The 115,343-nt window shown below is 48.6% G+C and carries 103 protein-coding genes and 2 pseudogenes (2 of these 105 running past the window's edge); 57 read left to right on the top strand and 48 right to left on the bottom strand.

Translation table 11 applies throughout. The features are described from left to right. The 8 genes from secE to rpoC form a co-directional block, all read left to right on the top strand. Positions 1 to 109, top strand: partial view of a preprotein translocase subunit SecE gene (gene secE, locus DI392_RS09950; protein WP_109319752.1) — the 3' portion only. Its footprint begins 269 nt before the window's first position; only the last 109 of its 378 coding nucleotides appear in the window; the start codon falls outside the window, past its left edge; its stop codon occupies positions 107 to 109. A gap of 12 nt (positions 110 to 121) precedes the next feature. Next, positions 122 to 670, top strand: a complete 549-nt coding sequence (gene nusG / locus DI392_RS09945) for a transcription termination/antitermination protein NusG (RefSeq protein ID WP_109319751.1) — start codon at positions 122 to 124, stop codon at positions 668 to 670. A gap of 146 nt (positions 671 to 816) precedes the next feature. After that, positions 817 to 1,245: a 50S ribosomal protein L11 gene (gene rplK, locus DI392_RS09940; protein ID WP_109319750.1), complete on the top strand. Its 429-nt coding sequence runs from the start codon at positions 817 to 819 to the stop codon at positions 1,243 to 1,245. A 4-nt stretch (positions 1,246 to 1,249) separates the two neighbouring features. Next, positions 1,250 to 1,954 carry a 50S ribosomal protein L1 gene (rplA, locus tag DI392_RS09935; protein ID WP_109319749.1) on the top strand — a complete coding sequence of 235 codons (705 nt, stop codon included), beginning with the start codon at positions 1,250 to 1,252 and terminating at the stop codon, positions 1,952 to 1,954. A gap of 302 nt (positions 1,955 to 2,256) precedes the next feature. Then, on the top strand, positions 2,257 to 2,751 hold the full coding sequence (gene rplJ, locus DI392_RS09930) for a 50S ribosomal protein L10 (protein WP_109319748.1): 495 nt from the start codon (positions 2,257 to 2,259) through the stop codon (positions 2,749 to 2,751). Between the two features lie 57 nt (positions 2,752 to 2,808). After that, positions 2,809 to 3,177, top strand: coding sequence for a 50S ribosomal protein L7/L12 (rplL, locus tag DI392_RS09925; RefSeq protein WP_109319747.1), 369 nt, complete (start codon positions 2,809 to 2,811; stop codon positions 3,175 to 3,177). A gap of 249 nt (positions 3,178 to 3,426) precedes the next feature. Beyond that, positions 3,427 to 7,455, top strand: a complete 4,029-nt coding sequence (gene rpoB, locus DI392_RS09920; RefSeq protein WP_109319746.1) for a DNA-directed RNA polymerase subunit beta — start codon at positions 3,427 to 3,429, stop codon at positions 7,453 to 7,455. A 99-nt stretch (positions 7,456 to 7,554) separates the two neighbouring features. After that, positions 7,555 to 11,757, top strand: a complete 4,203-nt coding sequence (gene rpoC / locus DI392_RS09915; RefSeq protein ID WP_109319745.1) for a DNA-directed RNA polymerase subunit beta' — start codon at positions 7,555 to 7,557, stop codon at positions 11,755 to 11,757. A gap of 101 nt (positions 11,758 to 11,858) precedes the next feature. Here rpoC and rsd read toward each other — a convergent pair whose 3' ends face one another. Then, positions 11,859 to 12,347: a sigma D regulator gene (gene rsd / locus DI392_RS09910; protein ID WP_109319744.1), complete on the bottom strand. Its 489-nt coding sequence runs from the start codon at positions 12,345 to 12,347 to the stop codon at positions 11,859 to 11,861. A 187-nt stretch (positions 12,348 to 12,534) separates the two neighbouring features. Between rsd and nudC the strand changes: the two genes are divergently transcribed. After that, on the top strand, positions 12,535 to 13,326 hold the full coding sequence (gene nudC / locus DI392_RS09905) for an NAD(+) diphosphatase (protein WP_109319743.1): 792 nt from the start codon (positions 12,535 to 12,537) through the stop codon (positions 13,324 to 13,326). Positions 13,327 to 13,576: 250 nt separating this feature from the next. Further along, positions 13,577 to 14,641, top strand: coding sequence for a uroporphyrinogen decarboxylase (gene hemE, locus DI392_RS09900; protein WP_109319742.1), 1,065 nt, complete (start codon positions 13,577 to 13,579; stop codon positions 14,639 to 14,641). Between the two features lie 273 nt (positions 14,642 to 14,914). Here hemE and DI392_RS09895 read toward each other — a convergent pair whose 3' ends face one another. Together DI392_RS09895 and DI392_RS09890 are read right to left on the bottom strand one after the other, a co-directional pair. Then, entirely contained in the window at positions 14,915 to 15,499 is a 585-nt protein-coding gene (locus DI392_RS09895; protein WP_109319741.1) for a uracil-DNA glycosylase family protein, read from the bottom strand. After that, positions 15,499 to 16,425 carry a D-2-hydroxyacid dehydrogenase gene (locus tag DI392_RS09890; RefSeq protein WP_109319740.1) on the bottom strand — a complete coding sequence of 309 codons (927 nt, stop codon included), beginning with the start codon at positions 16,423 to 16,425 and terminating at the stop codon, positions 15,499 to 15,501. Before DI392_RS09890 ends, DI392_RS09895 begins: the two co-directional genes overlap by 1 nt. A 74-nt stretch (positions 16,426 to 16,499) precedes the next feature. Here DI392_RS09890 and DI392_RS09885 point away from each other — a divergent pair, with 74 nt between their 5' ends. Beyond that, positions 16,500 to 17,087: a YjaG family protein gene (locus DI392_RS09885; protein WP_109319739.1), complete on the top strand. Its 588-nt coding sequence runs from the start codon at positions 16,500 to 16,502 to the stop codon at positions 17,085 to 17,087. Positions 17,088 to 17,265: 178 nt separating this feature from the next. On the opposite strand, the gene DI392_RS09880 is transcribed toward DI392_RS09885, so the two are convergent. After that, entirely contained in the window at positions 17,266 to 18,321 is a 1,056-nt protein-coding gene (locus tag DI392_RS09880; RefSeq protein ID WP_109319738.1) for a CNNM domain-containing protein, read from the bottom strand. A 266-nt stretch (positions 18,322 to 18,587) separates the two neighbouring features. Between DI392_RS09880 and hupA the strand changes: the two genes are divergently transcribed. Continuing rightward, positions 18,588 to 18,860, top strand: a complete 273-nt coding sequence (gene hupA, locus DI392_RS09875) for a nucleoid-associated protein HU-alpha (RefSeq protein WP_100801086.1) — start codon at positions 18,588 to 18,590, stop codon at positions 18,858 to 18,860. A 47-nt stretch (positions 18,861 to 18,907) separates the two neighbouring features. Next, positions 18,908 to 19,600: a DUF1481 domain-containing protein gene (locus DI392_RS09870; protein WP_109319772.1), complete on the top strand. Its 693-nt coding sequence runs from the start codon at positions 18,908 to 18,910 to the stop codon at positions 19,598 to 19,600. A gap of 77 nt (positions 19,601 to 19,677) precedes the next feature. Here the strand turns inward: DI392_RS09870 and purD are convergent, their stop codons facing one another. Beyond that, positions 19,678 to 20,967, bottom strand: coding sequence for a phosphoribosylamine--glycine ligase (purD, locus tag DI392_RS09865; protein ID WP_109319737.1), 1,290 nt, complete (start codon positions 20,965 to 20,967; stop codon positions 19,678 to 19,680). A gap of 129 nt (positions 20,968 to 21,096) precedes the next feature. Continuing rightward, positions 21,097 to 22,689, bottom strand: coding sequence for a bifunctional phosphoribosylaminoimidazolecarboxamide formyltransferase/IMP cyclohydrolase (gene purH / locus DI392_RS09860; protein ID WP_109319736.1), 1,593 nt, complete (start codon positions 22,687 to 22,689; stop codon positions 21,097 to 21,099). A gap of 442 nt (positions 22,690 to 23,131) precedes the next feature. Between purH and kduD the strand changes: the two genes are divergently transcribed. Together kduD and DI392_RS09850 are read left to right on the top strand one after the other, a co-directional pair. Next, positions 23,132 to 23,893 carry a 2-dehydro-3-deoxy-D-gluconate 5-dehydrogenase KduD gene (gene kduD, locus DI392_RS09855; protein ID WP_109319735.1) on the top strand — a complete coding sequence of 254 codons (762 nt, stop codon included), beginning with the start codon at positions 23,132 to 23,134 and terminating at the stop codon, positions 23,891 to 23,893. A 72-nt stretch (positions 23,894 to 23,965) separates the two neighbouring features. Beyond that, positions 23,966 to 24,604 (top strand): RpiB/LacA/LacB family sugar-phosphate isomerase, encoded by a 639-nt coding sequence (locus DI392_RS09850; protein ID WP_109319734.1) that lies wholly within the window; start codon positions 23,966 to 23,968, stop codon positions 24,602 to 24,604. A 124-nt stretch (positions 24,605 to 24,728) separates the two neighbouring features. Here DI392_RS09850 and DI392_RS09845 read toward each other — a convergent pair whose 3' ends face one another. Beyond that, the gene (locus DI392_RS09845) at positions 24,729 to 25,439 is read right to left on the bottom strand and encodes a GntR family transcriptional regulator (protein WP_109319733.1); all 711 of its coding nucleotides are present in this window, start codon (positions 25,437 to 25,439) and stop codon (positions 24,729 to 24,731) included. 295 nt (positions 25,440 to 25,734) lie between these two features. Here DI392_RS09845 and DI392_RS09840 point away from each other — a divergent pair, with 295 nt between their 5' ends. The 3 genes from DI392_RS09840 (at position 25,735) to DI392_RS09830 (ending at position 29,960) form a co-directional block, all read left to right on the top strand. After that, complete coding sequence (locus DI392_RS09840; RefSeq protein ID WP_109319732.1) at positions 25,735 to 27,339, top strand: alpha-glucoside-specific PTS transporter subunit IIBC; 1,605 nt, start codon at positions 25,735 to 25,737, stop codon at positions 27,337 to 27,339. Between the two features lie 65 nt (positions 27,340 to 27,404). Further along, positions 27,405 to 28,733 carry a 6-phospho-alpha-glucosidase gene (locus DI392_RS09835; RefSeq protein ID WP_109319731.1) on the top strand — a complete coding sequence of 443 codons (1,329 nt, stop codon included), beginning with the start codon at positions 27,405 to 27,407 and terminating at the stop codon, positions 28,731 to 28,733. A gap of 243 nt (positions 28,734 to 28,976) precedes the next feature. Further along, positions 28,977 to 29,960: a S1 family serine peptidase gene (locus tag DI392_RS09830; RefSeq protein WP_109319730.1), complete on the top strand. Its 984-nt coding sequence runs from the start codon at positions 28,977 to 28,979 to the stop codon at positions 29,958 to 29,960. A gap of 102 nt (positions 29,961 to 30,062) precedes the next feature. Here the strand turns inward: DI392_RS09830 and DI392_RS09825 are convergent, their stop codons facing one another. Next, on the bottom strand, positions 30,063 to 31,943 hold the full coding sequence (locus DI392_RS09825) for a methyl-accepting chemotaxis protein (protein WP_109319771.1): 1,881 nt from the start codon (positions 31,941 to 31,943) through the stop codon (positions 30,063 to 30,065). Between the two features lie 333 nt (positions 31,944 to 32,276). Between DI392_RS09825 and DI392_RS09820 the strand changes: the two genes are divergently transcribed. Next, positions 32,277 to 32,813 (top strand): DUF924 family protein, encoded by a 537-nt coding sequence (locus DI392_RS09820; RefSeq protein WP_109319729.1) that lies wholly within the window; start codon positions 32,277 to 32,279, stop codon positions 32,811 to 32,813. Between the two features lie 514 nt (positions 32,814 to 33,327). Here the strand turns inward: DI392_RS09820 and fis are convergent. The 6 genes from fis to aroQ form a co-directional block, all read right to left on the bottom strand. Further along, on the bottom strand, positions 33,328 to 33,624 hold the full coding sequence (fis, locus tag DI392_RS09810) for a DNA-binding transcriptional regulator Fis (protein WP_100801072.1): 297 nt from the start codon (positions 33,622 to 33,624) through the stop codon (positions 33,328 to 33,330). 23 nt (positions 33,625 to 33,647) lie between these two features. Next, positions 33,648 to 34,613, bottom strand: coding sequence for a tRNA dihydrouridine synthase DusB (gene dusB / locus DI392_RS09805; protein WP_109319727.1), 966 nt, complete (start codon positions 34,611 to 34,613; stop codon positions 33,648 to 33,650). A gap of 150 nt (positions 34,614 to 34,763) precedes the next feature. Further along, positions 34,764 to 35,651 (bottom strand): 50S ribosomal protein L11 methyltransferase, encoded by an 888-nt coding sequence (gene prmA, locus DI392_RS09795; protein ID WP_109319726.1) that lies wholly within the window; start codon positions 35,649 to 35,651, stop codon positions 34,764 to 34,766. A gap of 126 nt (positions 35,652 to 35,777) precedes the next feature. After that, positions 35,778 to 37,121, bottom strand: a complete 1,344-nt coding sequence (gene accC, locus DI392_RS09790; RefSeq protein WP_109319725.1) for an acetyl-CoA carboxylase biotin carboxylase subunit — start codon at positions 37,119 to 37,121, stop codon at positions 35,778 to 35,780. 14 nt (positions 37,122 to 37,135) lie between these two features. After that, positions 37,136 to 37,597 (bottom strand): acetyl-CoA carboxylase biotin carboxyl carrier protein, encoded by a 462-nt coding sequence (gene accB / locus DI392_RS09785; RefSeq protein ID WP_109319724.1) that lies wholly within the window; start codon positions 37,595 to 37,597, stop codon positions 37,136 to 37,138. A gap of 122 nt (positions 37,598 to 37,719) precedes the next feature. After that, positions 37,720 to 38,172 carry a type II 3-dehydroquinate dehydratase gene (gene aroQ, locus DI392_RS09780; protein WP_109319723.1) on the bottom strand — a complete coding sequence of 151 codons (453 nt, stop codon included), beginning with the start codon at positions 38,170 to 38,172 and terminating at the stop codon, positions 37,720 to 37,722. A 364-nt stretch (positions 38,173 to 38,536) separates the two neighbouring features. On the opposite strand from aroQ, the gene DI392_RS09775 reads away from it, so the two are divergent. Further along, entirely contained in the window at positions 38,537 to 39,712 is a 1,176-nt protein-coding gene (locus tag DI392_RS09775; RefSeq protein WP_109319770.1) for a 3-phenylpropionate MFS transporter, read from the top strand. Between the two features lie 40 nt (positions 39,713 to 39,752). Here the strand turns inward: DI392_RS09775 and DI392_RS09770 are convergent, their stop codons facing one another. Next, positions 39,753 to 40,361 (bottom strand): NUDIX hydrolase, encoded by a 609-nt coding sequence (locus tag DI392_RS09770; RefSeq protein WP_109319722.1) that lies wholly within the window; start codon positions 40,359 to 40,361, stop codon positions 39,753 to 39,755. A 95-nt stretch (positions 40,362 to 40,456) separates the two neighbouring features. Beyond that, positions 40,457 to 42,235 carry a protein-disulfide reductase DsbD gene (locus DI392_RS09765; protein ID WP_109319721.1) on the bottom strand — a complete coding sequence of 593 codons (1,779 nt, stop codon included), beginning with the start codon at positions 42,233 to 42,235 and terminating at the stop codon, positions 40,457 to 40,459. 145 nt (positions 42,236 to 42,380) lie between these two features. On the opposite strand from DI392_RS09765, the gene DI392_RS09760 reads away from it, so the two are divergent. After that, positions 42,381 to 42,896 carry an FxsA family protein gene (locus tag DI392_RS09760; RefSeq protein WP_109319720.1) on the top strand — a complete coding sequence of 172 codons (516 nt, stop codon included), beginning with the start codon at positions 42,381 to 42,383 and terminating at the stop codon, positions 42,894 to 42,896. Positions 42,897 to 42,987: 91 nt separating this feature from the next. Further along, a complete protein-coding gene (gene trmL, locus DI392_RS09755) occupies positions 42,988 to 43,467 on the top strand; it encodes a tRNA (uridine(34)/cytosine(34)/5-carboxymethylaminomethyluridine(34)-2'-O)-methyltransferase TrmL (RefSeq protein WP_109319719.1) in 480 nt (159 codons plus the stop codon). Here the strand turns inward: trmL and cpxA are convergent. Beyond that, positions 43,418 to 44,839 (bottom strand): envelope stress sensor histidine kinase CpxA, encoded by a 1,422-nt coding sequence (cpxA, locus tag DI392_RS09750; RefSeq protein WP_109319718.1) that lies wholly within the window; start codon positions 44,837 to 44,839, stop codon positions 43,418 to 43,420. The two genes, trmL and cpxA, sit on opposite strands and share 50 nt — an antisense overlap. Continuing rightward, complete coding sequence (locus tag DI392_RS09745; protein ID WP_109319717.1) at positions 44,840 to 45,529, bottom strand: response regulator; 690 nt, start codon at positions 45,527 to 45,529, stop codon at positions 44,840 to 44,842. Positions 45,530 to 45,732: 203 nt separating this feature from the next. Here DI392_RS09745 and DI392_RS09740 point away from each other — a divergent pair, with 203 nt between their 5' ends. The 3 genes from DI392_RS09740 to pfkA all read left to right on the top strand — a co-directional run bounded on the left by DI392_RS09740 (position 45,733) and on the right by pfkA (position 48,534). Further along, positions 45,733 to 46,275 carry a CpxP family protein gene (locus DI392_RS09740; RefSeq protein ID WP_109319716.1) on the top strand — a complete coding sequence of 181 codons (543 nt, stop codon included), beginning with the start codon at positions 45,733 to 45,735 and terminating at the stop codon, positions 46,273 to 46,275. A 96-nt stretch (positions 46,276 to 46,371) separates the two neighbouring features. Continuing rightward, entirely contained in the window at positions 46,372 to 47,280 is a 909-nt protein-coding gene (gene fieF / locus DI392_RS09735; RefSeq protein ID WP_109319715.1) for a CDF family cation-efflux transporter FieF, read from the top strand. Positions 47,281 to 47,571: 291 nt separating this feature from the next. Continuing rightward, the gene (gene pfkA / locus DI392_RS09730) at positions 47,572 to 48,534 is read left to right on the top strand and encodes a 6-phosphofructokinase (RefSeq protein WP_109319714.1); all 963 of its coding nucleotides are present in this window, start codon (positions 47,572 to 47,574) and stop codon (positions 48,532 to 48,534) included. A 147-nt stretch (positions 48,535 to 48,681) separates the two neighbouring features. Here pfkA and tpiA read toward each other — a convergent pair whose 3' ends face one another. After that, positions 48,682 to 49,452, bottom strand: a complete 771-nt coding sequence (gene tpiA, locus DI392_RS09725) for a triose-phosphate isomerase (RefSeq protein WP_109319713.1) — start codon at positions 49,450 to 49,452, stop codon at positions 48,682 to 48,684. A gap of 224 nt (positions 49,453 to 49,676) precedes the next feature. On the opposite strand from tpiA, the gene DI392_RS09720 reads away from it, so the two are divergent. Continuing rightward, a complete protein-coding gene (locus tag DI392_RS09720; RefSeq protein ID WP_109319712.1) occupies positions 49,677 to 50,102 on the top strand; it encodes a DUF805 domain-containing protein in 426 nt (141 codons plus the stop codon). 12 nt (positions 50,103 to 50,114) lie between these two features. Here DI392_RS09720 and DI392_RS09715 read toward each other — a convergent pair whose 3' ends face one another. From DI392_RS09715 to glpX, 3 genes are all read right to left on the bottom strand, one after another. Continuing rightward, positions 50,115 to 50,444, bottom strand: a complete 330-nt coding sequence (locus tag DI392_RS09715) for a DUF3135 domain-containing protein (RefSeq protein WP_109319711.1) — start codon at positions 50,442 to 50,444, stop codon at positions 50,115 to 50,117. 200 nt (positions 50,445 to 50,644) lie between these two features. Continuing rightward, complete coding sequence (locus DI392_RS09710) at positions 50,645 to 51,262, bottom strand: helix-turn-helix transcriptional regulator (protein ID WP_109319710.1); 618 nt, start codon at positions 51,260 to 51,262, stop codon at positions 50,645 to 50,647. Positions 51,263 to 51,385: 123 nt separating this feature from the next. After that, a complete protein-coding gene (glpX, locus tag DI392_RS09705) occupies positions 51,386 to 52,393 on the bottom strand; it encodes a class II fructose-bisphosphatase (RefSeq protein WP_109319709.1) in 1,008 nt (335 codons plus the stop codon). A 245-nt stretch (positions 52,394 to 52,638) separates the two neighbouring features. Here glpX and zapB point away from each other — a divergent pair, with 245 nt between their 5' ends. After that, positions 52,639 to 52,881 (top strand): cell division protein ZapB, encoded by a 243-nt coding sequence (gene zapB / locus DI392_RS09700; RefSeq protein WP_109319708.1) that lies wholly within the window; start codon positions 52,639 to 52,641, stop codon positions 52,879 to 52,881. An 81-nt stretch (positions 52,882 to 52,962) separates the two neighbouring features. Here zapB and rraA read toward each other — a convergent pair whose 3' ends face one another. The 7 genes from rraA to priA all read right to left on the bottom strand — a co-directional run bounded on the left by rraA (position 52,963) and on the right by priA (position 60,771). Further along, positions 52,963 to 53,511, bottom strand: a complete 549-nt coding sequence (gene rraA / locus DI392_RS09695) for a ribonuclease E activity regulator RraA (RefSeq protein ID WP_109319769.1) — start codon at positions 53,509 to 53,511, stop codon at positions 52,963 to 52,965. A gap of 93 nt (positions 53,512 to 53,604) precedes the next feature. Then, positions 53,605 to 54,516 (bottom strand): 1,4-dihydroxy-2-naphthoate polyprenyltransferase, encoded by a 912-nt coding sequence (locus DI392_RS09690; protein WP_109319707.1) that lies wholly within the window; start codon positions 54,514 to 54,516, stop codon positions 53,605 to 53,607. Between the two features lie 107 nt (positions 54,517 to 54,623). Next, the gene (hslU, locus tag DI392_RS09685; RefSeq protein WP_109319706.1) at positions 54,624 to 55,958 is read right to left on the bottom strand and encodes an ATP-dependent protease ATPase subunit HslU; all 1,335 of its coding nucleotides are present in this window, start codon (positions 55,956 to 55,958) and stop codon (positions 54,624 to 54,626) included. Positions 55,959 to 55,992: 34 nt separating this feature from the next. Further along, on the bottom strand, positions 55,993 to 56,526 hold the full coding sequence (gene hslV / locus DI392_RS09680; RefSeq protein ID WP_109319705.1) for an ATP-dependent protease subunit HslV: 534 nt from the start codon (positions 56,524 to 56,526) through the stop codon (positions 55,993 to 55,995). Between the two features lie 176 nt (positions 56,527 to 56,702). Then, positions 56,703 to 57,251 (bottom strand): SPOR domain-containing protein, encoded by a 549-nt coding sequence (locus DI392_RS09675; protein ID WP_109319704.1) that lies wholly within the window; start codon positions 57,249 to 57,251, stop codon positions 56,703 to 56,705. 118 nt (positions 57,252 to 57,369) lie between these two features. Then, on the bottom strand, positions 57,370 to 58,374 hold the full coding sequence (cytR, locus tag DI392_RS09670) for a DNA-binding transcriptional regulator CytR (protein ID WP_109319703.1): 1,005 nt from the start codon (positions 58,372 to 58,374) through the stop codon (positions 57,370 to 57,372). A 195-nt stretch (positions 58,375 to 58,569) separates the two neighbouring features. After that, a complete protein-coding gene (priA, locus tag DI392_RS09665) occupies positions 58,570 to 60,771 on the bottom strand; it encodes a primosomal protein N' (protein ID WP_109319702.1) in 2,202 nt (733 codons plus the stop codon). A 236-nt stretch (positions 60,772 to 61,007) separates the two neighbouring features. Here priA and rpmE point away from each other — a divergent pair, with 236 nt between their 5' ends. Further along, the gene (rpmE, locus tag DI392_RS09660; protein WP_109319701.1) at positions 61,008 to 61,226 is read left to right on the top strand and encodes a 50S ribosomal protein L31; all 219 of its coding nucleotides are present in this window, start codon (positions 61,008 to 61,010) and stop codon (positions 61,224 to 61,226) included. Positions 61,227 to 61,486: 260 nt separating this feature from the next. After that, positions 61,487 to 62,776 (top strand): malic enzyme-like NAD(P)-binding protein, encoded by a 1,290-nt coding sequence (locus DI392_RS09655; RefSeq protein WP_109319700.1) that lies wholly within the window; start codon positions 61,487 to 61,489, stop codon positions 62,774 to 62,776. A gap of 201 nt (positions 62,777 to 62,977) precedes the next feature. Here DI392_RS09655 and metJ read toward each other — a convergent pair whose 3' ends face one another. Continuing rightward, entirely contained in the window at positions 62,978 to 63,295 is a 318-nt protein-coding gene (gene metJ, locus DI392_RS09650; protein WP_109319699.1) for a met regulon transcriptional regulator MetJ, read from the bottom strand. 308 nt (positions 63,296 to 63,603) lie between these two features. Here metJ and DI392_RS09645 point away from each other — a divergent pair, with 308 nt between their 5' ends. The 3 genes from DI392_RS09645 (at position 63,604) to metF (ending at position 68,454) form a co-directional block, all read left to right on the top strand. Continuing rightward, positions 63,604 to 64,794, top strand: a complete 1,191-nt coding sequence (locus tag DI392_RS09645; RefSeq protein ID WP_109319698.1) for an O-succinylhomoserine (thiol)-lyase — start codon at positions 63,604 to 63,606, stop codon at positions 64,792 to 64,794. Beyond that, the gene (locus DI392_RS09640) at positions 64,794 to 67,199 is read left to right on the top strand and encodes a bifunctional aspartate kinase/homoserine dehydrogenase II (RefSeq protein WP_109319697.1); all 2,406 of its coding nucleotides are present in this window, start codon (positions 64,794 to 64,796) and stop codon (positions 67,197 to 67,199) included. Before DI392_RS09645 ends, DI392_RS09640 begins: the two co-directional genes overlap by 1 nt. A gap of 367 nt (positions 67,200 to 67,566) precedes the next feature. Then, entirely contained in the window at positions 67,567 to 68,454 is an 888-nt protein-coding gene (gene metF, locus DI392_RS09635) for a methylenetetrahydrofolate reductase (protein ID WP_109319696.1), read from the top strand. A gap of 147 nt (positions 68,455 to 68,601) precedes the next feature. On the opposite strand, the gene DI392_RS09630 is transcribed toward metF, so the two are convergent. From DI392_RS09630 to argE, 3 genes are all read right to left on the bottom strand, one after another. Continuing rightward, positions 68,602 to 69,141 carry a PadR family transcriptional regulator gene (locus DI392_RS09630; RefSeq protein ID WP_109319695.1) on the bottom strand — a complete coding sequence of 180 codons (540 nt, stop codon included), beginning with the start codon at positions 69,139 to 69,141 and terminating at the stop codon, positions 68,602 to 68,604. Between the two features lie 430 nt (positions 69,142 to 69,571). After that, a complete protein-coding gene (ppc, locus tag DI392_RS09625) occupies positions 69,572 to 72,208 on the bottom strand; it encodes a phosphoenolpyruvate carboxylase (protein ID WP_109319694.1) in 2,637 nt (878 codons plus the stop codon). Between the two features lie 352 nt (positions 72,209 to 72,560). Beyond that, entirely contained in the window at positions 72,561 to 73,700 is a 1,140-nt protein-coding gene (gene argE / locus DI392_RS09620; protein ID WP_109319693.1) for an acetylornithine deacetylase, read from the bottom strand. A gap of 157 nt (positions 73,701 to 73,857) precedes the next feature. Here argE and argC point away from each other — a divergent pair, with 157 nt between their 5' ends. The 5 genes from argC (at position 73,858) to DI392_RS09595 (ending at position 80,856) form a co-directional block, all read left to right on the top strand. Further along, a complete protein-coding gene (gene argC / locus DI392_RS09615; RefSeq protein ID WP_109319692.1) occupies positions 73,858 to 74,862 on the top strand; it encodes an N-acetyl-gamma-glutamyl-phosphate reductase in 1,005 nt (334 codons plus the stop codon). A gap of 15 nt (positions 74,863 to 74,877) precedes the next feature. Continuing rightward, on the top strand, positions 74,878 to 75,672 hold the full coding sequence (argB, locus tag DI392_RS09610) for an acetylglutamate kinase (protein ID WP_109319691.1): 795 nt from the start codon (positions 74,878 to 74,880) through the stop codon (positions 75,670 to 75,672). 103 nt (positions 75,673 to 75,775) lie between these two features. Next, the gene (locus DI392_RS09605; RefSeq protein ID WP_109319690.1) at positions 75,776 to 76,990 is read left to right on the top strand and encodes an argininosuccinate synthase; all 1,215 of its coding nucleotides are present in this window, start codon (positions 75,776 to 75,778) and stop codon (positions 76,988 to 76,990) included. Positions 76,991 to 77,076: 86 nt separating this feature from the next. Further along, positions 77,077 to 78,951: an argininosuccinate lyase gene (argH, locus tag DI392_RS09600; protein WP_109319689.1), complete on the top strand. Its 1,875-nt coding sequence runs from the start codon at positions 77,077 to 77,079 to the stop codon at positions 78,949 to 78,951. Positions 78,952 to 79,371: 420 nt separating this feature from the next. Beyond that, positions 79,372 to 80,856, top strand: a complete 1,485-nt coding sequence (locus tag DI392_RS09595) for an alkaline phosphatase family protein (RefSeq protein ID WP_109319688.1) — start codon at positions 79,372 to 79,374, stop codon at positions 80,854 to 80,856. Between the two features lie 74 nt (positions 80,857 to 80,930). Here the strand turns inward: DI392_RS09595 and DI392_RS09590 are convergent, their stop codons facing one another. Continuing rightward, entirely contained in the window at positions 80,931 to 81,197 is a 267-nt protein-coding gene (locus tag DI392_RS09590; RefSeq protein ID WP_109319687.1) for a DUF3624 domain-containing protein, read from the bottom strand. Between the two features lie 237 nt (positions 81,198 to 81,434). On the opposite strand from DI392_RS09590, the gene DI392_RS09585 reads away from it, so the two are divergent. Beyond that, positions 81,435 to 81,725, top strand: a complete 291-nt coding sequence (locus DI392_RS09585) for a co-chaperone GroES (protein WP_109319686.1) — start codon at positions 81,435 to 81,437, stop codon at positions 81,723 to 81,725. Between the two features lie 64 nt (positions 81,726 to 81,789). Further along, on the top strand, positions 81,790 to 83,436 hold the full coding sequence (groL, locus tag DI392_RS09580; RefSeq protein ID WP_109319685.1) for a chaperonin GroEL: 1,647 nt from the start codon (positions 81,790 to 81,792) through the stop codon (positions 83,434 to 83,436). A 264-nt stretch (positions 83,437 to 83,700) separates the two neighbouring features. On the opposite strand, the gene DI392_RS09575 is transcribed toward groL, so the two are convergent. The 3 genes from DI392_RS09575 to DI392_RS09565 are packed head-to-tail and all read right to left on the bottom strand — an operon-like array spanning position 83,701 to position 86,759. Then, positions 83,701 to 84,384 (bottom strand): phosphatase PAP2 family protein, encoded by a 684-nt coding sequence (locus tag DI392_RS09575; protein ID WP_109319684.1) that lies wholly within the window; start codon positions 84,382 to 84,384, stop codon positions 83,701 to 83,703. Continuing rightward, positions 84,377 to 85,816 (bottom strand): ArnT family glycosyltransferase, encoded by a 1,440-nt coding sequence (locus DI392_RS09570; protein ID WP_109319683.1) that lies wholly within the window; start codon positions 85,814 to 85,816, stop codon positions 84,377 to 84,379. Before DI392_RS09570 ends, DI392_RS09575 begins: the two co-directional genes overlap by 8 nt. Next, positions 85,806 to 86,759 carry a lysylphosphatidylglycerol synthase transmembrane domain-containing protein gene (locus DI392_RS09565; protein ID WP_109319682.1) on the bottom strand — a complete coding sequence of 318 codons (954 nt, stop codon included), beginning with the start codon at positions 86,757 to 86,759 and terminating at the stop codon, positions 85,806 to 85,808. The genes DI392_RS09570 and DI392_RS09565 overlap by 11 nt, the downstream gene beginning before the upstream one ends. Positions 86,760 to 86,823: 64 nt before the next feature. On the opposite strand from DI392_RS09565, the gene DI392_RS09560 reads away from it, so the two are divergent. Then, on the top strand, positions 86,824 to 87,840 hold the full coding sequence (locus DI392_RS09560; RefSeq protein ID WP_109319681.1) for a glycosyltransferase family 2 protein: 1,017 nt from the start codon (positions 86,824 to 86,826) through the stop codon (positions 87,838 to 87,840). Positions 87,841 to 87,914: 74 nt separating this feature from the next. Here DI392_RS09560 and crp read toward each other — a convergent pair whose 3' ends face one another. From crp to DI392_RS09535, 5 genes and pseudogenes are all read right to left on the bottom strand, one after another. After that, a complete protein-coding gene (crp, locus tag DI392_RS09555; protein ID WP_100801026.1) occupies positions 87,915 to 88,547 on the bottom strand; it encodes a cAMP-activated global transcriptional regulator CRP in 633 nt (210 codons plus the stop codon). Between the two features lie 235 nt (positions 88,548 to 88,782). Then, positions 88,783 to 89,652: a phosphoribulokinase gene (locus DI392_RS09550; RefSeq protein WP_109319680.1), complete on the bottom strand. Its 870-nt coding sequence runs from the start codon at positions 89,650 to 89,652 to the stop codon at positions 88,783 to 88,785. 3 nt (positions 89,653 to 89,655) lie between these two features. Next, on the bottom strand, positions 89,656 to 89,874 hold the full coding sequence (locus tag DI392_RS09545) for a YheU family protein (protein ID WP_109319679.1): 219 nt from the start codon (positions 89,872 to 89,874) through the stop codon (positions 89,656 to 89,658). A gap of 42 nt (positions 89,875 to 89,916) precedes the next feature. After that, on the bottom strand, positions 89,917 to 90,897 hold the full coding sequence (locus DI392_RS09540) for a hydrolase (RefSeq protein ID WP_109319678.1): 981 nt from the start codon (positions 90,895 to 90,897) through the stop codon (positions 89,917 to 89,919). A 229-nt stretch (positions 90,898 to 91,126) separates the two neighbouring features. Then, positions 91,127 to 92,009, bottom strand: a pseudogene (locus DI392_RS09535) (UxaA family hydrolase). 16 nt (positions 92,010 to 92,025) lie between these two features. Here DI392_RS09535 and eda point away from each other — a divergent pair. Further along, positions 92,026 to 92,397: pseudogene (gene eda, locus DI392_RS09530) on the top strand (bifunctional 4-hydroxy-2-oxoglutarate aldolase/2-dehydro-3-deoxy-phosphogluconate aldolase); the annotation flags it as partial. 96 nt (positions 92,398 to 92,493) lie between these two features. Here the strand turns inward: eda and pdxR are convergent. The 3 genes from pdxR to DI392_RS09515 form a co-directional block, all read right to left on the bottom strand. Continuing rightward, positions 92,494 to 94,293, bottom strand: coding sequence for a MocR-like pyridoxine biosynthesis transcription factor PdxR (gene pdxR, locus DI392_RS09525; protein ID WP_109319677.1), 1,800 nt, complete (start codon positions 94,291 to 94,293; stop codon positions 92,494 to 92,496). Between the two features lie 64 nt (positions 94,294 to 94,357). After that, a complete protein-coding gene (gabT, locus tag DI392_RS09520) occupies positions 94,358 to 95,632 on the bottom strand; it encodes a 4-aminobutyrate--2-oxoglutarate transaminase (protein ID WP_109319676.1) in 1,275 nt (424 codons plus the stop codon). Positions 95,633 to 95,682: 50 nt separating this feature from the next. After that, a complete protein-coding gene (locus DI392_RS09515; RefSeq protein WP_109319675.1) occupies positions 95,683 to 97,110 on the bottom strand; it encodes an NAD-dependent succinate-semialdehyde dehydrogenase in 1,428 nt (475 codons plus the stop codon). A gap of 260 nt (positions 97,111 to 97,370) precedes the next feature. On the opposite strand from DI392_RS09515, the gene DI392_RS09510 reads away from it, so the two are divergent. Genes DI392_RS09510 through DI392_RS09500 form a run of 3 tightly spaced genes read left to right on the top strand, consistent with a single transcriptional unit; the run spans position 97,371 to position 100,364 of the window. Beyond that, the gene (locus DI392_RS09510; RefSeq protein WP_109319674.1) at positions 97,371 to 98,387 is read left to right on the top strand and encodes a TRAP transporter substrate-binding protein; all 1,017 of its coding nucleotides are present in this window, start codon (positions 97,371 to 97,373) and stop codon (positions 98,385 to 98,387) included. A gap of 50 nt (positions 98,388 to 98,437) precedes the next feature. Continuing rightward, complete coding sequence (locus tag DI392_RS09505) at positions 98,438 to 99,055, top strand: TRAP transporter small permease subunit (RefSeq protein WP_109319673.1); 618 nt, start codon at positions 98,438 to 98,440, stop codon at positions 99,053 to 99,055. Then, a complete protein-coding gene (locus DI392_RS09500; protein WP_109319672.1) occupies positions 99,045 to 100,364 on the top strand; it encodes a TRAP transporter large permease in 1,320 nt (439 codons plus the stop codon). Before DI392_RS09505 ends, DI392_RS09500 begins: the two co-directional genes overlap by 11 nt. A gap of 92 nt (positions 100,365 to 100,456) precedes the next feature. Here DI392_RS09500 and DI392_RS09495 read toward each other — a convergent pair whose 3' ends face one another. After that, positions 100,457 to 102,382: an ABC transporter ATP-binding protein gene (locus DI392_RS09495; protein ID WP_109319671.1), complete on the bottom strand. Its 1,926-nt coding sequence runs from the start codon at positions 102,380 to 102,382 to the stop codon at positions 100,457 to 100,459. Between the two features lie 168 nt (positions 102,383 to 102,550). Here DI392_RS09495 and kefG point away from each other — a divergent pair, with 168 nt between their 5' ends. From kefG to slyD, 3 genes are all read left to right on the top strand, one after another. Continuing rightward, positions 102,551 to 103,198 carry a glutathione-regulated potassium-efflux system ancillary protein KefG gene (kefG, locus tag DI392_RS09490; protein ID WP_109319768.1) on the top strand — a complete coding sequence of 216 codons (648 nt, stop codon included), beginning with the start codon at positions 102,551 to 102,553 and terminating at the stop codon, positions 103,196 to 103,198. Beyond that, on the top strand, positions 103,182 to 104,978 hold the full coding sequence (gene kefB / locus DI392_RS09485; RefSeq protein ID WP_109319670.1) for a glutathione-regulated potassium-efflux system protein KefB: 1,797 nt from the start codon (positions 103,182 to 103,184) through the stop codon (positions 104,976 to 104,978). Before kefG ends, kefB begins: the two co-directional genes overlap by 17 nt. A 158-nt stretch (positions 104,979 to 105,136) precedes the next feature. Next, complete coding sequence (gene slyD, locus DI392_RS09480; protein ID WP_109319669.1) at positions 105,137 to 105,700, top strand: peptidylprolyl isomerase; 564 nt, start codon at positions 105,137 to 105,139, stop codon at positions 105,698 to 105,700. 166 nt (positions 105,701 to 105,866) lie between these two features. Here the strand turns inward: slyD and DI392_RS09475 are convergent, their stop codons facing one another. Together DI392_RS09475 and DI392_RS09470 are read right to left on the bottom strand one after the other, a co-directional pair. Beyond that, positions 105,867 to 106,094, bottom strand: coding sequence for a SlyX family protein (locus DI392_RS09475; protein ID WP_109319668.1), 228 nt, complete (start codon positions 106,092 to 106,094; stop codon positions 105,867 to 105,869). A 3-nt stretch (positions 106,095 to 106,097) separates the two neighbouring features. After that, positions 106,098 to 107,078: a WD40 repeat domain-containing protein gene (locus DI392_RS09470; RefSeq protein WP_109319667.1), complete on the bottom strand. Its 981-nt coding sequence runs from the start codon at positions 107,076 to 107,078 to the stop codon at positions 106,098 to 106,100. 142 nt (positions 107,079 to 107,220) lie between these two features. Between DI392_RS09470 and fkpA the strand changes: the two genes are divergently transcribed. From fkpA to rpsJ, 10 genes are all read left to right on the top strand, one after another. Then, positions 107,221 to 108,042, top strand: a complete 822-nt coding sequence (gene fkpA / locus DI392_RS09465; protein WP_109319666.1) for an FKBP-type peptidyl-prolyl cis-trans isomerase — start codon at positions 107,221 to 107,223, stop codon at positions 108,040 to 108,042. A 213-nt stretch (positions 108,043 to 108,255) separates the two neighbouring features. Further along, entirely contained in the window at positions 108,256 to 108,936 is a 681-nt protein-coding gene (locus tag DI392_RS09460; RefSeq protein WP_425445687.1) for a helix-turn-helix transcriptional regulator, read from the top strand. Continuing rightward, a complete protein-coding gene (gene tusD / locus DI392_RS09455) occupies positions 108,933 to 109,325 on the top strand; it encodes a sulfurtransferase complex subunit TusD (RefSeq protein WP_109319664.1) in 393 nt (130 codons plus the stop codon). The genes DI392_RS09460 and tusD overlap by 4 nt, the downstream gene beginning before the upstream one ends. Then, a complete protein-coding gene (gene tusC / locus DI392_RS09450; RefSeq protein ID WP_109319663.1) occupies positions 109,322 to 109,678 on the top strand; it encodes a sulfurtransferase complex subunit TusC in 357 nt (118 codons plus the stop codon). The genes tusD and tusC overlap by 4 nt, the downstream gene beginning before the upstream one ends. Before the next feature lie 38 nt (positions 109,679 to 109,716). Next, positions 109,717 to 109,995 (top strand): sulfurtransferase complex subunit TusB, encoded by a 279-nt coding sequence (tusB, locus tag DI392_RS09445; protein ID WP_109319662.1) that lies wholly within the window; start codon positions 109,717 to 109,719, stop codon positions 109,993 to 109,995. A gap of 182 nt (positions 109,996 to 110,177) precedes the next feature. Then, the gene (gene rpsL / locus DI392_RS09440; protein WP_004737194.1) at positions 110,178 to 110,552 is read left to right on the top strand and encodes a 30S ribosomal protein S12; all 375 of its coding nucleotides are present in this window, start codon (positions 110,178 to 110,180) and stop codon (positions 110,550 to 110,552) included. 98 nt (positions 110,553 to 110,650) lie between these two features. Continuing rightward, on the top strand, positions 110,651 to 111,121 hold the full coding sequence (gene rpsG, locus DI392_RS09435) for a 30S ribosomal protein S7 (protein ID WP_109319661.1): 471 nt from the start codon (positions 110,651 to 110,653) through the stop codon (positions 111,119 to 111,121). 99 nt (positions 111,122 to 111,220) lie between these two features. Then, complete coding sequence (fusA, locus tag DI392_RS09430) at positions 111,221 to 113,317, top strand: elongation factor G (RefSeq protein ID WP_109319660.1); 2,097 nt, start codon at positions 111,221 to 111,223, stop codon at positions 113,315 to 113,317. A 116-nt stretch (positions 113,318 to 113,433) separates the two neighbouring features. Next, positions 113,434 to 114,618 carry an elongation factor Tu gene (tuf, locus tag DI392_RS09425; RefSeq protein ID WP_109319659.1) on the top strand — a complete coding sequence of 395 codons (1,185 nt, stop codon included), beginning with the start codon at positions 113,434 to 113,436 and terminating at the stop codon, positions 114,616 to 114,618. A 575-nt stretch (positions 114,619 to 115,193) separates the two neighbouring features. After that, positions 115,194 to 115,343, top strand: the beginning of a protein-coding gene (rpsJ, locus tag DI392_RS09420) for a 30S ribosomal protein S10 (protein ID WP_109319658.1). It continues 162 nt past the right edge of the window; only the first 150 of its 312 coding nucleotides appear in the window; its start codon is at positions 115,194 to 115,196; the stop codon falls past the right edge of the window.

The following is a 115,343-nucleotide window of genomic DNA, read 5'->3' as shown; positions in this document are numbered from 1 at the left end:
GATGCAAACAACGTTTATTGTTTTGGCTGTAAGTATTGTAATGGCTCTGGCACTGTGGGGCATCGACGGCATTATGGTTCGTCTTGTTGCATTTGTGACCGAGCTTTGAGGGTTTTAATTCATGAGTGAAGCTCCAAAAAAACGCTGGTATGTGGTTCAGGCCTTTTCTGGTTTTGAAGGTCGTGTCGCACAGTCCCTTCGTGAACATATTAAAATGCACGGCATGGAAGAGCTGTTTGGTGAAGTTCTGGTTCCTACTGAAGAAGTAGTTGAAATGCGCGCCGGTCAGCGCCGCAAGAGCGAACGCAAGTTTTTCCCTGGTTACGTACTGGTCCAGATGATCATGAATGATGAATCATGGCACCTGGTACGTAGTGTTCCTCGTGTAATGGGCTTCATTGGTGGTACCTCTGACCGACCAGCACCTATCACGGATAAAGAAGCAGACGCGATTCTTAACCGTCTTGAAAAAGCGAGTGAGGCACCCCGGCCGAAAACAATGTTTGAAGCGGGTGAAGTGGTTCGTGTTAATGAAGGACCGTTCGCTGACTTCAATGGTACGGTTGAAGAAGTGGATTACGAGAAGAGCCGTCTGAAAGTGTCTGTGTCGATCTTTGGTCGTGCAACACCAGTAGAGCTTGAATTTGGTCAGGTTGAAAAACTTGATTAAAAAAACATCTTTTTAGACTTGTTTAGGGCGCGAATTATGATTATAATTTCGCGCCTTTTTACAGGTCTTACTGTAAAAAGATCTTAATTGAACCAAGGGGAGCTGATCAAACGATTAGCGCTACTACCCAAAATTTAGGAAATATCATGGCTAAGAAAGTTGAAGCTTATATCAAGCTGCAAGTTGCAGCAGGTATGGCAAACCCAAGTCCACCAGTTGGTCCTGCTCTAGGTCAGCACGGTGTTAACATCATGGAATTCTGTAAAGCGTTCAACGCAAAAACAGAATCTGTGGAAAAAGGTCTTCCAACTCCAGTTGTTATCACTGTATACAACGACCGTTCTTTCACTTTTGAAACTAAGACTCCACCTGCTGCTGTTCTTTTGAAGAAAGCTGCTGGCATCAAGTCTGGTTCTGGTCGTCCAAACACTGAAAAAGTGGGTACAGTAACTGACGCTCAACTGCAAGAAATCGCAGAAACTAAAGCGGCAGACATGACTGGTGCAGACGTAGAAGCGATGAAGCGTTCTATCGCTGGTACTGCTCGTTCAATGGGCCTAGTGGTAGAGGGTTAAGATCATGGCAAAACTTACTAAGCGTATGCGCGTAATCCGCGAAAAAGTTGACGTAACTAAAGAGTACGAAATCAACGAAGCTATCGCTCTTCTGAAAGAACTGGCTACTGCTAAGTTCGTAGAAAGCGTAGACGTAGCTGTTAATCTTGGTATTGACGCTCGTAAATCTGATCAGAACGTACGTGGTGCGACTGTTCTTCCTCACGGTACTGGCCGTGACATCCGTGTTGCAGTGTTCACTCAAGGTGCTAACGCTGAAGCAGCGAAAGAAGCTGGCGCTGACATCGTAGGTATGGAAGATCTTGCAGATCAAGTTAAGAAAGGCGAAATGAACTTCGACGTAGTCGTTGCTTCTCCGGATGCAATGCGTGTTGTTGGTCAACTGGGTACTATCCTTGGTCCACGCGGTCTGATGCCAAACCCTAAAGTTGGTACTGTAACTCCTAACGTTGCTGAAGCAGTTAAAAATGCTAAAGCTGGTCAGGTTCGTTACCGTAACGACAAGAACGGTATCGTTCACACTACTATTGGTAAAGCTAGCTTTGAACCTGCACAGCTTCAGGAAAACCTGGAAGCACTTCTTGTTGCAATCAAGAAAGCTAAACCATCTTCAGCGAAAGGTACTTTCCTGAAGAAAGTAAGCATCTCTACTACTATGGGTGCTGGTGTTGCTGTTGATCAGGCTACTCTGAACACTCAAGCAAACTAATTTGCATAGGCGTAAATTTAGTGTATAATTTTGCGCCTATTTGATATGTGGTTGGGACTGCAATCACACTTTCGGAGTAAAACTACTTTGTAAGTATTTGAGAGCAGTCTCCGTCCAAGACCGTAGGCGTTTCTTCCTTTGGGATGGAAACTTAATCAAACCTACGTAGACGGTGCCCGAACTGACAGAAAGCCGAACTATTTTAGATTGTCTTTCTTCTGGGAATGCACCGTATTAACTCTCACTGTTTTATCTCATGTAAGGCAGTGGGTGGTGTAACGACAACCAGGAGTAAATCCAAGATGGCTTTAAACCTTCAAGACAAAAAAGCAATTGTTGCTGAAGTCAACGAAGCTGCCAGTGGTGCACTTTCTGCAGTTGTTGCTGACTCTCGTGGCGTTGAAGTAGGCGCAATGACTTCTCTACGTAAACAAGCTCGTGAAGCTGGTGTTTACATGAGAGTTGTGCGTAATACTCTAGCACGCCGCGCAGTAGAAGGCACAGACTACGAATGTCTACAAGACCAATTCGTAGGTCCAACTTTGATCGCTTTCTCTAACGAGCACCCAGGTGCCGCTGCACGTCTTTTCAAAGACTTTGCAAAAGAGAATGATAAATTCGAGATCAAAGCTGCTGCATTTGAAGGCGCAGTTACTGACGCTGAAGTACTAGCAACACTACCAACTTACGACGAAGCGATTGCAAAACTGATGATGTGCATGAAAGAAGCTTCTGCTGGCAAGCTGGTACGTACTATCGCTGCTATCCGCGATCAAAAAGAAGAAGCAGCTGCTTAAGGCTTGCTTTTTACTGGTTGCTTAATAAACTAATTGTTGACTTAAAAGAGAATTGTTATGTCTATTACTAACGAACAAATCCTAGATGCAGTTGCAGAAATGTCTGTAATGCAAGTTGTTGAGCTTATCGAAGCTATGGAAGAAAAATTCGGCGTTACTGCTGCTGCAGCTGTTGTAGCTGGCGGTGCTGCTGGTGGCGAAGCTGCTGCTGAGCAAACTGAATTTGACGTAATCCTGACTGCTGCTGGCGGTAACAAAGTTGCTGTAATCAAAGCAGTACGTGGTGCTACTGGCCTAGGTCTTAAAGAAGCTAAAGGTCTAGTTGACAGCGCTCCAGCACCTCTGAAAGAAGGTGTTGACAAAGCTGAAGCTGAAGCTCTTAAAGCACAACTAGAAGAAGCTGGTGCTTCTGTTGAAGTTAAGTAATTATTACTTAACTTCTTAGCCGAAAGGCTAATGGCTGGTGGTTTATTGACCACCGGCCTTTTTGCGCTGTAGGGCTCCGGTGAATTTTCCCGCTGTTTAAGCACCGGTGTTCAAGCAAAAAAACATCATATTGTGTGAATATAACCACCTTAGTTCATAAGTATGATGCCGATAGTAAACAGCTGTTAGTCACTACCCTGTGATGAATGCGGGTAGTTTGGGTCACTTATCAGCGAGCTGAGGAACCCCATGGTTTACTCCTATACCGAGAAAAAGCGCATCCGTAAGGATTTTGGTACTCGTCCACAGGTTTTGGATATTCCATACCTGCTATCGATCCAGCTCGATTCGTTCGACAAATTTATCGAACAGGATCCTGAGGGACAATACGGTCTAGAGGCTGCTTTCCGTTCTGTATTCCCTATTCAGAGCTATAACGGCAATTCCGAGCTGCAATACGTTAGCTATCGTCTTGGTGAGCCAGTTTTTGACGTTAAAGAATGTCAAATCCGCGGTGTTACTTATTCAAAACCACTGCGTGTAAAATTACGCCTGGTTGTTTTTGATAAAGACGCACCGGCAGGTACTGTAAAAGATATTAAAGAACAAGAAGTCTACATGGGTGAAATTCCGCTCATGACAGACAATGGTACCTTTGTTATCAATGGTACTGAGAGGGTTATCGTATCCCAGCTGCACCGAAGCCCAGGCGTGTTCTTCGACAGCGATAAGGGTAAGACTCACTCTTCAGGTAAAGTACTGTATAACGCACGTGTTATTCCTTACCGTGGTTCATGGCTGGACTTTGAGTTCGATCCTAAAGACAACCTGTACGTACGTATTGACCGTCGTCGTAAGCTGCCGGCTTCTATTATTCTTCGGGCACTGAACAAGACAACAGAAGAAATTCTGGATATGTTCTTTGAGAAAGTGAACTTCGAAGTGAAAGATCAGACTCTGATGATGGAGCTGGTCCCAGAGCGTCTACGTGGTGAGACGGCTACTTTTGATATTGAAGCAAATGGTACTGTTTACGTTGAAGCTGGTCGTCGCGTTACGGCGCGTCATATCCGCCAACTTGATAAAGATGGCGTTGAGTTTATTGAAGTACCGGTTGACTATATCGTAGGTAAAGTCGCTTCTAAAGACTATGTTAACGAAGACACTGGCGAAATTATCGTCGCTGCTAACCAGGAACTTAGCCTGGAAGCGTTGGCGAACCTGTCTCAGGCGGGTCACAAGAAGCTGGAAGTGCTGTTCACCAATGATCTGGACCACGGTCCGTTCATGTCAGATACCCTGCGTATCGACAGCACCGTTGATCGCATCTCTGCATTGGTAGAAATCTACCGCATGATGCGTCCTGGCGAGCCACCAACGAAAGAAGCGGCAGAAGCGCTGTTTGAAAGCCTGTTCTTCTCTGAAGAGCGTTATGACCTGTCGACTGTTGGTCGTATGAAGTTCAACAGCTCTATCGGTCGTGAAGACGCTGGTGATCAAGGCATCCTGGACGAAATAGATATCGTTGAGGTAATGAAGAAGCTGATCGCGATTCGTAACGGTAAAGGTGAAGTAGATGATATCGACCACCTGGGTAACCGTCGTATCCGTAGCGTTGGTGAAATGGCTGAGAACCAGTTCCGTGTAGGTCTGGTACGTGTTGAGCGTGCAGTTAAAGAGCGCCTGAGCCTTGGTGATCTTGATAACATCATGCCTCAGGATCTGATCAACGCTAAACCGATCTCTGCTGCCGTAAAAGAATTCTTTGGTTCTTCACAGCTGTCTCAGTTTATGGACCAGAACAACCCGCTGTCAGAAGTTACGCACAAACGTCGTATTTCTGCACTTGGCCCGGGTGGTCTGACTCGTGAACGTGCTGGCTTTGAGGTTCGAGACGTACACGTGACCCACTACGGTCGTCTGTGTCCTATCGAAACGCCTGAAGGTCCGAACATCGGTCTGATCAACTCATTGTCTGCGTTTGCACGCTGCAACGAGTACGGCTTCCTGGAAACGCCATACCGTCGTGTTATCGATGGTGTAGTAACTGATGAAGTAGATTACCTGTCGGCTATCGAAGAAGGTCAGTTTGTTATCGCTCAGGCGAATGCTGCACTGACTGAAGACAGTACATTTGCTGATGACCTGATCACTGCTCGTCAGAAAGGTGAATCTGGTCTGCACCCACGCGAACACGTTAACTATATGGACGTTGCAACTAACCAGGTTGTATCCGTGGCGGCATCGCTTATCCCGTTCCTGGAACACGATGATGCGAACCGTGCATTGATGGGTGCGAACATGCAACGTCAGGCGGTTCCTACTCTGAAAGCAGACAAACCACTGGTTGGTACTGGTATCGAGCGTAACGTAGCGGTTGACTCTGGTGTAACAGCTGTCGCTAAACGTGGTGGTATGGTGCAGTCAGTTGATGCTTCTCGTATCGTAATTAAGGTTAACGAAGATGAGCTGATCCCTGGCGAAGCTGGTATCGACATCTATAACCTGACTAAGTACACCCGTTCTAACCAGAACACCTGTATCAACCAGCGTCCAACTGTGCTGCCTGGTGAACCAGTAGCAAAAGGTGACGTACTGGCTGACGGTCCTTCAACAGACCTTGGTGAGCTGGCGCTTGGTCAGAACATCCGTCTGGCATTCATGCCTTGGAACGGTTACAACTTTGAGGATTCCATCCTTGTTTCTGAGCGTGTTGTTCAGGAAGACCGTTTCACTACTATCCACATTCAAGAGCTGTCTTGTGTGGCGCGTGATACGAAGCTGGGTTCTGAAGAGATCACTGCGGATATCCCGAACGTAGGTGAATCTGCTCTGTCTAAACTGGACGAGTCAGGTATTGTTTACATCGGTGCGGAAGTTAAGGGTGGCGACATCCTGGTTGGTAAAGTAACGCCAAAAGGCGAAACGCAGCTGACTCCGGAAGAGAAACTTCTGCGTGCTATCTTCGGTGAAAAAGCGTCTGACGTTAAAGACACGTCTCTGCGTGTACCTAACTCTGTGTCAGGTACTATTATCGACGTTCAGGTATTTACCCGTGACGGCGTTGAAAAAGACAAGCGTGCGCTTGAAATCGAACAGATGCAGCTGAAAGAAGCGAAGAAAGACCTGACTGAAGAATTCCAGATTCTGGAAGGCGGTCTTCTTAACCGTGTTAAAGCGGTACTGCTTTCTGGCGGTTACTCTGAAGCACAACTTGACGGCATCGAACGTAAGAAATGGCTGGAACAGACTCTGTCTGACGATGCGCTTCAATCACAGCTTGAGCAGCTTGCCGAGCAGTGGGACGAGCTGAAAGCTGACTTCGATAAGAAGTTCGAGAACAAGCGTCGCAAGATAACTCAGGGCGATGACCTAGCTCCTGGCGTACTGAAAATCGTTAAAGTTTACCTGGCGGTTAAACGTCGTATCCAGCCTGGTGATAAGATGGCCGGTCGTCACGGTAACAAGGGTGTAATCTCTAAGATCAACCCTGTAGAAGACATGCCATACGATGAAACGGGCACTCCGGTTGATATCGTACTGAACCCACTGGGTGTACCGTCTCGTATGAACATCGGTCAGATCCTGGAAGTTCATATGGGTCTTGCAGCGAAAGGTATCGGCGACAAGATCAACAAGATGGTTAAAGAGCAGCAGGAACTGCATAAGTTCCGTGAATTCCTGCAGAAAGTTTACGATCTTGGTGATACTCGTCAGAAAGTGGATATCGCTTCTCTGTCTGATGATGAAGTTCGTACCTTGATCAAGAACCTGCGTGGTGGTCTGCCTATCGCGACTCCGGTATTTGATGGTGCTCCAGAGCCAGCAATCAAAGAGCTGCTGAAACTGGCTGATCTGCCAGAATCCGGTCAGCTGACTCTGTTTGATGGTCGTACCGGTGATGCATTTGAGCGTCCTGTAACCGTTGGTTACATGTACATGCTGAAACTGAACCACCTGGTTGATGACAAGATGCACGCTCGTTCAACGGGTTCATACAGCCTGGTTACTCAGCAACCACTTGGTGGTAAAGCTCAGTTCGGTGGTCAGCGCTTCGGTGAGATGGAAGTATGGGCACTGGAAGCATACGGTGCAGCTTATACTCTGCAAGAGATGCTCACTGTTAAGTCGGATGACGTTAACGGCCGTACTAAGATGTATAAGAACATCGTAGATGGTAACCACTCGATGGATCCAGGTATGCCGGAATCCTTCAACGTACTGTTGAAAGAAATCCGCTCGCTGGGTATCAACATCGAGCTAGAAGACGAAGAGTAATCCCTTTCTTTCTTAATTAAAGAAATTAAAGGCGATTATTTGGTAGAAGGAGCTCACTGTAATCAGTGAGCCCCTTTTAACTCCTTACAGGAGCTGATTGTGAAAGACTTATTAAACTTTCTAAAAGCACAGCATAAGACCGAAGAATTTGATTCAATCAAAATCGGTCTGTCTTCACCGGACATGATCCGTTCATGGTCTTTTGGTGAAGTTAAAAAACCTGAAACTATTAACTACCGTACGTTCAAGCCTGAACGTGACGGTCTGTTCTGTGCGCGTATCTTTGGCCCGGTAAAAGACTACGAATGTCTTTGTGGCAAATATAAGCGTCTGAAACACCGTGGTGTTATTTGTGAGAAGTGTGGCGTTGAAGTAACCCAGACTAAAGTTCGCCGTGATCGTATGGGTCACATCGAGCTGGCTTCTCCGGTAGCTCACATCTGGTTCCTAAAATCACTGCCGTCTCGTATCGGTCTGTTGATGGATATCCCACTGCGTGATATCGAACGCGTACTGTATTTTGAAATGTACGTCGTAACCGAACCAGGCATGACCGATCTGGAAAAAGGTCAGATGCTGACCGAAGAAGAGTATCTGGATCGCCTGGAAGAGTGGGGTGATGAGTTCACTGCGAAGATGGGTGCAGAAGCGATCAAAGATCTGCTGTCCACTATGGATATGCACGCCGAAGCTGAACTGATGCGCGAAGAGCTTGAGTCTACCAACTCAGAAACTAAGCGTAAGAAAATCACTAAGCGTCTGAAGCTGGTTGAAGCTTTCATTCAGTCTGGTAACAACCCAGAGTGGATGATTCTGACCGTTCTTCCGGTACTGCCGCCGGATCTGCGTCCTCTGGTACCTCTGGATGGCGGTCGCTTTGCGACTTCAGATCTGAACGATCTATACCGTCGTGTGATCAACCGTAACAACCGTTTGAAGCGTCTGCTAGAGCTTGCTGCTCCGGACATCATCGTACGTAACGAAAAACGTATGCTGCAAGAGTCTGTTGATGCGCTGCTGGATAACGGTCGTCGTGGTCGTGCGATCACAGGTTCGAACAAGCGTCCTCTGAAATCTCTTGCTGATATGATCAAGGGTAAACAAGGTCGTTTCCGTCAGAACCTGCTGGGTAAACGTGTAGACTACTCTGGCCGTTCTGTAATCACAGTAGGTCCATACCTTCGTCTGCACCAGTGTGGTCTTCCTAAGAAGATGGCACTTGAGCTATTCAAACCATTCATCTACAGCAAGCTAGAGACTCGTGGTCTGGCGACTACAATCAAAGCTGCTAAGAAAATGGTAGAACGCGAAGAAGCGGTTGTTTGGGATATCCTGGACGAAGTTATCCGCGAACACCCAGTACTGTTGAACCGTGCACCAACACTGCACCGTCTGGGTATCCAGGCGTTCGAACCAGTACTGATCGAAGGTAAAGCGATTCAGCTACACCCACTTGTGTGTGCGGCGTACAACGCCGACTTCGATGGTGACCAGATGGCGGTACACGTACCACTGACTCTGGAAGCTCAGCTGGAAGCTCGTACTCTGATGATGTCGACAAACAACATTCTGTCGCCAGCATCAGGTGACCCTATCATCGTACCTTCTCAGGACGTGGTATTGGGTCTGTACTACATGACTCGTGACAAGATCAACGTGAAAGGTGAAGGTATGTACCTGGCCGGCCCTGAAGAGGCTGAGAAGGCGTACCGTACTAAGATGGCTGAGCTGCATGCTCGCGTTAAAGTACGTATCACTGAAACGGTTGTTGACGAAGACGGTAACAGCACTACAGAAACCAAGATGGTTGATACGACGGTTGGTCGTGCAATGCTGTGGCAAATCGTTCCTTCAGGTCTGCCATTCAGCCTGGTAAACCAGAAGCTGGGTAAGAAGCAGATTTCTAACCTGCTGAACGAGGCTTACCGTAAGCTGGGTCTGAAAGACACCGTTATCTTCGCTGACCAGATCATGTATACCGGTTTTGCGTATGCGGCACTGTCTGGTGTGTCTGTTGGTATCAACGATATGGTTGTACCTGCGGCGAAATACACTGAGATTGCAGAGGCGGAAGAAGAAGTACGCGAAATCCAGGAACAGTTCCAGTCTGGTCTGGTAACGGCTGGTGAGCGTTACAACAAAGTTATCGATATCTGGGCGTCTACTAACGATCGTGTTGCGAAAGCGATGATGGATAACCTGTCTTCTGAAACCGTTATTAACCGTGACGGTGAAGAAGAAGAGCAAGAATCGTTCAACAGCATCTACATGATGGCCGACTCCGGTGCTCGTGGTTCTGCAGCGCAGATTCGTCAGCTTGCCGGTATGCGTGGTCTGATGGCTCGTCCGGATGGTTCAATCATCGAGACGCCGATCACCGCGAACTTTAAAGAAGGTCTGAACGTACTTCAGTACTTTATCTCAACCCACGGTGCTCGTAAGGGTCTGGCGGATACCGCACTTAAGACAGCGAACTCCGGTTACCTGACTCGTCGTCTGGTAGACGTTGCTCAGGACGTGGTTGTAACTGAACACGACTGTGGTACGCATGAAGGTGTCGATATGATGCCTCATATCGAAGGTGGTGACGTTAAAGTCGCACTGACCGAGCTTGCTCTGGGTCGTGTGGTTGCTGAAGACGTACTGAAACCTGGTACTGAAGATGTACTGATCCCACGTAATACTCTGATTGATGAGAAGTGGTGTCAGATCATGGAAGAAAATTCCGTGGACAGCATGAAAGTACGTTCTGTGGTTACCTGTGATTCTGACTTCGGTTGTTGTGCTCAGTGTTACGGTCGTGACCTGGCTCGTGGTCACCTGGTTAACCAGGGTGAATCTGTGGGTGTTATCGCGGCACAGTCAATCGGTGAACCTGGTACACAGCTGACCATGCGTACGTTCCACATCGGTGGTGCGGCATCGACAGCAGCAGCAGAAAACAGCATCCAGGCGAAGAACACGGGTTCTGTTAAACTGCACAATGCTAAGTTCGTAACCAATAAAGAAGGCAAGCTAATCATCACTTCTCGTGCCTCTGAACTGACCATCATTGATGAGTTTGGTCGTACGAAAGAGAAACACAAACTGCCTTACGGTTCGATGCTGAGCAAAGGCCACGACGATACCGTTGAAGCTGGCGAAACCATCGCGAACTGGGAAGCGCACACCATGCCAATCATCACTGAAGTGGCAGGTCGCATCCAACTGGTTGATATGATCGACGGCGTAACGGTTTCTCGTCAGACTGATGAACTGACCGGTCTGTCTTCAAGCGAAGTAACTGAACCAGCTGCTCGCCCTGCTGCAGGTAAGGACATGCGTCCTGCTGTTAAGCTGGTGGATGAGCAAGGCAATGATGTAATGATCCCTGGTACAGATATGCCAGCGCTTTACTTCCTGCCAGGTAAAGCTATCGTGAATATCGAAGACGGTGCTGAGATGGATGTGGGTGATACGCTTGCACGTATTCCGCAGAAATCTGGCGGTAACAAAGATATCACCGGTGGTCTGCCTCGCGTAGCTGACCTGTTCGAAGCACGTAAGCCTAAAGAGCCTGCGATCCTTGCTGAACACACAGGTACAGTATCCTTCGGTAAAGAAACCAAAGGTAAGCGTCGTCTGATCATCACTCGTGACAGCGGTGACAACTACGAAGAGATGATTCCTAAGCATCGTCAGCTGAACGTGTTCGAAGGTGAACGTGTTGAGCGTGGTGACGTAATTGCTGATGGTCCAGAGACTCCACATGATATCCTGCGTCTGCGTGGTATCCATGCGGTAACTCAGTACATCGCTAACGAAGTTCAGGAAGTATACCGTCTGCAAGGCGTTAAGATTAACGATAAGCACATTGAAACTATCGTTCGTCAGATGCTGCGTAAGTGTACTATTACATTCGCTGGTGATTCTGAATTCCTGCCGGGTGAACAGGTTGAGTACTCTCAGGTTAAGATTGCTAACCGTGCTCTGGAAGCTGAAGGCAAAGAGCCTGCACGTTTCGAACGTGAGCTTCTGGGTATCACCAAAGCGTCTCTGGCGACTGAGTCCTTCATCTCTGCGGCATCGTTCCAGGAAACAACTCGCGTTCTGACGGAAGCGGCAGTTTCCGGTAAGAAAGATGACCTGCGTGGTCTGAAAGAGAACGTAATCGTTGGCCGTCTGATCCCTGCAGGTACTGGTTTTGCGTACCATCAGGAGCGTCAGAAGCAGCGTGAAGAGCAAACGGGTCCATCTGCTGAACAAGCAACGGATAACCTTGCAGCTCTGCTGAATGCTGGTTTCTCTTCTACTGAAGAGTAATCGCTGACCATTAAGAAAAAAAGGCACCGAAAGGTGCCTTTTTTGCATCTGCATACATAATAGCTTAGCCAACGGGTTAACCCCGTTTGTTGACTAAGGAATCACGCGCCTGGCGGTACAGCCAAACTATCAGCGATAAGCTGGATCAATTGATCTTCTACTGCAAAGCGGGTCTCCAGAATCTCCCCGATAAGCGACAGCTCGCTGTCAAAGGCATCCAATGTATCTTCGGCATCAACATCAGCATATTTGTCGGTGAAATTCAGTAATGGATCTGTGGTCAGCACAATATGCCCGTAGGTGGCATTGATTTCATCTGTTGGTGAAAATCCGGTTGATTTCCAGCGGTCCATGACCATTTCATAGATCTTAAAGTGGCCTTCGGAGATATAATCGACCAGATGCTCGCAGAATGCCTGCAGGTCCATTGGGGTAGGGAGTTTATTTACCGATTTTTTATGCGGCTGCAGAGAGGCAAGTTTACAGTACTCTACGATCAAAACCTGTCTGTCCTCCAGCCAGTGATCAATCACTTCACTCGAACCGCCCCATTGCTCTTGCGTTTTTTTTAGTCTATTCAACATGACCATGTCCTCATGATCAGATCACTAACAAATTAGCAATCGTTTCTCGTTCCTCTGAAATCAGAGATCCATAACAGAAAAGTTTCTCATAGTGTTCCAGTTCTAAGGCTTTATTATTTAAAGCATCTATTGCTACTGGATTGAAAACAGATTGCCAGTAAAATGAGGTAACTTCAAGTGACGGGATCAAAGGATGTTAAACAATAGTTACAATAATGAGAACTCTATCGCTTACTGGTGTGTCGTTAACGGCAGTGATCTATGGTGTGACAATGGGGAGCTCCCTCTGGGAACTGCACAGGAACTGGGGTTACCGGAGGAAAAGGCGGTATGCATAGGGCGTTATGACGACAGGCCGGTTATGTGGCTGAATGACAGCCATGTTGATCGTGAGTTATCCATGTTGTCACTACGTGACCTGTTGGGTTACCCGGAAGCGCTGTTTTTGCTCTGCAGTCGCGCGGTGCAGTTTGGTCATATGACTCAGACTCAGCGTTTCTGCGGTCAGTGTGGAGGGCGCAATCACTTTAATCACAGCCAGCTGGCGATGCAGTGTACGGAGTGCCGAACCATGCATTATCCGCGAATCTTTCCTTGTGTTATCGTCGCTGTCCGTAAGGGCGATAAAATACTGCTCGCACAACACCCGAGACATCGTGGTGGTATGTATACAGTGATTGCCGGTTTTGTCGAAGCGGGTGAAACACTGGAACAGTGTGTTGCCCGGGAAGTGAAAGAAGAGACCGGAATTGATACTGATAACATTCGTTATTTCGGCAGTCAGCCGTGGGCCTTTCCTTCCAGTATGATGATGGCATTTCTGGCAGATTATAAGTCAGGCGAGGTGAAACCTGATTACACAGAGCTCACGGATGCCGGGTGGTATGGTCCTGACGAGATACCGCTGGTGGCACCGGAAGGGACGATTGCCAGAGCCCTGATTGAGCAAACGCTGGACGATATCCGTAATGAGAGCAAACGGTAGACAAAAAAAACCCTCCGGCTACGGAGGGGGTAAGTAAGATGTCGTTATGAGATGTTGGGTAATGGCTACCCATTGTTATTGTTTTCGCTAGCGAAAGTGTTTGTAACATGCTCAATATTAAGACGCAATCTATCCCTTAATTTAAAGAGTTAGAACATGATCTGGCTTGCAAAGCGTACAGATTAACCAGTAGAAAGGATGTTATACTGCCAGCATTAAAATTAAAGAAAGTAAAATCAGGAAACTATAAATGGCAGAATTAAAAAATGACAACTATCTGCGTGCTTTGCTCAAGCAATCGGTTGATTACACTCCAGTATGGATGATGCGCCAGGCCGGGCGTTACCTTCCTGAGTACCGGGAAACCCGCAACCAAGCTGGTGACTTTATGACGCTGTGCCGGAATGCTGATTTGGCCTCTGAAGTGACACTTCAGCCTTTGCGCCGCTTCCCTCTGGACGCTGCAATTCTGTTTTCAGATATCTTAACCATTCCGGATGCGATGGGACTGGGGCTGTATTTTGTCGCTGGCGAAGGTCCTAAGTTTGAGCGTCCTGTCACCTGTAAAGCGGATGTCGACAAAATCGGTGTGCCGGATCCGGAAGGTGAACTGCAGTATGTGATGAATGCTGTCCGTCAGATCCGTAAAGATCTTCAGGGCGAAGTGCCTTTGATCGGTTTTTCCGGCAGTCCATGGACATTGGCGACCTATATGGTGGAAGGCGGCAGCTCAAAAGCCTTTACCAAGATCAAAAAAATGATGTACGCGGAGCCGCAAACCTTACATCTGCTGCTGGATAAACTGGCGGATAGCGTGATTGCCTACCTGAATGGTCAGATAAAAGCCGGAGCCCAGTCGGTGATGCTGTTTGATACCTGGGGTGGGGTTCTGACACCACGGGACTATAACGACTTCTCTTTGCAGTATATGCACAAAATCGTGGATGGACTGATCCGTGAGAACGAAGGCCGCCGGGTACCGGTAACCCTGTTCACTAAAAACGGCGGAATGTGGCTGGAGCAGATTGCCTCGACAGGCTGTGATGGTGTGGGTCTGGACTGGACCATCGATATTGCCGACGCTAAGCGTCGTATCGGTGATAAGGTTGCACTACAGGGCAATATGGATCCATCCATGCTGTATGCGCAGCCAGAGCGAATTCGGCAGGAAGTGGCCACCATTCTGGAAGGATTCGGTGAAGGTAGCGGCCATGTATTTAATCTGGGTCACGGTATTCACTTAGATGTACCACCGGAGAACGCGGGTGTATTTATCGATGCGGTGCATGAGCTGTCGAAGCCGTATCATCAGTAAAAAGAGTACAGAGCGGTCGCAGGCTCCCTGAGAGAATATAGACATGAGAGACTAGACCGCTCCGCTGCTAGAGGCTATAAAACTGACGCTGTCGTCATTCCCCGCAGGCGGGAATCTAATGAACGTAACCGGTAATGGTTTAGCCGATCCCTGCCTTCGCACTGAGAGAGCCCCATTTATTTGAGTGGCTGGCTTATCCTCTCGTTCCCTCGCTCATGCGTGGGAATGCATACCTGGCTTAAAACTATCTATATTCTATAGCTTTATCGGGCGTTATCCTCTATGAATCCCCAGACATCCATGCACATACTCTCGGATATACGCCACAACCCCTTCCTCAAACCAGGGGTTTTTCTTCAGCCATAAGGTGTTCCGAGGGGAAGGATGGGGGAGAGGGATAAACTCCGGAGCCCACTTTTCCCACTGGTGTACCGTTTCCGTCAGAGTTTTAGGTTTGTCTTTCAGGTAATAGTTCTGGGCATACTGACCGATAAGCAGCGTCATGCCGATATTGGGCAGTTCATCCCACACTTTCTGATGCCACTGTGGCGCACACTCTTTTCTTGGTGGCAGGTCACCGCTTTTACCTTTACCGGGGTAACAGAGCCCCATCGGCATAATCGCTATCTGAGCCGGGTCGTAAAAGGTATCCCTATCCAATTCTAGCCAGTTTCGCAGCCGGTCACCACTGGGATCATTCCATGGCAGTGAGGTTTTATGCACCCGGGTTCCCGGAGCCTGACCGATGATCATCAACCGGGCCGTCGGGCTGGCCTGAATGACCGGGTTGGCCCCCAAAGGCAGCTCTGGTTCGCAGAGCGTACAGGCCCGGATCTCTTGCAGCAATGTATCCAGCATCAGTAGCCCTTATCGAAGTCCACGACATATTGCAGCTGGAAGCCATCATGCCAGCGCAGGTAATTGTCCTTAAATATCTCAAACACCTGTTCCGGGAAACTATACGCAGCAATATGCGGGGTAACCGTGACTTTTGGGTTATGCCAGTACGGGCATTGTTGCGAGATGGGTTCGTTGATGAACACATCCAGAAAAGCATGTTCGACCTTGCCCTGTTCCAGTGCGTCGAGCAGAGCCGGCGTGTCGACCGAGTTGCCTCTGCCAACATTAAAGAACAGGGTATTCTGACAGGCAGCAAAGAACGCCGCATTAAACATACCTTTGGTCTGTGGTGTCGCTGGCAGTGCCGACACCACAATATCGGTTTCAGAAAGGTGGCTTTGCATCTGTTCGGTATGGACCACTTCGTTAAAGGCGCTGTCTTTAGGGGGGATCCCTGTTCTGTTGACGCCAATAGTATGCAGGTTGAAGGCGGAGGCCGTTCGTGCCAGGTAGTTTCCTAATGCACCGGTACCCAGAATTAACAGTTTCTTATCTGCCAGTGTCTGGTAGAAGTGGGGCTTCCAATGCTTATTCTGTTGCTGCTCCCGGTAGGTATTAAAGTGACGGAAGTGCTGGATAAGATAGCCGAGCACATACTCAGCGATCTGCTGGCCGAAAATGCCTTTCACATTGGTGAGCTGATAGTCCTGTCGCAGGCCCGGAGCCATTAGCGGGTCAACCCCCGCATAGGCTGACTGAACCCAGTCCAGGCGCGGGAATTCGTCCAGACATTGTGCTAATACTGGCGGAGCGGCCAGTACGATGTCGGCTTCGGCACTGTTATCCGTCAGTTGCAGATCGGGTAAGGAGGCTTCTTCAAACAGTTGATAATAACGTTCATCAGTCTGAGTCAGTATTTTCAATTTATTCGTAGAATTATTCATATGCTTTCTTTTTTCCCTCCGGAGGATCAAGTAAACTTCCGCTGTCTATTTTATTCCGCAATCTTTGAGTACCTATGTTACAGAATCCGCTGCAAGTTCGCCTGGAGAAATTTGAGCCCTGGCAACAAATCACTTTTATGGCATGCCTGTGTGAGCGCATGTATCCCAATTATGCTCTGTTCTGTCAGAATACCGAATTTGCCGAGCCGAGAATTTACCGGGATATCTTAGACAGTGTCTGGGAGCTACTGACGGTAAAAAATGCGAAGGTGAACTTTGAGCGCCAACTGGAAAAGCTGGAAGAGCTGATCCCAGTGGCCGATGAGTTTGACTTCTATGCCGTTTACCCGGCCATTGATGCCTGTGTCGGTTTGTCGACGTTGCTGCACGGCCTGTTGGACAGAGATGACCTGTTTGACAATATGCTGAAGCTGAGTCAGCAGTCGGTTGATACGGTGGCACAGCTGGAAGAAGAACAGGGTGCAGAGCCGATTACCAATGAAAACCAGAAAGCCAATGAAGCAGTCTGTGCTGAATGGGATGTGCAGTGGGCGATATTCCGCCCGCTTCGGGAAGCTCCGGAACGCGATATTGAGTTGATTAAAGATCTGCGTAATGAATTGCGGGAAGAGGCGGTCAGCAATATCGGCATCAGTCTGTAGAGATTCGATTACAGAGTTCAGAGCGGACGCAAGAATCTGGTTCACTGTTCCGCTTTGGCTTCTTAGATCCCAGCCTTTGCAGGGATGATGAGTATTCTGTGTCCGTCAGCCTTTTGGTCTTCTGAAAGCGAAGCACTCTGTATTCTTTCTGGTCTCTGGTCTCTGGTCTCTGGGGAACTTAATCTTCATCCGTACTCTCAATAACCCCGTGGGTCTGTTTCCACTGCTCCCAGCGTTCGAAAGCCAGTTGCTGCATATCGGTGGTGTTATCCGCTTCATCGACAATCTCTTCACCCAGCAGGTGTTCGAAGATATCTTCCAGAGTGACGATACCCTGAACTGTGCCGTATTCATTGACCACCATGATCAGTTGCTGGCGGTTTTTCATCATATAGTCAAAGGCTTTGGGTAAGCTGATGGTATTCAGGACGACCCGTATCGGGCGCATGACTGCACCGAGTTGTTCCTCTCCCATTTCATTTTGTTGTAGCCTGAACAGCTCCAGCCGGTGCACAAAGCCGATGATATTGTCTTTCTGCTGGCTGTATACCAGGGGGCGGGAAAAAGGGGTGTCTTTATAGGCGGTAAGGAACTCGTTGATACTGATTTCTGCTTCGACCCGGAAGAGCACCGTGCGCGGAGTCATCACGTGCGTCACCGGGACGTTTTCGATACTCAGCAGATTGTTCAGTATCTTAGACTCACCTTCTGCAATTTCTCCCTTTTCCCAGGCCAGAATGGCCATCGCGGACAGTTCATCGCGGATATTTTCCGGCTTAATATTCCGGGCCAGTCGCTTGGTGAGTTGTTCTGACATCCAGACAAAAGGGGTCAGTGCCCATACCATGATCGCCAAAATTCGGGCCGTTGTCGGCGCTAACTGACTCCAGTAAGTGGCCCCAATGGTTTTGGGGACAATTTCAGACAAAAACAGAATACCCAGTGTCAGCAGAGCAGAAAATAGCCCCAGCCATTGACTGCCAAAAATGTTGGCGGCCTGGGCACCGGCACCGGCAGCACCTATCGTATGAGCAATAGTATTTAATGTCAGAATGGAGGCCAGTGGGCGGTCTATATTCGCTTTCAACCGGGACAGGCTGGCTGCTGCCGGATGATTTTCCTGACGGATCCGCGCCAGGTAGCTGGGAGTAATACTGAGAAGAACGGCTTCTAATACCGAACAGAGAAAGGATACCCCGATAGCCAATAAAATATATAGAATGAGAAGTCCCATAAATACGCCTACACCTTGCTGGTTTTTATACAAAAATTACATTCTATGGACGGTTAGATCTTCCTTTTTTGTACTGATTTATCAGCCTTTAACCACCTTTTATCATGATTTTGGTGGATAAATAAGAAGCAAATTGTGAGTTATTGCTCATAATCTATCTAATTCTTCGCGGTTAAAGGAAAACTTCATAGACAAACCTTTGCCATACGGGGTGTTTATGCATTACAGTGGCTTAGGTTTAGATAACAGATGAGAAGGGAAACCTAATGAACAAGACCCAATTAATCGACTTTATCGCTGAGAAGGCGGATCTTTCTAAAGCTCAGGCTAAAGCCGCTCTTGAAGCAACTCTGGATAGTGTGACTGATACATTGAAAGAGGGTGACCAGGTTCAACTAATTGGTTTTGGTACATTCAAAGTAAATCACCGTGCTGCACGTACTGGCCGCAATCCTAAAACCGGTGAAGAGATTCAAATTGCTGCAGCAAATGTTCCTGCATTTGTCGCGGGTAAAGCACTGAAAGATTCAGTCAAGTAATATAAACTATGCCGGGTGTACTTATTACTCTTCGCCCGGCGTATTTTATGAAATTATTCCCCCCTTTCTTCCTTACTTTCCTATTGCTGGGATGCTCTTCCAGCGGTCAGCTAGATAATCCAGAACAGTTTCAGACTATGACTGGTGGCCAGTCTGTCGGAGGCACAACCAGTTTTTACTGGTATACCGCAAAGCTCGATCAACCTTATTCATCCGCCGATTATGTGATGTCGGGCCCTTATGGCTGGTATCAGTCAGACTATCACTGGCAGGATGAGCAACTGCATGAAATGGTGCGGGAAGGGGAGAAGCGGAACCGGGAACAAAAGCTGGTAGAGTTTAAGGTACACCTGCGTTTTAGTCAGTCCGGCGAGGCGGTTTATCAGCAGTATCTGCTGGATGACCGTATTATCCCTCTGACACCGGAAGAAATTCAGTCTTATCAGGCCGAAGCCAGAGCGGTGATTGGAATTGCTGAAGCGCAGAGCAGAAGAGGCCAACATCTGTTTCAGGGGGAATGGGATGGCGAAACCTTTGATACCTGTTCCGGTCAGGAATATACCCAACTCGAGTTTAACCAGATTCTGCCTGACTTTGTACTTAAACGTCTAGCCTCTGTAGACAGCTATATGGCGATGATTGGCGGTATACGAGGCGGTAAATTATCGGTGGCCGATCTGCTGCTGTTAGAAGATGACAGTTTTGACTGTATCGAACGACCGGTATTGATTGAGGAATAACCCCCTTTTTGTACACATAAAAAAGTGCCGGCAGGAGCCGGCACATTACTATTCAACGATGTTGTCACTCTCGGTGATTACTTGGCTTGCTCACGAGCAATCGCACGGTAGCCGATATCGTTACGATGGAACATACCATTCCAGCTAATTTGTTTAGCCAGCTTATAAGCACGCTCCTGCGCTTCTGATACGGTATTCCCTAGTGCAGTTGCGCACAGAACGCGACCACCGCTGGTCACGACATTGCCGTCTTTTTCAGCAGTACCGGCATGGAAGACTTTTTCACCTTCCGTTTCTTCTGTTGGCAGGCCAGAAATTACATCACCTTTTGCATAATCAGCCGGGTAGCCACCTGCAGCCAGAACGATACCGATAGAAGCGCGTGGATCCCACTTCGATTCGCACTGGTCCAGCTTCTCATCGATAGCGGCTAAACATAGCTCAACCAGATCCGATTCCATACGCATCATAATTGGCTGAGTTTCCGGATCTCCGAAACGGCAGTTATATTCGATAACCTTTGGTGTGCCGTCAGCATCGATCATCAGGCCAGCATACAGGAAGCCTGTATATGGGTGACCTTCAGATTCCATACCACGAACCGTTGGATAGATCACTTCGTCCATAATGCGCTTATGGATGTCTGCAGTCACGACTGGAGCCGGAGAGTACGCACCCATACCGCCGGTATTCGGGCCGGTATCTTTGTCACCGACACGTTTGTGGTCCTGGCTGGTGGCCATAGGCAGAACGTTTTCACCGTCAACCATGACGATAAAGCTGGCTTCTTCGCCCTGAAGGAATTCTTCGATAACCACTCGGCTGCCTGCTTCACCAAAGGCATTGCCTGCCAGCATGTCTTTGATAGCGTCTTCCGCTTCTTCCAGAGTCATCGCTACGATAACCCCTTTACCTGCGGCAAGGCCGTCAGCTTTAACGACGATTGGTGCACCCTGCTGGCGAACGTATTCCAGCGCAGGTTCAATCTCAGTAAAGTTGGCATAAGCCGCTGTCGGGATATTGTGGCGAGCCAGAAAATCTTTGGTAAACGCTTTTGAACCTTCCAGTTGTGCTGCGGCTTTGCTTGGGCCGAAAATCGGCAGGCCAGCTTCACGGAACGCATCAACTACGCCGATAACCAGCGGAGCTTCAGGGCCGACAATAGTCAGCTCGATTTGCTTTTCTTTGGCAAAAGCGACCAGTGCGTCGATATCTTCAACACCGATAGCCACGTTTTCCAGCTTAGGTTCCAGAGCGGTACCCGCATTGCCCGGCGCGACATAAACGGTTTCTACACTCGGGTTTTGTGCGACTTTCCAGCCCAGCGCGTGTTCACGACCGCCAGCACCGATAATAAGAACATTCATTTTTAAATCCTTATTTCTTTTCAGAGACTATACGCTTCGCTAACTAGAGACTAGAAACTATTGATGCTCAATGAGCTGGTTTTATAGTTTCTAGGAGCGAAGCGGTCTAGTTTCTTAAGTATTCTTTAATTAATGACGGAAGTGACGCATACCCGTGAAGATCATCGCCATGCCGTGTTCATCGGCTGCATCGATAACTTCCTGGTCACGCATTGAGCCGCCTGGCTGGATAACACACTTGATGCCAGCTTCAGCAGCCGCGTCGATACCATCGCGGAATGGGAAGAAGGCGTCAGATGCCATAACGCTGCCTGCTACTTCCAGGTTTTCGTCAGCGGCTTTAATACCAGCGATTTTCGCTGAGTAAACGCGGCTCATCTGGCCTGCGCCCACACCGATAGTCATATCACCTTTGGCGTATACGATAGCGTTAGACTTCACGAACTTAGCGACTTTCCAGCAGAACAGGGCATCTTTCAGCTCTTCTTCTGTTGGCTGACGCTTGGTGACCACTTTCAGGTCATCCAGAGTTACCATACCTTGGTCGCGATCCTGAACCAGCAGACCACCGTTGACACGTTTCATGTCAAAGCCAGTGGTTTTCGTTGCCCATTCGCCACACTCCAGCAGGCGAACGTTCTTCTTCGCGGCAACTACTTCAACAGCTTCAGCAGAAACCGCTGGTGCAATAATCACTTCAACAAACTGACGGTCAACAATTGCTTGTGCAGTTGCTGCATCCAGTTCACGGTTGAAAGCGATAATGCCGCCGAATGCAGACGTTGGGTCAGTCTGGTAAGCGCGGTTATACGCCTCAAGGATATCGCTACCCAGTGCAACACCACATGGGTTGGCATGCTTAACGATAACGCAGGCTGGTTCGTCGAACTCTTTTACACACTCAAGTGCAGCATCGGTATCAGCAATGTTGTTGTAAGAAAGGGCTTTACCCTGGATTTGACGCGCTGTGGATACAGAAGCTTCTTCCGGGTTGCTTTCAACATAGAAAGCCGCTGCCTGGTGACTGTTTTCACCGTAGCGCATGTCCTGCTTCTTCTCGAACTGCTGGTTGAACGTGCGAGGGAACTTCGACTCTTCATCACCTTCTTTATTTTCACCGTACGATGGGACCATCTTACCGAAGTAGTTTGCGATCATGCCGTCATAAGCTGCAGTGTGTTCGAATGCTGCAATAGCCAGGTCAAAACGAGTTTCCAGCGTCAGAGACTTGTCGTTAGCGTCCATTTCAGCGATAACACGGTCGTAATCAGATGCATTAACCACGATAGTCACGTCTTTGTGGTTTTTCGCTGCAGAACGAACCATTGTCGGGCCACCGATATCGATGTTTTCAACCGCGTCTTCCAGAGAGCAGTCTGCTTTTGCAACGGTTGCTGCGAATGGGTACAGGTTAACCACAACCATGTCGATTGGGTTGATGCCGTGTTTGTCCATTACGTCATCATCCTGACCGCGACGGCCCAGAACACCACCGTGAACCTTAGGATGCAGAGTTTTAACGCGACCATCCATCATTTCAGGGAATCCGGTGTAGTCGGAGACTTCTGTTACTGAAATGCCGTTTTCGGCCAGCAGGCGAGCGGTACCGCCAGTGGACAGAATATCAACCCCATGGGCAGACAGAGCTTGGGCAAACTCAACGATTCCGGTTTTGTCTGATACGCTGATTAGAGCGCGGCGAATTGGGCGAGCGTTAGTCATGCTTCCATTTTCCTCAAATTCACAGAGAGTTAGTAGTTACACCGACTGGCAGAATACCTTTTCGCCTGCCGGTGGCAGAAGATTTGATGGCGCGTATTCTAACGAATTTATCCGCAAAATGCTCGCGCAATCGATTGGCATCACAAAAATACCTGTAAGAAGCTGTTTTTCGGTGCAATAGGTCGGGAATGACTCTGGGTGAACAAAACATACTTTACCTGACTATTGTCCTATAACTGAATATCAAAACAAAATAAAACATCATTTCAAATATTTTATGGTAGACAGTTATATTTGTTCTAAAAATAAGACAGTTGTCGACATTTATGAATCATCTTTTCAAAAATATTTGAAACGTATTTTGTTTTACTCAATTATTCGGAAAGCAAAATGAAACGCGGGTTCATTTTGCTTATTGACCCGATTCTTTAGAGGAAATAGTATGATTCTTGATTCATTTAAACTGGATGGCAAAGTTGCGCTTGTGACTGGCTGTGATACTGGCTTGGGTCAGGGTATGGCTCTGGGTCTGGCTAAAGCCGGCTGTGACATTGTGGGTGTTAACATTGTTGAGCCAACGGAAACGATAGAAAAGATTGCTGAGACCGGACGCAAGTTTATTGATATCCGAGCAAATCTGATGAAGCTGGATGATATCCCTTCTATCATCGAGCGTGCCGTGTCTGAGCTGGGCCGTATTGATATTCTGGTGAACAACGCTGGTATTATCCGCCGTGCTGATGCGATCGAGTTTTCTGAGCAGGACTGGGATGATGTTATGAACATCAATATTAAGTCGCTGTTCTTTTTGTCTCAGGCTGTGGCTAAACAGTTTATCTCACAAGGTGAGGGTGGCAAGATCATCAACGTCGCCTCTATGCTGTCCTATCAGGGCGGTATCCGTGTTCCTTCTTATACAGCTTCTAAGAGTGGTGTCATGGGGATTACCCGTCTGATGGCCAATGAATGGGCGAAGCATAATATAAATGTAAATGCGATTGCACCTGGCTATATGGCAACCAATAACACTCAGGCACTGCGTGCAGATGAGTCGCGTAACAAAGAAATTCTGGACCGTATTCCGGCAGGTCGCTGGGGCGATCCGTCTGATCTGGCAGGTCCGTGTGTGTTCCTGTCGTCGAGTGCTTCCGATTATATCAATGGCTATACCATTGCCGTTGATGGTGGCTGGCTTGCTCGCTAGTCCTTTTTATTCCCAAATTTAAGTCGTAGATAAGTTAGATAGTGCGGTAAAACACCGCTGGAGTATTACACAATGAAAATTGCACTGATGATGGAAAACAGCCAGGCGGGTAAAAACGCGATGGTGCTGAATGAACTGAACGTTGTGGCTGAGCCTTTGGGTCATGAAGTGTTTAACGTTGGGATGAGTGACGACAATGATCATCATCTGACTTATATCCACCTGGGTATTATGGCGAGCATTCTGCTGAACTCAAAAGCAGTCGATTTTGTGGTGGCGGGTTGTGGTACCGGTCAGGGAGCGATGATGTCGCTGAATGCACATCCGGGCGTGGTATGTGGCTACTGCCTTGAGCCATCCGATGCCTTCCTGTTTAACCAGATCAATAATGGTAATGCGCTGGCACTGGCCTTTGCCAAGGGCTTCGGCTGGGCAGGTGAACTGAACGTACGCTATATGTTTGAGAAAGCGTTCACTGGCGAACGTGGTCAGGGTTATCCGATTGAACGTGCTGAGCCACAGCAGCGTAATGCGGCGATCCTCAACACAGTTAAAGCGGCAGTAGCGAAAGATGATTACCTTGATACGCTGAAAGCACTGGATCCGGAACTGGTGAAAACCGCGGTGGGTGGTGCCCGCTTTCAGGAGAGTTTCTTCACGAACTGTCAGGTTCCTGAAATTGCAGAGTACGTTCGCTCTCTGCTGGACTAATTGATTTTCCACCTCACATTTTCTGCATAGATGTGTCATTGTCAAGCCAGCCGGTCAGGCTGGCTTTTTCGTTAACTGGCCGCGTTCATCTTATAGCTTTGTCATTCTACTTTCTGGAATATGATTATTTTTTGCTGGGTCTTCTGTAGTAGTAGGTAGACTGATGGAAGTGGGTGTTCTCAACGGTAATGGAATAATCCAGTACTCTTCCATCCGGAGCGTGGCTGATGGAGGAAACCTGCATTGCCAGCTCACCGGGAGTCATCTCCATGTGTAGGGCAATGGATTCAGGCATCAGATATGGCTTGAAGGTGAAATAGTTTCCTTCAATGACCAGCCCCATTTCATCTTCAATATACTGAAACTTAGAGTGTTCCATATGCGCCACCGACAAAGTCGGGTACAGGCTGACCGGTAAAAAAGACTCTTCATAATGCACCGGATGGGTGTCGACACTGCGAATTCTGATGATGTAGTAGATGGATTCTCCCGGGCTTATTTTCAGCCGTTGTGCCACGCTGGACGGGCAGGGTATGACCGAGAAAGAAATCACTTTACTGGTGAGTGTCTTGGTTGTCTTGCCGATCTGTTCCGTCAGGCTATTCAGCCCGGTATTTTCGAAGGTCATTTCTTTATCGATGATATAGCAGCCACTGCCATGTCTTCTGTCTAACATGCCTTCTTGTATGAGGGTATCCATCGCTTTTCTGATGGTCATTCTGGCCACGCCATATTCTTTCGCCAGTTGATTTTCGCTGGGTAGCGCCTGATTAAGTTGAAATTCATCAGAATTGATTCTGGATCGAAGTTGATTTGCGATAGAAAGGTAGATCACTTTTATACCTATTTATTGCTTGTTTGATCATTAATTATACATCTCTATTTTAGTTTGTTTCTGTTTATTTTCAAATTTTTAAAATTAAATTTTTGTCTGGTAACTCTAATGTTGTCTAATTTTTAAGGGTTATATATACAAAAGAGAGAAAAACGCAAAAGTGATGCCGGTCACGAAGCATGTACCTTTCGATGTTTTGGGAAAACTAAATTGCCTACTGTGTCCATGCCGGCACATCGAATCAATTTGAATATAAAAATTGAGTGAAACAAAAACTAAGATAGAGATTATAGATATGATAAAAGCACTACAACGATTCGGGGGGGCGATGTTTACTCCCGTGCTCTTGTTCCCATTTGCCGGGATTGTGGCGGGTATTTCAATCCTGTTTACCAACCCAAGCCTGATGGGCTCGTTAGCGGATCCAGACACACTCTGGTTCAAGCTGTGGATGGTTGTTCAGGAAGGTGCCTGGACGGTATTTCGCAATATGCCAATTCTGTTTGCCATTGGTTTACCGATTGGTCTGGCAAAAACAGCACAGGCCCGAGCCTGTATGGCTGTAATAGTGTCATATATGACATTTAACTATTACATCGCTGCCATTTTGACAACCTGGGGAGCAAACTTTGGTGTGGACTTCAGCCAGCCGATTGGTGGGATTAGTGGTTTGACTATGATTGCCGGGGTGAAAACTCTGGATACCAGTATTGTCGGTGCTATCTTCATCGCAGCAGTCGTGACCTATATCCACAACCGTTACTTTGACAAGCGACTTCCTGATTATCTGGGCATCTTTCAGGGCGCGGCGTTTGTCACTATGATCGGCTTTGTTGCTATGCTGCCGTTGGCGTTTCTGACTGCCATGATCTGGCCGCAAGTGCAGAGCGGAATTGGAGCCCTTCAAGTATTCCTGAGTGATGCCGGTGCATTTGGCGTTTGGCTTTATACCTTTTTGGAACGCATTCTGATCCCAACTGGACTGCATCACTTTATTTATGGCCCTTTCATTTTCGGGCCTGCGGCGGTAGAAGGGGGCATTCAGGCCTACTGGCTGCAACATATTAGCGAGTTCGATCAATCCACCCAGCCTCTGATCGAACAGTTTCCACAAGGTGGCTTTGCGCTGCATGGTAATTCAAAGATGTTTGGTGCCATCGGTATTGCCGCTGCGATGATTGCTACCGCTGCACCGGAGAACAAACATAAAGTTCAAGGCCTATTGATCCCTGCGGCGCTCACCGCTGTTTTGGTGGGGATCACTGAACCACTGGAATTCACCTTCTTGTTTGTTGCTCCTTACCTTTTCGGCATTCACGCTCTGCTCGCTGCAACGATGGCCGCAGTGATGTTTATGTGCGGTGTTGTTGGCAATATGGGCGGCGGCTTGCTGGAAATTACTGCGATGAACTGGCTACCGATGTTTGAGAACCACTCGATGATGATGGTAACGCAATTGTTGGTTGGTTTTGGTTTCACCGCCATCTATTTCGTCACCTTTAAGTACCTGATTGTGCGCTTCGACGTAAAAACACCGGGTCGGGTCGCTGATGAGGAGGAGATCAAGCTGGTTTCCAAGGCCGAATACCGCAACCGCAAAAATGACCAGCCGAATGGAAGTGAAACTGCTGAAGATCCGCGTGATATCCAGGCTCTACAGTTACTGGAGGCTCTAGGCGGTATGGACAATATTACGGAAATCAATAACTGCGCTACCCGTTTGCGTATCAGTGTAAAAGATCCAAGCCTACTGCTGACGGATTCAGTATTTCACCAGTCCGGTGCTCACGGCGTGGTCCGTAATAAGGACGCCATCCAGATCATTATCGGATTGTCGGTTTCTCAAGTGCGGGACCGCATGGAAAACCTGATGGATAACCCTGTAGCAGTTACAGCTTAATTAAGATCAATGAGTAAAGTAAAAATTTTAAAAACTTAGTTACTAATATTTCAATGGAGATAGAAATGAAAAAGCATTCTGTATTGGTTGCCGGTGGCGGCAGCACATTCACCCCTGGCATTGTGTTAATGTTGCTGGACAACCTGGACCGTTTCCCGATCCGCAGCCTTAAGTTTTACGATAACGACGGAGCCAGACAGGAAATTGTCGCTGAGGCATGTAAAGTACTGTTAAAAGAAAAGGCACCACAAATTGAATTTACTTATACCACGGATCCGGAAGTGGCCTTTACCGATGTGGACTTTGTGATGGCACATATTCGTGTAGGCAAATATCCGATGCGTGAGCTGGATGAAAAAATCCCGCTTAAGTATGGTGTGGTTGGTCAGGAAACCTGTGGCCCCGGTGGTATTGCTTACGGTATGCGTTCCATTGGTGGTGTTCTGGAGCTGGTGAAGTATATGGAGAAATACTCACCGAACGCCTGGATGCTTAACTACTCCAACCCGGCTGCAATTGTGGCTGAGGCGACCCGGGTACTGTGTCCGGACAGCAAAATCCTGAACATCTGTGATATGCCGATCGGCATCGAAAACCGCATGGCGAATATTCTGGGCATGGAATCGCGTAAAGAGCTGGAAGTGATGTACTACGGGCTGAACCACTTTGGCTGGTGGAAGAGCATTACGGATAAAAACGGCGCAGATATGATGCCGGCTCTGAAAGAGTATGTCAGCAAGAACGGCTATGTGCCGCCAAACCCGGAAGGTGGTCAGCATGTTGAAGCCAGCTGGAATGACACCTTTGCTAAGGCAAAAGATGTGTACGCTCTGGATCCGGAAACACTGCCAAATACGTATCTGAAATATTACCTATTCCCTGACTATGTGGTTGAGCATTCGAACCCGGAATATACGCGAGCAAATGAAGTGATGGATAACCGGGAAAAACAGGTCTTCACTGAGTGCCGCAAGATCATTGAGCTGGGGAATAGCGAAGGCTGTGAACTGGAGGTAGATGAGCACGCTTCCTACATTGTGGACCTGGCCAGAGCTATCGCTTTCAATACCAAAGAGCGTATGTTACTGATTGTGGAAAACCAAGGGGCAATTGAGAACTTTGATTCCACTGCTATGGTGGAAATTCCGTGTCTGGTTGGCAGTAACGGGCCAGAGCCTCTGAGAGTCGGTAGTATTCCGCAGTTTCAGCATGGCATGATGAGCCAGCAGGTGTCGGTTGAGAAACTGGTCGCGGAAGCCTGGACGGAAAAATCGTATCAGAAACTATGGCAGGCCATCACTTTGTCTAAGACCGTACCAAGTGCATCTGTTGCTAAATCCATTCTGGATGATCTGGTTGAAGCCAACAAAGCGTTCTGGCCGGAACTTCATTAATCCGTAAGCGGACCAATCCAGCAAGAACCGGAGCGTCCTTAGTGGCGCTCTTTTTTCTCCCGCTGGTTTTTTCTTTTTATAAGTTATCACTCATCTTTCTGCATGGTTTCTCGTTTTTGATTCTGATTTTGCATTCGCTGGCATTAGACGTTAGCAATTGTAAGAATCTGATGCATAATTGTTCTTAGCTACTTCAAAGGTTCAAGTCCGGACATCCTAAAAATAAGTAAAGAATATTGGCATATGAAAAAGAAACAGTTAGCGTTTTTTCTCGGGGGGCTTTTGGTCTGTGCTCAGGCCATCGCGACGTCATTTACGACCTATGTGGTGAATGGCACTCAGGCCAGTGAGTCAGAGGTGCCCTGGCAGGCTTATATTACGATTGCAGAGTATGCCTGTGGTGGGACGATTATTGCCGATAAATGGGTATTAACGGCAGCACATTGTGTCGAGGGATATTCGGCCAGCCAGATAACCGTATATGTCGGTTCAAGTGATCTAACCAGTTTATCGATGCAGACTATTGCCGTCAGTACTATGACGGTAAACCCCGGTTACAGTAGCAGCACATCGATTAACGATATTGCGATTCTGGAGCTGGCCCATTCCATCGCTTCCCCGGCTCAGCCGATCAAGCTCATGTCGGTTAGTGAGCAAGCGGAGGCGGATTTAGAGTTCGACCTTGCAACCAGTGATAATCTGTTTTTATCCGGATGGGGTTACACAAACGCTGACAGAACAGCCTCTTCAACAGATTTAATGAAAGTACTGTTGGATGGGGTCAGCGACGATGCTTGCGCTGATGCATGGGGTGTGTCCAGCAGTGGCATATCGGCTTATTTTCTTTGTGCCAACAGCGCAGACTCTGAAGGTGCCTGTAATGGTGATTCAGGAGGCCCTCTGGTCTGGCAAAATAAAAACAATGCGTCCGATGCGGATAAAGGCTACCGGCTGGCCGGGCTGGTAAGCTTTGGTCCAACGGAGCAATGTGCCATGACTCAATATCCGGATGTTTACACTCAGGTGAGCAGTCAGCTTAGCTGGATAACAGGCATCATCACCGATTATACAGAGCCAGCGCCTTCTTTCTCTTATGATATTTTTGCCGAGCCTCCTGTAACGACATCAAGCAGCTCTTCTTCTGGTGGCGGCCCTGTCGGAGGGATAAGCCTGGGTCTTCTGTGTGGCCTTGCCTGGCTGAGACGCAAAGTTTATGGTAAAAATTAGCACCGATTTTACCGGTAAGCACCGAGTGGTGACTTTCATCAATAAATGAAGCCAGGTCTCAGCGCTTGAAATCCTGGCTTTAATGACTCGAAGAATGAAGGATCAGACTTTAAAGAACGACAACTCTTCTTCCTGTGTTTCCGCAAGTTGAGCCAGTTCAGAAGAAGCCTGCAATGTCTGATTCACCGCAGAAGCATTTTGCTGCACAAGATCGGAAGCCTGAGTGGTATTTTTAGAAATCTCTTCCGTAACACTGAACTGTTGCTGCGAAGCGGTGGCAACCAGAGTATTAATTTCGGATATCGCGACGACTGCCGCCGAAATTTCTTCAAACGACGACTGAATATTGCCAGCCTGAATCACGGACTCTTGGATTAATTCAACATTCTGAGCCATGTTACTGTTCACTTTTTCTGACTGTTCCTGCAGTTTACTGATGATGTCCTGAATGCTGACGGTCGACTGTTGAGTTTTAGACGCCAGGCCTCTGACCTCATCGGCGACCACAGCAAAACCCCGGCCGGCTTCACCGGCCCGGGCGGCCTCGATTGCCGCGTTTAAGGCCAGCAGATTCGTCTGTTCAGAAATCGTATTAATGACTTCTGTTACCGAGCCGATTTCCACGGCAAATTGCCGGAGGTCTTCAATCAGTTTGGCGGTATCGGCAAAAGAGTCTCTGATTTCATTGGTCAGAGCAATGTTGTTATCCAGAGTGACCTTGCCATTGTCCACATTGTGCTGGCTTTTTCGGGTTTCTTCTTCCGCCAGCGCCGCTTTATCACTCACTTCCTGTGAGGTGACTGACAGCTCATTGATTGCCGTGGCAATTTGCTCAACCTGAGATTGCTCATACTGAACATTCTGCAAGGTATCACTCATCACGACATTGAGTTCCTGAGCCGCGGATGACACGTTTTGCGAGATGTTGTGAGAGTTTTGAATCAGCGTTCTTAGCTGACTCGATAAGTTGAGTAACGAAAGGTATATGCCGGTTTCTTCTCCTGTTCGTTCCAGGTCCTTACGCAAGTCACCTTTTGCCATGGTCTCCATCAATGAGGCAATGTCATCCGGAGCGCCGCCAACAGGCGTTAGCACCAGTTTTTTCAGTATAAATAGCAGGAAAATGATGCTGGCAATTAAACTGACCACGCCGATGATAAAAGAATCGAACAGTTGTTCGTTTGCATCCTTCTCGATGATGCTGTCTTTCACATAGCTAATGTATTGCCAGCCGCTGATCTCTAATTCCCCCCAGAATGCTGTAAAGTCCGTCTGCTCACCATCCACTTCCGCACTGTACGACAGTTCAGGATTATTCTGGTTAAACTGCCTATACATAGGTCGGTAGTTATAAATATTTTTGCCGATTAATTCGGGGTATTGTCCTATAAGTAATGTACCGTCTGCGGAATACAGCAGAATATCTTTACGTTTGAGGATGTCACTGAAGATCGCTTCTGCATGGATATCAGACAGTACGGCGAGGTCTGGATTAATCCGGTAGGCAACGCTTACGACGCTGGAGCCGGATGCCAGTGAACGGTGAATTTCTGAGACAAAAAAGGTTTTCCCCTGATTGAACAGCGCATCGTAGTAGGAAAGGTTCTGGCTTTTGGCATTGGTATCAAGTCGCTCACCTTGAGCGTTATAGAGCGTCCCGTTTTTGTTTAACAGGTAAACCCCGTCACTGGCATTACTCTGAATATCAACAAGGGCCTGTAGCCTGGAGATCAGACCGGCAGATAACGTATCTCCGTGAATATCCGCATCAGACGCCTTTATGGATGAGAGAATGTTTTGATAATGGTGAAGCCTGCCGTAAAGATCGGCTTTTACGGTTTGATTCTTCTCGCGCAGAATCTCTTTTGTGAGAGCCACACTTTCACTTTTGAATGAGTGGTAACTTAAAGACACTATGGTCAGTACAATCAGAATAATGACGGTACTTAAAGCAGAGATGATCTGTAATTTAAATTTATTCATATTATTGTCAATTCCATAAACAGCATTCATGCAAGAAATCAAAAAGCTGCTCTGCTCTGGTTGATGAAATACTACTCTTCAGTGCTGAGCTAACGGGGGGCACACAACACGATATATACAGAAAGTCGTGCCTCATGTTGGGTTTCTTATCAATACGACTAACTATCTCAAATTTTGAGTATGAGGACTATTTATTATTCGCAGTTGGCATATGAAAATTGAAGCAGCCATCGCCTGATATCCGTATATACTTATGAATATCAGCATACTCAGCCGTGACCTTATGACGAGCAGACATTGTTATCGCGTGACGGGTGATGGTAAGGAGGAATGATGTATCAGGGGGTTATAAAGTTTTGGTTTACTGAAATCGATGCCAGTCTGTGGTGGCAAAAAGATAAGGCATTTGATTCCGAAATTTTACAGCGATTCGGAGCATTACATAAGCAAGCCAGAGCCGGGGAGCTCTATGAGTGGCGGGATACGGCAGCAGGCAGCCTTGCGGAAGTCATCATTCTGGATCAGTTCTCCCGCAATATTTATCGTGACAGACCGGAAGCGTTTGCCAGTGACCCACAAGCGTTAACGCTGGCTCAATTTGCTATCGCAAGAAGGTTTGATGCAGAGCTGCCTCCGACCCAGCGTAGCTTCTTGTACTTACCTTTCATGCACAGTGAGTCGGCTGTCATTCATGGGCAGGCGGTCCGTCTGTACGAATCTCTGGGTAACGAAACTTATCTGGATTTCGAACTAAGGCATAAGGCTATCATCGACAGGTTTGGCCGCTACCCGCACCGAAACGCTATCCTGGGGCGGAAATCCACCGCAGAAGAAGCCGAGTTCTTAACGCAGCCCAATTCTGGTTTTTAAATCTAAATTGCAAGATGGGCAGGCTATGGCAAACCCTGTTACTGGCTAAGTGGAACCCTGTGTTTGCTAATTAACCTGCCGATTGAATAGAGTTGCCTATGTTATTTAAAGCATTAGTCAAGGCATCTTGTAGAACATCATTATTGAAGACTATAGAAACTATAGTGGCAATTCCTATACCGAGAATTGCATATTCAATTGAAGTTACACCTCGTTTATCACAATAGAATTTCCGTAATAAGATTATTACCTTGATGAAAACTGACAGCATGATGTAACTCCTCAATTAGTGCGTTCAGGGGGTACGCTTGGAGTGGCTAGCGAATAAAACAGGCTAAAAGAGATATTAAAAAATAGCAAAGATTGTTTGAGTTTCCACTCAAACTCACCATTTTCCCCGCCTGGAAACAGCCCTGTTGTTATCCAGATGATTTTTCTTTGTGTGTAACCATAAAATAAAAGGGCTCAATGGTTTCCCATTAAGCCCTTTAAAATCAATAAATAAAAATTTATTTTAGTTCATGCCGTATTTTTTTAGCTTCTTACGCAGAGTACCACGGTTGATACCCATCATAGTTGCTGCACGTGTCTGGTTACCACGGGTGTATTGCATGATGGTGTCTAGTAGTGGTTGTTCAACTTCAGCCAATACTAGTTCGTACAGGTCATTGACGTCCTGACCATTTAACTGAGCAAGATAGTTTTTCAGAGACGCTTTTACGGAGTCACGTAGTGGCTTCTGAGTGATTTGATCTTGAGACGTTACAGTAGTTACTGTTAGTGGTTCGGAAGTCAGGTTTTGTTCGAACATATTCTGTCTAGCTCTTCTCGTAATTATGAAACATTTTCAAAATAACCCTGCAGCGCGTCGAGTTGCTGATTAGCAGCGTCAATCGCGTTGAAGGTACGGCGAAATTCTTTTGCCTGCTCATGTTCTTGCAGATACCAGCCCACATGCTTACGAGCAATGCGGGGGCCCAGATATTCACCATAAAACTGGTGAAGCTCCTGAACATGACCAAGCAAAATACCTTTCACTTCCTCGGGAGGAAGTTCAGGCATTTTGGTGCCGTTTTCCAAATAGTGACGGATTTCCTGGAAAATCCATGGTCGCCCCTGGGCCGGGCGGCCTATCATTAAAGCATCGGCACCAGTGTAATCCAGTACGTGCTGCGCTTTCTCCGGGCTGTCGATATCGCCATTGGCGATGACAGGGATAGATATCGCAGCTTTGACGGCTTTAATGCTGTCGTATTCTGCCTCGCCTTTGTACATGCAGGTTCTGGTTCGCCCGTGCAAAGCCAGTGCCTGTATGCCGCAGTCTTCGGCCATTTTTGCTATTTCAACACAGTTTTTATTGTCTGTGTTCCAGCCGGTACGGGTTTTCAGAGTAACCGGAACCTCCACCGCTTCCACTACCGCGGTCAGAATCTGTTTGATGATTTCCGGGTATTGAAGCAGTGCTGAGCCAGCCAGCTTCTTATTCACCTTTTTAGCCGGACAACCCATGTTGATATCGATGATTTGCGCACCGTTCTCAACGCTGTGTTGTGCTGCCTCAGCCATCAGCTGAGGATCTGCGCCCGCAATCTGTACCGAACGAATGCCCGATTCGCCTTCATGTACCATGCGTTGCTTTGATTTTGATGTTTTCCACAGACGCGGATTGGAGGACATCATTTCGCTGACCGCCATACCCGCACCATACCGGAGACACAACTCTCGAAATGGTCGATCGGTGACACCAGCCATGGGTGCAACAATCAGGTTGTTCTTAAGTTGATAGTTTCCGATCTTCAAAACAGCAATATACTTCTATACCAGCAAGGGCGCGCATTTTACGCATTTTTTTGGTGCGTGAAAAGACTAATTTTTGAGCATTTTACAATTTGTTTTTTAAATTGTATGTTTTTCAGTCAATTAGCCGTGGAATCCTATTGCGGAAGAGAATCAGGCCTTCTTCTGTCCTGAGATTCGGCACCATTCTTTCATTTCAACAATCGGGTCAACCTGCAGGTCGTCACGATAGTAATTCGCCACATCTTCTGCCTGTGTGTCCAGTACGCCGGACATGGCCAACAGGCCTTCAGGCTTTATGAGGCCTTTGATCACCCCGGACAGTTCACGTAATGGACCGGCAAGAATGTTGGCGACCACGACATCTGCCTGTAAATCCGCAGGCTGATCCTGAGGCAGGTACAGTTCCAGCTGATCAGCAACCCCGTTGCGGCCGGCATTGTCTTTGGACGCGATGATTGCCTGCGGGTCAATATCAATACCGATGACCTTTGCCGCGCCGAGTTTGATGGCGGCAATAGCCAGGATGCCTGAGCCACAGCCGAAGTCGATCACGGTTTTGCCGTTCAGGTCCAGCCCTTCCAGCCACTCCAGGCACAGGGAGGTGGTCGGGTGGGTGCCGGTACCAAAGGCCAGGCCAGGGTCTAGCATCACGTTAACCGCATCCGGATCAGGCACATCTCGCCAGCTAGGGCAGATCCACAGACGCTCGCCAAATTTCATCGGGTGGAAGTTTTCCATCCATTCGCGTTCCCAGTCTTTGTCTTCCAGCTGTTCAACTTTGTAAGCAAAATTGTTGTCCAGCATATTGGAGGCTTTAATTTGCTCTAAAACCAGCGCTGTATCGATTTCAGCATCATAGAGGGCTACGATATCCGTTTCCCCCCAAAGACGCGTCTCTCCCGGCATGGGCTCAAATACTGGGGTATCTTTGGCATCCAGAAAGGTGACGGACAGTGCGCCGGTCTCTTCCATCAGCATATCGCCGATTGATTCTGCATTAGCATCAGTGGCATTGAGTTTGATTTGAATCCAGGGCATGGGAAAACTCTCGGTTTGAATGGTTAAAATTTGTGGGGGAGTGTAGCAGAAGTCGGGCAAGAAGGAATAAAAAAGGATGGAGATAAGGGTATCTCCATCCTTATATTCAACGCCGAAACGGGTTACTTATTGTAAGCCCAGTTTCTTTTCCAGGTAGTGGATATTGGCTCCACCGTGCTGGAAGCTTTCGTCGTTCATGATGTCCTGCTGCAGAGGTACGTTGGTTTTGATACCTTCTACGATCATCTCTCCCAGTGCGTTTTTCATGCGGGCAATCGCCACATCGCGGTTTTCACCGTAGGTGATCAGTTTACCGATCATGGAATCATAATGCGGCGGTACTGTGTAGCCTGTGTAGATGTGAGATTCCCAGCGAACGCCCATACCACCTGGTGAGTGGAAGCGCTCGATTTTACCCGGACAAGGCAGGAAGCGCTCAGGGTCTTCTGCGTTGATACGGCATTCAATAGCATGACCGTGGATCTTGATATCGTTCTGAGTGAAGGATAACGGCTGACCTGCCGCAACACGCAGCTGCTCTTTGATCAGATCCACGCCGGTAACCATTTCTGTTACTGGGTGTTCAACCTGAATACGGGTGTTCATTTCAATAAAGTAGAACTCACCGTTTTCGTACAGGAATTCGAACGTACCGGCACCACGGTAGCCGATTTCGATACAGGCACGGGTACAGCGCTCACCGATGTATTTACGCATCTCTTCGGTAATGCCCGGAGCCGGAGCTTCTTCCACCACTTTCTGGTGACGGCGCTGCATAGAGCAGTCACGTTCGCCCAGGTGGATAGCGCCGCCCTGACCGTCAGCAATCACCTGAACTTCGACGTGACGAGGGTTTTCCAGGAATTTTTCCATGTAAACCATGTCGTTGTTGAAAGCCGCTTTTGCTTCCGCACGCGTCATTGCGATCGCTTCGACAAGATCCGCTTCACTGCGTACGACACGCATACCACGGCCGCCGCCACCACCGGACGCTTTGATGATAACCGGATAGCCGATACGTTTTGCGTGAGCGCGGTTGGCATCAGGGTCGTCGTTCAGTGGTCCGTCAGAGCCCGGTACACAAGGTACACCCGCTTTTTTCATCGCAGTGATAGCCGAAACTTTGTCACCCATCATGCGGATTGTTTCCGCTTTAGGGCCAACAAAAATAAAGCCGCTGCGCTCAACCTGTTCGGCAAAGTCTGCGTTTTCAGACAGGAAACCGTAACCCGGGTGGATGGCAACCGCACCGGTGACTTCTGCTGCTGAAATGATGCGGGGAATGTTCAGGTAGCTGTCGATACCACGTGCCGGGCCGATACAGATAGATTCATCCGCCAGCAGGACGTGTTTCAGGTCGCGGTCGGCAGTTGAGTGAACCGCAACCGTCTTAATACCCAGCTCTTTACATGCACGCAGAATCCGCAGCGCGATCTCGCCACGGTTTGCGATGACTAATTTATCTAACATATGATGAACCCCTATTATTCGATAACAACAAGAGGCTGATCGAACTCAACAGGGTGACCATCTTCAACCAGAATGGCAGTCACTACGCCAGCCTTATCTGCTTCGATTTGGTTCATCATTTTCATGGCTTCTACGATACACAGAGTATCGCCAACATTCACTGTCTGACCAATTTCAACGAATGATTTTGCATCCGGGCTTGGTGAACGGTAGAAAGTACCGACCATTGGAGAAAGAACCTTATGACCAGCAGGTTCTGCTGGTGCTTCAGGTGCCGCTGCCGCTGGTGCTTCAACCGGAGCCGGTGCTACCGCTGGTGCAACTGGAGCCGGTGCTGCATATTGCATCGGGGCTACTGGAGCTGGAGTTCCGGAGCGGCTGATACGTACCGACTCTTCACCTTCAGAGATTTCAAGCTCGGCGATACCAGATTCTTCTACTAATTCGATAAGCTTTTTAATTTTACGGATATCCATAGTGTCTTTCTCTTTATTTCGTGAGTCATTCCCACTCTGACAGAGGAGAATGAGATTAGTTCGTTCTTACTTTTTTTTGTATCGGCTGGTCGCAGGGCTGTAGCGTGCTTTATCACCGAGACTTACTTTAAAACGGCTAGTTGCTCAATAGCCGCCGTTAAGGCAAATTGGTACCCTTTGGCTCCTAACCCACAGATAACGCCCACTGCTTTATCGGACAGATAAGAGTGATGGCGGAAAGGCTCCCGAGCGTGAACATTTGACAGGTGTACTTCGATAAACGGAATCGCGACACCCAGCAATGCATCACGAATGGCAACACTGGTATGGGTAAAGGCGGCTGGGTTGATTATGATGAAATCGATATTATTATGGGCCTGATGAATCGCTTCTATTAATTCATATTCCCGGTTTGACTGTAAATGCGTCAGTTCTGCTCCGGATTTTGCCGCCAGTGTTTCAAGATCACTTACGATCTGATCCAGAGTCTGGGAGCCGTAGTGCCCCGGCTCTCGAACACCTAACAAATTTAAATTGGGACCATTCAGAAGCAGAATGCGTGATTTTGCAGGCATTTGAAGCTATCTCCGTTAAACGTGGTTATAACAATGTATAACAGTTATTGCTTGAAGAACTGTGACAAAATTCTAGTCAAAATTTCATCAATAATCAAATTAACTGACGATTATAGATAAATCACAGCAAATAGCAGCAATTTACTGGTCTAATCACCATGGGGAATGTTTCTGATTTGCAGCACGGTTAACATTTTGTTTATCCCTCCTAAGCAAATGCAGGTAACAAGCCAGCCTGTTTCTCTGGCAGAGTATGCTTATGGGGAACGAGGAAACCATTTTTCCGTGTTATTCCCTTTTTTCACCCGACAAACAGGCGCATAATAGCGCCGTTTTCTGTCTGTTTTGTCATCAGGATGTGTTTATGCTGTCTCCCTCTCCTTACGCATGGATTTCTCAGTATTTTCTCGGTTTCTTCTTCTCTTATGGTGTTTATATTCCATTCTGGGGACTCTGGTATGAAGGGCAGGGCGTATCGGCAGCGAATATCGGTATTCTGATCGGTGTGAGCTTTGCTACGCGCTGTGTTTCTAACCTGGTTATCACGCCCAGGTTACATAAGGTTGAATATTTGATCCCGGCCCTGCGTTGGCTGAGCCTGGGGTCTGTGCTGTTTATCGCTTTTCACTTTGTGCTTGGTGGAAACTTCTGGCTGATGCTTCTGGCGACCGTGTTGTATAACCTCTGCTGTGGTCCGGCCATTCCGCTGTCTGATGCGATGGCGAACTATTACTCTAAGCTGAATGTGCTGGACTACGGACGTACCAGATTGTGGGGGTCGATTGCTTTTATCGCAGGCTCCAGTGCCGTTGGCTATCTGGTCGCTCAGTTTGGTTCTGAGGCGATTGTCTGGACGGCGCTGGCCGGTACAGCGGTCTCTCTGTTGTTGTCGATGCGTCTTCCTCATCCAGCCCCGGTTTCTGACGGTGATGAGACGACGGAAAGGCCCAAACTACTGGCCTTGCTGATGGATAAAGAAGTACTGCGTTTTTTGGTTCTGGTTTCTCTGATCCAGGGCAGTCATGCCACTTACTACAGTTTCAGCTCAATCTATTGGAAAGGCGCGGGATACTCTGAAGATATCATCGGGTATTTATGGAGCCTGGGTGTGATTGCAGAAATCCTCCTGTTTGCGACCAGTAAAAAATTATTAGCCGGCTGGAGCATGCGGATGATGTTTTTGGCGGCGTCGTTAGGCGTGATAGTACGCTGGACACTCACTGCGACAACAACGGATTTATGGGCACTGGCTCTGGTTCAGATGCTGCATGCTGTGACGTTTGCTATCGCACATATTGCCGCTATTCGTTATATCCAGAGTGTACCGGAAAATCGGATGGTTCCTCTTCAGGCACTGTATAACGCAATACCTCTCGGGGCGGTTATGGCTCTGATCACCACGATAAGCGGCTGGGGGTTTGAGCGCTGGGGGGGCTCGATGTTCTGGGGGATGGCGATAATGGGGGCTCTGGCTCTGTTTATCCGGCTGGAACCGGCCAAGACCTCTGTGAAGACTCAGGCCATTAAGGAGGCCCGTTAAACGGGCCGTTATTTCTAATCGCTTTTAATCGACAGAGACGCTAATCGACAGAAACGCTTATCACCGGCTGGTTAATGGCGTTAAAACCCGCGGTGATATCCTCCGCAAGGATCCGATCTTCCGACAGCTCTGGCAGCTGCTCGGGTGAGAAAAAACCTAACTCGGATATTTCCGTGTTTTCCGTAAAGTGCCCGTTACCGGCCTCCGCCACAAAAAACAGCTTATAGATGGTAGTAGGAAACTTCGGTGTATAAGGGTGACTGTCCCGATCCTTGACGGCATACAGGCGACAGTTTTTGATGGTATAACCGGCTTCTTCCTGCACTTCACGCGTGATACCTTCCAGCGGGGCTTCGTTCTGATCGGCCCAGCCTCCGGGCATGGTCCATTTTCCGTCCGACTTTTCTTTGACCAGCAGTACCTTACCCTCTTTGATAATGCAGCAACGCAGATCGACCTTTGGTGTGGCGTAGCCTTTGTCCGGAAAGAAGAAGTGTTCGATCGTCTTAAGGTCGGCTTGACTGTACATGGCGTACAGCTCATGGCTGATGGCGGCCAGTCGTTCATAGCGCTCTTTGTCAAAAGGGTCCTGCACATAGTGCAGACCGGTTTGGGCGATGGCTCGTATCTCTTTTATCAATGAATGCATAAGGCTTCTTACTTTCTTCGCTTGAGGACTTATGCATGATAAAGGCTATTTATGAGGTTGATGTGAATAAAGTCACATATTTGACGGGAATCATTCTACTGAGCGTCAAGGCGTTGTAAATGGGTGCTGAACTCTGCTGCGTCCATATAGCCGGTTACCCTGGCATCCGGGTGATATTCCCCGTTGCGGCCCCAGAAGTCGATGGTCGGTAACCCAATGATGTTAAGGCGCTTAAACAGTTCAATATCTTCAGGTGTATTGTCAGTGACATCCGCCTGCAGAAGGACATATCCACTCAGGCTGGAGCGGACTTCCGGTGCGGGAAAGGTGTATTTTTCAAACTCGATACAGGCCACACACCAGTCGGCGTAGAAGTCCAGCATGACGGGTTTTCCGGCCTTTTTGGCCAGTTGCAGTTGCTGTTCCAGCTCTGCGACATTATGGACTCTCTGGAATTGAATGGAGTTTTCCGCTGTGGCCACCGGTGAGCTGAACCAGGTCTGATACAACGGCATGGCGGAGCCTAACAGCCCCAATACCGCAATAATACCGAGCAGGCTCTGTTTCCAGCCACCGAATTCCAGACTGTTTTTGGCGTGATAAAGCCAGCCGAATGCGGAAATGCCCAGCAGCGACCAGAGTGTGACAGACCAGTTTTCAGAAAGAAGACGTTCCAGCAGGTAAACGGGAGCAGCGAGCAGGATAAAGCCAAACAGAATTTTGACTCGTTCCATCCAGTCACCGGCTTTGGGAAGCAATTGATTACCGAAGACCGCCACGAGAATTAGAGGAATGCCCATGCCCAGCCCTAAAGCATAAAGAGCAATGCCCCCGGTAAGCAGATCCCCGCTTTGCGCGACATACAGCAGCGCCCCCGAGAGTGGAGCCGTGGTGCATGGAGAGCAGACCAGCCCGGATATCGCCCCCATCAGAAATACGCCAGACAGATGGCCGCCATGCTGACGGTTGCTCAGGTTATTGAGCCGTGTCTGAAGCGCCGCGGGTAGCTGGATGGTGTACAGACCAAACATAGACAGGGCGAGCAGTATAAACAGCAGACTCAGTCCGATCAGGACATAAGGGTGTTGTAGTGCCGCCTGGAACTGCAGTCCCGCGGAGGCCACGATTAATCCAAGCAATGTATAGGTCAGTGCCATGCCTTGTACGTAGACAAAGGATAAGCCTAAGGCACGGCTATGACTGAGTTTACCAGCCCCCAGAACAATGCTGGTCAGGATAGGGTACATAGGGAAAACACAGGGGGTAAACGCGAGTCCTACACCCAGCAGTAAAAACAGCAGCGGGGTCCACGCACTCTTCTGTAGTTGTTCAGCCAGAGAAGCCTGCTCTGTCACTATGCGTGCTTGGTTGCTGTTGGCTTCTTGTGCTTTGTCAGTTGGTGACGTCGAGTCTGGCAGTGCGACCGGTGTGACCGGGGTTAAGGGAAAGGTACGGGTTTCCGGTGGGTAACAGAACCCGGCTTTAGCGCAGCCCTGATACTGGATAAACAGTTGTGCGCCGTCACTGGCGGATAGCAGGGTGACCTCAAGATACAGAGGCTCGGTATAGATATTGACGTCACCGAAAAATTCATCGTGATAAGGCGTTCCATCGCGCAGCTGTATGTCACCTAACTGCGCTTTATCGGCCGAAATCGATATCTTATCCTGATACAGGTAGTAGCCTGGCTGTACATCCCAGCTAATAAATAGCTGATGGTCATTTTGATCGACAATCAGGGGGAACGCCTGATCCACAGTGACAAATTCTGAGTCGCTATTGCCGAATGCCTGGCTGTTATTTTCGAACACGGCATAAGCGGGAATAGATGCAGTGACGAGCCCAAGCAGAAGAACGAAGAAAAAACGGCGCATAATGAAACTCGCTAACGAATATGTCGATAATTAAATGAATTCTAGCATATCGGTAAATTCGATGAGTTGACACAAATTTACCATAATCAGATTTAATAAAAATCCGATTCCCCTTACACTGGATGAACAACCACGAGGAGGACATGTGTTTCCGATTTTACTGATTCTGTTTATCTGTGTGCCGATTATTGAAATTGGTCTGTTTATTCAGGTAGGCGATATTTTGGGCCTGTGGCCAACCATAGGTCTGGTTCTGCTGACTGCATTTGTCGGTGCCTCTCTGGTCCGGAGCCAGGGCCTGCAAACGCTGATGTCGGTACAGAACCGTTTACGTCATGGCGAGATGCCGGCACAGCAAATTCTTGAAGGGGTGATGCTGGCGGTATCCGGTGTGCTGTTACTCACGCCGGGCTTTATGACTGATGCAATGGGGATGGTGGTCTTATTACCGGTACCCAGAGCCATGCTAGCGAAGTACCTGATGACGAAAGTGGTCGTCAAAAGTATGGGGAACGGTTTTCATGCGCAGGGCGGTTTCACCTCAGAGCATTTTCACTCTCGACCCGGACGGGACAATCCGTTTTCTTCCGAAGAGGGCAATACCTTCGAGGGGGAGTTTGAGCGTAAAGATGACGATAAAGACAATAACAAACTCAATTAACCTGTTCGCCTAATCCGCAAAAAACATCTTTCACCTCTGGCAGGAGTATCCGGTATACTCTTGCCAACATTTATTTCCTGGCTTCCGTTTTATGCTTGATATCGCTCTGTTTGAACCTGAAATTGCCCCGAATACCGGCAATATTATCCGCTTGTGTGCCAACTGTGGTGCCAATCTGCATCTGATTGAACCATTGGGGTTTGATCTGGAAGAGAAGAAGGTCAGACGAGCGGGGCTGGATTACCATGATATGGCTCGTGTGCGCCGGCATAAGAATCTGGATGCGTTTATGCAGTACCTGAAAAACGAGCGGGAAGGGGAATTCCGCATTTTTGCCTGTACCACCAAGACGACAGGGCATCATGTGGATGCCGCTTTCCGTGAGGGTGATGTGTTAATGTTCGGGCCGGAAACCCGTGGGCTTCCCGCTGATCTGATTGAAAGTCTGCCGATGGAGCAGCGTATCCGCATTCCTATGATGCCTGACAGCCGCAGTCTGAATCTGTCTAATGCCGTTGCGATTATTGCTTTTGAGGCCTGGCGTCAGCTTGGTTTTGCAGGGGCAGTTTAATCAGCAATTTCAGACCGCCTAAGTCACAGCGGGACGCTTTGATGGTTCCGCTGTGCTGGCGAACCGCACTTTCCGTTATCGCCAGCCCCAGTCCGGCCCCTCCGGAATGGCGGTCTCTGGCGGTTGAAACCCGGTAAAACGGGCGGAAGATATCTTCCAATTCATCTTCCGGTACTCCTTCGCCATTGTCCTCGACGCTGATCAACAGTTCACAGTCCTGCCGGGTAAAGGTGACCTGAATGCGATCCTGACTGTAGTGGATCGCATTACGGATAATATTCTCCACCGCGCTCATCAGCAGGTTTGGATTACCCTGCAGAGTGCAGTCTGGAATCGCGGAATAGATCAGCTGTTTATTCACCTGTTCCGCTTCAAATTTCGCGTCTTCTGCTATATCACCCCATAGTTCTTCTGCCGTCATTATTTCTCTTTCATGATGGCTGTTGACCTGCATTCTGGACAGTTCCAGCAGCTCACTGATCATTTTTTCCAGCCTCTCTGCTTCGGTGTCTATCCGGGTGAGTTCGGCACTTTCTCCCTGCTTACGGGTGGCCAGCGCATTCGCCATTCGCAGACGGGTAAGCGGTGAACGCAGCTCATGGGAGATATCGGACAGTAGCCGTTGCTGACCGGAGATCATTTTATTGACGGCAGTGACCATCTGGTTAAACGCGGCTCCCGCTTCCCGAAACTCGGTGCTGCCCCGTTCCAGATCCGGATCTTCCACGAATTCTCCTTTTGCAACTCGTCGGGCTGCCCGCTCCAGACGCCGTGCCGGTTGACTCAGTGCCCAGGCTAACCAGAGCAGCAGTGGCGTACTGATGACCATGACAATGAGTAATAACAGAAACGGGCGATCCAGTACCAGTAACAAGAGTGGTGGGGGTCGGTGCCATTTGTGAGAAATATACATATGAACGGGCTGACCGGCGAGATTGAGTGGTATCGGGCCGGCCACCATAAGTTGACCATAAAGCTTCTGTTTCGGTTCGCTGGTGTCTTCCACCAGAGTGATGAAATTCTGGATGGCCTTGCTTTTCATATGCCGGGGCATCGTTCCCAGCAAGTTCCCATTCAGATCGGTAAAATAAAGTTCAGGCTGGTCATCATCTCGGTCACGGCCGCTACCCCGACGTTGTCGCCACTGATTCAGATCCCGTATGGCGCTGTCTACAGACAGATAATGAGCAAACCGTTTTTCGGTAAACTCCGCCAGGCGGTAGAGATCCTTCAGCCTCGGTGGTTCAATCGTGTGAGTTTCTCTGGGGTCAAAGTTGGACACAGACAGTGCGGCCAGAAGAACCAGCAGCATGGTTAACCAGAAAATCGCAAAAATACGACCATAAAGATTTGAGATTTTAGGCAGGCGCATTTAGTGCTCCTCAATCAGCAGGTAACCTCGTCCTCTGAGTGTTTTTATACGTGGTTTCCCGTCTGCACGTTCCGGTAATTTCTTTCTCAGATTAGACACATGCATGTCAATAGCGCGATCAAACGGAGCCAGTCGTTTACCGAGCACATCCAGGCTCAGGGTCTCTTTGGTCAGGCTTTCTCCCGGGTGCTGAACAAAGTGGCTCAGCAGCGCCAGTTCTGTTGTGGTGAGTTCCAGCAGAGTGTCTCCGCAGTACGCTTCTTGTTTGCCCGGATAGACGGTCATGTCCATAAAGGTGAGATGATCGCTGTGTTTGCTGCCGTTACTATGGTTGCCGGTCCGGCGAAGAATCGCCCGGATACGGGCAAGCAACTCTCTGTCACTGAACGGCTTTGGCAGGTAGTCATCCGCCCCAAGCTCAAGGCCTACCACACGATCAATCTCTTCCCCTTTGGCGGTGAGCATCAGCACTGGGGTTTCCCAGTTTTCCCGCAGCTTTTTCAGCATCTCCATACCATTCATTTTCGGCATCATCACATCCAGCAGGATAAGATCCGTTTCTTCGGTCAGGGCTGCCAGCCCTTCTTCTCCGGTGTTCGCTTCGGTGACGTTAAAGCCCTCGAAGCTTAAAATGTCTGTTAACAGACTGGTCAGCTCGGTGTCATCATCAACTAACAGTATGTTTGCCATAAGATTTTGCCTTCATGCCGGGTAAGGTCGATAAGGAAGTCTCACAATGAGTATTGTCGATCTTACTAATAAATTTAACGTTATCTCTTCTCTTTACACATCTTTACGCTGGGCTTACGTTGCTTTACCTGCCAGTGCCTATTCTATACTCAAGTGCTGTGAAGACAGCTTACTCCAATCAAGGTGAAAGTAGGGAACTTGTTATGAAATCAATGAAAAAACTCGTATTAGCGGTTGCTGTTCTTCCTATCGCTCTTGGCACTGCAAGTGCGTATGCTTTCGGTGGCCCGAATGGCGGTGGCGCTATGGGTGGTCCTGGTGATTACTGCAGCGGTGGTTTTGGTCCACGCATGCTGGACGATCTGAATCTGACTAACGAGCAATTAGGACAGTTGCGGGATCTGCGTACGGCAAGACGTGCTGACCGTCTTGCGCAGCGTGATACCCGCAGAACTGAGCGTCAGGAATATCGTGAAGAACACCAGAAAGCCATGCAGGAACTTATGTTATCTGATGAATTCGATGAAGCGAAAGCGATGCAGTTGGCCAAAGAAATGAGCCAGCAAATGGCAGAGCAGCGCGCTGAACAGCAAGTGATCCGGATGCAGGCACAACATGAAATGCTGAGTATCCTGACTGCTGATCAGAAAGCCAAGCTCAAAGAGTTGCAGTCACAGCGTCTGGAGCAGTGTGCTGCGGGTATGGGACAGCGCGGGCACGGTGGTAAAGGCGGTAAACGCTGGTAATGACTTGCCCGGTAAAGAAAAAGGTATTGAATCAAAAGCAGCTTTCGGGCTGCTTTTTCTGTATAATCGACGGAAATTTTTTACAACTCAGACAGAATTATGAAGGATTACGCACGTTTAGTTTCTTTGGCGGCGTGGCTTGCGACAGGACTCGCGACCTTATTGTTAGTGGTGAAAATTGGTGTCTGGTGGATAACCGGCTCCGTGAGCTTACTGGCTTCTCTGATCGACTCTATGCTGGATATTGCCGCTTCGGTAGTGAATCTTCTGGTGGTCAGGTACGCCCTGCAGCCGGCAGATAAAGAGCACACATTCGGGCACGGTAAAGCTGAATCGCTGGCAGCTCTGGCTCAGACCATGTTTATTTCCGGCTCCGCGTGTTTTCTTATCCTGAACGGGGTCGACCGTTTTTTCCGCCCTCATGATCTGACCTCACCAGAATATGGTGTGTATGTCAGCTTATTTGCCTTTGTGGTGACCTTTGGTCTGGTACTGTTTCAACGCTATGTGGTGCGTAAAACCGGGAGCCAGGCTATTGCAGCGGATTCTCTGCACTATCAGACTGACCTGTATATGAATGTGGCGATAATGATTGCCCTGGGGCTTTCAACCGCCGGAGTTAAGCAGGCTGACGCCGTATTCGCTATCGGTATTGGGGTGTTTATTCTGTATAACGCCTTTAAGATGATCCGTGAAGCAATACAGTCTTTGCTGGACCGGCAGTTGCCGGATGAGGAGCTGGAACAAATCCGCAACATCTGCGAGTCAATGGATGGTGTGTTGGGCATACACCAGCTACGTACCCGCATGTCCGGGCCAACCCGCTTTATTCAGTTACACCTGGAAATGGAGGATCATATTCCTCTGATTGAAGCCCACAGAATATCGGATCGGGTTGAAGACCTGCTGATGGATAGCTTTCCGGGGGCCGATGTTTTGATCCATCAGGATCCCTATACGGTAGCGCTCTATGCAGAGAAAGAGCAAAAAGAGATGGGTTGGTAAGCTTTCTTGTGCTATAAAACCACAGATAAAAATTAGTGACTATTTTGTCGGCACAAGCGTTAAAGTATCTGATCCTGATATGAATCAACTCAGCTTGGCCGTAAAATTGTAATACTCTTTCAAAAGTATAAAAATTTCAGTATTGCGTTGGATAAATGCGTCAATATGGTCTATTGACCTAGGGTATCAAGAGTCAGTTCTCTGTCCCGGACCAGCGATGATACGTTAATGGTTTCGCCAAATTTGGCATGTAGAATTTGTAATTGAGATTCCCAAAAATCGAGGGTGAGCATGATTAAAAAGATCGGTATCTTGACCAGTGGTGGTGACGCCCCTGGCATGAACGCAGCTATTCGTGGCGTAGTTCGTACTGCACTTTCAGAAGGCCTGGAAGTGTTTGGTGTGTACGACGGTTATCAGGGTCTGTATGAAGATCGTATCGTGAAACTGGATCGTTCAAGTGTTTCTGATGTGATCAACCGTGGTGGTACTTTCCTGGGTTCAGCACGTTTCCCTGAGTTTAAAGAAGTGGAAGTTCGTCAGAAGGCCATTGAAAACCTGAACAAGCATGGCATCGAAGCTCTGGTTGTTATTGGTGGTGACGGTTCTTACATGGGTGCTAAGAAACTGACTGAAATGGGTTACCCATGTATCGGTCTTCCTGGCACAATCGATAACGATATTGCTGGTACTGACTACACTATCGGTTATCTGACGGCACTTAACACCGTTATTGATGCTATCGACCGTCTACGTGATACCTCTTCTTCTCACCAGCGTATTTCTATCGTTGAAATCATGGGCCGTCACTGTGGTGACCTGACTCTGATGGCTTCTATCGCTGGTGGTTGTGAATACATCATTACTCCGGAAAAAGAGTGGAGTAAAGAAGACCTGATCAAGAGCCTTCAGGAAGGCATGGAGAAAGGTAAGAAGCACGCCATTATCGCTCTGACTGAGCTGATGATGGATGGCAACGAACTGGCTAAAGAGATTGAAGCGGCAACAGGCCGTGAAACTCGTGCAACGGTTCTGGGTCATATCCAGCGTGGTGGTCGTCCAACGGCATTTGACCGTGTTCTGGCTTCCCGTATGGGTAACTACGCGGTACACCTGCTGATGGAAGGTCAGGGCGGACGTTGTGTCGGTATCCAGAAAGAGCAGCTTGTTCACCACGATATTATCGACGCTATCGAAAACATGAAGCGCCCGGTACGTGAAGACCTGTACAAGGTAGCTGAAGAGCTGTTCTAAGTTTTAATGCAAACTTAGTGATGATTAAGAGCCGCTGGGATATCCCGGCGGTTTTTGTTTTTTAGAGAGGGAGAATACAGAGCAATAAAAAAGGCCAGCTTGCGCTGACCTCTTAGACTATCCGAACTGTTCAGTTCAAATAAGTAATTAAGCTTTTGCTTTCGCTGCTGCTTTAGCGATAGCTGCGAAGCTTTTCGCGTCCAGAGCAGCACCACCAACTAGAGCACCGTCGATGTCTGGCTGTGCAAAGTAAGCTTCTGCGTTTTCAGGCTTAACAGAACCACCGTACTGGATGATTACTTGCTCTGCTACTGCTGCATCTTTCTGTGCGATCATTGCACGGATAGAAGCGTGGATACGCTGAGCGTCTTCTGCAGTTGCTGCTTTACCAGTACCGATAGCCCAGATTGGTTCGTATGCGATGATTGCACCGTTAAGCGCTTCAACACCGTAAGCGTCGATAACTGCGTTGATTTGACGAGCACATACTGCTTCAGTTTCACCCGCTTCGTTTTGAGCATCAGTTTCACCGATACAGAAAACAGGCTTCAGGCCGTTCTCTTTCAGGAAAGCGAATTTCTTAGCAACGAACTCATCAGATTCGTTGTGGTAATCACGACGCTCTGAGTGACCGATGATGATGTGAGTAGCACCGAAGTCTTTCAGCATTTCAGGAGACATGTCACCTGTGAAAGCGCCTGAGTTGTTCACGTCCGTGTTTTGAGCACCAAGGATGATCTTATTGCCGCCTTCTTTGATCAGACGCTCAGCAAGGTCGATGTAAAGTGCTGGTGGAGCAACTGCCACGTCAACGCCAGAAACACCTTCCAGCTCAGTGTTAAGTCCATTTAGCAGCTCAGTTACCATTGCTTTGCTGCCGTTTAGTTTCCAGTTACCCATAACAACAGGTTTGCGCATAGGGATATCTCCAAAATTAATTAATGTAAAAAATAAACGTTATGGCGAAAGAATATAACAGATTAATAACCTCAGATCATGATAGTAATCATGTCTTTCTCTGATCTTTTTTGCATCACAACGGTCTAAAGTGATCTATGATGCAAAGATAGTAGCTTATCTTTCAGATTTTACTGCTATTAAGGTATTTTTGTTGCGCTGTTCGATTTGATTAAGGTTATATAATGTCGGTTAAAGAACTATTATTCTCATTTCAGGGGCGGATTAACCGTCGTACATTCTGGATCTGGAACGCTTGTTATTATGTGGTCATTATGGTGGTGGCTACAGTGCTGAAAGAATTCTACCCGGCGGGGTTAGGTACTATTCTTCCTGTGTGCCTTGTGGTGCTCGTTGTGCCTGATTTGGCGGTGACGGCGAAGCGTTGGCATGACCGGAATAAGTCCAATAAATTCCTCTTACTGAATATTCCGGTCATTATGGGACGTTTTACGGTACCTGTCGGGGGACTAGCGGCTCAGAGCCAGCCAACGACAATGGAGACAGCGCTTTCAATGGCGGCTTTGATCTGTGGGCTGTGGATTCTTATTGAGTGTGGATTTCTGAAAGGAAATGCTGCGGAAAACCAGTATGGTCAACCGCAGGCATAACCTGTTGTCAATTTAGTGGTGGCGGTGGGGGAACGGTATCACCTCTGCCACTTGTTCTTCATCAAACTCCCCTTCCAGCACGGACTGAAACTTTTCTACCTGCATACTCAGTTCCCGCATCAGAATAACATTGGTTTGGTAAGGGTTTTTGCACCTTTTTATAACCCGGTCAATATGCGTCTGCTGGGCTCTGAGCCTGGGCTGCATCTCTTTTGTTGCGTAGGTGATTGCTTCTTCACATATCTCTCTTTTCAGCTCATCAAAGGCTTCAGGGTTATGCTCGGCCAGCTCCATCAATTCGTCGAATGACGGCAGAGTTTGCTCATATTGAGGAAAATCCATAATACCTCCTCACTCTTCTTTCATTGGTTATCAGTAGGGCTATTGGTGAATAACAGAAAGAGAGCAGCTATTAATATTAGTGTAGCCAATCCAGGCGCAAAACCCAGATATTGCGTTCATTATGCTACAAAGGTATTAGGTGGGAGTGTTGCCTTTTTAAGACATCGTATTGCCTTTTTTAAGACATATGGGCGAAGGCGTTATTTTTCTTTAATCAGGTATACACAGCGGCGCTCATCATTGATGATGTGTTCCGAGCGTTCAATCTGATAGTTATCGCCGAGCAGGCGCTGAAAGATATTGATCTCAGATTGGCAGAACGTGGGGCACCGTTCTGCGGCTTTGCAGATAGGGCAGTGATTTTCAACTAATGTGTAGCCGCTGTCAGTAGCTATCAGTTCTGCCATATAGCCTTCTTGTTCGCGTAGCTGAGTCAGTGTTTCCAGCTTTTCTTTCAGGCTGTGTTTATCGGCCAGATGCGCCTGGTAACGGGTGAAGGTTTTGTTTTCCCTGTCCTGGGCGACTTTTTGAAGACCCTCTGTTCCGAACAGTTCTTCCACCGCTTCGATCACCTGAACACTTAAATCTCCATGCCGGTCAGAAAAATAACTGTGGCCTTTTTCTGTCAGTGACCAGTGCCGGTTAGGACGGCCTACTTTGACTCTGACGTCAAAAGATTCAATCATGCCATCCTCTTCCAGTGTCTGAAGGTGTTGACGTGCGCCCATGGTGGTCATGCTCAGATCTTCCGCCAGCTTTTTAGCCGTCATTGAGCCTTCACGTTTCAGTTTGTGGAGTATTTTTTCCGGGGTCTTCATAGAAATCAATCACAGTGTCGCGTTGCTGATAATGACTATTATGAATGATGTATTTAATAAAGCAATTGATTGATTAAGTCAGGGCCTGAAAAACAGGCCCTGACAGGGGAATAGTCGGCAGGATTACAGGATGATATCTCTCACTTCCGGATCTTTACGTTCCAGATAGTGAGTGGATTTGATTCGGCGGATTGTACGGCAGCGACCGCGGATCAACAGAGTTTCGGTTGTTGCAATATTACCCTGACGGCTGATGCCTTCCAGCAAATCACCTTTAGTGATACCAGTCGCAGAGAACACAACGTTATCGCTACGGGCCATATCGCCCATTGGCAATACCACACCAGCTTTTACACCCATTTCTTCACAGCGGGCCAGCTCTTGTTCACCAAAAGCACGGTTTTCTTCCGTATCGCCTTTTACTTCGTGGCGCGGCAGCAGGCGACCCTGCATGTCACCGTCCAGAGCACGGATCACGGCAGCAGAAACCACACCTTCCGGAGCACCGCCAATACAGTACATCACGTCAACTTCACTATCCGGCATACAGGTCAGGATAGAGGCTGCAACATCGCCATCAGGCACGGCAAAGACACGAACACCCATGTCCTGCATATCTTTAATAACCTGATCATGACGAGGTTTGGCCAGAGTGATCACGACCAGAGTATCCAGCGTTTTATTCAGTGCTTTGGCGACATTTTCCAGGTTTTCTGTCAGTGGTTTGTTCAGGTCAATGCAACCTTTCGCGCCCGGGCCGACAACCAGTTTTTCCATGTACATATCCGGCGCTTTCAGGAAGCTGCCTTTTTCACCAGCCGCCAGAACAGCCAATGCGTTAGCCTGTCCCATGGCCGTCATACGAGTCCCTTCAATTGGGTCGACTGCGATATCTACTGCATCACCGCCAACACCGACCTGCTCACCAATATAGAGCATAGGGGCGTCATCAATTTCACCTTCACCAATGACAATCTCACCGCTGATCTCAGTTTTGTTTAACAGGCTACGCATCACTTCTACGGCTGCACCATCCGCTGCGTTTTTATCGCCACGTCCAAGCCATTTATAACCTGCTAATGCGGCACCTTCCGTTACGCGTGAAAATGCCATTGCCAAATCGCGTTTCATTTTGACTCCAAATTAAAGGGGGTGTGAAAAATTCCGGCGCGATCTTATCATACCCCAATAGAAAACGTTTGCTTTTTTATGGCGAATAGGGCAGGTGTCGGATAAGCATGATCACGAGCCCGGGCTGGCTGAATCATGTTCTATTTTTAGTCATACAGACCCGAAGGCTCGTATTGTTGTTGGTCATCTGTTGCAGTCTGAGTAGAATAGAGCGATAACGGACAAATTTTATATAGGGTAAGAACATGTCATTAGAAATTCTGGAGCAGCTTGAAGCAAAGGTGCAAACTGCGGTTGATACCATCACTCTGTTACAGATGGAGCTGGAAGAAATGAAAGAGAAAAACCAGCAACTGACGTCTGAAGCTGAGACGCTGAAAGCTGAGCGCTCTGGTCTGGAAGAGAAATCACGTCAGATGGAAGCCGAACACAATGCGTGGCAGGAGCGTATCCGTAACCTGCTGGGTAAGATGGAAGACGTTGAATAACGTGTTTCTGCGATACTGACAGTAAAAGAGGCGCAGGTACCGGGTATCTGCGCCTCTTTTATTATTCATTGTTAAAACCGACTACTCTTCTTCAGCCTCACTGATGACTTCATAACCGTCATCTTCTTCATCTTCATCCAGCTCAAGCTCCGTATTCAGCTGTTCCTGAGACAGGATAATGCCGGTATTGTCGGCATACAGATAGTCTTCCGGAAGGAAAGTGACGCCGCCGAAGTTGACCGGAACATCAATTTCTCCGATATCCTGCTTAGCCGCCCCAACCGGAATGGAGGCCAGGGCCTGAATGCCGACACTCATGTCCTCGAGTTCATCCACTTCACGCACACAGCCATAGACAACGATCCCTTCCCATTCGTTCTCTTCAGCCAGAGCTGCCAGTTCAGAATCAATCAACGCTTTTCTGAGTGAGCCACCACCGTCGACTAACAGAACCCGGCCATTTCCGTCTTCTTCCAGAACCGAGCGGATCAACCCGTTATCTTCAAAGCATTTGATTGTGGTGATCTGACCGGCGAACGATGCACTACCGCCAAAGTTACTGAACATAGGCTCGACAACGTCAACCTGGTCTAAGTAAATATCGCAAAGTGCAGAGGTATTGTATTCCATACGCATCATCCCATTAGCTGGTGGTACCCATAAAAGGGGCATGAGTATATTGAGTATATCCGGTCAGGTACCCAATGCAACGATAAGCACAAATTATCTTGTGAGAGTTTGAGCAATAACAAGCAGAGAAAACAAAATGTTAGTGATAACTGCACATTTTACTATCACGGGTAGCATTGGCGCGATCTGTACGGGAGCCGTGGTATGCAGAACGGCCTTCCCATGTTTGCCGATAACGGTGGCCGACAGAAAGAAAGGCAGTACCAGCCAGATACTGGAGGTGTGCAGCAGATAAGCGGCAAAAATAATGAATGCGGCCCAGATAAGGAACAAGTGGTAGCGTTTCGCCTTGATTTCGCCTAAGCGGACAGCAAACGTGTGCTTGCCACAGGCTCGATCATTTTCAATGTCCCGCATGTTATTGATATTGAGTACACCGGCAGCAAGCAGGCCACTGGCAGTTGCCGGAATAAAAATACCAATATCCAGAAAGCCGGTATGCAGGAAAAAGGTGCCGGCCACCCCGAGCAGGCCAAAAAAGATAAAGACAGAAAGGTCACCCAACCCAATATAGCCATAGGGTTTTTGCCCTACGGTATAGGCAATCGCAGCAAGCACGGCGAGTGCGCCCAGTCCCAGAAAGGCAAGAATGTTGGCTAAGCTGTCGAGGGAATACAGGACAAGTGCCAGGCCGGATAGCAGAGTAAGCACCACATTAATCGTAATGGCTCTTTTCATATCCAGAGAGGAGACACCTTGTTGCATCGCACGAATAGGTCCCAGACGGTGCTCATTATCGGTCCCTTTTTGCGCATCACCATAATCATTGGCCAGGTTTGAAAGGATTTGCAGCAGTGTCGCGGTGATCAGAGACAGCAGCATGATCACCCATGAGAAATGTCCGTTTGCATGTGCCAGCGTACTACCGGTAATAATTGAAACCAGAGCGAGGGGAAGAGTTTTAGGCCGGAATGCCTCCAGCCAGATAGACACGGACTTATTCATTACACATATACCACGATACCAGATGCAGACAGTATACCATCAAGCGTGCAGAGAATAAAAAGCCCCTAAAGTGGTAGGGGCCTTGTTTGTTGGGGGGCTGGGTTCGCTTACAGAATAAAGCGGCTCAGATCTTCATCTTCAACCAGTTCACCCAGATGTTGCTTAACATAATCGCCGTTAATGGTCAGGGTGGAACCTGACTTTTCTGTTGCATCGAAGGATATCTCATCCATCAAGCGTTCCATGACCGTGTGCAGACGGCGGGCACCGATATTTTCAGTGGTCTCATTGACCTGCCATGCTGCTTCAGCAATCTTTTCGATACCGTCTTCTGTGAAGGAAACGGAGACATTTTCCGTCTGCATCAGAGCAGAGTACTGTTCCGTTAGTGATGCACGAGGCTCGGTAAGAATGCGTTTAAAGTCATCACTGGACAGGGCTTCCAGTTCTACCCGGATAGGCAGGCGACCCTGAAGCTCAGGGATCAGATCGGAAGGTTTAGCCACCTGGAACGCGCCCGATGCAATGAACAGGATATGGTCGGTGCGCACGGTACCATGTTTGGTTGTGACGGCACTGCCTTCGATAAGTGGCAGTAAGTCACGCTGTACACCTTCCCGGGAAACATCCGGGCCGGACACTTCACCGCGTTTACAGATCTTGTCGATCTCATCAATAAACACGATACCGTTGTTTTCTACATAATCGATAGCCTGGGCTTTCAGGTCTTCCTGGTTGATCAGCTTGGCCGCTTCTTCCTCGGTAAGGGCTTTGAAGGCGTCTTTGATCTTCATCTTACGGCTTTTGGTGGTATTGCCGCCCAGGTTCTGGAACATGCTCTGCAGCTGGTTGGTCATCTCTTCCATGCCAGGAGGAGCCATGATCTCAACCCCCATTTGCGGTGCAGCAACATCAACGTCAATGTCTTTGTCATCCAGTGAGCCTTCACGTAATTTTTTACGGAAAATCTGTCGGGTATTCGAGTTGTCCTCTGCGGGTTGCTCAGACTGGCCCCAGGAGTCTCGTGCCGGGGGAAGAAGAATGTCCAGAATCCGGTCTTCTGCGTGTTCTTCAGCGCGGAACTTTACTTTCTCCATCGCCTGCTGACGGGTCATCTTCTCTGCCACGTCAGTCAGGTCGCGGATGATGGATTCCACTTCTTTACCCACATAACCGACTTCTGTGAATTTAGTGGCTTCTACTTTGATAAACGGCGCATTAGCCAACTTAGCCAGACGGCGGGCTATCTCGGTTTTACCCACGCCTGTCGGGCCCATCATCAGAATATTTTTTGGCGTGACTTCTGCTCTCAGGCTTTCTTCCAGCTGCATGCGACGCCAGCGGTTGCGAAGAGCGATAGCAACAGAGCGTTTGGCTTTTTCCTGACCGATAATGTGGCGGTTCAGTTCGTGTACGATTTCACGTGGAGTCATTTCAGACATACGTCATTATCCCTTTATTCGGTTCTCGCCGCGTTTATTCAGCCGCGATCTCTAGTTCTTCAATGGTCTGATTGTGGTTGGTGAAGACACAGATATCACCGGCAATTTTCAAGGCTTTCTGTGCGATTTCACGAGCGTTCAGATCGGTATTTTCCAGCAAAGCGATAGCCGCTGCCTGAGCAAAGTTACCACCAGAGCCAATGGCAATCAGGTCGTTTTCTGGCTGCACAACATCTCCATTACCGGTGATGATGAAGGACGCCGTTTCATCGGCCACCGCCAAAATGGCCTCAAGACGACGTAGCGCACGATCGCTTCGCCAGTCTTTTGCCAGCTCAACGGCTGCTTTGGTCAGGTGTCCCTGATGCATCTGCAGCTTATCTTCAAAGCGTTCGAATAGAGTAAAAGCGTCCGCTGTTCCGCCGGCAAAACCAGCCAGTACTTTATTGTTATATAAACGGCGCACTTTGCGGGCATTACCTTTCATTACAGTATTGCCCAGAGAAACTTGCCCATCACCAGCGATGACAACGTTATTGTTACGACGTACAGATACGATAGTAGTCACGAGCTTGACCTCTTATTTAATTTCACTAGTGAGATGTTTTTTGAATATAAGAAGTATATAAGGATGTGAATTCAGGAATTCAAGGGGAGCGGAAAACAGTCTTTGCTGACAGAGGTCTTCCGGTACTTTCTGTAAAGAGACTGGAGAACCTCTGTTGTTTTGATGTGGGTGGTTATTTATTGTGCCTCTTTCCAGATTGCACAGGGTTCGATTTTTGCTCTTTGCAGGCGATGCTTGTCTTTTACCGCTTCCCGTTTGGTGGTGTAAGGTCCTAGCACTACCCGGTACCAGCTGCTGTTTTCCTTTTTACGGATCTTACTGCCCAGTCCCTGGAAGGCGATATTAACTTTACGCTCTTCGGCCTGTTGCAGAGTTTTAAATGCACCACACTGCATGATGTAAGGGATCTCTGATACGACCTGTTCTTTAGCCTGAACTTCAATCTCTTTATTTGGCAGTTCTTTTACGTATTCCCATTCCTCTTTTGGTGGAGGAGGGAGTGGCTTGGTTTTGGTGACAGGTTTCTTCTTCGGTGCTGGTTGGGTTACCTTCACCTTTGGTTCCGGGTCATTACTGAGTATATAAAGCCCATAACCAAACGCTCCCACCGCCAACAGAGCGAGCAGCCCTGCCTTCCATGGAAACTTAGTTCGGTTGTTCGGTTTTTTACGGCTGGTCTTTTTTGACCCCTGGCCACGTCTTACATAATCTTTAGCCACAGTAATACTTCATCGGCGTGTTGATAAAAACAGGCAACATGGTAATCCAGTTTAGAGATGGAAAACAACGAATAATCCTAAAAACGGAAGCGGCGCTAAAAAGCGCCGCTCCGGAATAAAACGGTTAACTAATGGGTGGTGCCGCACTATTCCGGATGACGAGTTTCGTTTCCAGAAGACGGGACGTCGCTCCGACTTCTCGTCCTTTTAACAGGTCGAGCATCATCAACATGGCCTGCCGGCCAATCTCATAGCGGGGCTGAGAGATAGTGGTCAGTGGAGGATCACAATACTCTGAGAATTCAATGTCATCAAAACCCACCACGGACAGGTCCTGAGGTACCCGAAGGCCCAGTTTTTTAGCTTCCTGAATGGCCCCAATGGCCATCATGTCACAGTGACAGAATACCGCGCTCGGGGGTTCGGGAAGAGACAGAAGTTTACGTATGGCTTTTGCGCCGCCTTCAAACGTAAAGTCACCAAAGACGGTATAGGCAGCATTCATTGGAACGCCCGCACGTCGAATAGCCTGCTGATAGCCCTGATTCCGGAAGTGGCACAAGGTGGCTTCTTTTGGGCCGGAAATCTGAGCAATACGTTTGTGGCCGATTTGGTTAAGATAGTTTACGGCTTCAAAAGAAGACGTCAGGTTATCAATATGAACCGTTGGCAGCTCCAGTTCCGGGGCATATTCACAGGCCATGACCAGTGGTGGTAAGTTTTTCTGTTCTGGCTTACTGATGTCAAACGGTAAAGCGGCACCGAGCAGTAACATTCCATCGGCTTGTTTGGTGAACACCAGATTGACGAAGGAACTTTCCCGTTTCTGCTGCTGGCCACTGTCGCCCAGCAGCACCAGATAGCCGTTTTCTATCGCAGCATCCTCGATACCCCGGATGATGGCTGTGAAATAAGGGTCACAGATGTCAGGAACAATGGTAACGATCGTTTTGGATTCGTTTCTGCGTAAATTTCTGGCCAGAGAGTTGGGTGAGTAACCAGCTTCCAGTACGGCTTCTTCCACTCTCTTGCGTGTGGTGGCTGAAACTTTCTCAGGGTTCATCAGTGCACGGGAAACCGTGGCAGTAGACACGCCTGCAAGCTGGGCAACATCCTTCATTGTCGCCATATAGTTGACCTCTTATATTTCCGGTTATTGAGCGAGGTGTCGCGGCTGTAGAGCACTTTAATCAATCATACCTAATGTCATGCTCTAAGTGTATGTATTTAGCTCACCACAAGTTACGGCGAGATTAACAGAACTTACACCGCTAGTGTGACTCTTATCACATAAAACTTATTGAAACAAAATACTGGTGAATGACTAACTAAAATCCTGGGGTTCGATATCCATTGTCCAGCGGACCTTTTTCGACAGTGGAAGCAGGGCAATTGCCGGACGGGCACTATGCAGAAGTTGTTGCATTGTTTTTCGGGACTGGGTCTGCAACAAGAGCTGCCAGCGGACTTTGCCTGCTCTTTTTGCCATTGGGGCCGGGGTTGGCCCAAGCAGCATACATTCGTCACCGAAAGTAGGGTGGGCCTCCAGGGTGTGTTTTAGCTGACGCAAAAATTCCTCGACCATCTCACCTTTATTCGCCTCGGCTCTGAATAGCGTGAGAAAGGTATAAGGCGGTAATCCGGCCATTTTCCTTTCCTGAAGTGCGGTCTGCGCAAAGTGGTCGTAACCCTTATATAAAAGAGCCTGTAGCAGTGGGTGTTCCGGATGGTGGCTTTGCAGGAGAACCTCTCCCGGTTTACTGGCTCGACCTGCTCGTCCGGCAACCTGAATAAACAGCTGAGCCAGACGCTCGGAAGCGCGGAAATCACTGCTGTACAGGGAGCCGTCTACATCAAGCAAGCCGACCAGAGTGACATCCGGGAAGTGGTGCCCTTTGGCCAGCATCTGGGTGCCGATCAGGATCTGGTACTCTTTTTTCCGAATGGCAGATAACGCGCTTTCCAGGCTGCCTTTACGACGGGTACTGTCTCTGTCAATACGAATGGTGTTGTATTCAGGAAAGAGATCGGCCAGATGTTTTTCCAATTGCTCAGTTCCCACGCCGACAGTGACCAGTTGGGTGGAGCCGCACGACTGACACTGGTGAACCACCGGCCGTTGTGAACCGCAGTGGTGGCAGCGCATCTCGTTGCTGTTCTGGTGGTAGGTGTAGTAGGCGTCACAGCGCTGGCAGTCGGCTATCCATCCACATTCGTGACACATGAGGGCGGGAGAAAACCCGCGCCGGTTAAGAAACAGCATCACCTGGCTTCCGGCATTCAGGTGTTTTCTCATCCGGGCGATGAGTGGGGCTGACAGGCCGCTTTCCAGATACAGGCCCTTTATATCCAGCACACTATGAGTGGCGGGTACGGCAGATCCGGCTCTCTGGGTCAGGGTCAGGTGGTGGTATTTTCCTGTCTGGGCATTATGCAGTGTTTCCAGAGCCGGAGTTGCTGAACCCAGAACAATGGGCAGGTTTTCTTTATGGGCCCGCATAATCGCGACATCGCGGGCATGGTAGCGCAGGCTGTCCTGTTGTTTATAAGACGTATCGTGTTCTTCATCCACGATAATAATGCCGAGATCATGAAATGGGGTGAACAGGGCAGAACGGGTACCGATGACAATGCCGGCGTGTTTATCACGGGCAGACAGCCAGGCATTGAGGCGTTCGGTCTCATTAAGCCCGGAATGAATTACTTCGACGGGCACGTTAAAGCGGCGCTTAAACCGGTTAATGGTCTGTGGGGTGAGGCCGATTTCAGGGACCAGTACCAGAGCCTGCCGGCCTTGTTCCAGTACGGGCTTTATCAGGTTCAGATAAACTTCAGTTTTGCCTGAGCCTGTGACGCCCTCCAGCAGATAACAGCCAAAACCAGCCGCACTGTTAATGGTCGCAATCGCGACGGCCTGTTCAGCATTGAGTCTGGGTTTGTCTGATTCGGATTCAATCTGCTGGGGCCATGACACCCGTTGCGGCTTGATATCGGTTGATTCTATCCAGCCTTTCTCCTGTAGGGTCTTTAAGACAGTCGAGGAAATCTCTTCATCCAGCATACGTTGATGAGGTAGAGGTCTGTCTTCCAGCATCGTCATCACTTTCGCCTGTTTTACGGCCCGGCCAAATCCAGCCATTAGCTGGTCTTTTCCTTTCTCGGTGATGTGCCATTCGACCTGTGAGGTGAAATCAGCGGGTTTGCCTTTTCTGAGTGCGGATGGCATCGCATTAAGCAGGGTTTCACCCAGAGGGTAGAGATAAAACTGACTACTCCAGTTTAATAGCTGGTAAAGTTTTTCCGGCCATACCGGCGCACTGTCCAGTACCTGACGGATATCTTTTAGCTGCTCTGCAGGGAAATCTGATTTATGGGTTAACGCAACGACGACGCCGGTTAATGTCTTTGGCCCGAAAGGGACTGAAACCCGTCCGCCGATGACAGGAAACTGGTGCGCCTGAATCCGGTAATCAAACCTTTTATCCAACGGGACGGGAAGAACAACTTGGGCGATGGTCGGGCGCATGAGGTACCTTGCTTAGGGTGAGTAGCCGAATGATAGTAATGGAATAAGGGATAAGGGAAAAGAGGAATAAAAAAACGATGAAAAAAGTATCAAATTTGTTGATCCCTGAGAGCGGATTCATTACTATACTGCGCCTTAGCGGTACAGTGTAAATTCGCGCTGACCTATTTTTGACTATACGTGTGGTGTCCGGCTCTGAATCGGATGGCGACACGGCCTATAATGAGGTTTTCCCCATGAAAACAGGTATCCATCCTGAATACAAAGCTGTAAAAGCAACTTGTTCTTGCGGCAACTCTTTTGAGTTCAACTCAACTCTTGGTAAAGACAGCATCCACCTGGACGTATGTGACAAATGTCACCCATTCTACACTGGTAAGCAACGTATCGTTGATACAGGCGGCCGTGTTGATCGCTTCAACAAGCGTTTCGGTGCTCTTTCCAGCAAGAAGTAATAGCTGCAACCGTAGTTATACCGAATTTAAAAAAGGACGCTCAGGCGTCCTTTTTTCATACCTGAAAGATAAACATGTTTTAATGACTGGAATTGGCTCAATATCTGCTCCAGATATCAATAATAAACCTATCCTTGTTGCATAATCTGGTTGTTAAAGTTATTAAAATATCAACGGGCAGAACTATGAAGTTTGAAGCGGATCGCCTAAAATTGACACCACTTAATCGTTTTCCTCTAACCTTTTAGGAACAAAGAATAATGCCTTCAAATACATCGTCCTCAACAACACCATCCGATGACTCCCGCAAAGAAGACCTTCGCCAACAGGCTTTGCATTATCATGCTTATCCCACGGCGGGTAAGATTGGTGTGGCACTGACCAAGCCAGCGGATTCTGTCGAGGATCTGGCGCTGGCATACAGCCCAGGTGTGGCCGAGCCTGTCCGTGAAATCGCGCAGGATATCAATAATGTCTACAAATACACCGGTAAAGGCAATATGGTGGCCGTGATTTCTAATGGTACCGCTATTCTGGGTCTGGGTAACCTGGGGCCTTTGGCTTCAAAACCGGTAATGGAAGGTAAGGCATTGCTGTTTAAGCGATTTGCCGGTCTGGATTCGATTGATATTGAAGTGAAACACCGCACCATCGACGAGTTTGTCGATACGGTTGCCAATATTGCCGATACATTTGGTGGCATTAACCTGGAAGACATTAAGGCTCCTGACTGTTTTGAGATTGAACGCCGCCTGATTGAACGTTGTGATGTTCCGGTATTTCATGATGACCAGCATGGTACCGCTATCGTGACGGCTGCGGGCATGTTGAATGCGATAGAGCTGCAGGGTAAAGAGTTGTCTGAGTCTAAGATCGTTTGTCTTGGCGCAGGTGCGGCGGCTATTGCTTGTATGGAACTGCTGATTAAGTGTGGTGCTCAGCGTGAGAAGATCTACATGCTGGATCGCAAAGGTGTTATCCATACTCGCCGTGAAGATTTGAATGAACATAAGAAGCTGTTTGCAAACAACACGGATAAACGCACTCTGGAAGATGTTATTGACGGTGCGGATCTGTTCCTTGGTGTATCCGGACCGGATCTGTTGCCAGCGGATGCGCTCAAACTGATGGCGGACAAGCCGGTTGTATTTGCCTGTTCTAACCCGGACCCAGAGATTAAGCCTGAACTGGCACATGCCGTGCGTGATGACCTGATCATGGGTACAGGCCGTTCTGACTATCCGAACCAGGTGAACAACGTTATCTGTTTCCCGTTTATCTTCCGTGGCGCATTGGATGTACGTGCCAGTGAGATCAATGATGAAATGAAACTGGCGGCTGTAGAAGCTATTCGTCAACTGGCGAAAGAGCCGGTTCCGGAAGAAGTGAAAAAAGCGGCAGGCGTAACCGATTTGGAATTCAGCATGGAATACATTATTCCAAAACCGATGGACCCACGCCTTCTGCCACGAGTCGCTAAAGCGGTTGCACAGGCAGCGGTTGATTCCGGCGTCGCACGAATCGATATGCCGAAGAATTATATGGCGTAAGAGAGATAAAGCAGAATACAGGAATATCTGAGGCTAGACCGCTTCGCTGCTAGAAGCTAGAAGCTAGATACTATAAAACCCAATCAATTGACTTATAAAGACAATGATTGGGTTTTCTGTATTCTTTAAGCGCAGCGCTCTGTACTCTTTCTCTAGTCTCTAGTCTCTAGTCTCTAGTCTCTAGTCTCTAGTCTCTAGTCTCTAGTCGTCAAACGACTCGAACTCAATCCCCATTTCCGTCATCAACGCCTTGGTCTCTGCCGGGATATCATCAGGACGGTCTTTTCGTAAATCTTCATCCGTTGGTAGTGGCTGGCCGGTGTAGGCGTGCAGAAATGCCTCACATAGCAACTCACTGTTGGTGGCATGACGCAGGTTATTGATTTGACGTCTTGTACGTTCATCCGTCAGAATTTTCAACACTTTCAACGGAATAGAAACCGTGATTTTTTTTACCTGTTCGCTTTTTTTTCCATGTTCCGCATAGGGACTAATATAGTCGCCATTCCAGTCAGCCATTACGCACCTTCATTCTAAAATTGTAACTACACCCGGTAGACTTTAGTTTCAGCTCGTGCCATTTCAGCATGGATTCACTGACGGCTTTGCTGTAACTTCAATTAACAGGGAATCACCAGTAATAAGCATGAATTTTATCCGGATTTACCGCCATAAGCAAAGACATATAGACGTCTAGAGCTATTGACGGCTTAAAAAACTACAAGTAAAGTGACCAAGTCGAACTAATCAGAGGCTCTTTCAAAGAGATAATGTGTATTAGTATTGGCACTGCTCAACATACATAACCACCCGGAAAGGAAACCTCTATGACTGATTCAAAAGCTAAAGCCAGCCTGAATTTTCAGCAAAATACGGTGGCGGTTCGTACCGGTATTGAGTCTGACACTCAGCATCATGCCGTGGTCCCACCTATCTATCTTTCAACAAATTATGCGTTTCCGGCTTTTGGTGATGTTCCTAAGTATGACTATACCCGTTCTGGCAACCCGAACCGCAGTCTGCTGGAAGAAGCGCTGAGTGAGCTCGAAGGTGGTGAAGGTGCCGTAGTGACGAACTGCGGAACGGCTGCCCTTAATTTGCTGGTGTCTGCTTACCTGTCACCGGATGATCTGATTGTTGCTCCGAATGACTGCTATGGGGGCACCTACCGCTTATTTAATTCACGAGCGGTGAAAGGGGATTTTAAGGTTCTTTTTATCGATCCTTCAGACGATAAAGCGATGCAGAACGCTCTGGCACTGAAGCCGAAGCTTATTCTGCTGGAAACTCCGTCGAATCCACTGGTCAGGGTGACGGATATTGAAAAAGTGTGTACCCAGGCCAAACAGGTTGGGGCCATGGTGGCGGTGGATAATACCTTTTTGACACCTATATACCAAAAGCCTCTGGAGCTGGGCGCGGATTTTGTTATCCACTCAACAACCAAGTATATCAACGGCCATTCTGATGTGATTGGTGGTGTCATCATCGCGGCACAGAAGGAAAAAGCCGAAGAGCTGGCGTGGTGGGGGAACTGTATAGGTTCCACTGGAACGCCGTTTGACAGTTACCTGACTTTGCGGGGTATTCGTACTCTTGGTGCCCGGATGCGGGTACATGAAGAAAACGCCAATGCGGTATTGGCTTACCTGCAGCAGTCTTCAATGGTGAGTGTGATCTATCATCCGAGCCTGCCTGATCATAAAGGGCACGAGATCGCGAAAAAACAGCAAAAGGGCTTTGGCTCTATGCTTAGTTTTGAATTTAACGGCTCTCAGGCGCAGCTGGAAACCTTCGTTGGTCAGTTGCAGCTGTTTTCTCTGGCTGAGTCTCTGGGTGGGGTTGAGAGCCTGATTTGCCACCCGGCATCAATGACTCACAGAGCAATGGACGATAAAGCGCAGCAGGAAGCTGGAATAAAACCAACATTACTACGTCTGTCTATCGGCCTTGAAGATTATCGTGATCTGATTGCTGATTTGAAACAAGCATTTAATACGGTTCAGGAGGAAAGTTAATGACCGTTTCCCGTCAGTTGCATAAATTTGGTGGCAGTAGCCTTGCCAATCCCGAGTGTTATAAAAGAGTGGTCACCATTCTGTCCAAGTATTCCGGGAACGATGATTTAGTAGTGGTATCCGCAGCCGGTGATACCACTAACCGTCTTATTGAATGGGGTAACACATTACAGAAAGACGGGCGACTGGCGCATGAGTTACTGATGAAGATACACGAGTTTCAGTCAAACCTGATTGAAGAGCTGCTATCAGAGCCAGAACCTTATCTGCAGCAGCTTAGGGACGAAATTGCGGCACTGGGAGAGTTAGTCGTACCGATAACTGAAGCTCAGTTATCGGCAGCACTGGCGCATGGTGAGCAGTGGTCATCCCGCTTGATGACTGCGCTGTTGGTTGAAAATGAGTTGCCAGCGGTAGCGGTGGATGCCAGGATGTTTTTGCGTGCGGAGAGATCCACCCAGCCGGAAGTGGACCGAGCTGCCTCCTGGGCCCTGATAAAAGAAACCCTGGCTCAGCACCCGGGGCATCGTACCGTGATCACCGGCTTTATTGCCAAAAATGAGCAAGGAGAGACAGTCCTGCTGGGGCGTAACGGTTCCGACTATTCGGCAACCGTGATCGGGGCTCTGGCCGAAGTGCGTAAAGTGACCATTTGGAGTGATGTGGCCGGGGTGTTTAGTGCGGATCCCCGTAACGTGAATGATGCCTGTCTGTTACCCTTACTACGCCTGGATGAGGCCAACGAGCTGGCTCGCCTTGCCGCGCCGGTGTTACACAGCCGGACGCTTCAGCCGGTCTCTCAGAGTGCCATAGATCTGGAGCTGCGTTGCAGTTACCAGCCAGAAGCCGGGTCGACTCGCATTGAGCGGGTTCTGGCGTCTGGACGGGGAGCTAAAATTATCACCTCCCTGGATGATGTGATGCTGATTGAGCTTAACTTTGGTCATCAGCATGATTTTGAGCATGCAGCGGAGGAGGTCTTTGAGGCTTTGCTCAGGGCTCAGCTACAGCCACTGGCATGGGAACGTCATCCGGATCAGGCTTCGGTTCAGCTGGCCTACACCCGGGAAGTGGCTTCCGGAGTGCTCAGTTATCTGCAGGATCTGACCGTTGCTGCTGAAATTAAGCTGAAAGACGGTTATTCAATGGTAGCCGTTGTCGGAGCCGGGGTCGCAAACAACCCTATTCACAGTCATGGCTTTTATCAGCAGTTGAAAAGTGCCGCTGTTGAGTTTATCTGCGAATCTGAGTCCCAGCTGAGTATGGTTGCGATATTGCGCCAGACTGAAACCGCAGAGTTAGTTCAGAGTCTTCACACCCACCTGTTCCAGGCTCAGAAGCGAGTTGCGCTGGTATTGTGTGGTAAAGGCAATATTGGTTCCAGCTGGGTCGAATTGTTTGCCAAACAAAGAGCCGAGCTGGAAAGACGGCGGGGCATGAGTTTTGATCTTATTGGTATTCTGGATCACAGCCACTACTGGCTCGACTTTGCCGGGTTAGACCCACAAACTGCCCTGAACCGTTTTGAAGATGAAGCGGTCGCGAATGATGGTAAGGAATGGCTGGAAAAATTGCACCATCAGACTGATTTTGACGAAGTAATCGTATTGGATGTCACCGCCAGCGAGTCGATTGCCATGCAGTATCCGGAAATCGCAGAGCGCGGCCTGCATCTGATTTCTGCCAATAAAGTCGCGGGTTCGGCAGCGGGACACTTTTATCACAAAGTCCAGGATGCGTTTGCGAAAACGGGTCGCTACTGGCTGTACAACGCCACGGTTGGAGCCGGCCTTCCGATAAACCATACCGTACAGGATTTAAAACAGAGCGGAGACGATATTCACGGACTGTCTGGTATTTTCTCTGGCACGCTTTCCTGGCTGTTCCAGCAGTTTGACGGCAGTATGCCGTTTATGGAGCTGGTGGACCTTGCCTGGCAGCAGGGGCTGACAGAGCCCGATCCCCGCTCAGATCTGGACGGCTCTGATGTGATGCGTAAGCTGGTGATTCTGGCGCGTGAGTCGGGGCTGGAACTGGAGCCGGAACAGGTGAAGGTCGAATCTCTGGTACCTGAGTCACTGAAATCTCTGTCACTGGATGCCTTTTTTGAACAGGGCAGTGAATTGAGTGAGGCACTGGCAGAACGTCTGGCGAAGGCGCAACGGGAAGATAAGGTGCTGCGTTACGTTGCCCGTTTAGAGAAAAATGGTCAGGCGACAGTCGGTATTGAGGCTTTACCTCAGCACCATGCGCTGGCAAACCTGCTGCCGTGTGACAATATCTTTGCTATTGAGAGTGCCTGGTATAAAGATAATCCGCTGGTTATTCGCGGGCCGGGGGCGGGTAAAGCTGTGACCGCTGGTGCCATTCAGTCGGATATTAACCGGCTGTCCGGGATGCTTTAAAGAAACCAGATACTAGATCGCGTTGCTTCTAGAGACTATAAAACCAAAAGCGCAAAGGTCGCTGCGCTTGAAGGTGGAAGGGGTTAAACCGTTGCTAAATATAGGTAGAAAGCAGGGGAAGGGACTGCTCCAATTTTATCTATACCATTCAAAATGGCAACGGGCTAACTCCTTAGCCCTTCCCCCCTTCATCCTTTTCTCTCCTATACTTCTATCTGATTGAGCTCTGCTCATTATCAACATGAACAAAATTCATGGTTGTGCTGTTGACATTAACCTTTATTCATTACATTCTATGGACATATAGACGTCCAAACGCAAAATAACAGCAGACGCAACTTTGTAGCCGTTTCACAGGGAGAAAGATATGGGTTATACACACGCAGGCCATATAGATGCACTGAACCAGAATATTGCTGAACTGAGTGATATTAATGTTTCTTTTGAGTTCTTTCCGCCGAGCAGCGAAAAGATGGAAGAGACACTGTGGAATTCAGTACATCGCCTGAAAACGCTACAGCCTAAGTTTGTCTCTGTGACTTATGGGGCGAACTCGGGAGAGCGCGACCGTACTCACTCTATCATCAAGGAGATTAAGGAGCAGACGGGTCTTATTGCCGCTCCACACCTGACATGTATTGATGCAACAAGGGATGAGCTGAAAGCCATTGCTGAAGACTACTGGCGGAATGGTATCCGCAACATTGTTGCCCTGCGTGGTGATATTCCTCCTGGCGGTGGCACACCTGAGATGTATGCGTCTGATCTGGTTGCGCTGCTGAAATCCCTGCACGATTTTGATCTGTCGGTAGCCGCGTTTCCTGAAGTTCATCCGGAAGCGAAAAGTGCTCAGGCCGACTTGCTGAACCTAAAGCGTAAAGTGGATGCGGGGGCTAACCGCGCTATCACTCAGTTTTTCTTTGATGTTGAGAGTTACCTGCGTTTCCGTGATCGTTGTGTGTCTGCGGGGATTGATGTTGAAATTGTACCGGGCATTCTGCCGGTGTCTAACTTCAAGCAGGCTTCTCGCTTTGCTGCGATGAATAACGTAAAAGTACCAGGCTGGATGGCGAGACAGTTCGAAGGACTGGATGATGACCCTGTGACTCGTCAGTTGGTGGGGGCAAGCCAGGCGATTGATATGGTTCGGGTTCTGAGCCGGGAAGGTGTGAAAGATTTTCACTTCTACACACTGAACCGTGCCGAGATGACCTACGCGCTTTGCCACACTCTGGGTGTGCGTCCACAGAAGTAATCGGTTCATCGCGAATCAGGCTGGATAAGAAAGTAAAAAGAAAGGATAAAGGCGAAAACCTTTATCCTTTTTTCATTCCCGGTATTTGATACCTTGGCAGCATTAGGTTACTTCAGTATCAGCCGTTCCCGAGGCTGGAGGGTGAAATCAGGCGATTTCGTCCAGCTCACTCAGCACTTCTTCAGCCCAGCTAATCCAGGCTTCACGCATAAACAGGTTACGACGCAGCGTCATACGTTCCAGTCTGGCCTGTTTACCCAGAGTGTCCGGGTTAGGGTAGTGAGTTGCTTCCAGCTCAGTATAAGTAGCAACCAGCTTTTTCGATTCTTCAATCAGGCTGGTTACCTGAGTTTTAAATGCTGCAGGATCTTCAATCGAGCAGGCCATCAGTTTTGCTGAGAACTCGTCACGAATAGTGGTCTGTGCCGTTGGCTGGGCAAACCATTCTGACAGGGCCTGACGGCCTTTATCAGTAATGGAATACACCTTACGATCCGGCTTTCCTTCCTGTGGTTGTAGCTCACAGGTCACCATTTCGTGCTGTGCCATTTTATTCAGTTCCCGGTAAACCTGCTGATGGCTGGCTTTCCAGAAATACCCGATGCTGTATGAAAACTCTTTGGTTATATCATAGCCAGTAGCATCTTTCGTGCTTAGTACTGTCAGAATAACGTGTGGTAATGACATGTCTTCAATCCAAATATAATCAATTGTAAGAATAAAACGCTACAGGCAGTTTGAGCGATTCTGTTGCCACTCTGCCGATGTGTGATTCGCCTGAGCGTATCCATCCGGATATTTTCAGATGGTGATGTCACCTCATTAAAAGCCGTTTTACCACCTAGCTGATGTTAAAAGTGTCAATAATACTATTTGATTCCAAGGGTAATAATGCCACTTGGTCTCAGGGTTCTGACAAAAAATATATTTATTATGCTTGTAATAGAAGTATAGCTGATGCACAGCGGAGCGTAGCATATCTTAAAATATAAGCATGAAGTAGAATAGTGGCCCATATTGTCCCAAATTAAAATTTATTATCTGGATGTTGTTATTTGACAAAAAAAAAGACCACTATGTGTGGTCTTTTTGTCCTTAAATTGAAATATTATCTGGTTTAACCTGTATTTCGCATACCGGTTGCGATACCGGCTATGGTCACCATTAATGCTTCTTCCAGTTCCTGAGCCGGACTTTCGGTCTGGCGTGTGCGGTACAACAATTCTGCCTGCAGAATATTCATCGGCAGGATATAGACGTTACGCAGGCGGATGGATTCCAGTCCCCACGGATCGCTTTGCATCAGGTTTTCGTTGTTTTCAACGTTCAGCACAGCCTTAATGTCTTTTTGCAGTTGTTCACGCAGATTATCACCCAGACGCCAGAGTGACTTATCGGTCAGCCTCTGGTCATAATGGCGGGACATTTCAGGATTACATTTGGAGTACACCATCTCCAGCATACCAAGACGCGTTGAGAAGAATGGCCATTCGCGGCACATTTCTTCCAGCAGGGCCTGATGGCCATGGTCGATAGAGTACTGGATGGACTCACCTGCACCCAGCCAGGCCGGCAGTACCAGACGGTTCTGGCTCCAGGAGAAAATCCACGGAATTGCCCGCAGGCTTTCTACGCCACCGTTCGGGTTACGTTTTGCCGGACGTGAGCCAAGAGGCAGTTTACCCAGCTCCTGCTCCGGAGTAGTCGCACGGAAATAAGGGACGAAATCCGGTTCGCCACGTACGACATTACGGTAGGACTCACAGGATACTTCCGACAAGACTTCCATCAGGTCGCGCCACTCTTGTTTTGGCTCTGGTGGTGGCAGAAGGTTCGCTTCCAGAATAGCACTGGCGTACATATTAAAGCTGTTCACGGCGACTTCTGGCAGACCCAGTTTGAAGCGGATCATTTCTCCCTGCTCGGTGACACGCAGGCCGCCTTTCAGGCTCTTCGGTGGCTGAGACAGCAGTGCGGCATGCGCAGGAGCACCACCACGACCAATCGTACCGCCACGGCCATGGAACAGTGTCAGTTCAATGCCGGTTTCTTCGGCAACGTTAACCAGTTTTTCCATTGCATCGTATTGTGCCCAGCCTGCCGCCATTGCACCGGCATCTTTGGCTGAGTCAGAGTAACCGATCATGACCATCTGGTGGTTCTGGATGAAGCCGCGGTACCAGTCGATATCCAGCAGCTGCTTGATAACCGCTTCTGCATTGTTCAGATCTTCCAGGGTTTCAAACAGCGGGCAGACATCCATACGGAACTGACAGCCAGACTCTTGCAGTAACAGGTGCACAGCCAGAACATCAGACGCGGTACGCGCCATAGAGATCACGTAGGCACCAAACGCATCACGAGACTGGCTGGCGATGATCTTACAGGTATCCAGTACTTCCTGAACCTCTGGTGATGGTTCCCAGTCACGCGGGAACAATGGGCGTTTGGAGCTTAGCTCTTTCACCAGGAAGGAGACTTTATCCTGTTCACTCCACTGATCGTAATCACCCAGCCCCAGATAGCGGGTCAGTTCAGACAGTACGTCAGAGTGGCGGGTACTTTCCTGGCGGATGTCCAGGCGAACCAGGTGCACACCAAATGCCTTGATTCGACGTAGGGTATCCAGCAGAGCGCCATCGGCGATAACACCCAGGCCACATTCATGCATGGACTCATAGCAGGCGTACAGTGGGTCCCACAGTTGGTCGACCGTTTCCAGTACTGGTTTATCCGGTACGGCTGCACCTTTAAGTTTCGCATCTGACACTTCCAGAGTATTGCGCAGCAGTACACGTACTTCTTTCAGTACAGCACGGTATGGTTCGTGAGCGTCTTCACCAGCCAGCTCGCGTACTTTAGCATTGCAGTTGGTCATAGACAGCTCGCTGACCAGTTCCTGAATATCGCCAAGGTACAGATCAGCGGCTTTCCAGCGTGACAGCAGCAGGACTTCACGGGTAATTTTGTGGGTTACGAACGGGTTACCGTCGCGGTCACCGCCCATCCAGGAAGAGAAATGCACCGGGCGGGCATCAATTGGCAGCCCTTCATCCAGATAGTTTTGCAGACGCTCATCCAGATCGCGAAGAAAATCCGGTACCGCTTTCCACAGTGAGTTTTCAACCACAGCATAGCCCCAGCGAGCCTCATCCAGTGGAGTCGGGCGTTTTTTTCGCATGTCGTCTGAGTGCCAGGCCTGAGCAATAAGCTGCTCCAGACGGCGCTCATTTTTCTGGCGCTCTTTTGGAGACAGGTCAGTCAGCTCAAGCTGGGACAGGCATTTGTTGATTTTGACCAGTTTGTTGATCATGGTACGACGCGCAATTTCCGTCGGGTGAGCGGTCAGTACCAGCTCAATATCCAGGTTACGTACCGCTTCAGCTGTTTCCTGTTTACTGATGCTATTGTCGTTTAACTTAGAGAAAAGGGTATTGACCGCATCTGGTTCACATACGTGAGACTCGCAATGGCGAGAAATAGTATGGTACTGCTCAGCAATATTAGTCAGATTCAGAAATTGGTTAAACGCACGTGCCACAGGCAATAGTTGATCATCCGGAAGGGTGGATATTTCTTTTATCAGTTCTTCGCGTGCTTGTTGATCGTTGTTGCGCTCGGCGGACTTGGAAAGCTTACGGATAAGTTCTACTTTTTCTAAGATCGCATCTCCGTGCGCGCTTTTTATTGTATTGCCAAGTAAATGGCCCAGCATGCGCACATTTCCTTTGAGCGCTGCGTATTTCTCGTTCATGGTCGTCCTGCCTCGTAATTAAATTACATAGAAGAATCCTTGCTAGGATGGGTAATCTAGCCAAATTCTGTGCTGAGAGTCAAATAATTGCTAGGTGTAAAAGTTTTTAATTGAGTTTATTTGATTTTGGTCATTTATTAAACTCACCATTCTATGAATGGATGAAATTAACTTTCATTTTGTTAGAAATCAGTAGCCTCCCGTTAGCGGGAGGCATAAGAAATGACCCTGAAATTAAGCATAGTCAATGATAACTAAGCGTAGTCAAAGATTACTGCGCATAGACGATTACTAAGTTTGCATCGTCTGTTCAGCACAAATAACGTCAACTTACACTTTAACTAAGGTCAACTTAACTAAAGCAACTGCGTCGAATTGTGTTGGACAGGATATCGATGGTCGGCTGAATAAAGTCGAAAGACAGGTATTCATCCGGCTGGTGTGCCTGAGCAATGGAACCTGGTCCCATCACCAGTGTCGGACATACCTGATTCAGAAATGGTGCTTCGGTACAGTAGTTCACTGTGTCTGACGGTTTGCCGCAAATATGTTCCATCTCGGAAATAAACGGATGCCCGTGTGCACATTCATAACCAGGAATGGCATCGTGTAATGGCGTAATAGCGATTCTGCCCGGCCATTTTGCATCAACTTCTGTTAGTGCTCCCCGCAGCATATTTTCCAGCCCGTCCAGACTGATCCCCGGCAGAGGACGGACATCGTAATGCAGTTCACAACAGCCACAGATCCTGTTGGCGCTGTCCCCGCCGTGAATATGACCTAAGTTCAGGGTTGGGTTAGGAATGGCAAAGCCAGGGTGGTGATACTCTTTAATCAGCCTGTCGCGCAGTTGCATCATCGCGTACAGAACTTCATACATAATCTCAATGGCATTCACACCAAGTGATGGGTCGGAAGAGTGCCCCGATTTGCCGGTGACGCGGATGGCGTTTGCTACGTGTCCTTTATGAGCACGAATTGGCACCAGCTCGGTCGGTTCACCAATCAGGCAGTAATCCGGCTGAATCTGGTGGGTTTCTGTAAAGTGGCGGGCACCGGCCATGGTGGTTTCTTCATCGCACGTCGCCAGAATATACAGAGGACGGCTTTGTTTGCTCCAGTCCATTTTTCTGACCGCTTCAATAATAAAAGCAAAGAAGCCTTTCATATCGGCGGTGCCCAAACCATAGAATCGATCGTTGCTTTCAGTCAGAGTGTGCGGGTCGAAACTCCAGCGTCCTTCATCGTAAGGCACGGTGTCAGTATGCCCGGCCAGAAGCAGGCCGCCTTTACCGCTGCCCTTTTTGGCCAGCATATTCATTTTTCCGGGGGCGACTTCGGTCACTTCTACATCAAAATTCAGGTCTCTGAGCCAGGTCGCCAGCAGTTCAATAACTTGTGAATTACCTTCGTCCCAACGCGAATCCGAAGAGCTGATGGATGAGGTAGAAATCAGGCCACTGTAGACCCCTTTAAAATCAGGTAATTGCATAATATCTTCACTTCCACTATTGACATATACCCTCTAAGAGGATAAAAAGCATATTAAATCATTATTTGTGAATAGAAAATCAAATAATGACAAATTTTAGGTATGAATAATCACTTTTTCACATAAGTGAGTAATCAAAGAAACTGGATGCGTTGAGATGTTAAAAACCACAATTATCGGTGCCAGCGGTTATACAGGAGCAGAACTTGCTCTGCTGGTAACGAAACACCCTGAGCTTACGCTAACAGGTTTATATGTTTCCGCCAACAGTGTGGATGCAGGAAAGGCGATTAGTGAGCTACACGGCAAGCTGGCTGGCGTAACCGATATGCCGGTTCAGCCTTTGACGGATCCGGCTGCTGTTGCTGCTGAGTGTGATGTGGTTTTTCTGGCGACGGCACATGAAGTGAGCCATGACCTGGCTCCTTACTTTATTGATGGCGGTTGTCAGGTGTTTGACCTGTCTGGCGCGTACCGGGTGCAGAGTGATAGCTTCTATACGACTTTCTACGGTTTCGAGCATAAATATTCAGACTTGCTCAGTAACGCTGTGTACGGACTGGCTGAGTGGAATGAGGCCGAAATTAAAAACACCAACATGGTGGCCGTAGCGGGTTGTTACCCAACAGCATCACAGCTGGCCATTAAGCCTCTGGTTGAGCTGAACTTTCTGGATCTGAATCAATGGCCGGTGATCAGTGCCGTGAGCGGTGTGTCCGGAGCAGGACGTAAAGCCAGCATGGTAAACAGCTTCTGTGAAGTCAGCCTGCAGCCATATGGCGTGTTTACTCACCGCCACCAGCCGGAAATTGCGTCACACCTGGGATGTGACGTGATTTTCACTCCGCATCTGGGCAACTTTAAGCGTGGTATTCTGGCGACGATCACCATGAAACTGGCGAAGGGCATCACTGAAGAGCAGGTCGAGCAGGCGTTTGTAAAAGCATACAAAGATAAGCCGGCTGTTCGTCTGAAGCATCAGCAGATGCCGAGAGTACAAGACGTACAGTTTACGCCTTTCTGCGATATCGGCTGGAAGGTACAGGGTGAGCATGTCATCGTCGCTTCTGCTATCGACAACCTGTTGAAAGGTGCATCCACCCATGCGATGCAGTGTCTGAATATCCGTAACGGCTTTGCGCCGCTTACTTCACTGATCTGAGTGTAAGGAAGAATAATGAGTCAGGTATTAAAACCATTGGTCATTAAATTAGGCGGTGCAGCACTGTCTTGTTCAGAAACGCTGGCCCACCTTTTCCACGCAATTAAAGCTTATCAGCAGCAAGCACAGCGTCAGATGGTGATTGTACACGGTGGGGGTTACCTGGTAGACGATCTGATGACCCGTCTGCAACTGGAAACGGTGAAGAAGAACGGCCTGCGTGTTACCCCTTACGATCAGATTAACGATATGACTGGTGCACTGGCAGGAACGGCAAACAAGTTGCTGCAGGGCGAAGCGATTAAAAACGGACTGACGGCCGTTGGCTTAAGCCTGGCTGACGGTGGCCTGTGTCAGGTAGAAGAGCTGGACCCGGAACTTGGTGCCGTAGGTAAAGCCACTGCGGGCAATGCGGATGTGGTAAAAGCCATCCTTCAGGCTGGCGCTTTGCCAATCATCAGTTCTATCGGTATCACGGCTGAAGGCCAGTTGATGAATGTCAATGCGGATCAGGCCGCAGTTGCTGTGGCTGGCGCACTGGATGCCGAGCTGGTCTTGCTGTCAGACGTCAGTGGTGTTCTGGATGGCAAAGGTCATCTGATTCCGAACATGGATAAGACACTGGCAGATGAGCTGATTGAAGCTAAAGTCATTACAGATGGTATGATTGTGAAAGTGCTGGCTGCACTGGATGCGGCCAATGATCTGGGCCGCCCGATTGAAGTGGCGACCTGGCGTTATCCGGAAAAACTGACCGAGCTGTTTGCCGGCAGCAGCATTGGAACTCAGTTCCAGCCACAATCGGCTTAATGACGAAGCTTTATTTAAATACAGAATTTAATACCCCCGGTTTACTGACCGCCGCCAACTCAGATTGGAAATCAGGTCCGGGACAGACGAAGAGAGAAACAATATGAGCAAGGTTAAAGTAAATAAAGTCGTAGTAGCCTATTCCGGCGGTCTTGATACATCAGTGATCATTCCGTGGCTGAAAGAAAACTATGGTTGTGAAGTGGTCGCATTCGTGGCCGATGTTGGTCAGGGTGAAGATGAACTGGTCGGCATTGAAGACAAGGCGATGGCGTCAGGTGCTTCTGAAGTGTATATCGCAGACCTGAAAGAAGAGATGGTTGCAGATTACATCTACCCAACCCTGAAAACAGGCGCGCTTTATGAAGGCAAGTACCTGCTGGGTACGTCTATGGCTCGTCCTATCATTGCTAAGGCTCAGGTAGAGTGTGCTCGTAAAGTAGGTGCTGATGCACTGGCTCACGGTTGTACCGGTAAAGGTAACGACCAGGTTCGTTTTGAAGGTGCATTTGCTGCACTGGCACCGGATCTGCACGTTATTGCCCCATGGCGTGAGTGGGATCTGGTCAGCCGTGAACAGTGTCTGGATTACCTGGCAGAGCGTAACATCCCATGTACTGCTTCTCTGACTAAGATCTACTCTCGTGATGCAAACGCATGGCACATCTCTACTGAAGGTGGTGTACTGGAAGATACCTGGAATGCGCCAAACGATGACTGCTGGGCATGGACGAACAGCCCTGAAGCAGCCCCAGACGAAGCTGAATATGTGACCCTTAAAGTACAGAAAGGCGAAATCGTTGCGGTTGACGGTGAAGAGCTGAGCCCGTATCAGGTACTGATGAACCTGAACGATAAAGGTGTTAAGCATGGTGTTGGCCGTATTGATATCGTAGAAAACCGTCTGGTGGGCATGAAGTCTCGTGGTTGTTACGAAACTCCGGGGGGCACCATCATGATGGAAGCTCTGCGTGCGGTTGAGCAACTGGTTCTGGACAAGAGCTCTTTCGAATTCCGTGAAGAGCTGGGCGTGAAGGCGTCTCACCTGGTTTATGATGGTCGCTGGTTCACTCCTCTATGTAAGTCAATCCTTGCTGCTACAGAAGAATTGGCGCAGGATGTGAATGGTGAAGTGGTTGTGAAACTGTATAAAGGTCAGGTAACGGCAACTCAGAAACGTTCTGAAAACAGCCTGTACAGCGAAGAGTTTGCGACCTTTGGTGAAGATGAAGTATACAACCAGAGTCATGCAGAAGGCTTTATCCGCCTGTACTCTCTGGCAAGCAGAATCCGTACACTAAACGCACAAAAAAAATAATAATCATATAGTAAGTATGCCCTCTTAATAATAAGAGGGCACAAAAAAGCAGAATAAGCATATATCTGGAAGCAGGAGATAACACAATGGCACTATGGGGCGGAAGATTTACCCAGGCAGCAGATACACGGTTCAAAGACTTTAACGATTCACTGCGCTTTGATTACCGATTGGCTGAGCAGGACATTGTTGGTTCAATCGCCTGGTCTAAGGCGCTGCTTTCAGTAAATGTGCTGACCGAGCAGGAACAGCAGAAACTTGAGCTGGCTCTGAATGAGCTGAAGCTTGAGGTAATGGAAGATCCGGAACAGATCCTGAAATCCCATGCAGAAGATATTCACAGCTGGGTTGAGCAGCAGCTGATCAATAAGGTCGGCGATCTGGGTAAAAAACTGCACACCGGCCGTTCACGTAATGATCAGGTCGCGACAGACCTGAAGCTATGGTGTCGTCAGCAGGGCCATCAGTTGCTGATCGCTCTGGATAACCTTCAGTCAAAAATGGTGAAAGTAGCAAGAGAGCATCAGGATACGGTGCTGCCTGGCTATACCCACCTGCAACGTGCGCAGCCAGTGACGTTTGCGCACTGGTGTCTGGCTTACGTTGAGATGCTTGACCGTGACTACTCTCGCCTGAATGATGCCATCAACCGTCTGGATACCTGTCCTCTGGGCAGTGGTGCTCTGGCGGGTACCGCTTATCCGATGGATCGTGAGGAGCTAGCACATAACCTTGGTTTCCGCAGAGCGACCCGTAACAGTCTGGATTCTGTTTCCGACCGGGACCATGTGATGGAGCTGATGTCTATTGCGTCTATCTCTATGCTGCACCTTTCTCGCCTGTCAGAAGATATGATCTTCTACAACTCTGGCGAATCCGGTTTTATTGAGCTGGCCGATACGGTGACTTCTGGTTCATCCCTGATGCCGCAGAAGAAAAACCCGGATGCACTGGAGCTGATCCGTGGTAAGTGTGGTCGTGTCTACGGTTCTTTGGCTGGCATGATGATGACAGTCAAAGCGCTGCCCCTTGCGTATAACAAGGATATGCAGGAAGACAAAGAAGGTCTGTTTGATGCGCTGGATACCTGGAACGACTGCATGCAGATGGCGGCGCTTTGCTTCGACGGTATCAAGGTGAATGGTGAGCGTACGCTGGAAGCGGCTAAGCAGGGTTATGCAAACGCCACTGAGCTGGCTGATTACCTGGTAGCGAAAGGCATTCCGTTCCGTGAAGCTCACCATATCGTTGGTGTGGCTGTGGTTGGCGCTATTGCCAAAGGTTGTGCACTGGAAGAACTGTCCATTGCTGAGCTGAAAGAGTTCTCGGAAGCCATCGAAGATGATGTGTACGATATTCTGACCATTGAATCCTGTCTGGAAAAACGTTCTGCACTGGGTGGGGTATCGCCAAAACAAGTGGCTTATGCCGTGGATCAGGCGCAGCAGCGTATTGATCAGCGTGATCTGTCTGCCGTGAAGGTTCGTCCGGCTCGCCTGACCGACATTGATACGCTGGAAAGCATGGTGGCTTACTGGTCATCCATGGGTGAAAATCTGCCACGCTCACGCAATGAGATTATCCGTGATATTGGCTCTTTCGCTGTGGTTGAGCATCAGGGTGAGGTGACAGGCTGTGCGTCACTGTATGTGTATGATTCCGGTCTGGCTGAGATCCGTTCACTGGGTATTGATCCGGGCTGGCAGCGTCAGGGACAGGGCAGTGCGATTGTGCAGCACCTGGTTGACCGCGCGAGAAAAATGGCCATCCAGAAAGTGTTTGTTCTGACCCGTACACCGGAATTCTTTATGCAACATAACTTCCTGCCGACTTCTAAGAGTCAACTGCCGGAGAAAGTGCTGAAAGACTGCGATCAGTGCCCTCGTATTCATGCGTGTGATGAGGTGGCTCTGGAAATTAACCTTTGTGAGCAGGTCATTTTACGTACCAGCGTGGCATAACAGCGTTAAGTCATGGAATTGTCAGAGAAAAGATCTTTTTTGAAAAAAAACAGAAAAAAAGGATCTTTTCATGGAACCAACTAAGGGAAGGCTGGTCATATAAGTACCACTGCTTTTTCTTAGATGAATCTAAGAAGGCCCCTCGTCAGAATTGATGTAGGGGCTTTTTTCTTTCTTTAACCCTACGTTTGTCTTAAATCCTCAGCCTTGCTTGCTTTCGGTAAAATCTCCTCACGCTTCCGTATTTATCAAGTGTTATGTTATTACGTTTTTCACAAACTCTTCAAATAACCTTCATCGAAATGATCATTAATATTACTTAATTCCTATTACTCTGTAGCCCTGATTGGGTGTGTACTGGTTCTATCTCTATTCACTCGCACGCCCAGAAGAACAACATAATAATTTAGGAGAGCAGTTGTGAAAGGAAGTTATCTGGCTTTAGCCATCAGTGGTATTTTAGTGTCTCTGCCTGGGTGTAGCAGCACAGTAACTAAATCTGCAATGGACGTTCCACAAAAAAATGACGTGTGGTACTCCGATGCCGAAGCCAAAATCGCGAAAGCTAAAGCGATGAAGCCGATTGATAAACCGGCGAAGAATGTGATTCTGTTTGTGGGTGACGGTATGAGCATCGGCACCGTGACGGCAGCGCGTATCTTTGAAGGTCAGCGTCGTGGTTTGTTGGGTGAAGAGTATAGCCTGACAATGGAATCCCTTCCACACATGGCATTGTCTAAAACTTATAACACAAACTCTCAGATCCCTGACTCTGCCGGTACGGCAACAGCGATGGTCACCGGTGTGAAAAGCAAACAGGGTGTGATCAGTGTAGATGACAATGTGCACCGTGGTTTCTGTAATACAGCTATCGGGAATGAAGCAACGACAGCCTGGGAACTGGCTGCCGAAGAGGGTTTGTCTGCAGGGGTTATCTCTACCGCTCGTATTACTCACGCAACACCGGCAACGACTTATGCGCACAGTGCGGATCGTAACTGGGAAAACGACACTAAGCTGACCAACATTGCCAAAAACCAGGGCTGTGTCGATATTGCTCAGCAATTAATCGACTTCGACAAAGGTGATGGTCTTCAGGTGGTATTTGGTGGCGGTCGCCGTGAGTTCCTGCCGAACACTGTGGTGGATCCTGAAGGTAAAAAAGGTAAGCGTGGAGATGGCCGTAACCTGATTTCTGAATGGCAGCAAAAGCACCCGGACGGGCAGTATGTGTATGATAAAGCCGGTTTTGATAAGCTGGATGAAAAGACTACTCGCGCCTTTGGTCTGTTTGAAAGCAGCCATATGAAGTATGAAGCCGACCGCCGTGACGGTGAGCCTTCTCTGGCAGAGATGACGTCGAAAGCGATCGATATTCTGTCTAAGAACGATAAGGGCTACATCCTGATGGTTGAAGCTGGCCGTATCGACCACGCACATCACGCAACCAATGCAGCGCGCGCACTGGCAGACACGGTTGCCTTTGATGATGCGATTAAAGCGGCACTGGATAAAACCAACGTAGAAGATACGCTGGTCATTGTTACTGCTGACCACGCACACACCCTCATCATGAACGGTTATTCTGATCGTGGTAACCCGATCCTTGGTTTGTCTAAAAAGGGCGGCAAATACAATACGGATGACTTTGGTAAGCGTTATACGACCCTTGCCTATGGTAACGGTGCAAGTGCGGTGAACGGGGCTCGAGCTAATCCGACTCAGGAAGAAGCGATGCAGCTGGATTACATGCAGCAGTCACTGGTTCGATTTGGTTCAGAAACCCACTCAGGTGAAGACGTGGCGATTTTTGCCCGTGGTCCTCAGGCTTACCTGTTCCAGGGGGCGGTAGAGCAGAACTATATTTATCATGTGATGAATGAAGCGCTGGGGTTAGCGAAGTAATTCCGCCTGGCTCTGATAGCGAGTTGATAACCATTTAATGGCAATAAGAAAGCTCCTGCTTCAATCGGGAGCTTTTATTTTTTACGCCTTGGCTGCTTTCTGTATTTCTGCCGCAAAGGAATCTGAATAAAGCGAAACCATAGGTGTAGCAACAGGAGTCCGTTGAAGGCCAGGGTCGCAAACAACAGGGCAACCGCTTCAACGCTTTTCGGGTGCAGCCGAAAGCCAAACCACCAGACAAGCCAGCCTAGTATGGAAAGAAAAGTCAGCTGTTTCATACAGCGGGTACACCGGCCTATCTTTTTCCAGAACCAGTGAGTATCGCAATTTTTGCAAGCCATCAGTGTATATGAGTCATCGAAGTAACAGGATCCTTGTTAACAGTATACCAGCTAAGCATTGCGGCTATGTGTGCTTTAGAATACAGAAATTCTAAAAGCAGATCACAAAAAAACTGACGGCTCCCCTTGTGATTGCTTCTCATGCCCCCACATAAGTTTCACAAGACAATAAATATGCATTGTCTGTTGTAACCTAACCTACATTAATAATGGAAATTTAATCAGGAGAGACGACCGATGAATATTCGTCCTTTACATGACCGTGTTATCGTTGAACGCCAGGAAGTTGAATCAAAGTCTGCCGGCGGCATCGTGTTAACTGGTTCTGCTGCTGAAAAATCAACTCGCGGTACAGTTTTGGCTGTTGGCAAGGGCCGCGTTCTGGAAAACGGCACAGTACAGCCATTGGACGTTAAAGTTGGTGATACTGTTATCTTTTCAGAAGGCTACGGCACCAAAACTGAAAAAATCGACGGTAAAGAAGTTCTTATCATGTCTGAAAATGACATCATGGCTATCGTTGAATAATAAGCAATCGTTGAGTAATTCACTTTTCAACAGAAACAGAATCGAAATTTAAAGGAAATAAAAGATGGCTGCTAAAGACGTTAAATTTGGTAATGACGCACGAATCAAAATGCTGGAAGGTGTAAACGTTCTGGCAAACGCAGTAAAAGTAACTCTTGGCCCTAAAGGCCGTAACGTAGTACTGGATAAATCTTTCGGTGCTCCGACGATCACTAAAGATGGTGTTTCTGTCGCGCGTGAAATCGAGCTGGAAGACAAGTTCGAAAACATGGGCGCGCAAATGGTTAAAGAAGTGGCCTCTCAGGCGAATGATGCGGCTGGTGACGGTACCACAACAGCGACTGTACTGGCTCAGGCAATTGTGATGGAAGGCCTTAAAGCGGTTGCCGCGGGCATGAACCCAATGGACCTGAAACGCGGTATCGATAAAGCCGTAGAAGCGGCAGTAGAAGAGCTGAAAACATTGTCTGTACCATGTGCTGATACCAAAGCGATCGCTCAGGTTGGTACTATCTCTGCAAACTCAGATGAAACCGTTGGTAACATCATTGCAGAAGCGATGGAAAAAGTAGGCCGCGACGGTGTTATTACTGTTGAAGAAGGTCAGGCTCTTCAGGACGAATTGGACGTTGTTGAAGGTATGCAGTTCGACCGCGGTTACCTGTCTCCTTACTTCATCAACAATCAGGAAGCGGGCAGCGTTGATCTGGAAAACCCATTCATCCTGATGATCGACAAAAAAGTATCGAACATCCGTGAACTTCTTCCAACACTGGAAGCAGTAGCAAAAGCTTCTCGTCCTCTGCTTATCATTGCTGAAGATGTTGAAGGTGAAGCGCTGGCTACTCTGGTTGTGAACAACATGCGTGGTATCGTGAAAGCGGCTGCGGTTAAAGCACCTGGTTTTGGTGACCGCCGTAAAGCTATGCTGCAGGATATTGCTATTCTGACTGCGGGTACTGTTATCTCTGAAGAAGTTGGTCTGGATCTGGAAAAAGTAACTCTGGAAGATCTTGGTCAGGCTAAGCGTGTCACTATCACCAAAGAAAACACCACGATTATCGACGGTGTTGGTGAAGAAGTGATGATCAGCGGTCGTGTTACTCAGATCCGTCAGCAAATCGAAGAAGCAACGTCTGACTACGATAAAGAAAAACTTCAGGAGCGCGTAGCGAAACTGGCTGGTGGTGTTGCGGTAATTAAAGTTGGCGCAGCAACTGAAGTTGAAATGAAAGAGAAGAAAGATCGCGTAGAAGATGCACTGCACGCAACCCGTGCGGCTGTTGAAGAAGGCGTGGTTGCCGGTGGTGGTGTTGCGCTTATCCGTGCAGCTTCTAAAGTGGTTGACCTTGAAGGCATCAATGAAGAGCAGAACGTGGGTATCCGTGTTGCACTACGTGCGATGGAAGCTCCACTACGTCAGATCGTAGCCAACGCTGGTGATGAAGACTCAGTGGTAGCGAATAACGTAAAAGGCGGTGAAGCTAACTACGGTTATAACGCAGCAACGGGAGAATACGGTGACATGCTGGAAATGGGTATCCTTGACCCGACAAAAGTAACCCGTTCAGCACTGCAATTCGCAGCTTCTGTTGCTGGCCTGATGATTACTACCGAAGCAATGGTTTCTGACCTGCCTGCTAAAGATGGCGCTGGTGCTCCTGATATGGGTGGCATGGGCGGCATGGGTGGTATGCCGGGCATGATGTGATGCCATAACTCATTGAAAAATAAAAGGGTGAGCCGGAAGGCTCACCCTTTTTTATTTGAGGAAAGATAAATAATCTATCTTCGGAATACCTGTTAATACTAAACGGGAAAAGTCTTTGATCTGAACAAATATGATTCCACAAACCGCTCAAGACATCCCTGTACGCTAAAACTTGGGCATCCATGCCCAAGTACGTTTGTTCCACCATATTCATTCAGATGATCAGATACTTTGTCTGAATGGTATAAGACTTAGGGGTGAGGCTTATTTAGTGCGGTTATATATCCACTGGTAACTCAGCCAGGCGCAGACAAAAGAGAAATAGCCTCCCCATACCACGTCCGAAAGGTGGTGTCCTCCGGCGACGATACGGGCCAGGCTCACGGCAACATACCAGAACACCAGTGCATAGGTGAGATTTGTTGCCAGCGTCTTATATCCACGGCGACGTGCAGCCAGAGCTAGTACCAAAAAGGCTAGTGGTGTCGCGGCATGTCCGGACGGAAAAGAAGGCCCTTTATTGCCCCAGTTGGCTTCCAGTACCGCGCGGTGTGGTTCTGTACCGCCAAATTCAATGCTTTGAGATGGACGGGGGCGGCCGAAGTTATCTTTAAAGATGGAGTTCACAATCAGCCCCGGTCCGATCAGCAGAGAAAGAAACAGAGCTAACACGAGCCGGTTATACTTACGTACCGGTCTTTTGAAATAGGCCACGAACGGGTAGGCGAGGAAAAACAGCAGGCTACCGGTGACCGCCCACGGAATCGTATTGTAGAAAAAGACCGTCAGAAGGTTATCTTTTAAAGGAAACGTATTTCCGGCGGCATCGTAGAAAAGTCCGCTGACCAGCAAATCCAGATTCAGTAGCCGGATGGCGGCAGACAATAAAAGAATGACGATGGTAGCCACACCCACAGGTGCGTACTTTCCTTGTAACATATTATTCATACCCCAGGAATCCACTTACCTTATAGATTTTGTACTGGTACTTGCGGTCTGTCGATACTTGTCTGGTTAAAACGGTCAGCGCTTCAACCTGGCTAAAATATTGACGCCAATACGCATCGTTCAGTTCACCTGTAATGACTAGTGCTTCCTGCTCGTCACCAGTATAAGGGCGGGTCAGCTGGAAGTGGCTGGAAATATGGCTGCTCGGGCTCCATGCTTTGATATTCTCGTCATCCCCATTCATCGCATAAAACATCGCTTCCGTGATCTCTTCTCTGCCTTCGGCAATCAACAGACGATCCGGATACTGATCAAGGTAGGTTTTCACTTGTTCGCCCCAGGCTTTCCAGCCCCGAACCCGTTTGAACGGATCGTGCTTTGCCTGCAATTGTGCACCGCTCGCCTGTATGATCGGGTCGGCAAGCCAAACCACCATATTCAGAAGAAGATTTGTGGCCAGCATCGCGATTAACCATTTTCTCCGGTGCTGAAGGAAGTGCGCAAGACCAATAATAATGCCGACATAAGCTGGTGCCGCCCAGTTGGAGTTATATTTACCTTGTAGCGCAACCAGGCTGATGATGATCAGCATTGGCAGGCTGAATGTCAGCAACAGGTTTCTTGGCTTATCCCCCTTAATGAACCACCACCACATGACGATGAAGCCGACCGGGCCGATAATTCCTGCCTGTTCAAAGATAAAGCTGATCATCTTATCCGGACGAAGGCCGCCATTTTCAACATATCCGGCAGTGTGCGAAAAGGTTGGAAAATCGTTCTGATAGTTCCAGTAGAAGTTCGGGGTCAGAATGGCTAATGCAATAACCGCCATCACCCAGAGCCTCGGATTGGTCAGCTGTTTCTGATGACCGAAAAACAGCATATAACCCAATGCAGACAGAGAGAACACCGCCATATTGTATTTGGTCAGCAGACCCAGTCCGCAGATAACGGCGCAGATCAGCCAGTCACTCCAGGCATTGGAATCAATACTGCGGATAAAAAACAGCATGGCACTGCTCCAGAACAGGAACAGCAAAACATCGGTGGAGGTGATGGTGGAAGAAAATGCAACACCGGGCAGGGTAATAAACAGCACGGAAGCCCAGAAGCCGACTTTTTCGGAAATCAGTCGTCGCCCTAGTAAATAGATGACGTAACTGGTGAGTGGATAAACCAGAATCCCACCCAGCTTGATGGTATAAACGGAATCACCAAAGATCCCGGTGACCAGCGACAGTAACACCGCAATCATCGGCGGCTTTGAGTAATACCCCCAGGCCAGATCTTTTGACCACCACCAGTACTGAATTTCATCCACGTACAGGTCAACGCTGCTTATGGACAGGAAATACGCACGTATAACAGAAATGGCCAGGAAGATGATAAGCAAAGGCTTGAGCATTGAAGCCTGATTATCGTTAGTTGTCATAGTTTTTCTCAAGAGTCGTTGAGCGGGCTGGCAACATAAATACGATGATTGCGCCGAATATAGAATTAAACAGAATAAAAAAGTGCGAGTTAACGGCTGCTGCCACTAATTCTGCTTTAGTAATGATATCACTATCAGCGCCGTTACTCATCAGACCGAAAGAGACGGCGGCTTCATAACTGCCAAAGCCACCCGGTAAGCTGGGTAACATGCCGGAGACTTCACCAAACAGGGCACCGAAGGTGGTCTGGTCCAGAGTGAATGGTGTCATGCTGGCCAGCAGGGCGGCAAAGAGCAGTATTTTCACTCCCCAGTTCAGCCAGGAAAGCGCACTTATTTTCAGTAGCTTCCCATAAGTACTGGGAATATTGGTCAGGATCTGCCAGACGAAACGGGCTTTTTTGTATTTCCGGTAGCGGTATGTCAGCCAGATAAAGTGTTTACGCAGGAACGTACCGGAGAGAGGAATAAAAATGGCCAGAGTTAACCAAATCCAGGTTAAGTAGCTAAACTGGGTATAACAGATTAATGCAACGGCAATGGAAGCCAGAACATAGGCGTCAAACAGGCGCAGTACCAGCAGTGCCGGAACCGAATGAGAATAAGGTGTGGCAAAGGCTCTTTTCATCAGAATAGGGAAAGAAATTTCCCCGGCTTTTGCTGGCAACAGGTTGGCCCAGAATGTTTGCTTAATCACTAATGGCAGGACAATTTTTGTCGGAAGTCTGATTGTCGAGCTTTGGAAATAGGTGGAAATCCGGTAGCTGCGTACCAGATAGCTAAACCAGTAAAGCAGGGTAAACGCCAGTATGTGTTGCGTCGGAATCGCTTTCCAGAACGAAAGAAGGGTATTCCAGCCCCAGATAAAATGAACCGCAAGGATAACAGTAATAAACGTCAATACGGAAAGCAGTAACGAACGGTGTTTTATTGCTCGGGACATGAGAAATGCGGTATAATTAAAAACTTGATTAGTATACCACAAATTCAGAATGAGAGTACCTAATATGTCGGGGAACAGTATTTCCGAAGCTGATAAAAGCTACGTAGTTAGCGTTGTTGTACCTGTATACAATGAAGAAGAAAGTGTCAGGCCATTGGTTAAAGCGATTGATGAATCGCTGAAAGATGCTGGCTTCGAGTGGGAATTACTGTTGGTTAACGACGGCAGTTCTGACAGAACTCTGCATGTCGCCATGGAGGTGCAGCAGGAGTACGGTAAGCATATCCGTCTGATTGCCCTGCAGAGAAACTTCGGCCAGACGGCGGCGATGCAGGCTGGTATAGAACAGTCTGCGGGTGACTACATTGTAACGCTGGACGGTGACCTGCAAAACGACCCTGCTGATATTCCGAGAATGGTACAGCGCCTGATTGACCGGGACCTGGACCTGCTGGTTGGCTGGCGTAAAGACCGTAAAGACAATATGTTGATCCGTAAAGTGCCGTCACGTATTGCAAACTGGCTGATCGGTAAAACAACCGGCGTTAAGCTGAACGATTACGGTTGTAGCCTGAAAGTGTATCGCGGCAGCGTTATTCGTAATGTGAAACTGTATGGTGAGATGCACCGCTTTATTCCTGCCTGGGTTGCGATTCATGTACCGGTAGAACGTATCGAAGAAGTGGAAGTGAATCACCATGCGAGACAGTTCGGTGAGTCTAAGTACACGATTTCGCGTGTATACCGGGTTATCCTGGACCTGATTTCCGTTATCTTCTTTATGCGCTTCCGTACTCGTCCGTCCCATTTCTTTGGTCCGATTGGTATGGCGTGCGGTGGTATCGGTGCGCTAATGATGCTGATTCTTGGCTTCCAGAAGTTCCTTCTGGGTGAAGAGATTGGTGGCCGCCCGATGCTGATCATCGGTGTACTGCTGATTGTGATGGCGATTCAGTTTATTACCACGGGTATTCTGGCGGAGATCATGAGCCGGACCTATTACGAATCTTCTAATCGCTCAACGTATGAGTTTAAAGAAATTGTCTATCAGGAACCGGAAGAGACAGAGTCGGAATCTTAATTGAGCCGTCATTCGGAATAAAAAAACGCAGCTTATTAAGCTGCGTTTTTTAATAAATGGTTAACAGTACGTTATTAACGGGTACCGTAAACCACGATAGTTTTACCGTGTGCAGAAATCAGATTTTGCTCTTCCAGCATTTTCAGAATACGGCCAACAGTTTCACGGGAACAGCCTACGATCTGACCAATTTCCTGACGGGTAATCTTAATTTGCATACCATCCGGGTGAGTCATGGCGTCCGGTTGTTTTGCCAGATTCAGTAGTGTCTGGGCAATACGGCCAGTCACATCAAGGAAAGCAAGGTCACCGACTTTCTGGCTGGTCACTTGCAGGCGGCGAGCCATCTGTGCAGAAAGACGCATCAGGATATCAGGGTTAACCTGGATCAACTGACGGAATTTTTTGAAAGAAATTTCTGCTACTTCACAAGGAGTTTTTGCACGAACCCACGCCGTACGTTCCTGATCGTCTTCGAACAGACCCAGTTCACCAATAAAGTCACCTTGGTTCAGGTAAGAAAGAATCATTTCCTTACCTTCTTCATCTTTAATCAGTACAGCAACAGAACCTTTGACGATATAGTACAGTGTTTCTGCTTTTTCACCGGCGTGAATCAGCGTACTTTTAGATGGATATTTATGAATGTGACAGTGTGAAAGGAACCATTCTAATGTTGGATCAGTTTGCGGTTTACCTAGAACCATAATTATCTCACTTTATCTGCAGGGTACGCTCAGCAGCCTTCCCTTGGCTACTACCTCAAAGCTATCTAGCATAGGAGGTATTGGGTCAGGCTGCAAGCTACTTAATTTCAGTTAAAAATATTACCTTTTTTTGTAAACGATTTCTTGATTTTGATCGCCTGATTTTTGTGACGCAGTAGGCAAAAACGTGCACATGATCACTCTACAGGAAATCATTTTGAGCTATTACCCTAAATTAACCTATCTTGCCGGTCTCTATTAGCTGTTGTAAAGCCGGGCGGATAATCAACTCCATTGCAAAGCTCATTTTGCCTCCGGGGACTACCAGCGTGTTATGCCGGGACATAAAAGAACCGTCAATCATGGCCAGAAGATAAGGGAAATCGATATTTTTCATGCCCCGCATGCGGATAACCACGAAGCTTTCATCAAGGCTTGGGATTGCCATCGCGCTGAATGGGTTTGAGGTGTCTACCGTTGGAACGCGTTGGAAATTAACATGGGTACGGGAAAACTGAGGGGTAATGTAGTTCAGGTAGTCATCCATAGAACGGACAATCGAGTTCATAACCGCTTCTCTTGAGTGGCCTCTGTCTTGTGTGTCCCGTACAAATTTCTGAATCCACTCCAGGTTAACGATAGGCACCATTCCGATAAGAAAATCGACGTGCTGAGCGACATTGATGTCACCGTCGACGACCCCCCCGTGTAATCCTTCGTAAAAAAGCACATCGGAATCTTCCGGCAGATCCTGCCAGGGGGTAAAGGTGCCCGGCATCTGGTTGTAGGGTACGGCTTCGTCAAAGGTATGCAGGTAACGGCGGAACCGGCCTTTTCCCTCATCACCAAAGGTGCGGAAGAATTGTTCCAGTGCCTTGAAGTCATTGGCCTGAGAGCCGAAATAACTGATGTGCTTACCCTGTTCTTCGGCCTTTTGCACCTCTACGTCCATTTCTCTGCGGGTGTAGCGGTGGAAGCTGTCTCCTTCTACCCATGCGGCCTTGGCTCCCATCATATTAAACATTTTACGGAATGCTTCTGCACTGGTTGTAGTTCCGGCTCCTGACGAACCGGTTACGGCAATGATAGGGTGCTTGGCTGACATAGGTTATTCCTGTAAGTCCTTTCTTAATCTGATATCCACAGTTTCATGAAGTTCCGAAAACAGTACGACTGCTTCACCGGATTCAATCTGGTTTCTGACCTGTTCGACTTTTTTATCCAGAGAGACTTCTTCCATACCGTAATCGGTGCCTTCCCTCAGGATAAACTCGCGGATCAGGTTATCCAGTGTATCCGGGTCAATCTGTTGCCAGGGTATTATCATAATGACTTCTCTCTATTACGATTTTAAGTGTTGCGATGCGTTTTAATGCACATCTGCGTTTAGGTGCTGATAGTAAGCGGGCATTGCCCGCTCGAGCCAGAACACCGGCTGTATTACAGAGCCGGAGACAAACCCCACATGCCCGCCATGCTTAAACAGGCGGTAATGAATGTTGTCCGGCAGGCGAAAGTCCGGCACAACCCGCTGGGTCATAAAAGGGTCGTCCTGTGCGTGGATGACTTGCAGGGGCACAGCGACCTTGTCCAGCACGTGAATACCGGAACACTGCCGGTAATAATCGGCGGCATTGGTGAACCCGTGCAGTGGGGCGGTAATAACGTCATCAAACGCATACAGGCTTTTGAGGCCGGTAATGTCAGTGCGCTGAATACCCAGAGATTCATGCAGCAGCGGTTCTTTTTTCAGGGCATTCTTTTTCAGTGAGTTTAGCAGATATTGGCAGTATACCCGGGAGAATCCCTGCTCAATGCGCTGAGAGCTGGAGGCCAGGTCCAGCGGTGCCGAGACGATGGTAGCGGCATCGACCAGAGGATCATGGCGGTAGGTGGCCAGATAATTCACCAGCATATTGCCACCCAGAGAGACGCCTAATGCGACTTTGTTCTGCTTTGGGAAGTGCTGGTGCAGATAGTTCAGAAAGAAGCGCGCATCGTCGGTTTCGCCGGAATGATAAGCCCGGGCCAGACGATTAGCCCTGCCGCTACAGCCCCGAAAGTGCATCATCACGGCCAACCAGCCCTGTTCCGCGAAAGCGTGCATTAATCCATTCGCGTAAGGGCTATGAAAGCTGCCTTCCAGACCGTGAAACAGGATAAACAGAGGCTTTTCATTTGCAGATCCGTTCATCCATTCTTCGCTCCAGGCAAGATCCAGAAAATCACCGTCGGGTGTTTCCAGTGTCTGAATGACAGGTTGGAAGCGGGGTGCTTTACGGATGAATCTGGGCAGCAGCGTTTGTAAGTGCGGGTTAGCCAATCCCTTCGCCGGAATAAATGTTGTCATAGCGCAAGATTATAAAAGCCTGAATATACGTTATCGTATTTGTTGTTGGTATAGCTCCTGAGTCTGGTGGATTGGCCCCATTAAAGCAAGTTTTACTACGCCAGAATGAGGGGGCGTGCAGTGGGAGAAATGTCGAGTGAAGGGTAAAAATCGACTGGAAGAAAAAGGGGGCATGCCCTACGACAAGAAGGCATGCCCCAGTGGAGATGTCGGTACTATGATATTGGAGCTATAGCGTCACACCATTTTTCCAGATAGCCAGTTCCCGGATATTATTGCTTTCATTCCGGGTGGCTTCTCCGCTGACGACGGCCGCCAGCTTGTCCAGAAATTGCTTTAGCAGATCCAGCATCGAGATCTCGGTTGATACCAGTTGTCCGGCATCGAAATCAATCCAGCGGGGTTTGCGCTGTGCCAGTTCACTGTTGGTCGCGATCTTCATTGTCGGCACAAAACCACCGTAAGGGGTACCGCGTCCGGTGGTGAACAGCACCATATGACAGCCCCGGCTTAGTCAGTTTCTCTGTATAGCCGATGACATCAATCACCTGACTGGAGCCTGCTTTCTGGGTACAGCCGAGAGATTTGTCTTCCAGCGTGGTGATCCCGCCAGCCTTATTACCTGGTGATGGGTTTTCATAGACCGGCAGTCCGTGCTTCAGGTAGTACTCTTTAAAGCCGTTGACCATATCCACCAGCTTGTTAAAGACTTTTTCATCGGCAGCCCGGTTCATCAGAATGGTTTCTGCACCGAACATTTCCGGAACCTCTGTCAGTACCGTTGTGCCACCATGGGAAACCATAAAATCAGAGAATACGCCCAGCATCGGGTTAGCTGTAATGCCGGAGAGACCATCACTGCCGCCACACTCCAGACCAAACTTCACTTCGGACAGCGTGCCGGGTACGCGTTTATCCTGCTGCATGGTTTCCAGTAGCTCACCAAGCAGCTTCACGCCTTGTTCAATTTCGTCGTCATGTTTTTGTGCGACCATAAAGCGCATGCGGGATTCATCATGCTCTGGCTGTCCGGCTTTAAATGGTTCTATCTGATTGTTTTCACAACCAAGACCGATGACCAGCACACCACCGGCATTGGGGTGAGTTGCCATGCTCTGCAGCAGCTTTTTCGTGGTTTCTCCGGGTTTTAATCCTAATACGGTGAAAGCCTGTCAGGAAATCGGCATTGATATTGTTCCTGGTGTTAATAACCCAAGCACTATTGAAGCGGCACTGGAAATGGGGCTGACCACGCTGAAATTCTTCCCGGCGGAAGCGTCCGGCGGTATTCCGATGCTGAAGTCTTTACTGGCTCCGTACAGGGATATTCAAATTATGCCAACCGGCGGTGTGAATCCGAAAAATGTGAACGATTATCTGGCGATCCCCCGAGTGATTGCTTGTGGCGGCACCTGGATGGTGGACAAAAAACTGATTGAAACGGGTGACTGGGAAGAGCTGGCTCGCCTGACCCGTGAAGCGGCCGCTCTGGTGGCATAACCACCTGAACAAATTGTAAATACCTGTTTTTATTGTAGCTCTTACCTTCTATTTTTCTGAAGGGCCTTTGGACCCGGAGTGTTTCCGGGTCTTTTTTTATCTGGCCGGTTGAGAAGGCTCAACCAGCGAAGCCTCTCCGACAGAAAATCCATCCTCGCCAAAGCGTTTCAGAATGTGACCATCCTGAATAATGGTCAGTGTCCGGGTATCGGCGAACTGCCAGTTGCGCCACTGGTAACAGAGCTTATTGTCTTTCACCCACCAGTAGCCCTCATCCACATCGTTAGGCCGGTCAGAGATCCCGGTCATTTTACCGTCGGGCTGGAATGTTATCCGGTAGGGGATATTAAAGCAGTCCTGAGTGAAGATGGCACACCCGGACAGTAACTCACGAATCCGTTGTGTATTGAGCCTTATGCCTGCAGTTTCTTCCAGCCGGGGAACCGGCAGGATCCGTTTCGCCAGTTTTGATAACTGCTTGATTCCTTCGCGGATGTGCTCGGTACGGATGGACTGAAAGCTCAGGCGAAAACTGTTGGTTTTGGCTCCTGCGATGTAGTAACGGCTGCCACAATTGATGAGAATACCGTGAGCTTCCGCCAGTTGTTGTAGTTTAGGGGCATCAAAACCTTCTTTGCAATTAATCCAGAATGACGTACCGGCTAGTGACGGAATCACGCCGGACTGAGGAAAATAGTAATTCAGCGCTTTTTCCATCGTCAGCCATTTTTCCCGGTACCGCTTCAGCATTTTCTGCAATAGCGCATCGTAATAACCAAGGCTGAGAAACAGCGCCATTGTCTGACAGTTATTTTTGGGGGGCAGGCTGTGGGTACGCATCTGCAGGGACTTTATCTGTTTGATCAGTGGCTCAGACGCCACGATATAGCCCAGCCGTAATCCGGGCGCAATGGTTGAAGAAAAACTGGAAATATAGATAATCCGCTCACTGTTATATTCCCCTCTCAGCGCGGGGCTGTGATCTTCTATATAACTGATATCGTGCTCGAAATCATCTTCAATGATCAGCAGATCCTGCTCTTCTGCTTTCTCCATCAGCTTTTTACGCCGCTCTGTCGACAGGCGTACAGTCGTCGGAAACTGATTACTTGGCGTGGTGTAAACCAGCTGACAGGGGTCCAGACGCTCATCGACCTGCATCCCTTGCCGGTCGACATCAATGGGGATGATACTGGCGCGACGGGTCTGAAACTGCTGCAGCGCTTCCGGGTAGCCGGGGTTCTCCATACCAATGGTGCTGTAACGGGAAACGAGCAACTTGGAGATCAGATACAGGCTGTTCTGGCAGCCAAACGTAATCGCAATTTGCTCCGGTTTGACAAAGATGCCTCGTTTCGGCAGTACCCGGGTGCGGATCTGTTCGATCAGATCGTTGTAGTTGCAGTCATTTGAGGTCCACGATTTGTTGTTGACCCGGTTCAGTGACTGGATACTGCATTTTCGCCATTCCGAGGCGGGAAACAGCTTCTCATCGACCAGACCGTTAATAAATTGGTAAGGGGTATTGCTCAGGTTGCTGTGTTGCTCATGATTAAGCTGTTCCGGATCCGTCAACAGGTAGTTGTTCCAGTTCAGGTTATCCTGAGACGTGGCAGCAGGTACTGCTTCCATTTTTGGGGATAGTTCCAGCTCGGGATTTACGAAGTAACCTTTGCGCTCTACGGGAACCAGCAGGCCATCTTCGGTAAGCTGTTCGTAAACTCTTAATACCGTGTTGCGGGAGACTTTCAGGCTCTGGGCCAGCTTTCGGGAAGAAACCAGGCAGGTATCTTTGGGGATAAAACCTTCAGAAATCGCCTGAGAAATACTGCCGCGGATCTGATCCTGCAGCGTCCGGTTATCACTGGGGTCAATCTGTATATAGCTCTGAAGCATGGGGTTCTGGTCTCGTCTGCTGGTTATCGCATTCAGACCAGAACGACCACTTAAATCAGACGGGTTAGCGGATTAATTTCAGCAGTTCCGTCTTAATGATATCTAAGCCTTTCAGAACCAGTTCTGGTTCTATGGTCAGTGGTGGTAAGAATCGGATAACGTTTCCTTTTATACCGCAAGAAAGCAGTATTACTCCCGCCTGATTCGCTTTCTGAACCAATGCCTTGGTCAGGTCAGCAAGTGGCGCACCGGTTTCCGGATCACTGAATTCCATTGCGATCATTGCACCAATCTGGCGAATATCACCGATGTGGGGCACATCTTGCTGCAGAGCAATCAGCTGCTCGCGGAAAAGAGTACCTATCTGTTCTGCGCGTTCGCAGAGCGATTCCTTCTCGATAATATCGATAACTTCCAGGCCAGCAACACAAGCGAGTGGTGAGCCGGCATAGGTGCCGCCTAAACCTCCGGGTACTGCTGCATCCATGATCTCTGCCTTGCCAACAACACCAGAAAGAGGGAAACCGCCAGCGATACCTTTCGCGATTGTCGTGATATCCGGGATAATACCTAAGTGCTCCGAAGCAAACATCTTGCCAGTTCGGGCATAGCCGGTCTGGATCTCATCACAAATAAGGACGATACCGTGCTGGTCACACACTTTACGCAGTTCGGCTACCCAGGTCGCCGGAGCCTGATAGAAGCCGCCTTCGCCCTGTACCGGTTCAAAAATAATGGCAGCCACACGGCTTGGTTCGATATCGCAGGTAAACAGATCGTTTAATGCATCCAGGCTCTGTTGCTCGGAGATATCATGGTAGGCATTTGGAAACGGCAGGTGATAGATTTCATTCGGGAACGGGCCGAATCCGATTTTGTACGGTGCCATTTTTCCGGTCAGACCCATACACATATTGGTTCGGCCGTGGAACCCCCCATTAAAGGCGATAATACCGCTACGACCGGTGTGAGCTCGGGCCACCTTAACGGCATTTTCTACGGCTTCAGCACCGGTGGTCAGGAAGATAGCTTTTTTATCGAAATCGCCCGGGGCTCTCTCGACCACTTTTTCTGCCAGCTCAACAAAGCTGCCGTATGGTGTGACCGAAGAACAGGTATGGCTGAAGTTTTCCAGTTGTTTCTGTACGGCAGCCACAATCTGCGGGTGTGAGTGTCCGGTATTGTTTACTGCAATGCCGGCGGCGAAGTCGATGTACTCTTTGCCTTCCACATCAGTGATAATTGCATTCTTTGCGGTCGCTGCATAAGTCGCGCTCAGGTTTGCCATGCCTTTGGCGACAACCTTGTCCTTGCGAGCCTGCCATTCAGTGTTTGTCATAGCGGTATTCCTTTAAACGTAATTAGTTGAAAATGTCCGTTCGGTTGCAGTTACAGCCCGCCGAAGCAGAGATATTTAATGCTCATGTACTCATCAATGCCTTGTTTGGCACCTTCCCGGCCGAATCCGGACTGTTTTACCCCGCCGAAAGGTGCCACTTCATTGGAGATGATGCCTTCGTTAATGCCGACCATGCCGAATTCAAGTTGCTCTGCAATATGGAATGCCCGGTTCAGGGTGCGGGTATAGAAATAACTGGCCAGTCCGTAGATGGTATCGTTCGCTTTGGTGATCAGTTCGTCATCTTCGCTGAAGCGGATAATTGGAGCGACCGGACCAAAGATTTCGGTCTGAACGATATCCATATCCTGAGTGATATCGGTCAGAATGGTTGGCTGGACGAATAATCCGCCTAAGTCTTCCCCGCCATAAGCGACCGTTGCGCCCTGTTCTTTAGCCTGAGTGATATAGCCGAGGACGTTTTCTTTGGCTTTGCTGTCAACCAGTGGACCGATCTGTACGCCGGGTTCAATGCCGTTACCGACTTTCAGTGCGGCGACAGCGTCGACGAACTTGTCGACAAACTGGTCGTAGACCGAATCCTGCACATAAAAGCGGTTGGCACAGACGCAGGTCTGTCCGGCATTACGGAATTTGGAGGCAATCGCGCCTTTTACCGCTTCATCGATATCGGCATCGTCGAAGACGATAAACGGAGCATTGCCACCCAGTTCCATAGAGGTGCGTTTAACGCTGTCAGCACACTGTTTGATTAACTGGCTGCCCACCTGAGTCGAGCCGGTAAAAGACAGCTTTCTGATATCCGGGTGACTACAGAAGATATCGCCTACCGCTACAGAGGAGTGGTTGTTCACCATCACCAACAGATCCTGAGGGATACCGGCCTGGTATGCCAGTTCGGTGATCGCATAGGCTGACAGAGGCGTTTGATTGGCTGGTTTGGTGATAAAGCTGCACCCTGCTGCCAGCGCTGGTGCGGCTTTACGGGTGATCATTGCTGTCGGAAAGTTCCACGGGGTGATAGCTGCGGCAACACCCACTGGCTGCTTAATCGTCATCAGTCGTTTATTGTCGGTCGGCGCTGGAATAGTATCACCGTAAGTGCGTTTGGCTTCTTCGGAAAACCACTGGATAAAGGATGCACCATAGATGATTTCGCCTTTCGCTTCCGTCAGAGGCTTACCCTGCTCAAGAGTCATTATTCGTGCCAGGTCATCACTGTTTTCAATGACCAGTTCGTACCACCTGGTCAGTAACTTAGCCCGTTCAGCCGCAGGCCTTGCTGCCCATAGCTTCTGGGCAACTTTAGATTTCTCGATAACGTCATGGATATCTGAGGTCTGAAGCGACGGTATATAACCAATCACGGTGTCTGTCGCCGGGTTGATAACGGCAATCGCGTCATCATCAGGACCACAGGTGGCATTAAGCAATGTTTTGTTAGCAATACAATCCATATCGGGCTCTCTAAAACGTAGGTATTTGGGGCGTACTCATGTTGCAAGTTCCTTTTGGCAACACGTTATCGCTATGTTCCAGATGATGTTAGCGAGAAAAAAATGGCTCCCTTAGTACCAGTTAAATCAAACGGGTGGTACCAGAGCCAGCTGGTTTTAAACTGGTACCATCTGAATCTTAAGACTGGTTCTGTTCCCTTGTTTTTCTGTTGGTCATATTGAATGAAGTGAACAGACAAATCAGGAAGAGAGGACGTTCTATGTTTGGTTTAAAAGGAAAGAAATTATTGAAAACGTTGTTGGCTGCATCTCTGGGAGTGAGTGCGCTGACAGCGTCTGTTGCGACTTATGCCGCTGACTATAACTGGCGCTTTGCTAACTTGTATGGTCGTGGTACCGCCTTTGGTGAGGTGTATGAAGATCTGGCAAAGAATATCGAGACAATGTCTGATGGCCGGATCTCGGTTCAGGTTCTGTATTCCGGTGAAGGTGTTGGTACCACTGGTATTTTGAACGCTGTGAAATCGGGTCTGATCACGATGGGGGCACCGTTCCAGTCTATGCATGCCGGTGAATTGCCTGCAGGTGTTGTGGAAATCGGTCTGCCGGGCGGCACGGATGATGTGGGTGAGCTATCTACTCTGTTCCAAGAAAGAGGCTGGGCTGACGTACTGAAAAAAGCCTATGGCGATCAGGGACTGGTCTGGCTGGACCCTTATATTCAGCCACCGGTGTATATCATCACCAAAGAAGAAATTAAGTCGATTGATGACTTCAAAGGCATGAAGATCCGTGCGCCGGGCGCTTACGGTAAGTTTCTGCGTAACCTTGGAGCTTCCCCGGTTTCTCTGGCGTGGAGTGAAATCTACACCTCACTGGCGACTGGCATTATCGACGGTTCCATCGGTTCTAACATGATTGATCACCGCGACGGTAACCACGTGGAAGTGGCGAAATATATGTATCCACTGCCTCTGGCGGGTGCTCAGGTTCTGCCAATTATTGTGAACAATAAAGCATGGAATAAGCTGCCGAAAGACCTGCAGGCGATTGTAAAAGCAGCAACGACCGTGCATGCACAGGAGCAGATGACCAAATCAATTCTTTGGGAATCACAGGCGGTTGCTGATATGGAAGCGAAAGGTCTGAAATGGAGCCCTGCACCATCTAAGGCGGATAAGCTGGCATGGCAACAGGCGGGTAAATCTCTGGCTGCAGAATATGCCGCTGAGGATAAATACTCCAAGCAGCTGATCGATATTCTGGAAAATAAATAACGGATAACACAAGGTGAGCCCCGGCTCACCTTGTCTGGTTTGAGGTGCTTATGTTGGAAAGAATATTACTTCTGTACTGCCGTAGCGTACGTTATATCGTGAAACGCATCGGGGAATCGGTCGCTTATCTGATGCCGGTTCTGGCGGCGATCGTCGCCTTTGAAGTCTTTGCCCGCTATATCTTAGATGCCCCGACTATCTGGGCCTATGACGTGTCCCTGTTTTTGTTTGGCTATATTTCTGCACTGGGTGGCGCTTATGCGCAGCAGAAAGGAACGCATATTAACGTGGATATCCTTTATGCCACGGTACCGGAAAAGGTACAAAGAGGCTTCAGTCTTGTAACGGCAGTACTGGCTATCGGATTTCTGGTACTGATGGCTAAAACCTGTGGTGAACATTTCCTGGAGAGCCTGAGGCTGAATTACCGGACCCAGAGTGAATGGGCACCGGCAGTGCATCACTTCTGGCTGATGATTACGGTTTCAGCGGTCATTTTTATTGCTGAATATTTAGCACAGTTTATTGGTCATGTGTTTTATCTGATTACCGGCAGGGAGCTGGTGCAGGAAGAGGTAGAATTTGATTCTGCCATGGCGGAGCAGCCTTTTAAGGTGGATTCGTCCAAAGTGGTTATGGCAAGCAAGGAGAAAGCCAATGAGTATTGAGTGGTTAACGGTCGTTCTGTTGCTGTGCATTCTTGCTTCTTTTGCGTTAGGGGCTCAGGTTGGTTTGGCATTAGGCGCAATAGCCATGGGAGTTGGTTATGTGGTGTGGGGCGAGGCTCTGTTTAATATTATACCGACGACAGTAGAGTCCACGTTCTTTAACTTCATTCTTCTGGCTATTCCGCTTTATATCTATATGGGACAGATCCTGACTCGATCCGGTATCGGCGATGCCATGTTTAATGCCAGCCAGTTGGCTATCGGTCGCGTGCGTGGATCCCTGGCGATCAGTGTGATCGGGGTTTGCTCTATGATCGGGGCTATGGTCGGGATCATTGGTGCCGGTATCATGACCTCCAGTAGTATTGCGCTGAAACCAATGCTGGAGCGTGGCTACGATAAGCGATTAGCTTTGGGCGTTATTATGGCGGGTGGCTCGCTGGGGATCCTTATCCCACCGAGCATTCCTATGATTATGTTTGCTTCGGCGACACAGAACTCCGTGGGTAAAATGTTTCTCGGGGCTATGGTTCCGGCTCTGATCACGATTGTCCTGCTGATCAGTTATGTGGTGGTTTCGTGCAAAATGCGTCCGGAAAGGGCTCCTTTAGATGCAGATAACGAGATTGAAGTACCAAAAGGTTTTGAGCTGTTCCGGACCATTCGTGACGGTGCATCCTCACTGCTACTTATAGTGGCGGTACTGGGCAGTATTATTGCGGGTATTGCCACTCCAACCGAGTCTGGTGCGATTGGTGTGGTGGGTGCCATTATCCTGTCTATTCTGTTTAAGCGTTTTAAACCGGCCATCATTATGAAGTCCGGTCTGCAGACCGCAACACTGGTGAGTGTGGCGATGTGGATCATTCTGGGGGCTTCGGTATTCAGTAACTTCCATCTGCTGATGGGTGTGCAGAGCATGGTGGCCGGGTTTGCTCAGGATATCGATCTGCCGCCGATCATGATCATCATCATGTTCCAGATCATCATGTTGTTGCTCGGTTTTGTGATCGATGAATTCATTATTGTGCTGATGTGCGCACCGATCTTCACGCCGGTTGCGGTGGCTCTGGGTTACGACCCTATCTGGTTCGGGGTACTGATGATCCTGAATATTGTGATTGCGGTGCAGACTCCGCCATACGGTTTTGCCTTGTTCTATCTGAAAGGGATTGCGCCGAAAGGCATTACCATGATGGATATCTACAAGTCAGTAACACCATTTATTCTGGTTCAGCTGGTGGTACTGATTATCTGCATGATTTTCCCGGATGTGGTGACCTGGTTACCGAATAAGGTGATGAGTTAAAGCAAGGTTATGAGTAAAAACAAGGTGATGAGTTAGCGAACGTCTCAGTCCATTGAGGAGGGTGGTTTTCCTTCAACCCCCTCCTCATTTTTTTAAGCCGTTTGTTCAAATTCCGCTGTCATCTGCTCCAGCGTCTCCTGGGCATCCATCCATTCCATTTCAACCTCTTCTAACTCAGATTTTGTACTGGCCTGAAGCGCCATCACTTCATTCAGCCGGGTTTTGTTTTCCGCCTGATACAGGTCGGTATCGGCCAGCTGTTCCTCTGCTTGTGCCAGCGTTTCACCCAGCTTATCCATCCGCTTTTCCAGTTTTTCCAGATTTTTGCGCAGTGGGGCCGTTTGTTTTCGGAATTCGGCTTCGCGGCGTTTCTGTTCCTTGCGGCCAGCAGCGCTGTTGGCGGTATCTTTAGCTTCCCGTTCCGGCTGAGCTTCTCGCTTTTCGGCCTTATTTTGTTCAGTCAGCCACTTATAGTAGTCGTTCAGGTCGCCGTTAAATGGTGCTACCTGACGGTCATGGACAAGGTAGAGGTCATCGGTGGTCGCACGCAGCAGGTAACGGTCGTGGCTGACGATAACCATGGCACCCTCAAAGGTTTGCAGGGCAAGGGTCAGTGCCTGACGCATATCCAGATCCAGGTGGTTGGTCGGTTCATCGAGCAGCAGCAGGTTCGGCTTTTGCCAGACGATCAGCGCCAGCACCAGTCGTGCTTTTTCTCCGCCAGAGAAAGGGGCAACCTTCTCTAGTGCTTTGTCGCCCTGAAAGCCGAAACTGCCCAGATAGTTTCTCAGTTCGAGCTCGGTTTTGTCCGGGGCGATCTGCATCATATGCTGCAGAGGCGTTTCTTCCGGGTGCAGGGTTTCCAACTGGTGCTGAGCAAAGTAGCCAATCTTAACCCCCTGAGAGTAGGTCAGTTCGCCACCCGCCTGTTTTAGCTCTCCAGACAGCAGCTTGATCAGGGTCGATTTACCGGCACCGTTACGGCCCAGCAGACCGATGCGGCTGCCCGGTACCAGGTTCAGGCGGATCTGCTCAAGGATCAGGTTATCACCATAACCGGCAGACACTTCATCCATCATCAGGATAGGGTTAGGCAGGGCGGCAGGTTCACGGAACTCAAAGCTGAACGGGTTATCGAACTGGGCTGGCAGCACCTTTTCCATTCTTTCCAGTGCCTTAATCCGGCTCTGGGCTTGTCTTGCCTTGGAGGCCTTGTAACGGAAGCGGTCGATATAGCTCTGCATGTGCGACATTTTTTTCTGTTGCTTCTGATACATAGCCTGTTGCAGAACCAGTTTCTGAGCGCGTTGGTCTTCAAATGAAGAGTAGTTACCCGTGTATTCGTTCAACTGCTGGTTTTCGACATGAATGATGCGGTTCACGATGGGATCCAGAAAATCCCGGTCATGGGAGATCAGGATCAGGGTGCCCGGATAATTCTGCAGCCAGCGTTCCAGCCACATCACAGCATCCAGATCTAGGTGGTTGGTTGGTTCATCGAGCAGAAGCAGATCGGATCGGCATAACAGCGCCTGAGCCAGGTTCAGACGCATACGCCAGCCACCGGAAAACTGCGTCAGGCTCCAGCTCATCTGTTCCTGAGAAAAACCCAGACCATCCAGCAGTTCCGCTGCCCGGGCCCGGATGGTGTAGCCACCAATGGTGTCTATTTTTCCGTGCAGCTCAGCGGCCAGCGTGCCGTTATCGGCCTGTTCTGCTTCAGTTAATTCGTCTTCCAAACGGCGATATTCCCGATCACCGTCGATCACGTATTCCAATGCTGCCCGCTCAAGTGCCGGTGTTTCCTGTGCAACCCACGCCATCTCCCACTGTGCCGGGCAGGAGAAAGAGCCTGCGTCGATCGACAGTTCGTCTTTGATCAGAGCAAACAGGGTGGATTTCCCACAGCCGTTTTTTCCCACCAGACCGACTTTGTCACCGGGATGAATGGTCGCGGATGCCTGTTCCAGAAGAGGTTTACCGCCGCGCAGGAGTTGGATATCAGAAAACGTAATCATAGAAATTTTTTGTCTGAGCCGGATGAATTGAGCAATGAAGCGGGAATAGTAGGGGGAATGGCCGCAAATGTCGATTATTTATAAAATTACGATATGATGGAACAACAAAATAATAACAATTTCGATTCAGGCGATGTTATCGCAGAAGAGTCAGACAGGAAGTTTGCTATGCCAGAAAATAACTATTCTTCAGTTGAGGGTACCCCTCCCAGAATACTGCTGATTTATGTCCATCCGGATCCGGATGCCTCTGTGGCAAATAAGGCGATACTGAGTCAGGTGAAAGATCTGCCCAATGTGACGTTTCATGATCTGTACGCCCATTATCCGGACTTCTTTATTAACGTGAAACATGAACATGAGCTTTTACTGAGCCATGACATTATTGTGTTTCAACATCCTCTGTATATGTATTCCTGTCCTGCTCTCCTTAAAGAATGGCTGGACAGGGTATTGGGGAAAGGGTTTGCCTTCGGGAAAGGGTGCGCATTAAAAGATAAATACTGGCGCAGTGTCATTACCGCCGGAGGCGCGAAGAAGGCGTTTGGTGCTTCTGGCTATAACCGTTATCCGATGGAAGAAATTCTGCAGCCGTTTGAACTGACGGCCGCCCTGTGCCAGATGCATTGGATTGAGCCGCTGGTTCTGTACTGGGCGAGACACGCCTCCACGGCGGAACTGCAAGAGCATGCCCGGTTATACCGCCAATGGATGCTGAATCCACTTGATGACGGACGGGCAGACTGTACTACGGATGCAAAAGGATCACAGCAGGCAAAAAACTCCCCGGAGGTGGAAAATGGCAATGACCGGTGATGTATTACATAACAGCGTGATTTTTCTGTCGGCTGCGGTGATAGCCGTACCCATTGCCCAGAAGTTCGGGTTGGGATCGGTGTTGGGATATCTGTTGGCCGGGGTTGTGATTGGTCCTTGGGGGATTGGATTGATCAGCGACGTGCAGGCCATCCTTCATTTTGCTGAATTCGGTGTGGTACTGCTGCTGTTTTTGATTGGTCTGGAACTGAACCCAACCAAGCTGTGGCAGATGCGGCGACCGATTCTGGGCCTGGGCGGTGCACAGGTGGTGTTGACCACACTGGTCCTGTCCGGAATATGTAATCTGCTGGGCATTAGCTGGCAGAGCAGTCTTGCTGTGGGGATGGGGCTGGCCCTGTCATCGACCGCGATTGCCTTAAGGGTCATTGAAGAGCAGCGGCTGGAAGGCACCGAAGCGGGACAGTCCGGCTTTGCGGTGCTGTTATTTCAGGATATTGCAGTCATTCCCATGCTGGCGATTCTCCCGATGTTGGCAGGCAACGGTGGCGGAGACTGGCTGAGTGCACTGTGGACACTGGGCAGCGTCGCGGCTTTTCTGGTCGGTGGCCATTTTCTGCTTCGTCCTCTGTTTCGCTATGTGGTACTTAGCCGGGTCAGAGAGTTGTTTACGGTGGCAGCACTGCTGCTGGTGATCGGCATCGCGCTGATTATGCAAAAGATAGGGCTGTCCATGGCGCTGGGTACCTTTCTGGCAGGCGTCTTATTGGCTGAGAGTGAATACCGCCATGAGCTGGAAATTGCCATTGAACCTTTCAAAGGATTGTTGCTGGGGCTGTTCTTCATCGCGGTAGGTATGGAAGTGAATCTGGGGCTATTGGCGCTGGAACCGGTGAAAATCCTGTTGGCTGTTGCAGCTTTGGTGGTGGTGAAAGGGTTGATCCTGTATCTGTTGGCTCGTCTGTTCGGTACCCGTTCAAAAGCGCGTAGCAAAATGGCCGCGATTCTTAGTCAGGGGGGCGAGTTTGCCTTTGTGCTATTTACGGCCGCACAGGCCGAAAACCTGCTGGATCCGGAGCTGACCTCATTTCTTCTGGTGGTGGTCAGCTTATCTATGGTGACCACGCCGCTGATTCTTTTGGTGCAGAACCGCTGGTTCTCCAATACGATAAATATGACCGGACAGGATGAGGGCGTGTCGGAAATTGCAAATCACAACCCTAAAGTGATTATTGCCGGTTTCGGGCGTTTTGGTCAGGTGATCGGCAGGCTGATGTACGCCAATAAAGTGCGTATTACCGTCCTGGAAAGTGATCCCAGTCAGATACAGCTGTTACGTAAGTACGGCTATAAGGTTTTTTACGGTAATGCCACCCAGCTGGATTTGTTACGCGCTGCCGGAGCGGATAAGGCCGAAGCTATCGTGATTTGCACCAACAACCCGGAGGCAGTGATGCATATCGTTGAATTGTGCCAGCAGCATTTTCCTGAGCTGAAAATACTGGCCCGGGCCCGGAGCCGTATAGAAGCCTATCAGTTGTTAAGTACCGGTGTGCGTAACTATTCCAGAGAAACCTTTTCCGGTGCCTTGGATCTGGGGCGTCAACTACTCACGGAACTGGGGATGCACCCTTACCAGGCAAAACGGGCGGCGGATCATTTTGCACACCTTGATACCAGTATGCTGGCCGAACTGCTGCCTCAGCATAGTTCTGATAAAGAGCCGGTACTGGCAGCCAAAGAAGCTCGTAAGGAGCTGGAAGAGATATTCAGTATTGAGATGGAAAGTGATCGCCATTCTCCGGATCATTGGCAATAACTCAGTAACTTCATGCTGATACGCAAGCTTGAGCGTTTTATAGGCAAATTTTTATCTGTTTTGAAGGAATCTATGATTGTGTTTGGCAAAATCATCCCCATAATGATGAGGGTATACAGATCAAACGATCTTAGAGCCCACGTTTCTCTGGAGAAAGTATGAAAATTGAAAAGAACTCAGTAGCCAGCCTTGCCTATCAGGTTAAACTGGAAGATGGCGTCGTGGTTGATCAATCGACTGCGGAAGCACCGATTGATTATCTGCACGGTCATAATAATCTGATTCCTGGCCTGGAAAAAGAACTGGAAGGCAAAGCAGTGGGCGACAAGTTCTCTGTGACTATTGCTGCAGAAGATGCTTACGGTGAATACAACGATGCACTGGTGCAACGTGTACCGGCAAACGTTTTCCAGGGTGTGGAGAATGTTGAAGTGGGCATGCGCTTTATGGCGGAAACCGATCAGGGTCCGATCCAGGTTGAAGTGACTGAAGTGGATGGCGAAGACGTAGTCGTTGACGGTAACCACATGCTGGCTGGTAAGTCGCTGTCTTTTGACGTTGAAGTGGTTGGTATCCGTGCGGCGACAGACACTGAAGTCGAGCATGGCCATATTCATCAGGAAGGTGGTTGCGGCTGTAGCCACGGCGACGATGACTGTGAAGGCGAAGGCAAAGATGGCTGCTGTGGCGGTAACGACGAAGGTTGTGGCTGCTCGCACTAAGAGCGTGTAGATTACAGAATTCAGAGCGGACGCAGGCGTCCTTCTAGAAACTAGAACGCTGCGCTGCCAGAAACTATAAAACCACGGTTATTCCTTGATATTGTCAGGAATAACCGTGGTTTTTCTGTATTCTGAAAGCGAAGCGCTCTGTATTCTCTTCTAGTCTCTAGTAATGCGGCGGCGGGGTCTCTTCTGACTCATCGGCCAGATTCGATGTATTCATACTCTTAATTTTACCCACCACAAAACGCATCTGTTCCTGCATTTTATTGATCAGCAGTTGCTGCTGGCTGAGTGCCTCATTCAGTTCATCGATGGTCTGTTCCTGAAAGGCTAACTGGCATTCCAGAGCGTCAATACGTTGTGCCTGTTCCTGTAATCGTTTGTCATTCATCGCTTATTCATCTATTGTCCATGCCTGAGCAACACCAGCAGAGGTCGCCGATATGACTCTGTTCTGGTGATCAAAGGCGGCATCATACACTACTGCGGTCGGTGGGCGGGCATCTTTTAGCGGTAAAGAATCCCAGCCCTGTATTTTTTCACCACTCTGGGTATCCCACAAATAAATTCTTCCCGATGGCGTGCCGGTAACCAGCATCTTACCATCATCAGAAAAACGGGCTGCTTTGAAAATCAGTTGCCTGGAAAATGATTTTAGCTCTGATACTTTTTCTCCGGTGCTCAGATCCCAGATATAGGCATCGTTCGCACCGTCGGAGGTCAGAGCCAGCTTTCCATCCCGGTGCAACGCAACGCGGTTGATTCGGGCATCGTGCTCGAATTGGTATATAGCCTGACCAGAGCGGGTATCCCACAAGTAGGCCTTGTAGTCATTACCACCGGAAAGGGCGAACCGGCCATTAGGTGACAGTGAGACTGAATTGACTTTTTCCCGGTGAGCAAGGAACTCCATCCGTCTTCCGGTGACTAAGTTGACGTAGATGGCTTTACCGTTGGATAGTCCCAGCAGAACCTGTTCGCCGTTACTGGAGATATCGACGTCGCGGATGATACCGTCTGATATTGACCACAACCCTCTGGCCTGTGTCCAGGAAAGGTCCCAGACTGCAAAGTTCTGTTGTGTGGCGGTAATGGCAAAACGGCCATTATCGGAGATGCGGATATGTGAAACCGTATTTCCTGCCGGATCTTGTTTTCCCAGTTCTGCCAGTTCTATATTGTCCTGTAAGTCCCACAGGAGTAATTGACGTTGTTTTGAGTAAAGAAGCGCAAAATGGCCGTCTCTGCTCAGGGCAAAGCTGGTTGAGCCATCTTCTTCAATAAGCCAGCGTTGATCATCACTGTCAGAAAAAAGACAGCCGGTCAACAATATGCTGACAACAAGAATAAGTGCTGAATGAGAGATTGTTCGCATCACAATAGAAATTCCGGTTTGTGTCGACAGGCATAGACCTAGTATATTGATACCACAAAACATTTGCACACAGTGATGATAAAACCGTTATCTGGAATGTGCAGGAATAAAAAATGGCTTAGCCATGAGACTGGAGAACTTGATGAAACCTTTTTTTAAAGTGTCCCTATTAGCTGCAACCGTACTACTTGCGGTTGGTTGTCAGAAAGAGGAAGCGCCGGAAGCAGAAACCGCGCCACAGGCACAAACGGAACAGGCAGCACCTGCTGCAGAAACAAGTAAACTGGATCAATTTACTTCAGAAGATGACAAAGCGGCTTATGCTATTGGCGTGTCTTTCGCTAACTATCTGGCGACCAGTATCGAAAAGCCGGCTGAATTTGGTATCGAACTGAACAAAGAGCTGGTTCTGCAGGGCATTGACGATGTTTTCTCAGAAAAAGAATCTCTGACAGCAGAAGAAACCCGTCAGGTTCTGGAAGAGCTGGATAAGCGAGTTGCCGCGAAGATGCAGGAGCAAGCCGCTGAAAAAGCTGAAGCCAATAAAAAGGCTGGTGATGATTTCCGTGCGGAGTTCGAAAAAGAAGAAGGCGTAGAAAAAACAGACACCGGTCTTCTATACCAGGTACTGACTCCGGCTGAAGGCGAAAAGCCAGCTGCAACAGATACCGTAGAAGTACACTATGTGGGTACTCTGATTGATGGCACTAAGTTTGATAGTTCATATGACCGCAATCAGACCGCGACTTTCCCACTGAACCGGGTGATTCCTGGCTGGACTGAAGGCGTGCAACTGATGACGGTTGGCTCCAAGTACAAATTCGTTATCCCGCCAGAACTGGCATACGGCCCGCAGGATACTCAGTCTATCCCGGCTAATTCAACACTGGTATTCGAAGTTGAGCTGATCAGCATCGATAACGGAGATGTTGAAGAGGCGGGTTCTGACGCTGCGGCTGAGTAATCTCTGACCGCCATAGTCTGAACTGAAGAAGCCTCTGAATGAAGGAAGACCCGGAATTTCCGGGTCTTTTTTATTAATAAGCCCCTCATAATTGACCCAAACCGGTGCGCGATTCAAATTTTCTGATAAAATTACATCAATTTGTTGATAATTTGTTCTAAGGCTAGAAACGTGACTACTACCGAAGCATTACACGCGGATGCGTTACTTGAAATGGAATCCATAGTGGTAGAGCCATTTACCGAAGCAGATCTCACGATTTTGAAATCTTATGAAGCGGTGGTAGATGGTCTGGCAAGTTTGATTGGGCCTTTCTGTGAAATAGTTCTCCACTCTCTGGAAAGTCTGGATACCTCGGCGATTAGGATTGCCAATGGGGAAAACACCGGACGCCAGGTCGGTTCGCCGATTACGGATATGGCGCTTAAGATGTTGAAAGATATCGAGGGCTCAGAGCGTAACTTTTCCCGTCCTTATTTTACCCGGGCAAAAGGTGGGCTATTGATGAAGTCCATTACTATTGCCATACGGAATGGTAATAACCGGGTGATTGGCTTGCTCTGTATTAACATCAATCTGGACGCGCCTTTTTCTCAGATCCTGCAATCCTTTATGCCGACGGAGGAGGCCAAAGAAGCCGCCTCTTCAGTCAACTTCGCCAGTGATGTGGTCGAGCTGGTGGATCAGACGGTAGAGCATACTATTGAAGAGATTAACGGCGATAAATCCGTATCTAATAACACCAAAAATCGCCAGATAGTGATGGATCTGTACGATAAAGGTATTTTTGATATCAAAGATGCGATTAACCGGGTGGCAGAAAGGTTGAACATTTCCAAACATACCGTCTATCTTTATATACGACAGCGTAAAACAGAGGAAGGCGATAAGTGAGCCTGAGTTACACCCTTTTGGTCACCGGATCCGTGTATGGCAGCCAGTCGGCACGCAATGCCTATGGTTTTGCCTGTGCGCTATTGGAAAAAGGCCATAAACTGAATTCTGTGTTCTTTTATCAGGAAGGGGTGCATAACGGTTCCGATTTGGTCGTTCCGGCCAACGATGAATTTGATTTGACTCAGGCCTGGCAGAAGCTGGCATTGGAACATGGCATTAATCTGGAAACCTGTGTCGCTGCCGCACTCCGTCGAGGGGTATTAAGCAAACAGGAAGCTGAGCAGCATAACCGGGATCATCACAACCTGGCACACGGGTTTGAACAGGTTGGTCTGGGCAGTCTGGCAGAAGCATTGCTGACTCAGGATAGGGTGGTACAGTTTTGAGTAAGATTGCATTTGTATTTCGTTCTCACCCGCACAGCACGACACAGGGGCGAGAAGGGCTGGATGCTTTACTGGCAACATCAGCATACAGTGAAGATCTTCAGGTATTTTTTATTGGAGACGGTGTGACTCAGTTGATCTCCGGGCAGGATACCAAATCTATTTATTCCAGAGATTACCTACCAGCGTTTAAGTTAATGGACTTATATGACATTGACGATGTTTTTATCTGTCAGTCATCAATGAAAGAATATGGTTTAAATCAGACAGATTTAGCCATTGAAGGAAATGTACTTCCCCGGTCTGAAATTGGCTCCAGGCTGAATGAATGCCGTAAAGTTATCACTTTCTGACGTTTCCGGACTGACTACATTAAGGTAAACATAATATTATGCTGCATATAGTAAAACACCATCAGGCACTGGCTCAGGCACTGGCTTATGTGGATGCCGAAGACCCTATTCTTCTGGTTGAAGACGGCGTTTATGCAGCGTTGGCGGAGCATGCCTCACATATCGCACTGACTCAGAATGCAAACCCTTTTTATGTTTTGGATGCGGACGTCAAAGCCAGAGGCCTGGAAAAGTTGCCACTGAACCATGTGGAGCTGATTGATTTTTCTGGTTTTGTGGTGTTAACGGAAGACAATGAAACCTCAATGACCTGGTAGACAGTGAGCCTGCCATAGCAGGTAACCATTTCCAGATTTTCCTGTTGTATAAAAAAGATCCGTTTATTCCTTGACACACCTATCATCCCTGCATAGAATTTTGCGTCCCTAAATGTACATGATGCATTGAGGGAAATAGATTTTTCACAAAGCTTACTTTAAGTAATATCAGGAGCTAGTTAATGGCAACTATTAACCAGTTGGTACGCAAGCCTCGCGTAAAGCAAGTTGTTAAAAGCAACGTGCCTGCGCTAGAAGCGTGCCCACAAAAACGTGGTGTATGTACTCGTGTTTACACTACTACACCTAAAAAACCTAACTCAGCACTTCGTAAAGTTTGTCGTGTACGTCTGACAAACGGCTTCGAAGTAACTTCGTACATCGGCGGTGAAGGTCACAACCTTCAGGAGCACTCAGTTGTTCTTATCCGTGGTGGTCGTGTTAAAGACCTTCCAGGTGTGCGTTACCACACTGTTCGCGGCGCACTTGACTGTGCTGGCGTAAACGACCGTAAACAAGGTCGTTCTAAGTACGGTGTGAAGCGTCCTAAGTCTTAATGGATCCCCGTTAAGTAAGGCCAAACACTAAATTATTTTTAATTTTTGAAGAAACTGTAAAGTTTTGGATAACCTGAAGAAGACAACGGAGAAAATCCATGCCACGTCGTCGCGTTATTGGTCAGCGTAAGATCCTTCCAGATCCTAAGTTCAAATCTGAACTGCTGGCAAAATTTGTAAACATCGTTATGGTTGACGGTAAGAAATCAACTGCTGAAAAAATCGTATACGGTGCACTAGATACTATGGCTGAGAAGTCTGGCAAAGACCACTTAGCTGTATTTGAAGAAGCTCTTGAAAATGTTCGCCCAGCGGTAGAGGTTAAATCTCGTCGTGTGGGTGGTTCAACTTACCAGGTTCCTGTAGAAGTACGTCCGGTTCGCCGTAACGCACTTGCTATGCGTTGGTTGGTTGAAGCTGCGCGTAAGCGTGGTGAAAAATCTATGGCTGCTCGTCTGGCTGCTGAAATGCTGGACGCGTCAGAAAACAAAGGTTCTGCTGTTAAGAAACGTGAAGACGTTCACCGTATGGCAGACGCGAACAAAGCGTTCGCTCATTACCGCTGGTAATCGACCTTTTGTGCTGCGAGGTCCTCTCGCAGCACTTATTCTTTTCTCTAAGGGAAAACCTTATTTTGGGGAAAACCTTAGCTACAGAGGGATACAATCGTGGCTCGTAAAACTCCTATTGAGCGTTATCGTAATATCGGTATCTGTGCTCACGTAGATGCAGGTAAAACAACCACAACTGAGCGTATTCTATTCTACACCGGCCTTTCTCATAAAATCGGCGAAGTGCACGATGGTGCTGCGACCATGGACTGGATGGAGCAGGAGCAAGAGCGTGGTATTACTATCACCTCCGCTGCGACTACGACATTCTGGCGTGGTATGGAAGCACAGTTTGACGAACACCGAATCAATATCATCGATACTCCCGGACACGTAGACTTCACCATCGAGGTGGAACGTTCTCTGCGTGTGCTTGACGGTGCCGTCGTGGTGTTCTGTGGGGCTTCTGGTGTTGAACCTCAGTCAGAAACAGTATGGCGTCAGGCTGACAAATATCACGTTCCGCGTATGGTCTTTGTCAACAAGATGGACCGTGCTGGCGCAGATTACCTGCGCGTAGTTAACCAAATTAAAGATCGTCTTGGTGCGAATCCGGTTCCAATCCAGCTAAATATTGGTGCGGAAGACGAATTCAAAGGTGTCATCGACCTTATCAAGATGAAAGCAATCAACTGGAATGAAGCCGATCAGGGCATGACCTTCACTTATGAAGAAATTCCGGCTGATATGCAAGAGCTGGCTGAAGAGTGGCACAACCACATGGTTGAAGCGGCAGCCGAAGCCAACGAAGAGCTGATGGAAAAATACCTTGAAGAAGGTGAGCTGACAGAAGAAGAGCTGAAACTGGGTCTGCGTACCCGTACACTAAACAACGAAATTGTACTGGCCACTTGTGGTAGTGCGTTTAAGAACAAAGGTGTACAGGCTGTTCTGGATGCGGTAATTGAGTTTATGCCGGCTCCTGTTGATGTACCTGCAATCAAGGGTGTTGATGAGAACGACAACGAAATTGAGCGTCATGCTGATGACAAAGAACCATTCTCAGCGCTGGCGTTTAAGATCGCGACGGACCCGTTTGTCGGTACACTGACCTTTATGCGTGTTTACTCCGGTGTCGTAAACTCTGGTGATTCTGTTTACAACTCAGTGAAACAGAAGAAAGAGCGTTTTGGTCGTATCGTACAGATGCACTCGAATAAGCGTGAAGAAGTAAAAGAAATTCACGCCGGTGATATTGCAGCAGCGATTGGACTTAAAGATGTTACAACAGGGGATACCTTATGTGATCAGAACCACAAAGTGATTCTGGAGCGTATGGAGTTCCCTGATCCGGTTATACAGATTGCGGTAGAGCCACGCTCTAAAGCTGATCAGGAAAAAATGGGTGTTGCGCTGGGTAAACTGGCCGCAGAGGATCCGTCTTTCCGTGTAGAAACCGATGATGAAACTGGTCAGACACTGATTTCAGGTATGGGCGAACTGCACCTGGATATCATCGTTGACCGGATGAAACGAGAATTCAGTGTGGATTGTAACGTGGGTAAACCTCAGGTTGCTTACCGTGAAACAATCCGTGGTAAAACTGAAGTTGAAGGCAAATTTGTTCGCCAGTCTGGCGGTCGTGGTCAGTACGGTCATGTATGGCTGAAACTGGAACCGGCAGAGCAGGGTGAAGGATTTGTGTTCGTAGACGAGATCGTGGGCGGTGTGGTTCCTAAGGAATACATCAGTTCGGTAGCGAAAGGTATCGAAGAGCAGATGAATAACGGTGTGCTTGCCGGCTATCCTGTACTGGATGTCAAAGCTACGCTGTTTGATGGCTCTTACCATGATGTTGACTCTAACGAGATGGCGTTTAAAATCGCTGGCTCAATGGCGTTCAAGAAAGGTGCGCTTGAAGCACAACCTGTTCTTCTTGAACCAATGATGAAGGTTGAAGTAACAACACCTGAAGACTGGATGGGTGATGTAGTTGGTGATCTTAACCGTCGCCGCGGCATCATCGAAGGTATGGATGAAGGTCATGCAGGCCTGAAAATCATTCGTGCTCAGGTCCCACTTTCAGAGATGTTTGGTTACGCAACCGATCTGCGTTCTGCAACTCAAGGCCGCGCATCATACTCTATGGAATTTTCCGAGTACGCTGAAGTGCCGAAAAACGTAGCAGATGCTATTATTGCAGAGCGTTGTTAAACAATCATTGTCACAATGAATGTGTTGCGTTGACGAAAGTTGACGCATAAAATAGCAAATTCTGGCGCGCCCCGAACGATAATCGGGGCGAATCATAACTAGGAAGGAACACGATCGTGTCTAAAGAAAAATTTGAACGTACGAAACCGCACGTAAACGTTGGTACTATCGGCCACGTTGACCACGGTAAAACAACTCTAACTGCAGCTATCTGTACTACTCTTGCTAAAGTTTACGGCGGTGTAGCTAAAGACTTCGCATCTATCGATAACGCTCCAGAAGAGCGTGAGCGCGGTATCACAATCGCAACTTCTCACGTTGAGTACGATACTCCAACTCGTCACTACGCACACGTAGACTGCCCAGGACACGCTGACTATGTTAAAAACATGATCACTGGTGCTGCGCAAATGGACGGTGGTATCCTAGTAGTAGCAGCGACTGACGGCCCAATGCCTCAGACTCGTGAGCACATCCTACTTGGCCGCCAGGTTGGTATCCCATACATCATCGTATTCATGAACAAATGTGACATGGTTGACGATGAAGAGCTACTAGAACTAGTAGAAATGGAAGTACGTGAACTTCTATCTGAGTACGACTTCCCAGGTGATGATCTACCAGTAATCCAAGGTTCAGCTCTTGGCGCTCTAAACGGCGAGAAAGAGTGGGAAGACAAGATTGTTGAACTAGCAGAAGCGCTAGACACATACATCCCAGAACCAGAGCGTGCAGTAGACCAGCCGTTCCTGATGCCAATCGAAGACGTATTCTCAATCCAGGGTCGTGGTACAGTAGTAACTGGCCGTATCGAGCGCGGTATCCTGACTGTAGGTGACGAAGTACAAATCGTAGGTATCAAAGAAACAACTACTACAACTTGTACTGGTGTAGAGATGTTCCGTAAGCTTCTAGACGAAGGTCGTGCGGGTGAAAACGTTGGTGCCCTACTACGTGGTACTAAGCGTGACGAAGTAGAGCGTGGTCAAGTACTGGCTGCACCTGGTTCAATCACTCCACACACTAAGTTTGAGTCTGAAGTATACGTACTGTCAAAAGATGAAGGTGGTCGTCACACTCCATTCTTCAAAGGCTACCGTCCACAGTTCTACTTCCGTACAACTGACGTAACTGGTGATATCTCTCTACCAGAAGGCGTAGAAATGGTAATGCCTGGCGATAACATCCAAATGGTTGTTGAGCTAATCGCTCCTATCGCAATGGACGAAGGTCTGCGCTTCGCGATCCGTGAAGGTGGCCGTACAGTAGGTGCTGGTGTTGTTGCTAAAATCTTCGAATAATTTCGAATGATTTTGTAGCGATCCGTTTTCGAAAGAAAGCGCATCTGAAAAAGGGAAGCTTCGGCTTCCCTTTTTGCGTTTGTAGGGGAATTAGGTGCTGGGTTTTGGGCGCTCCTCGTTCCCATGCTCCAGCGTGGGAATGCGTATCTGGCTTCACCACAACGAATCTGTTTTTTAGCCATTTCTTTATGGGGAATCAGTTGTGTGTTCTACATATGCTTTACCCTCTGTATGCATTCCCACGCGCAGCATGGGAGCGAGGAAAGAGAAATATTTTTGCCTGTTTTTCACCCACCACTTGCAACCCCCTCTTCAATCTGTATAATACCGCGCACTGGCCTAGCCAGTTGTGAACCAATGAGCACTGAGGAGCAGGCTTTTAGTCTGGTAATGTATACTCAGCTTATGTTCGCGGTTAATAAAATATTAGCGTAATAGTTAATTCAAATTTAACTGACAATGCTTCCTAATCTTGGAAGCTACGGTTTCACATGAATCAATCGGCATTCTCTCGTCTTGACGAGTCTGAGTGGCGATATTGTTTGTGTAATTTATTTAATTTGGAGCTCTGTCTCATGCAGAACCAACGTATCCGTATCCGCCTTAAGGCTTTCGATTACAAACTGATCGACCAGTCTACAGCGGAAATCGTAGAAACAGCAAAACGTACCGGCGCACAGGTTCGTGGTCCAATTCCACTGCCTACTCGTAGAGAGCGTTTCACT

The organism is Vibrio albus (genome assembly GCF_003144035.1).
Classification (GTDB): Bacteria; Pseudomonadota; Gammaproteobacteria; order Enterobacterales; family Vibrionaceae; genus Vibrio; species Vibrio albus.
The sequence above is the reverse complement of the archived record's forward strand: the minus strand, read 5'-3'. Positions and strand labels throughout refer to the sequence as shown.

Coding starts and splice junctions, on each gene's coding strand:
- kefB (WP_109319670.1), top strand. CDS start 103,182: ATGGCAATGACCGGTGATGTATTACATAACAGCGTGATTTTTCTGTCG.
- DI392_RS09495 (WP_109319671.1), bottom strand. CDS start 102,382: ATGATTACGTTTTCTGATATCCAACTCCTGCGCGGCGGTAAACCTCTT.
- purD (WP_109319737.1), bottom strand. CDS start 20,967: ATGAATGTTCTTATTATCGGTGCTGGCGGTCGTGAACACGCGCTGGGC.
- hupA (WP_100801086.1), top strand. CDS start 18,588: ATGAACAAGACCCAATTAATCGACTTTATCGCTGAGAAGGCGGATCTT.
- rpmE (WP_109319701.1), top strand. CDS start 61,008: ATGAAAACAGGTATCCATCCTGAATACAAAGCTGTAAAAGCAACTTGT.
- DI392_RS09640 (WP_109319697.1), top strand. CDS start 64,794: ATGACCGTTTCCCGTCAGTTGCATAAATTTGGTGGCAGTAGCCTTGCC.
- DI392_RS09895 (WP_109319741.1), bottom strand. CDS start 15,499: ATGCTGGATACATTGCTGCAAGAGATCCGGGCCTGTACGCTCTGCGAA.
- DI392_RS09880 (WP_109319738.1), bottom strand. CDS start 18,321: ATGGGACTTCTCATTCTATATATTTTATTGGCTATCGGGGTATCCTTT.
- pfkA (WP_109319714.1), top strand. CDS start 47,572: ATGATTAAAAAGATCGGTATCTTGACCAGTGGTGGTGACGCCCCTGGC.
- DI392_RS09515 (WP_109319675.1), bottom strand. CDS start 97,110: ATGGATTGTATTGCTAACAAAACATTGCTTAATGCCACCTGTGGTCCT.
- DI392_RS09870 (WP_109319772.1), top strand. CDS start 18,908: ATGAAATTATTCCCCCCTTTCTTCCTTACTTTCCTATTGCTGGGATGC.
- metJ (WP_109319699.1), bottom strand. CDS start 63,295: ATGGCTGACTGGAATGGCGACTATATTAGTCCCTATGCGGAACATGGA.
- pdxR (WP_109319677.1), bottom strand. CDS start 94,293: ATGCTTCAGAGCTATATACAGATTGACCCCAGTGATAACCGGACGCTG.
- aroQ (WP_109319723.1), bottom strand. CDS start 38,172: ATGCCTGCAAAATCACGCATTCTGCTTCTGAATGGTCCCAATTTAAAT.
- tpiA (WP_109319713.1), bottom strand. CDS start 49,452: ATGCGCAAACCTGTTGTTATGGGTAACTGGAAACTAAACGGCAGCAAA.
- DI392_RS09745 (WP_109319717.1), bottom strand. CDS start 45,529: ATGGCAAACATACTGTTAGTTGATGATGACACCGAGCTGACCAGTCTG.
- crp (WP_100801026.1), bottom strand. CDS start 88,547: ATGGTTCTAGGTAAACCGCAAACTGATCCAACATTAGAATGGTTCCTT.
- rplK (WP_109319750.1), top strand. CDS start 817: ATGGCTAAGAAAGTTGAAGCTTATATCAAGCTGCAAGTTGCAGCAGGT.
- DI392_RS09630 (WP_109319695.1), bottom strand. CDS start 69,141: ATGTCATTACCACACGTTATTCTGACAGTACTAAGCACGAAAGATGCT.
- nudC (WP_109319743.1), top strand. CDS start 12,535: ATGTTAAACAATAGTTACAATAATGAGAACTCTATCGCTTACTGGTGT.
- DI392_RS09775 (WP_109319770.1), top strand. CDS start 38,537: ATGCTGTCTCCCTCTCCTTACGCATGGATTTCTCAGTATTTTCTCGGT.
- gabT (WP_109319676.1), bottom strand. CDS start 95,632: ATGACAAACACTGAATGGCAGGCTCGCAAGGACAAGGTTGTCGCCAAA.
- argC (WP_109319692.1), top strand. CDS start 73,858: ATGTTAAAAACCACAATTATCGGTGCCAGCGGTTATACAGGAGCAGAA.
- DI392_RS09840 (WP_109319732.1), top strand. CDS start 25,735: ATGATAAAAGCACTACAACGATTCGGGGGGGCGATGTTTACTCCCGTG.
- rpsL (WP_004737194.1), top strand. CDS start 110,178: ATGGCAACTATTAACCAGTTGGTACGCAAGCCTCGCGTAAAGCAAGTT.
- ppc (WP_109319694.1), bottom strand. CDS start 72,208: ATGAACGAGAAATACGCAGCGCTCAAAGGAAATGTGCGCATGCTGGGC.
- DI392_RS09590 (WP_109319687.1), bottom strand. CDS start 81,197: ATGGCTTGCAAAAATTGCGATACTCACTGGTTCTGGAAAAAGATAGGC.
- DI392_RS09890 (WP_109319740.1), bottom strand. CDS start 16,425: ATGAATAATTCTACGAATAAATTGAAAATACTGACTCAGACTGATGAA.
- DI392_RS09545 (WP_109319679.1), bottom strand. CDS start 89,874: ATGATAATACCCTGGCAACAGATTGACCCGGATACACTGGATAACCTG.
- glpX (WP_109319709.1), bottom strand. CDS start 52,393: ATGAAACGCGATTTGGCAATGGCATTTTCACGCGTAACGGAAGGTGCC.
- argH (WP_109319689.1), top strand. CDS start 77,077: ATGGCACTATGGGGCGGAAGATTTACCCAGGCAGCAGATACACGGTTC.
- DI392_RS09605 (WP_109319690.1), top strand. CDS start 75,776: ATGAGCAAGGTTAAAGTAAATAAAGTCGTAGTAGCCTATTCCGGCGGT.
- argB (WP_109319691.1), top strand. CDS start 74,878: ATGAGTCAGGTATTAAAACCATTGGTCATTAAATTAGGCGGTGCAGCA.
- kduD (WP_109319735.1), top strand. CDS start 23,132: ATGATTCTTGATTCATTTAAACTGGATGGCAAAGTTGCGCTTGTGACT.
- purH (WP_109319736.1), bottom strand. CDS start 22,689: ATGACTAACGCTCGCCCAATTCGCCGCGCTCTAATCAGCGTATCAGAC.
- priA (WP_109319702.1), bottom strand. CDS start 60,771: ATGCGCCCGACCATCGCCCAAGTTGTTCTTCCCGTCCCGTTGGATAAA.
- DI392_RS09560 (WP_109319681.1), top strand. CDS start 86,824: ATGTCGGGGAACAGTATTTCCGAAGCTGATAAAAGCTACGTAGTTAGC.
- DI392_RS09770 (WP_109319722.1), bottom strand. CDS start 40,361: ATGCATTCATTGATAAAAGAGATACGAGCCATCGCCCAAACCGGTCTG.
- cpxA (WP_109319718.1), bottom strand. CDS start 44,839: ATGCGCCTGCCTAAAATCTCAAATCTTTATGGTCGTATTTTTGCGATT.
- DI392_RS09505 (WP_109319673.1), top strand. CDS start 98,438: ATGTTGGAAAGAATATTACTTCTGTACTGCCGTAGCGTACGTTATATC.
- rplA (WP_109319749.1), top strand. CDS start 1,250: ATGGCAAAACTTACTAAGCGTATGCGCGTAATCCGCGAAAAAGTTGAC.
- DI392_RS09655 (WP_109319700.1), top strand. CDS start 61,487: ATGCCTTCAAATACATCGTCCTCAACAACACCATCCGATGACTCCCGC.
- DI392_RS09825 (WP_109319771.1), bottom strand. CDS start 31,943: ATGAATAAATTTAAATTACAGATCATCTCTGCTTTAAGTACCGTCATT.
- DI392_RS09765 (WP_109319721.1), bottom strand. CDS start 42,235: ATGCGCCGTTTTTTCTTCGTTCTTCTGCTTGGGCTCGTCACTGCATCT.
- DI392_RS09585 (WP_109319686.1), top strand. CDS start 81,435: ATGAATATTCGTCCTTTACATGACCGTGTTATCGTTGAACGCCAGGAA.
- argE (WP_109319693.1), bottom strand. CDS start 73,700: ATGCAATTACCTGATTTTAAAGGGGTCTACAGTGGCCTGATTTCTACC.
- prmA (WP_109319726.1), bottom strand. CDS start 35,651: ATGCCCTGGATTCAAATCAAACTCAATGCCACTGATGCTAATGCAGAA.
- fkpA (WP_109319666.1), top strand. CDS start 107,221: ATGAAACCTTTTTTTAAAGTGTCCCTATTAGCTGCAACCGTACTACTT.
- nusG (WP_109319751.1), top strand. CDS start 122: ATGAGTGAAGCTCCAAAAAAACGCTGGTATGTGGTTCAGGCCTTTTCT.
- DI392_RS09575 (WP_109319684.1), bottom strand. CDS start 84,384: ATGAATAATATGTTACAAGGAAAGTACGCACCTGTGGGTGTGGCTACC.
- DI392_RS09835 (WP_109319731.1), top strand. CDS start 27,405: ATGAAAAAGCATTCTGTATTGGTTGCCGGTGGCGGCAGCACATTCACC.
- DI392_RS09885 (WP_109319739.1), top strand. CDS start 16,500: ATGTTACAGAATCCGCTGCAAGTTCGCCTGGAGAAATTTGAGCCCTGG.
- DI392_RS09550 (WP_109319680.1), bottom strand. CDS start 89,652: ATGTCAGCCAAGCACCCTATCATTGCCGTAACCGGTTCGTCAGGAGCC.
- DI392_RS09510 (WP_109319674.1), top strand. CDS start 97,371: ATGTTTGGTTTAAAAGGAAAGAAATTATTGAAAACGTTGTTGGCTGCA.
- slyD (WP_109319669.1), top strand. CDS start 105,137: ATGAAAATTGAAAAGAACTCAGTAGCCAGCCTTGCCTATCAGGTTAAA.
- cytR (WP_109319703.1), bottom strand. CDS start 58,374: ATGGCGACAATGAAGGATGTTGCCCAGCTTGCAGGCGTGTCTACTGCC.
- DI392_RS09645 (WP_109319698.1), top strand. CDS start 63,604: ATGACTGATTCAAAAGCTAAAGCCAGCCTGAATTTTCAGCAAAATACG.
- accB (WP_109319724.1), bottom strand. CDS start 37,597: ATGGATATCCGTAAAATTAAAAAGCTTATCGAATTAGTAGAAGAATCT.
- zapB (WP_109319708.1), top strand. CDS start 52,639: ATGTCATTAGAAATTCTGGAGCAGCTTGAAGCAAAGGTGCAAACTGCG.
- DI392_RS09830 (WP_109319730.1), top strand. CDS start 28,977: ATGAAAAAGAAACAGTTAGCGTTTTTTCTCGGGGGGCTTTTGGTCTGT.
- DI392_RS09740 (WP_109319716.1), top strand. CDS start 45,733: ATGAAATCAATGAAAAAACTCGTATTAGCGGTTGCTGTTCTTCCTATC.
- accC (WP_109319725.1), bottom strand. CDS start 37,121: ATGTTAGATAAATTAGTCATCGCAAACCGTGGCGAGATCGCGCTGCGG.
- rsd (WP_109319744.1), bottom strand. CDS start 12,347: ATGGTCATGTTGAATAGACTAAAAAAAACGCAAGAGCAATGGGGCGGT.
- tusB (WP_109319662.1), top strand. CDS start 109,717: ATGCTGCATATAGTAAAACACCATCAGGCACTGGCTCAGGCACTGGCT.
- fis (WP_100801072.1), bottom strand. CDS start 33,624: ATGTTCGAACAAAACCTGACTTCCGAACCACTAACAGTAACTACTGTA.
- DI392_RS09565 (WP_109319682.1), bottom strand. CDS start 86,759: ATGTCCCGAGCAATAAAACACCGTTCGTTACTGCTTTCCGTATTGACG.
- rplL (WP_109319747.1), top strand. CDS start 2,809: ATGTCTATTACTAACGAACAAATCCTAGATGCAGTTGCAGAAATGTCT.
- rpsG (WP_109319661.1), top strand. CDS start 110,651: ATGCCACGTCGTCGCGTTATTGGTCAGCGTAAGATCCTTCCAGATCCT.
- DI392_RS09820 (WP_109319729.1), top strand. CDS start 32,277: ATGTATCAGGGGGTTATAAAGTTTTGGTTTACTGAAATCGATGCCAGT.
- DI392_RS09475 (WP_109319668.1), bottom strand. CDS start 106,094: ATGAATGACAAACGATTACAGGAACAGGCACAACGTATTGACGCTCTG.
- kefG (WP_109319768.1), top strand. CDS start 102,551: ATGCCAGAAAATAACTATTCTTCAGTTGAGGGTACCCCTCCCAGAATA.
- DI392_RS09570 (WP_109319683.1), bottom strand. CDS start 85,816: ATGACAACTAACGATAATCAGGCTTCAATGCTCAAGCCTTTGCTTATC.
- DI392_RS09690 (WP_109319707.1), bottom strand. CDS start 54,516: ATGAATAAGTCCGTGTCTATCTGGCTGGAGGCATTCCGGCCTAAAACT.
- DI392_RS09500 (WP_109319672.1), top strand. CDS start 99,045: ATGAGTATTGAGTGGTTAACGGTCGTTCTGTTGCTGTGCATTCTTGCT.
- hemE (WP_109319742.1), top strand. CDS start 13,577: ATGGCAGAATTAAAAAATGACAACTATCTGCGTGCTTTGCTCAAGCAA.
- DI392_RS09460 (WP_425445687.1), top strand. CDS start 108,256: ATGGAATCCATAGTGGTAGAGCCATTTACCGAAGCAGATCTCACGATT.
- rraA (WP_109319769.1), bottom strand. CDS start 53,511: ATGGAATACAATACCTCTGCACTTTGCGATATTTACTTAGACCAGGTT.
- DI392_RS09540 (WP_109319678.1), bottom strand. CDS start 90,897: ATGACAACATTTATTCCGGCGAAGGGATTGGCTAACCCGCACTTACAA.
- DI392_RS09720 (WP_109319712.1), top strand. CDS start 49,677: ATGTCGGTTAAAGAACTATTATTCTCATTTCAGGGGCGGATTAACCGT.
- groL (WP_109319685.1), top strand. CDS start 81,790: ATGGCTGCTAAAGACGTTAAATTTGGTAATGACGCACGAATCAAAATG.
- trmL (WP_109319719.1), top strand. CDS start 42,988: ATGCTTGATATCGCTCTGTTTGAACCTGAAATTGCCCCGAATACCGGC.
- metF (WP_109319696.1), top strand. CDS start 67,567: ATGGGTTATACACACGCAGGCCATATAGATGCACTGAACCAGAATATT.
- hslU (WP_109319706.1), bottom strand. CDS start 55,958: ATGTCTGAAATGACTCCACGTGAAATCGTACACGAACTGAACCGCCAC.
- DI392_RS09850 (WP_109319734.1), top strand. CDS start 23,966: ATGAAAATTGCACTGATGATGGAAAACAGCCAGGCGGGTAAAAACGCG.
- rpoB (WP_109319746.1), top strand. CDS start 3,427: ATGGTTTACTCCTATACCGAGAAAAAGCGCATCCGTAAGGATTTTGGT.
- DI392_RS09715 (WP_109319711.1), bottom strand. CDS start 50,444: ATGGATTTTCCTCAATATGAGCAAACTCTGCCGTCATTCGACGAATTG.
- DI392_RS09710 (WP_109319710.1), bottom strand. CDS start 51,262: ATGAAGACCCCGGAAAAAATACTCCACAAACTGAAACGTGAAGGCTCA.
- rplJ (WP_109319748.1), top strand. CDS start 2,257: ATGGCTTTAAACCTTCAAGACAAAAAAGCAATTGTTGCTGAAGTCAAC.
- DI392_RS09470 (WP_109319667.1), bottom strand. CDS start 107,078: ATGCGAACAATCTCTCATTCAGCACTTATTCTTGTTGTCAGCATATTG.